Source organism: Adhaeribacter aerolatus (assembly GCF_007991635.1).
GTDB classification, from domain to species: domain Bacteria; phylum Bacteroidota; class Bacteroidia; order Cytophagales; family Hymenobacteraceae; genus Adhaeribacter; species Adhaeribacter aerolatus.
In genome coordinates this window covers 57,672-146,285 of record NZ_BJYS01000018.1, presented here as the reverse complement: position 1 = coordinate 146,285, position 88,614 = coordinate 57,672, and the positions used below count along the sequence as shown (strand labels likewise).

Below are 88,614 nucleotides of genomic sequence, written 5' to 3'. Positions count from 1 at the left end.
ACTAGCCTGAAAAGTAAAACCGTTAACACGCTTCAAAAGTTATGGTTTGTACGGTTATGTAAGCAAAAGAAACCACCTAAATTTTATAGCGCCCGCAGCGCTAATTGAAGCTGTTTTGTTTTACTTTCAAGGGTTTTACAAAGCTAAAACAGCTTCTACAATAATAAAAATTATTTCTACCGGTCACTATAAAGGAGCAACCCTGCTTTCTTTAACTCAAATCAGAAATTAAGTATTTAACTAATATTTTCCGGCCTAAAAATTTGTACACTGCATCTGAAATAAAAAGAGCCGCGGGTTGGCGGCTCTCCCTGTGGTACCTTAAAGATTATCCGAAATCAAAAAAGTCATCTAAGAAGGACTTCTTCTTTTTGTGCGGGTGGTGCGAGGACGAACTATCGTATTGGTCGTAACCATATTTTTTATAATCTTTCTCGTAGTTTTTCTTGCTGGCATAGTGGGTTCCGGAGCGCTCCAGTATTTTTTCCAGTTCACCTCTATCCAGCCAAACACCCCGGCATTTAGGGCAATAATCAATTTCCACGCCTTGTTTATCGGTCATCAGCAAGGTTTCATTACAGACTGGGCATTTCATAGGCAGTAATTATAGTTTTGGTTATTTTTAAATCCAATCCGGAAAAATCGAAAACATACAGTCTCCGGATTTATTAACAAGCGGGTTAATACCCTTCCTTAAGAACTCGCCTAATACTTTTTTATTATGGAACTGCTACTATGACCCAGAAATAAAACCGTAATCTTCCTGGCTGGAATAAACATTATCAGCTACCAAATTGCCTGGTGCACGTATGATAATGCTTAAAATATTGTCCTTTAATGAAAGTTTAAAAAGGTAAGAATAATGAAGAATGCCCTTCGGTACAGAAATTTAGGAAAATCGGATGTAGTTGTGAGTGAGGTAAGTTTTGGGTGCATGTCGTTGGGCGAAGACCAGAAGCAGAACCATTATTTGCTACGGCAGGCCATCGACCAAGGCATTAACTTTTTTGATACCGCCGATTTGTACCAAAAAGGTGAGAATGAGAAATCGGTGGGTAAGGCTTTAAAAGAAATCCGCCAGCAGGTGGTTATCGCCACCAAGGTAGGTAACCAATGGCGGCCCGATGGCAGCGGCTGGGATTGGAACCCCTCCAAAGCCTATATTTTACAAGCGGTAGAAAAAAGCCTGCAAAGACTCCAGACCGATTACCTGGACTTGTACCAATTACACGGGGGCACCCTCGACGACCCCATAGACGAAACCATTGAAGCTTTTGAACTGCTCAAACAACAAGGTAAAATCCGGGCCTACGGTATTTCTTCTATCCGGCCCAACGTAATCCGCGAATATATAAAACGCTCCCACATTCAGAGTGTAATGATGCAATACAGTTTGCTGGATAGACGACCCGAAGAAACTTGCTTAAATTTATTAAAGGAAAACCAAATAAGTGTATTGGCCCGGGGCAGCCTGGCCCAGGGCTTGCTGGCCGGCAAAGCACCTAAAACTTACTTAAACTATAGCCCTGCGGAAGTGGCGCAAGCGGCTGCAGCCGTTAAATCTCTGGCCCCGAAAAATGGCGGCGCAGCGGCCGTAGCCGTAAAATATGTTTTGCAAAATCCGGCCGTTACCGCTGCCGTATTGGGCATCCGCACCGAAGGCCAATTACAGGAAGCCGTCCAAATTTTAAATACGCCCCCTTTACCCAACGAGGAAATATTTACCTTATCGCAGGTACTTCCGCCCAATATTTATGAACAGCACCGGTAAAGTAGCGGAAACCTGCTTCGGCCGGATAAATATTAACTACAAAATCTACTTTCCTCGCTTTTATTCTAATAAAGCTGATTCTGCTTCAAGCTGGTAAGGGTTTATATCTAATGTCGCAAGCGCCTGTTATTGATTATTGAGGCAAATCTCACCGGTTAAAAAGGCCTGTAAGGTGACTTAAACTTGTTTTTTCCTTAGTTCTCCTTTAGTATTTTCTGTATTTGCAGCACAATAGATGCCTGGTTGATTAAATCCATTAAGCCGGCCAATTCTTCCAGGCTAAACGCCAACATAAGGTGATACACCGAAGGTGATAAATATATATTTCTTTCGTTGGTGGGTCGCCCTGCCTCCTTCTCCTGTTCGTACAAAGGCGGGCTGTACCCTTGTAGTACCTCCAGCTCTGTTTCCGATAATCCTAAAACAAAATTGCCAAAGTTAAGCTGAATCCGGGCCGAACAACCACATTGCGAAATTTCCCCGAAATTATTTTGGTATAAGCGTTTCACTTCACACATAATTGTTGCCAATAAATTTAATTACTTGCATTTACTCAGTAACTTTTTAATCAGGATAATCAGGAACCTAAGGCGTTAATGATGGCTAGCAGCCTGCACTTGGTTAAGTTCTTATATATCTACCGTTAAGCCTAGGGTGAAGCTGGTGCCTTTACCTTTAATGTAATACTGGTCGAACATAAGCCATTGGGCCCGGGTAGGAAAATAATCGGCATTCAGCAGGTTTTCTATGCCTACTTTTATAGTAGTAGAAGGCGACATCCGGTATGATGAGGCTAAATTAATGATGCTGTAAGGCGTTACTTTACCTTCGTAAGTTTTATATAAGCCATTCTCCCCTTTCTGGAACCGGTCCCGGGCGCCCGAGCCAATGTAATCGAGCCGGAAGTTTAAATGTTGCAGCGGTGTGTATTTAACGTAGGCGGTATATTTGGGCGGCGAAATGCGCTCTCCACCTAAATAAGTATCTGCGGCATCTTCAAACTTACCGTTATTGTTGCTATCGCGCTTTCCTTCTACGTAGGTATAGGTTGCGCCTACCGTTAAATTATTGGTGGCATAAGCATCGGCGGCCAATTCAAAACCGTGCACTTTTTCCGGAGAACGAACGGTTGTATAAAAGCCATTTATTTCCTGGAAACTGGACCCCAGTTTAGATTTACTCATATATGCTGCCGCCTCGAAGCGGAAAATATTATGCTCACTGGCAAAACCGACTTCATAGTTATTTACAATAACAGCTTCGGTTTGAATGTTGGCAATATCGGTAACCCGGGCGGCCCGCAACACCAAACCTAAATCAGCCACGGAAAATCCTTGTGAGAAATTAACGTAGGGCTTAAATAAATTAAACCGGTTATATTTCAGGCCGCTGTTAAATACCAGGTTATTGTAGCCGATGTTTCCACCTTTCACGTTAATGCTGGTGCCAAACGTTCTGGTTTGGGCATTATAAGGTTTTAAAGTAGTATAATCCGCCACCGCAATATCCATGCTCTCGAACCTTACTCCGCCATTATAAACCAGGTTATTGAACAAAGTAGACTGAACTTGCAAAAAAGGTGCGGTACTGCCTAGGTTCATTTCGGGTACCCAGGTACGGCCGTCCAGCAAGGGCTGAGACGTAGCGTCTTTAAGTAAATCTACTCCGTAAGCCAGGTTGCCGCTGATGCGGTTACCCAGCGCAAACGGCGCACTCAAATCCAGGCGCAGTCCGCGCTTAACCGATTGAATGGTAGATTGTCCGCCGCCTTCGAATTGATTGCTGTAAAAAAAAACAGTGCTAATGTCTTGTAAATAAGCACTTACATTCAGGCTGTGGTTGGCGAACAGGTTATCATGCGAATATTTTAACAAGCCGGTATGGTTCCAGCGGGTACCCGGTGAGGAACCGGTAACGTATCCGGGCACCGAAGTAGTTTTACGTCCTTCCCGGATGCTTCCCAATACTTCCTTTAAATCACCCTGCTCCTGGCTGCCGAAATAGTTATAACTGAATTGCAGCCTTTGCTTATCCGAAAAGTTGTAACCGGCCTTGGCAAAGCCATTGTAGATTTCATTATTGCTTAAACTGTAAATAGGTCCAATAATATCGCCTTGCGCATCTTTCATTTGCCCGGTTTGCTCAAAACTGCCACTTACGGTATAATCGAACTTGCCGGCTCGTCCGTAAAAAGACTGATAGGCCCGGGCTCCCAGGCTACCTTCGGAGTGCACGATAGAACCCGTAGTAGCCAGCTCGGTTTTAGAGGAGAACTTTTTAACACCCGTGTTGGATTTCGTAATGTAGTTGATAATGCCGCCCGCAGCTCCGTTACCATAAATAGACGTAGCGCCTTTAATAACTTCAATCCGCTCAATGGCATAAGGGTCGATTACCCGAATATCCATGGAACCATTGCGCAGCGGCGTTGATTGTGGCACCCCATCTACCAATACCAGTACTTGCCGGCCCCTTAAAGATTGTCCCCAGTTGCTGCTGGTACCGGAAGATACGCCTAGCCCAGGTACTGCTACCGCCAGAATATCGGCGGCGTTATTACTTACAGTTTGCAATTGCTGGATGGTTTGAGGGCTCACCACAGAAATAGAAGAGGTTAAATTTTCTTTACGCTCATCGCGGCGACGGGAGGTTACCACTACTTCGTTTAATAAACGCGGCAGCATTTTTAAAGACACCGATAATTCCTTTATCTCTTTGTCCGCTAATTCTACTACCTGGCTTTGGGTATGATATCCTACCGCCGAAATCAGGACGGTAAAAGAGCCGGCCGGTAAATTAGAAACTGTATAATTCCCTTTACTATCTGTGGTGGTACCTTTATTTGAATTTTTTAAAATAATCGTAGCATAAGTTATTGGAGAACCAACAGAATCAGTTACTGTGCCCACAATTTTTGCAGAGTTGATCTGCGAATAAGTATGCTGCAAGAGAAAAAAAGAGCAGAGAAGCAGTAAAAGTTTTTTCATAATATTATTTGGACTAGTTCTAAATTGCAGCAATGTTAATGCTTGTTTAGAATTATTCCAAATAATAATTTAAATGTATTTGAAGTCTCTTAATTCAAGAGTTAATCATTATAGTAATTTAAATATTATCGATACCTATTATGATAGTAGTAACAATTATTTAACCTAAACCATCCGAATACACCATTTTTGTGCTGTGTAAAACAGATTTAATCCGATCTAAGATTTAACAATCTATATTATTTAAATTTTAACAAAGTTTTCCCATAATATACTTGTGAAAGTTTAATAGTTCGCTTTTTGCTGAACCCGGGTTACAGTTACGAGAAAACTCCCATTGTAGGGTGGCAAGTCCACCTCGACCCTGCCACCAACAAGCAATATGCCCGCGCCGAGAACCTGATAAATTCCCGGAATTATTCGCTTAATTTTTCTGCCCCATTCAATCCTACACCCTGGTGGCAAATACAGAGTAACCTGATGGGCGTTTGAATTAATAATTTGGGCCTCTACAACTAAAAGGAATTTAGTTCAAATGAATAATCGCCTGAATATCTTCCAGGCTTATAGGTTTATGAATATAGCCTTTTACTAACTGATTCCCATATGCTTTGTCAATATCAGATATGTCCAGCGAGGAGGTTAAAATATAGATTAAACATTTTTCCAGTGCCTTTTCCTGGGATAATTGCTTAAAGGACTCCAGAAACTCCCAACCATTTACGTGGGGCATGTTCAGGTCTAAAAAAATAATATCCGGTAAATCTTTCAAATGGGTATTGCGCAGCTTGTTTAATGCCTCTTGGGCCGATAAAAAGGTTTGAATCTGCGCTTCAAACCCACCCATTTGTAAAGATCTTTCGGTAAAAAAAATACTTATTTCATCGTCATCAATAATAAATATCTTCATGAAGGGCGGGTTTAAAAATAAATAGTAAACGTTGTTCCAACATTAAGCTCGCTTTTTACACCAATCTGGCCACCCATGGCTTCAACGTGGGTTTTAACTAAGAATAAACCAATACCCCGCCCTTCTATATTATCGGTATCATGAAAACGTTTGTATAGTTTAAATACTTCGTTTTTATTTTTTTTCAGGTCAAATCCAGAGCCATTATCAGAAAACAAAATTACCTTTTTCTCTGCTGTTTCAACAGAAGCGGTAACAGTTATCTGGAGCAGGCGGTCAGCAAAACGGTACTTGATGGCATTACTAATTAAATTTTGAAAAATGCTGTACCAATAAGCCCGAATGCCTTTTACTGTGAAATCAGGATCAATAGTAATATTCAGGTGGCCGTCACAAGCGGCAAGTGCCGGAGCCAGATCCTGCCCGGCCTGGTGGCACACCTCCGCCAACGCAATTTCTTCCGTGCAACCCAAGTGTTGCCGATCCCGGATAGATAAAATGAGGGTTACATCTTTTAGAATGGTATCCAGCTTTTGAATACTGGTTTTCAGATGCGTAAGGTATTGCTGATAAAGGGCCGTATTGGTATCTATCGCAGGCAAATGTTTAACCAGACCGAGGGCATTGGCTAAAGGTGCGCGCAGGTTATGCGATACAATATAGGTAAACTGCTGTAAGTCACGGTTATGCCGGTACAAATCCTGGGTTAAGCGTTCCTGCTTCATTTCCGCTTCTTTTCGTTCGGTAATGTCGTGTACCATTCCCACTAACCGCAAGCAGTTGCCCTGTGCATCAAAAACCGGTTCTACGAGTACTTCCCCGGTTTTCTGGCCGGCCGGGTAATCCGATACTTCCTGCCAGCTCACCTGCTTCCGCTCCAGAATGGCTTCCCGGTATTTTTCTAACACCAGGCTTAAAGAGGGCTCCGGTATAATTTCCTGAACATAACTGCCAATGACCTTATTTACGGGCAAACCGGTGGTTACCTCGAAAGCCCGGTTCGCAAACGAAAACTTATACAAATCGGGCGCTTCTACCTCCAGCACAAAAATAACATTGGCTAAACTATCAAATATTAGAGGTAATAATTGCTGGGTTCCGGGTGGAGCGATACTGGCACTTTCTGGCTTACCGGCCCACCCCAACAACTTAAGCACCAGGTAAACCACCTGGTTATTCTCTACTATCGGGTATATTTCTAAAAAACAGTTTTCCGGATTGCTGGGCTTGTTATTTTCAGGTAAAAGGGGCGGTTCTGCTTTTAGGACGATTGCCGACTGGGTGCTTATTACCTGGTCAAATAACTGTAATAATTTTGCTTCAGCCAGGCCGGTAAGTTCGGTGATTTTGCAGAAGCCGGCCGATACACTTTGGTGTAATAATTCTTCCGACTTCGCATTACACCAGTTACCAGTCGCCGTATTGGCAGCAATTATTGGGTAAGGGGTACTCGCAGATAAGATTAGATGCGGCGTAGCAGAATGGGCAAAAGCAGCACTAATTACATTTATGCTTAACATTAATCTTCTTTTAAATGCGAACTAAGCTTTTGCTAAATTAAAGATGATAACCTATACCTTAACGCTAGCCGAATTCCGGAATTATAAAAAACAAGCTAAAAAGCCAAAGCAAAACCGGTTTGTTCAGACACCTTTAGGCCTTATGCTTACTTTTTGGCGAACAGAAAATTAGATTATTTGCGCGGTACTAATTCATAGAACCTTAACCCAGAAGAAGCTTATAGCTGTGCCAAACACCTCTTAGGCTAAACTACTGCTTAAACCTAATCTATCTTACAGTGCAAAAAGAACTAATATGCTGACACCGGTTGCTTTTTTTCAGCGGTAAAATTATATGATAATATCCTAAAAATTAGTATATAAAAGAAAACAGCTGCTTTAAGTAGCCGGATAACTTAAAATTAGGACAGGTAGGTGTCGGCTGTTAAGTGTTTAAAACCGGGCACCCCGCTTGCCGGAGACTTTCCAAAGAACCAGCTATATTTTTTTCCAGCATATTGCCGGCAGGTTTCTGGCAAAACGGGCAGGCGTGCAGTTGCCCATCGGTGTCGACGTATACGTGGCGGTCGGCGGCCCCGGCACAACCGGCCCGGCGGCGCTGGTAATCGTAGTAAACCACTAATGGCAAGTGGTGGTAGGCCGGATTATAATTCAGATTGGTATAAAACGCTTCTAACATTTTCCGTTGCGCGGCTGATAAACCTACTGCCTGCCCGGCGTAATGGCCTACTGCTTTGGGTTCGAGTAACTGAATAAATGCGCCGCCCAATCGGGAAACTAAACTGGCGTAGGCTAATAAATTGTCGGTAGTTACAAATTCTTTGGTGGCGCACAACGAAAAACCAACTACCAACCCAGCTTGATTGGCATTGAAGGCTGCTTTTTCTACCCAGTTATAAGCCTCGGCAAAACCCCGGAACTGGTTATGTAAATGAGGTTCTATATGGTCGAGGCTGATGGTTACGCCGGTTAGGCCGGCCTGCTTTAAAGCCTGGGCGGTTTCTAACGTTAGTAAATGGCCGGAAGTTAGTACCCAAAAGTCGGTGCCGGGCTGAGCCGTCTTTAGCAAAGTTAACAGCGCCGGCATCCGGAGCAAAGGTTCGCCGCCGGAAAACTGCAGTTGCCCAACCCCCTGCTCCTGAAACTGCCGCACTATGGTTTGCAGATCGGCCAGAGTTAATTTTTCTTTCTGGTTAAGAACATCCCACTCAAAACAATGCTCGCAGCGTAGCGCACACTTTTTGGTAATAGCCACAATTACGTTTTTAAAAACATAAGGCTTGTGCTGGAACGGCACTATCCGGTTCAGCTCCGCCAGGTGGTAATCGTCGAAAGCTTGGGAGGGCCAGCCGGGCGTATTGTACTCAAAGAAGTACCGGTTATCTACTTTGGCTACTTTTTTAAAAGCAAAATCACCTAAATATTCCCGCCGGATTTGAATTAGCCGGCGCAAAGCCCAAATAGTTTTGAGCGGATTCCGGACTTTGCCCAGAACCAACCGAAATAAATGCCAGCGGATGCGGCGCATAACCCAAAAGCTCTGCCACCTATTTAACATAATAGGTTTAATATTTACTTCTGGTTTAGCAGTTGACCTTGGAGTAGCCGCCACCGAATCTGGTAAAATATTTAGCTCGGGTATTAAGTTGTTAGCGGGCGGAAGCATGGGCGGTGATCAGGTTATAATAATTATTTTCGCGGGCCAGTTGTTCATACCGCTCGCGCGAGAACTGCATAAAGCGGCCTGGCTTTTCGAATTCCCGCAACTTTACCAGGTTAGGCAGTCCTTTATATTCGCGGATATGTTCGTAATAGCCCCGCGTGTGAAAAAATAAAGTTTGCTCCTGTTCCGGTTTTTTATCTGGTAAAAGAAAAGTGAGCGTTATGGCATCTCCTACCCGGAACTGTTCCAGGTATTTTTCGTCGGTGGCGGCAATTAAGTGGCTGCTGTTTAGCCCGGATTTTTCGAAGGCGCTCTGGGCCTTGCTATTCTCTACTTGGACCGGCAAATCCGGAGTAAAATCCAGCCCGGCCCGATCTACTTCCCAGAACATAAAGCCACAGGACAACCGCACATTTACCACTTCGCCTTTTACCTGAGCCAGGTTGAGAGGCACCACCAAATCGCGGGCGGCCAACGGGCCAACGGGAGGTATCCATTCTACCACCTGCCAGCCCCGGGTGGTTTGTATTTCTACCAGTAAGGGAATACCCTGGTCTTGCTGCCACTGATTTAATTCGGCGGCGGGTACCCCTTTCTGGCTTTCGGCCCAGCGGTTATAAATACTGCCAAACTGCTTCGTAAATTCTCCGAACAAATAATCGAGCCATAGCGAATTTTGGGCGTGCAACACCAACTTACCGGTTTGGCTATTAGCGGGCCGGCGGAATTGCAGGTTTACCTGGTTAATATTCTGTTTTGTACTATTAAAAACCCAGGCGCTGCTATCCTGGCTGGCCAAAGATCCGGTATAATCAACCCCATCGGAGGCGATGGCTTTTATGGGCGCGTTTACTTGCTGCAGGGTATGCGGCCGGCCCTGTTGGTCCAGCAGTACCGGCACACCAGCCGGGTGTTGTACAACCTGTAACTCCGCCAGGTTGGTATATTGCCGCTCTTTTAATTCATTTGCCAGTTTTATCTGCACTTTACCCGAGCTGGCCTGCCAATTGCGCAATGGCATATAGTCGTCGCGTTCCAGCGGCGAAAAAATTGCCCCGCCGTAAGCTTCGCCCATAAATTCGTAACTTTTACCGTTGTATACATACACAAACGGGCAGGAACTTTTAAACAGCAAAACAATAATCACCAACAAGGCAAAAGCGGCGCCCAAAATGCCGATACCGGTTAGTACATGGGTGGCCACCGTGGCACCGGTATCTTTCTCGGTTATTTCGAGGCGTTTTATGGCGGTTAGCGGAATAATGGCCCGCTTGTTATTTTCCTGTGCAAATTCATACACGTAGAGGTGCACTATATTCAGCGCGGTTCCTTTTTCTTCTTTTAAATACCGGTGCGGCGATCCTGCCTTATCGTCCACAAAATGCAACAGGTCGGCGGGCACTGCCTGTAAATCCCCGGTCATGTTTTTTTCCCCTAAGGAGATATTTTTAAGTTCCCAGCTATTTTCGCCCTGGTGCAGAATAAAACGTTTGTGGTTGGGCAGTTGCGTCAGTTTATCGTTGCTGTTGGTCTGGTTTTCTTTTAGCCGGTAATAATTACAACCTACCGCCAAAGGCAGAAAAGAAATTAATAATAGAACAGCCAGGTAGCGCTGCAAAAAAATATTCCGGTAAGGCCGCAAACCCAGTAAATATTGGCCGGCTGTTTTTCTCATATACTAAATAATTAAAAACGGAATCCCAGGTGGAAGTTAACGGGAAGAAACATTTGATCCCGGTTTTCCGGGTAATAACCATCGGGCCGCTGCGGCTCCTGAAAAATCCGGTACCCTAAGCCAGCATCGGCCGATAAAATAAAATGCCGGCTTACCTGGTAATAAACTCCGTTCCGGAAAGCCAAAGAATACATTTGGGCTTTCATGGTATGTTCCTGTGGCTGGGGACCGTTAGGGGAATTTATGGATGTATAATAAAGGAGCTGGTAGGTTCGGAAACCCAATGCCGAGCCAAAATAATATTGCAGCCGTCCCTGTCCAAACGGATAATAATTTATTTCCAGGCCAACACCCAACCGGGTATTTCGCCGAAACTCATTAAAATTATTTTGAAATTCCTTACTCAAACCAAAACTTACTGGTACCCGGAAACCCATTTTCCCGGACCTGGCAATCCGCTCGTAAGCCAGGGTGGCATTGGCATAAACTAAATCCAGGGGGTAAAACAACAGCATATTACGCCCCGATTGGGTTTCGTAATTAAAAGGCGTGTTTTTCTTTTCAGATGCGGTGCCCGGCGAATTAAAAGTTCTAACACTTCCATCCGCCATTTTTATGGTTTGCACATCCTGAACACTAATCTGGTAAACCAGGGTATCGGGCACTTGAAATAACTTAAAGCTTACCTGACCGGGTTTTACTTCCAGTTCCTGGGCCTTAATCTCCACGCCATCGGTACGGGTGATAATATCCTGGCCGTAAGTGCCCAGCACCAGCAGCCAAAAACAAATCAGCAGGTATATTTTTTTAACCATTTTGGGCACATCGGTATAAAAGAAGATAGCTATACCAATATACAGTATTTTAATATATCTTATATTTTTTAGGAATATTTTATTTAACCACTAATAAAATTTCCTGCAACCGGCCGGGTTTAGGTGTTATCCGGCTCATTCCGGACAAATAAATAAAAGTTAGTTGCCTTTAAATTTTATGGCAACGCTGCCCTGCGCAGCCCGTAGATAAGCCAACTTGTTTAAACACCTTTTATGACTATATCTTTTTACGGAGCTGCCCAAAGTGTAACGGGCAGCAAGCACCTGGTAACTTTAGAAAATGGCAAACGCATTTTGCTCGACTGCGGCCTGTTGCAAGGCAAAAGCGAGAACAACGAAGACGAAAACCGGGACTTTGATTTTGAACCCGAAAATATTAATTACCTGATTTTATCGCACGCCCACATCGACCACTCCGGACTTATTCCCAGACTGGTAAAGCTGGGTTATACCGGGCCAATATTTTGCACTCCGCCTACCCGGGATTTATGCGAACTGCTTTTGCGCGACAGCGCCCGCATACAGGAAAATAACAATGGCAACAGTACAGCCGATGCACCGCTTTACACCGAAGAAGATGCCGAAGCGGCCCTGCAGCTTTTTAAAAAGGTACCTTACGACCAACCTTACCCGATAGACGAGGACATAGAGCTCTTGTTTACCGATACCGGCCATGTATTGGGCAGCGCCGCCATCAACCTGAAACTCCAGGACAACGGCCAGGAACGTACCCTTTGCTTTAGCGGCGATATCGGCCGCTTTGCGAACCGCATTTTAAAAACACCCCAGCCTTGCCCGGCCGCCGAAATTATTTTATGTGAATCGACGTACGGCGATAAACTGCACAGCAACCTCGAAAATACCGAAGAACGGCTTCAACAAATTGTGCAGGAAGTTTGCGTGGAGCGCGGCGGCAAATTATTAATTCCGGCATTTAGCATTGGCCGCACCCAGGAACTTATTTATTCGCTGAACTACCTTGCCGAAGAAGGCCGTCTGCCCAACATTAAGGTTTTTGTGGATAGCCCTTTATCGGTTTACGCGACCGATATTATGCGGAACAACCCGGAGCATTTTAACGACACCATGCTGGAATATATTAAAACCGACCCCGATCCGTTTGGCTTTCCGCAGCTTACTTATATTACCGAAACCGAGGATTCTAAACAGTTAAATTCCCTGGAAGAACCTTGCGTTATTATTTCTTCGTCGGGGATGATGGAGGCCGGCCGCATCCGCAACCACCTGAAAAACAACTTAGCCGACCCGAACAGCGCCGTGCTGATAACCGGTTATTGCGGACCTTCTACGCTGGGCGGCAAGCTGATGAACGGGGCTGAGAAGGTATATATTTTTGGCGATGAAGTAGAAGTAAAAGCCGAAATTATTCAAATGAAAGAATACAGTGCCCATGGCGATTACAGCGATATTGCTAAGTTTCTGCACTGCCAGGAAAAAGAAAATATAAAGAAAATATTTTTGGTACATGGCGAAAAACGGGTAATGGAAAGGCTGAAAACCGACCTGGAAGAACTAGGTTATAATAATATAGAAATTCCGGAACAGCGGCTTTCGTATGTGGTGTAAAACCTGATTTGCCGTAAGAAATATATCAAAAACCCGGTTTTGGCATCCGGAACCGGTTTTTTGATACCTGAGCATTACTCCGGCTTAATACCTAAATTTCACCTTTAAATCAATAAAGATTACCAGGCAATTTATAGAAACAACAGGTAAAGGACAAGCTGCAACACACCACTTAATTTTTACTAAACAGAACAGAAAAGAAAGCCGTGACTATAAAATAAAGCAGATACGTTCCGATAATAATACCTACTACTTTCAAATATTTAGAAACCGCACTTCCTTCTTGCCTGAATATTCTGAAATTGGTGATTGCGCCTACGGCTCCAATACCTCCTCCAATTGCCCCACCTATAAAAAGCAGTAAGATAGGAATGCCTCCTATTGCGTACTGATACCATTTAAGTTTTTCAACAATTTGGATTTGCTTGCCTTTTATTTCTAAAACCGGAACTAAATCCGGGTAAGAGGACTTCGGAAACGCCCTGATATATTCTCCTTCAGATGTTGGAATTAGAAACGGTTTCCCTTTTTCATTTGCCTGTTCTAACAACACATCGTCCATATACACTTTCGATTTACCCGTCCAAATAGAAGATTCAATCTCGAAATTAGAATCTGGGAAGTCAGGTATCCGGAAATGGTATCGCATAATATTGCTCTGATTTTATATTGTGTTCACATTTAATTTTCTTGACTAACGACCGCGACAAAGCCACGGGTGGGAAACTTAAGGGAATTAAGTTCGAACAGAACAGTCTGAATTTTGCCTGTTCTAACCGACAGATTTGACTTTCCGGAGGCACAACTACCATAAAGGGCTTGTGGTGCATTCGTTTTATATTAAAAGAAACGGTATTGGGAATTTCCGAAATTTATTATTGATACCTGATTGGTAGAAGGTTCATTTTTAGTAAAAATAAAAGTAAAATAACTAAGGCCGTTGCTAAACCGGCTATTAGGTTTATAAATTTTTGTGCCTTAAATCTATCACCAAATATCTTTTCAGTAGCTTTAAATATCATCCATCCAATTATTCCGCCTAAGGTGTTGGTAAATAAATCGGTAATATCAAAGGCACCCACGGCCATAATAAATTGAAGCCCTTCCACTATTAAACTCATCAAGAAAATGAAGAAGAATTTTTTTCCTGAACGCCAACTGCTAAATAAAACGCCCACATACATACCAAGTGGTACAAAAATTACCACATTCATCAGGTTTTCACCGGCATCAATTTTACCGTTCAGGAATAGTTCGCCAAACGGAATTAAGTTTACGTTCCTTTTTTCCATATAAGAAAATTGTACGCCCAACTTAAATAATAAAATCCAGGCTAGTGCTATTATATAAATTATAAATAATACAGTAGTTAACCTGTTTGTTACATTATTAACGTCCGAACTATACCTCCTCTTTTTTTGTAAGTTCATGCCATCGATAATATTATATACATAACTGCGGTTGGTATTTTAAACATTAGCAGGACTTTCGCAAAATTATCCAAAGTCCCCCTTCGGAGGGGGCAAGGGGGAGGATTTACAATGTTAAAAAACCATTTTGCGAAAATCCTGATTAGTTTAAATAATAACACGTTACCGACCTGTTTTCAAGAATTACGCCTTCCGGTTTACAGTTTGGCAAAGGGCAGAATTTTTAGAAGGCCCCTACGAAGAACCCTTGCCGGTTAAGCAAGAGTACTCCTTTGAAGCACAGCAATCCAACTTTTGCCAGGCCGCTGCTAGGCATCCGTTGCTTGCTGTTTATACTTTTCCATTATAATTCGGGTCAAAATCCACCATCCATTCAATACCGAATTTATCTCTAAACATACCAAAATAAGAGCCCCACGGGCTATCGCTAATAGGCACTTCAATATTTCCGCCTGCTGAAAGCCCGCTAAATAACTTGTCGGCTTCTTCACGGCTTTCGGCGCTAACAGATATCTTAGACCTGTTTTCATTTTCATTTACCTGTCCCATACTTTCCGGGATGTCATTGGCCATCAAAACGTTTTTGCCAATTGGCAAAGCAATGTGCATTATCTTATTTGCCTCGTTTTCTGCTATCGGATATTTAGTGCTTGTTATATCTTTGAAGCGTATAATCTTTGCAAACTCTCCGCCAAACACTGATTTGTAAAAATTGAATGCCTCTTCGGCATTTCCGTTGAAGTTAATGTGTGGATTGATAAGGGCCATAATTTATGTTTTTAGTTACTTTTTATTTCCTAATCTGAATATCCGAGTGCAGGGTGTTGCATTACAAAGACGATTAACTTACTGGTATAGCGGATAGCGAAGCTGCCTTATAGGTGTGGTTAGCGTTTAGTATTTCCTATCCTAAACCTATAAATCCTAACAAAATAATGTGGCAAAAAAGCTTTAGGTTTAAATCTAAATGAATCTTTTATTTCTGCTTAGAATTATTTAAAAATGAAGCCAATGAGACTAATGCGCATGGTGAGAAATATTTTTTATTTGAATCAGGGTCCGTTGTCCCATTAGAAACAATTCCTACCACTAATCCCTGGGCATCTACGAGCGGAGCGCCACTTAATCCACCAAATTTTTCCGGAGCAATTACATCTTTTAATAAAATGCGGTTAGCAATCGTTTTGTAGTATTCAAATTCATAAACCCTTTGCGGTCCGTCTTCCATGGTACGGGTCCATCCCACCACGTATAATTTTTCTCCTGGCTGTAAGGCAGATGTCCTAAGTTGGAGCGGTTTAACTTTTGAGTAATTCTTTTTAACGGAGAAAACTAACCAGTCATTTTCGTACGTAGCTTTGCTGTCCAGTAATTCAGCTTTACTTTGGTTAAGCAATTTATCCATTACTACCATCTCCTCTTTTTTATTCAACGGATACATCGACCATTGTTTTACCATTCCTTCAAATAGCAAGGCCTTCATCTCTTGGGGTTTAATGACTTTTAAAAGATGTTTAGCCGTTACAGCAAAAGTATCGTTGTTCGCTTCTAACAGAAACCCGCAACTGAATTTCTGCTGATCATATTTATTGTTATGGAATTGAATATGGTTTACCAAGGTAATTTCGTCAAAATTCTTTGTTGAAACTTTCTCTTGGCCTGAACAACTGGTAAAACTTAAAAGTAAACTGATTACCAGAAAAGTTTTTAGGAGTATATTGTTTCCGGGGGCTATTGCTGTTCCCTGATTCATATAGTCATTTTATTTGTAATGAGCATGTTTTTAATAAATTATCTTGAGATCCCATTCTCCAAGAATCAAGACATAAAAGATTATAAGTTGATTAATTAATTCTGACTAACGCTCCTTAGCTAAAAAGCGATTTATTGGTTTTTAGGTGTGGTTGGCAGATGCTTTTTTTCAAGCTGTATATTGTCTGATTTTAGTATTTCCAGAACTATGGGCATTCTCAATAATTTTGTTAAACATAATATTGTTCTGGAATGCTCTTGTAAATAAATTTATTTCATACTCGTCCATATTTTCATCATGAAAAGTAATCCCGGTCTTTTGAGTTATTTCTAGTAATCTAATTTCTCTGATTATTGAAAGTAAACTTCTTTTTTGTTCCAATTTTGTAATTGTGCTTAGTGGAATTACTCCTACTTGGCCGAATAAATTTTTATAAATTATTTCAGTGGAAGTCAATTTTCCAATAAATCGAGTCAAATAACTTTTTAAGGAAAAAAATAAGAGGATACCACAAAAGATTAATTGTAGAGATGGCTCGTAACTTTTATTTTGAAATGTGCATACAATTAATTCAACTATATTAGGTATAACAAACCATAAATAGTTAAAATACTTGGATGGAATGAATTTTACTTGCACCCAAAATAAAAAAAATATCAATAAACTTATAAGAGCTGACACAAACATTAATTCTTTATCCGGAAAAAAATAGACTTCTCTGCCGATAACTTTATAAATGTAATCTTTAAGAAAATATTCAGTAAGATTATAGGCTGAAATGAATAAAAGAATGCTTGGGAACAGAAAAGCCAATACGCTAGTGATTCTCATAATATTTAAAAATTCTTTTTTGTTGCTATTAAAAGTTCCTGCCAACTAGCAGCTAAACCGAATATTCGGCTTATCTGCACTATACTTTGGTATTTTTATTCTGTTTATCCACCCCAAATCAACGGATAACCGGAACTGGACTAACGAATATACTATATATAAAAATAAGTATAAAGTAAAAGATTAAATATTCCGCTCCCTTACAGATCTGTTTAGGAGTTAATGCATTCCCGGAATTCTCTGCGTTTTTTAAGTAATGGTTGTTACCTTTTCTGCGGCAATACGGCCTGGAAAAAATATCCCAATCCAATCACCAGTAAGCACCCAATTGGGTTGAGCCACAGGAACCCAATCTCGGTAGTAGTATAGGTTAGGATTACCAGCGCCTCGGCCAGCACAGCCGCCCAGAAAACCGCATGGGCTTTAATGGATTTCAGGTAAAAACCTACGACAAATATTCCCAGGATGGTACCGTAAAAGAGCGAGCCCAGAATGTTTACCGCCTGAATCAGGTTATCGAGTTGGGAAGCGAGGGTGGCAAACAAAATAGCAAACATTCCCCAGCCAACGGTAAACAGTTTGGAGGCTTGCAGGTAATGGGCACCGGAAGCCTCCGGCCGAATAGAACGTTTGTACATATCGATAACTGTGGTAGAAGCCAGCGCGTTCAGTTCCGAAGACGTAGACGACATGGAAGCACAGAATATGACGGCCAGCAGCAACCCGATAATACCCGTAGGCATGTACTGCATCACAAAGCTGATAAATACATAATCGGTATCTTTTACTTCGGCCTGGGGGTTGGCTTTCTGTAACAGACCTTTTACTTCGGTCCGGATGGCTTTGCCTTCGGCCTCTATACCGTTCAGCTCGGTGCGGGCGGCAGCAATGGCGGGTTCATCTTCGGCCTGGATGCCGCGCAGCATCTCCCGGACTACCCGCGATTTTTCTTTGAAATTGGCATTATGCTCTGCTTCCAACTGTATCAGGTTGCCGGCGTAAGGCGTTTCGTACAGTTTCTCTTTGGCTACTTTGTTAAAAAATACCGGCGGTTGCACAAACTGGTAAAACACAAAAACCATTACCCCGATAAACAAAATAATAAATTGCATGGGTATTTTCAGCAGCCCGTTAAAGAGCAAACCCAAACGGCTTTCCGTAACCGACTTGCCGGATAAATACCGCGCTACCTGCGACTGGTCGGTGCCGAAGTAAGACATAAATAAAAACAAGCCGCCGCTAACGCCCGACCACACATTGTACCGGTCATTCCAGTCGAAAGAAAAATTAATCAGGTTAAGCTTATCCATTTTACCGGCTACCTGCACGGCATCGTAAAACGAAACTTCCGGCGGCAGCATGTTAATGACAATTAGGCCGGCTACAATCATGCCCCCCATCATCACGGCCATTTGCTGCTTTTGGGTTACGCTTACAGCCCGGGTGCCTCCTGTAACCGTATAAATTATAACCACCAGTCCAATGATGAGGCTAGTGGTATTTACGTTCCAGCCCAGAATAGAAGATAAAATAATAGCCGGGGCATAAATGGTGATGCCGGCAGCCAGGCCCCGTTGCACCAGAAAAAGAAAAGCAGCCAGCGACCGGGTTTTTAAATCGAAGCGGCTTTCTAAAAATTCGTAGGCGGTATATACTTTTAACCGGTAATAAATGGGTATAAACGAAATGGCAATAATGACCATGGCAATAGGCAGCCCAAAGTAAAACTGCAGAAAGCGCATGCCATCTTCGTAAGCTTGCCCGGGGGTTGACAAAAAAGTAATTGCGCTGGCCTGGGTAGCCATAATGGATAAACAGATAGTCCACCATTTTTCGGAATTATTGCCCTTCAGATAGCCTTCAATGTTCTGGCTGCCCCGGGTCTTCCACATGCCGTACACCGCAATAAAGGCCAGCGTACCCACCAATACACCCCAATCGAGATAACTCATTCGAAGTAGCGGGTTATGGCGTAAAACACAATAATCTGTAAAACAAGGGCCCCGATTACTAAGAAATAAAAGGGCCGCCAGGAATTAAAAAAAGGAGGTTTTTGGTTATCTGTTGAACGCTCTTGATCCATGAATTAATTATTTTTTACCAATAGAAATCAGGTTGGTAAACAGGCGGTAAGCACCCGGAACTCCCGAAGGTAACTGCCGGAAGAAAGCGTATCCGGTATAAATATAATAGCCCTTGCCGTGCTTGGCCACGAGCAAACCACCCTCCCGGGCCGGCTCTCCAGGGTCGTTCGACGACAAGATGGCCTCGTATTGGTTATCCCATTTATTTGCAAAATACAGGCCCCGCTCCTGCACCCACCCATTAAAATCGGCGGCGGTTATTTTATTCGGGAAATTTAGTACCGGGTGGTTCGGTTTCAGCAGCCGGACGGGCGCTTCCTCTACCGCTACCCGGTCGCGGGATAATTGCAAAGGATAGGGGCCGAGTTTATCGGTTACCAGGCCCGAACTGACGTTGTACTGCACCACCAGGGTTCCGCCCTGCGCTACGTAATCGAGCAAGTCCGCCTGGGCAAATTTTAAATAATTATTCGTGTTGTAAGCCCGTACACCTACCACTACGGCATCAAAGCGCTTTAATGCGGCAGCGGTTAAATTATGTTCACTTAACAAAGTAACCTGGTAACCAATCTGGTTCAGGCTGGCGGGTACTTCATCGCCGGGCCCCATGAGGTAGCCAATCTGGGAGCCGCTTTTTTTCAGGTCGAGGCGGGTAACTTTGGCGGTTGCTTCCGGAAATAACTGTAGCGCCGGAATATGCCGGTAATCGATGCTGACCAGACTTTGGTTATACGTTTGGCCATTGGCTTGCACCACCGCCCGCAAGGTGCCTTCGCTTTGGGTATTGGTGGGATAAACCTGGAAAACAAAAGCTTTTTCTTCTTCTTTTACCGGCAAGGTAAATTCCGCGGCAGCCGGCTCTACCCGCCAGCCTTGGGGTACCTCCAGCGCAACCCGGCCGCTCATGTTTTCCTTGCCGGCTTTTACGGTTACGCTTAATTGTTTTGGTTTATCATCGGCAAATACCAACACCTTATCGGTCAGGTTTACAAAAACTGGTGGCGTAACGGTAAAAGGCTTGTAAATTTCTCCTTCCACCGGGTCTACGCGCTTATAAACCACCGGCACCGTAAAGGTAAAGGGCACCTGGTTTACCCGCACAGTGTACTCGGCCGTTAGCGCCGGCGGATTTTCGGGTAAGCCTATCAGGTGCTGATCATTTACCGCGAACATGCCCACCGTACCTTCCTGTTTAAGCCAGTATGGCTGCGAAGTGGGTGTTTGCGCCGGCAGATTTACGGTTATTTTAGAAGATACGAAAGCCTGCTGCAGCGATTTATTCTGGTTTATTACCTGGCTGGTTAAAGGAAAGGTAATTTTCTGGAGTTCTACCGGCACCGGCGAACGGCTAACGGCAATGGCCGTAACGTTAACGGGTTCGCCGGGGGTAGCTGAAGTTTGGGCAGCCGTTGCTTCTAAAAACAATCCGAGGCAAGCTTTAATCAGTTCCTGCAAATCAGCTCCCTTCTGGGCTTGGTAAGGGTTATCCGGCATGGTTTCCAGGGCGGCTTTTACCTGCAGCAAAACCGGTACACTGGCTGCCGGATTAGCCGGATTATAGTGCGCAATAGCTTGTTGGAGCAATTTGGCTATTTTTTCGCCGCCTTTCACCCGGTTCCAGGTCAAGTTAATGCCGGCAAACAAGTCGGTTTTGGATTCGTCCCCTTTGGTGTGGACTAAGTATTCGGTTACTTTACCGTAATTGCTGCCACTGCCAAAACCCTGGCTTTTGTGCATACTCCGGCTGGTCGCCGCAATCTCGGGGTAAGATTTTCCCAGAATCGGGTTAAACGTACTAATTTCAATGGCCAGTTTACCGGTTGGGTCGAACTGGTTTTCGCCGCCGTAAAAAAAAGAAGAAGTATTCCATAGTATGCGTTTGGGCTGCCACACCGAAACGTATTTTAATTGTTCGGGGTATCGCTTGGGATCGGCCGCCGCTTCAAAAGCTTCGGAAGCCAGAATAGCCGAGGTGGTATGATGGCCGTGGGTACCGCCGGGTTCCGGGGTAAAGCGGGTAATCATCACATCGGGCTTAAATTTACGGATGGTCCAAACCATATCGGCCAGTACTTTTTCTTTATCCCAGATTTTTAAGGTTTCCTGATAATCTTTCGAAAAACCGAAATCGTTGGCGCGGGTAAAAAACTGCTGACCGCCGTCTACCCGCCGGGCTTGTAGTAATTCGTGGGTCCGGATTAGGCCCAGGCGCTCGCGAATTTCCGATCCAATCAGGTTTTGCCCCCCGTCGCCGCGGGTAAGGGAAAGATACCCGGTCTTTACCATTTTTTCGTTGGCGAGCCAGGCAATTAAAGCGGTATTCTCATCATCGGGGTGTGCGGCCACGTACAGAGCACTGCCCACCACGTTTAGTTTTTTTAACCCGAGTAAAATATCGGCCGCATCTGGCTTAACCGGTGCCTGGGCTTTTAAACCCGGCAAATAGATGAATAATAAAAGAGTGATTAACCCACAAAAGTGAAAAAGCTTACGCATTTGTTAAAATTAAACGACCGTTAATTTGCCCTTAAAACGATTAAAATTACCCGCTGGTATTTTATTTAGCCGGTGACCCTTAAATACTTGATAATGGCCCTAAAATAGGCAAATATTTTTATACCGCCTCTTCCCTCTACCTTATGTCCGTTTACAAACTGCAAAATTTATTACGGTTTAAACTAGCCGGCGCGCAGGTACCAATAGGAATTGGAACCGGTAAGTAAAATTAATGCCATTCCACGTTTTCTTTTAATACCCGGGCCGGTACGCCGGCAGCTAAGCACCGGGCCGGAATATTTTTATTAACTACCGCTCCGGCCGCAATAATAGCCCCATCCCCAATGGTTACACCTTTCAGAATCGTAACATTCATACCTATCCAGACATGATCGCCAATTTTTATAGGCAACGTACCTTTATAACCAGCAGCCTTCATCCCATGATTATCCGAATCCCGAATGGTTACGTTTTCCGAAATTGCTACGTCGCGCCCAATCTCGATGCTTTTAAAGCAATTTAAATTTAGGCCGTGGTTGATGTAGCCACTGCCCAATACCAGCCGCGCATTTTCGTTTACCACCAACCGGGCGCCCGAATAAATAGTAAAGTTGCCGGTTACCTGCATAACGCCCCCGGTGTGCACCCCCAGCATACCCGGAAAAGGATCGGGCTGGTGCCAATATTCGTTAAAATAGAAATACGCCTGGTTTTCGATCAGAAGCACGGCCGCTGGGGCCAACTGCAGCGAAGTATTCCGATTCAGATAAATAAAACCATTTCCCTGGTTTTTAGCTTTTGCTTTAATCGTATTCAGTAAGGCAATCCGATCTAATCTTTTAAATATATTTTTAACATCACTAAATAAATTTCTCCAATTCATATAAACTGATTTAATCAGACTGCATCCGGCCTTGTAGTGATGCCACAGCAAACCTTCAATATAGCCTTAAACGACAAATAAATATCTTAATTATTATATTTATTATTCATTTTACAGATTCAAAAACTTTGTTAAAAACCTGCTTGCTAAACAAACAACTTTTTTCTAATAACTTCTCTTAAAAGAGAGTTTTCAAACCAGTTCAGGTAATCTTAATTTCAGAGAAAATCAGGTCAAGTACCAGTTTGCGTTAAGGTACTTCGTAGACTGCTTCGGTCTGATATTCTTTCGCGCTTTTCTGTTGGGTGGCTTGCGCCGGTGCAGCGCACTTTTCTCCTGGAAGAGTTTTACCCTTCCGCCCTCCGGGCACCTTCCCTAAACCAGGGAAGGAGTTTGGCCGAACCGGAACATTATGGAATAGCTTTATTGGAAGAGGCTTTGTTTAGATTGTAATTGAACTTGGTAAGGCATCAGCTAAGCGCATACTACATCAGTTTGGACAGCTAGGGCTTATTGGAAGATGTTCTTCTGGGTTTCCGGTGCGCAGCATTCCGCCGCAGGAGGAAAGGAAAGTTGAGAGACCGAGTGGCCAAACGGGGGCCGCCAGCTCGGAGGCTTCTTAGACTTTTACTACCAGTTAGTGCATGTGCATTGAAAGATGTAATCTTTCAAAAGAAAAACGCATTTTTGGAATACCACTTAGGAGACTTGGGATAAAGAATTAAATAATTAAAAAGCCCGCCTTTGTACGGGCGGGCTCCTTCGGGAAAGGGTTATTTTAATATTTTTATCTCAGCAACATTTAAAAAATTCAGCTAAACCAAATTTGTTAAATACGCCTGCTTTTATCCTTACTTGCTCTTGCGGATGTAGATGTTACCGTTAAAGTTTTTGAACAATATTTCGGGGCCACCGCCATTTATTTTACCGGTAAGCCACTTATCGAGGTAAATGCGGGTGCCGGGCCGGACATCGCCACCCCGGAAATTATTAGGTGGTACTGCCCCTTCTGCTTTACCTCCTTTATCCATAGCCATATCAAAATCTGTAAATACTTCGCCGTTATCAGATTTTAGCTTGGCATTAAATTTAGCCGAGGGGGGCAGCGTAACATCTATTTTGCCGTTGAGGCTGCTAAAAGCCATGGGCATGTTGGGGGTTACTTTTTTAAAGCTGGCCACTATGTCGCCGTTAAGCGTGGAGGCCGATGCGCTGCCGGCCACGTTACGCAAATTAATATTGCCGTTCAGGTTATCCAGATCCAGCTCGCCGTTTACATCTTCTACCAGCAGCACGCCATCGTTCAAGGTTTTTAATTTTACCGAGAAATCGTAAGGTACCTGTATCTGCAAATCAACAGTACGGTTAAAGGCATCGGTTTTTACGGTTACGGTATTGTTTTCTTCGCGTACTTCCAGGCCGGTAGCCGTGTTTTGTATCCGGCGCAAGCCCTGCGACTCATCTTTATCGCGCGGCCTTTCTTTATTTTTGCCATCACGCGAATTATAGGTAACTACCACATCTTTGCCTTTGTGGCCGGTAACCGTAATAGATCCGTTTAATAAATTGGCCCGCAACGTACCGGGTTTGTTGGGCTGACTTAGGGGTATTTGGATCTTTTCGGAATCGTTGTTCTGCGCTTTTGCGGCCGTAAGCACACTCACCAGGAGGCAAACCACTGCCAGCAAACTTTTTCTGTAAGTTTTCATATAATTAATCGGGTAATACTATTTTCGGATTTTATTTAGTTCAGGATTCTTTTTTCTTCAGGTAAATATTGCCATTCAGGGTTTCGAAGCGTAAGGCCGGACCGCCTTTGCCTACCTGGTAATTTTGCTTTTTATCTATTTTGTATACCGTGCCGGCACCCCGCCCTTCTGTATTTTTCACAACCTGCACCGGCATCATTTCTACATCGGTCAGGTCGGTATAAAACTGGCCATTCAACGATTTAAAAGAAACCGTAGCGTTCAGGTTAGGCGCATAATGCACATTAATATTGCCGTTAACGGTTTTAAATTCCGAATCGGCGGTAGGGTTACCGGCGTAGGCAATATCAATGCGACCGTTTACGGTACTGGCATCGGTTTTACCTGCTACGTTGGCAAGTTTAAGCGGTCCGTTTACGTTGCGGACTTTAATATCGCCGGTAACACCCGAAACCGCTACGTCGCCCTCCGTTACGGTAGACAACGCCAGGTTAATTTTGGCCGGTACCCGCAATGTCATATCTACCTGGTATTTGTATTTAATATCATCCAGGTTAATATTCATGTTCCGGCCCCGGCTTTTTTTCCGGAAGATAAAAGGCGCATCCAGGTACACGTAAATGCTATCCGATGCTTCTATTATTTTAATCTCTACTTCGCGCATACCTTTCTCCACCTCCTGCTGGTCGTTCGCCGATACTTTTTTCTCCGCTACCAGTTCTACCTTATCGCCGTTATATGCCTCCACGTGCACAAAACCATGAATATTTTCGACGGATAATACCCGCGCGCCACCCGGGTTTTTAAAAGCCAGGGATTTCTTGATGGTTTCGGTTTGCGATTGAGCCCAGGTCACAGTGGTCAGACACCACAGAATTATCAGTAATGCATTTTTTTTCATAACTGCTGTTTTTTATCAGATCAAAACCTGGATGCTTTCCTTCACTTTAACTTTAACCGCTTCGTTTAAGTCTTCCTGCTCTAAAAGCTGTTTCAGTTGTTTCACGGCATTTTTATCCTGCATAGCCACCACCACATCGGCCAGGGCCAGTTGCACCAGCGGCGAATCTTGTTTTGTAATGGCACTCACCAGGCCTTCGCGGGCTACCGGATTATCGGCGTGCTGGTAAAGCGCTTCGATGGCGGCCAGCCGCACATTCACGCTGGGGTCGGTGTTTAGGGTTTGCAGCAACGATTTTATTACTTTATCATCGGCCTGTTCCATATCGCTGGTCAGGTTTACCGCTTTTAACCGGTCGGTGGCCGAGGGCTGTTCCAGCAGCGTGAGCATCATCATTTTCTTCATCTGCTGCATTTCGGTGGTTAAAGCCACCAGCTTTTCGTCGTCGGCGCTTTGCTTGCGGCTAAACTGCAGGCCCAGGGTTACGCCCAAGGCAAGTATTAAAAAACTATACGCTAGTTGCCCCAGGGTAAACTCCTGCCGGATGCGGTCAAGGACCTTCGAAAGCCATGGAGGTACTTTTAAGCCAGATTTCTCTTTTCGCTTTTCTTCCGCCAGCATCTGGTAAAAATTGCTCCGCAGGCTTTCGATGGGTTCCGGCAGGGGTACCGCCGCCAACCGGTTGCTAAACTGCGTCAGTTCGTTCACTTTGTCCAGGTCCAGTTCGCCGGCCGAAATAGCTGCTTCCATTTCGGCTTTTTCTGCTTCGGTCTGGTTCTGAGCCAAAAAACCCGCCATTAATTTTTCTAATTTTTCGTCCATTAAGCTATCTCCTGCTTTTCCAGTTTTAAATAAATGGCTTTTAGTTCATCCAGCGCCCGGAAGGCGCGCACCTTAATGGCACCCTCGGTGCAGCCGAACAAATCGGCTATTTCTTTGTATTTTAACCCCTGAAACCGGCTCAGCACCAATACTTCCCTTTTTTCTACCTCCAGCTGGCTTAAAGCCGTTTGCAGCAAATGCATTTCTTCGTTTTGCCGGGTCTGTTCTTCTACCGAAAAATCATCCCGCAGCTTGTTCTCCAGGTTCGTAAAGTCATCGGCAAAGCCCAGTCGCTTGTTTTTCTGGTAATGGTCGGCGTGTACGTTGCGGGCCAGGTGGTACATCCAGGTTTTAAATTCCCCTTCGCCCGTATAGGTGTGCCGGTACTTCAGCATCCGCAGAAAAACATTCTGCACCAAATCTTCGCTCACCTCACTGCTGCTGGTAAGCCGGTAAAAAAAGCTGTACAAGGCCCGGTGATAGCGCTCGAACAACAAACCTAAGCGGTCGGTATCACCGGCTTTTACTTTCAGCATCAGGGCATTATCGGTAACTGCTTCCAAGCGTTCAGGTGGTTAGGATTTCTAAAAGCAAACAGGGAAACCTGGGGTTGGGAGATTAGTTACAGAAATTTAATATTATTTTTTAGAAAATGCATGATGCCGGTTTGCGTGGCGGTAAGCTGCCCCATAAATACTTGTTTTGTAGAAGCTTAATCGGCATTTAAAAGGGAGCGTAACTGAGAAAGGAATATTTATTCCTTTTGTTTATACTTACATTTATATATAGTATATTGGTTAGTCCAGTTCCGGTTATTGGTTGATTGTGGCTGGCTAAACGGAATAAAATACCTAAGTATAGTGCAGATAACCGGAACGAACTCCGTTTAGCCAATAGTTGTACGAAACTTATTATCATCCATTAATATATTAATATGAGAAAATATCTATCCTGCCTCCTATTGGTTCTTGTCTCCTATACAAGCAAGGCCCAACTAGAAAACAAAATCATTCTTGGCAACATCGACAGTATTGACTCCAAAATCTTGCAGGAAAAAAGAAAAATTTGGGTTTATGTTCCAAACTCCGCTTCCGACGGATTGTACGCCCTGGCAAAGTACCCGGTTGTTTACCTCTTGGATGGTAATGCCCATTTTTACTCGGTGGTCGGTATGATCCAGCAACTCAGTTCTGTCAACGGCAACATGATTTGTCCGGAAATGATTGTAGTGGGTATACCAAATACTGATAGAATGAGGGACTTAACACCTTCGCATGTTGACATTGATCCGATGATGAATGACAGCAATGCCGTTAGAACCTCGGGCGGAGGCGAACGGTTCGCTTCTTTCCTAGAAAAGGAATTGATGCCTTATATTGAGAAAACCTACCCAACTTTGCCTTACCGTACGTTGATTGGTCACTCTCTGGGCGGATTGACCGTTACGAACCTATTTTTAAACCACAAAGATCTGTTTAACGCCTACATAGCAATTGACCCCAGCATGTGGTGGGATAACCAGAAACTGCTGTCAAAAGCCGGTGGCTTGCTGGCACAGCAGGACTACAAAGGCAAAAAGTTATTTTTAGGGATTGCCAATACCATGAATCCGGGGATGGACACTGTGAAAGTCAAACGGGATACCTCTCCTCAAACACAGCATATCCGTTCCATTCTAACAATGAATAACCTGCTACAGAAAAATAAAAAAAACGGTTTAGCTTATAATTATAAATACTACAGTAGCGACTCACATGGATCAGTACCTTTGATTGCTACCTATGATGCCTTGCACTTTATTTTCAAGTTTTACGATCTTAGGTTCAAGGATGAAGACTACTCTAAATTCTCCAGGAATACCATTACGAAAGTCGAAAATCATTTTAAAGAGGTATCTAAGCAGTTTGGCTTTAATGTTCCGGTTCCGGAAATGATAGTAAATCAACTGGGTTATCTGGCCATGTCGCAAAAGAAAATGGATGAAGCAGAGTACTTGTTCAAATCAAATGTGAGCAACTTTCCGGTAAGTTTTAATGTCCATGATTCACTCGGAGATTTTTATGCTGCTAAAGGTGAAAAAAAGAGAGCAATTGAAAGTTACCAGAAAGCCTTGACCATCAAAGAATTTCAGGATACCAGAAGTAAATTGGAGGTTCTCTTGAAATAGAAGCTACGCACAACGAAAAACTAATGCACATTAAAACGTGCCAAAGCAGAAACGTTGGCGGTTACACGAAGACCAAGCTTCAACCTTAAAGCTATGTTTATTAAAAAAGCTCACTCTGTTATTAAAAATTTTTAAACTCAAAAATCAATGCAAATGAATCAATTTAAATTGTCATTAGCTGCTCCCTTGTTTATTATGTTGGCAACAACAGTTCTAAGCTGTAATCAAAATGAGAAAACGAAAGGCGATCCGACAGCTACTTCTTCCACCTCACCTATTAATGGTGCATGGGAAACGGTATCGCCAGATGGAAAAATTACAGAATTCAAGATGTACCATGATGGCCATTTTTCTTTTCTCATGCCGGATTCTTCGGGCAAATGGTCTAAGCAGGAGTCGGCAGTTACACTATTGATGGAAACGCCTATAAGGAAACATTCCGTTACAGCAGCGTTCCTGCCTATGTAAGTGCAAGCGACTGGCAAACATTTGAACTCAAAGGTGATACGCTTTATTTCAAAGGCTTTAACAAAGTAGTGTCTGCAGATGGGAAAGACGTAACTAACCTATTTGGCAAATTTCAATCTAAAAGAGTTAGGGCAAAATAAGGAATATTTTGAATCCAAAAACGGATAGCTACTACCGGGGCTATGAACCAATTACTTCCATTTTGGAAGAAGAAAAAAGGCTAATGCCGTAGGATGATGATTTGGCAATTTGGCTGCACTTTACTGGAATGCACGATTAAGGTTTTAATTATTTTTCTAACCGGTTCTTAAGCCTTGAATTTTTAAAATATTCAATCTAAACCGGAAGCCATTGGAATGAATTGTACAAAATAAACATATACAATCTCTAATCCTATTCAAGTTCTAATTCCGGTTGTGCTTCAGGTATAGCCCGTACAAACCGGTAGCGGCTATCGTGCAGGTTGATAAGGTTGAAGCTTTTGCTGTTGCTTTCTTTTTCTGGTCAGGTATCGCCGCACCGGTATATCAAAGAACACCATTGCGAAGTAAGCAAAAACTACCAGCAAAATGATGCCCGGTATAATGATATAGGGCAGTTCACCAAGCGGCGGCTTTTCTTTGGTAAAATAATTCCCAAAGACCCAGATGGCGGCATAATGTGTCATGTAAAGCGGATAGGATATATTGCCGGCAAACCGACAGACCTTTTTCCATTGCGGCGACAGGCTAGAGCCGGCGCCGAGCGAAACCAGCAGCGGAAAATAGAAGAGTACCACCAAAGCCTCCGTCAGCCAGTTCCACTTAGACCCGGGCATGAGAAAGGCTAAAAACAACAAAATGGCTAACACTGTAAACCCAAGCCTGTTTTTAATAATCCAGTTAGAACGGTAAAGCAAGAGGCCCGCTAAAAAGGAGTAAGCCACCCGGGCACCGCCGTCTAAAAAATTATCTTTCGACCATCCGCCCAGCAGGTTTCCGGCCCGGTAACTAACCAGGCAAATGCCTACCGCCGCCAGCAAAGTTAATACAACCAGGGAGCGGCGGCCTACCTTATACAGCACCACCGCATAAAAAATATTGGCCACATATTCCCAAAAAAGTGACCAGGAGGGCGCATTGAGCCCAAAAAGATTAAAAGCCCGGTCTGGCATTACCGGAAAGGGAATGAGAAAAGCGGAGCAAAAGAACAGCAAAAGGAGTTTGCCGGCGTCGTAAGTGCTGGGTGAGGCAAAGGGGTCCAGGAACAATCCCAATAACCCTAATACCGAACCCAAAACCACTAAAGGATGCAGCCGTATCAGCCGCAACTTAAAAAATTCCTTCACGCCCATTTCCCCGATACGGTTATCGTAAGCATATCCTATCACAAATCCGGATAAACAAAAAAAGAAATCTACCGCTAAAAAACCATGGCCAATAAAGTTTTTGTTAATATCAGTGAAAATCCATTCCATGAAGTGGAAAATAACCACAGCCAGGGCGGCAATACCTCTTAATCCATCCAGAACCTCAAAATGCTGTTTCGTATTTAAAATACCTCCGTCCAGATTTTCTTTATTCATCGTGCTTCGTTAGATAGGGTGAAAAATTCCTGCGCCGCTAACCCTGGCTGTAGGCTATAGCGGCAGAAACGCTAAATATACATAACAAATCGTATATTGGGCTTTCGTGCTTAGATGATATGAAGAATTGCCAAAGTCGCCACTGCTAAAAGCCTTTTAACGTCGGCAGTTATTGAAATTAAATTAATATTGGAGGGAAATACATACACCCCTGATTGGGATATATAATTGTACGATTGAAAGTAAGCCAGCCATTGTTGGGCTATACCTGGAATTAAGAAGGTTTGCCCCTTTACAAGATAATAGAATATTTTAGAGATTACCGTGAAGCGGCTGTCCGTTAGAGCGGATGGTTTTCCATACGAGTCAAGTAAGTTGGCAACAATAAAATCACTACCATCAGATTTTAAGCGTACAATAATATGAAAGCCGTTGTATATACAAAATATGGCCCACCTGAAGTTGCCCAATTAATGGAGGTTGAAAAACCTAAACCTGGTGACAACGAGGTTCTATTAAAAGTATATGCATCAACCGTAAACCGGACAGACGCCGGCTTTCGGAGTGCTGAATATTTTATTTCACGGTTTTGGAGTGGCCTTTTAAAACCAAAATACCCAATACTAGGTTGTGAATTTGCCGGCATTATTGAAGAAACCGGCAAAAGTGTAACTACCTTCCAAAAAGGAGATAAAGTTTTTGGTTACAACGATAAAACCTGTGGCGGCCATGGCGAATATTTAACTATTGCCGAAAATGATGCCATTACATTTTTACCCAAAAACTTAACCTTTGAGGAAGCAGCCCCCATTACAGAAGGTGCCCACTACGCATTAAATAATATTAAAGCAGCAAAGGTAACGGGCGGACAAAATGTTTTAGTTTATGGTGCCACCGGCGCTATTGGTTCAGCGGCTGTGCAATTGCTAAAATATTTTGGAGCCATGGTTACGGCTGTTTGTAATACCCAACATGTAAATCTGGTTAAATCATTGGGCGCCGATGTTGTAATTGATTATCAGAACCAGGATTTTACAAAAACAGCTATAAAGTTTGATTTTATATTTGATGCAGTAGGTAAAAGCTCCTTCGGAAAATGTAAACCACTCCTTACCCAAAAGGGGATTTACATTTCCACCGAGTTAGGTAAAAATGCCGAGAACTTATATTATGCCCTTACCACGCCGGTTTTCGGTGGCAAAAAAGTTTTATTCCCAATCCCGACGATTAGTAAAGAAGATGTTATATTCTTGAAAGAACTGGTTGAAAAGGGATTATACAAACCTGTAATCGACAGAAAATATACCTTGGAACAAATAACTGATGCCTACCAATACGTTGAATCCGGCCAGAAAACAGGTAACGTAGTCATAAAAATATCGGAATGATGAATAGAAAGTACATCAGCTATTAATCGAAGTTCTGTTATTACAAAAGAGTAACCTAATGATACTTGACTTAATCAGTTTAGGAATAAACAATTAAGGAAAGTAGGAAAGAATAAAGTGGCTTGGATGAGTAGAAGGATACGAAAACTTTCAAGGAGGTGCTTCGGGTCATAATATGCTCTTTGCTCATACGAACCCCCACCCGCTCCTTTCGGTCCCAGTCGTTAAACAGTTTACTTCTGCCGAACCTGGTACTACCCCCAAAATTAAAGTGTATCAATGCAACTTATAATTGGCCTGGCACGCATAAAGAGTATCATTTTTATGTAGCTTTTTTTATCTGTTATAAATTTTTAATATATTGTGGCTCTTGTATTTAAAAGTATTTAAACACCCAGCAATATGAACAATTCAGAAACGCTTCGACCCGAAGAAATAGCGCCCCTACCCAGCCTGGATGTGTGGGAGGATGATGTACTGGCTCGTTACCCGGAACCCGAGACCAAGGCAAAAGAGGAATACCGGAATTACGACAATCCGGGTCGCGATACCGTACGCGAATTTTACCGCCTAAACCACCAGTACCAAACTTTTGATTTTGTGCAGCAGAAAAAGGCCGAATTTCTGAAATTTGATAAAAAAGAACTGGCCATCTGGGAAATGTTTGATTACCTGAACACCCTCGTAGATGATTCTGACCCGGATATTGAACTGGACCAGTTACAACACTTGCTGCAAACCTCCGAAGCCATTCGGGCCGATGGTCACCCGGACTGGTTTGTGTTAACCGGGTTAATGCACGACGTAGGTAAAGTGCTTTGTTTATTTGGCGAGCCGCAATGGGCCGTGGTGGGCGATACCTTCCCGGTTGGCTGCCAGTTCTCCGACAAAATTGTTTATCCGGAATTCTTTGCATTAAACCCGGATTCCAAAGACGAACGCTACAACACCAAATACGGCGTTTACGAACCAAACTGCGGTTTGCGCAACGTGCACATGTCGTGGGGCCACGACGAATATTTGTACCACCTGCTGAAAGATTATTTGCCTGAGCCCGCGCTGTACATGATTCGGTACCACTCGTTCTACGCCCAGCACCGCGAGAATGCTTACGAGCACTTAATGGATGACCATGACCGCGAAATGTTCGGGTGGGTAAAGAAATTTAACCCGTACGATTTATACTCGAAGAGCCCGAAGCCTCCCGTAGTAGAAGAACTGAAACCTTACTACTCCGAGTTGCTGGCCAAATATTTACCGGCCGTTATCCGGTTATAAAATATTGCCGTTGGTTAAGCTTAACCCAAGCAGTATCAAAAAGGAGGTAGCCGTTAAATATGTAGCTTAACATGATATTATTGCTTAATGTGGGTTTGGGCATACTGTTTATCTGTTTAGGATTTTTAGTTGTAAAAAATCCTGAGCTGATAGCGGGTTATAACACCCTGCCCAAAGATCAAAAGGAAAGGTTTAATATCAGCGGCTACGCGTTGCTGATGAAAAGGTCTTTTATGCTGGTTGGCTTACTAATAATATTTTTAGGCGTTGTTAGTAAAGTTTATTGGCCCGATGCCTTTTTACTTACTTCATTGGTTCCCATTTTAGCTTTGGTTTTGTACCTGAATTTAGTAGCTAACCGGTTTAAATAATTTAGTAGTTGTTGCAGGTGAGCGTTTGAAATCAACCTAGAAAGAATAAAAGCCATACCCTAGCCGGTATGGCTTTTATTCTTTCTAGGCTGATTTCAGTGTAAGTCTTTCCTGATAAGAGGCTACGAATTAGATTCAAAACTATCACTCCGTCCTTCTGTTAAGAATCTTCTGCGTAGAGGCGTAAAACCGCTATTTAACCAAGTCTGGTATTTGCCTGTAACTTATCCTATGCAAAATATTACCTCCGGGAATAAGGAAAAGCTGGGGGATTTTACAGCTGATAAGCAACTTTGTACAGATGTATTAATCGCACCCTTTTAAGAAATATCGCCTTCCAGTGCCAAAGCGCTAACTTGTATATACAATTATTTTTTTGTACCATAACAAAGGCAAAATCCGGCAGTGTCATTCACAGGCCTATTTCCGCTGTTTACCGGAATAGTAAGGTAGATTGCCAAAGGGTGATTGCCGCCGCCATTCGGTTTCAGTACATTTGATTAAATAATTTATTTAAGTAAAGAAATGCAACATACACCATCTCCCCGGCCCAGCTCAGGCAAAGCTATGGCCGGATTTATATTAATTATGGTTGGCGCGGTGCTGCTGCTCCACCGGCTCGATTTTTTCTTTTTCCCCAGATGGCTTTTTAGCTGGCCCATGATTTTAATTATGGTAGGTTTATTTATTGGCGCCAAGCACCAATACCGCAACCCGGCATGGTTTATATTGGTAGCCATCGGTACGATTTTCCTGTTCGACCGCTTTTACCCTTTCATGAATCTCAGTAGGTATATCTGGCCCCTCCTGTTTATACTTTTTGGTTTATACATGATATTTGGGCGCAACCGGCAACACCGCTTTAACAACTGGCCCCGGCTCAATAGCAATAATCCCGGCACCGGACCCGACGGTTTTACCGGTTCTGCGGCTTCACCGGATGCGCCTTTTACTGGCAGCAGCTACGCCTCCGATTATACCGGCCAGGCTTATAACAACACCGACCCTACCGGCAACTATGCCGGTTCGGCTTATTCTAGCGATTTCCTGAGTTCGACCTCGGTTTTTGGCGGGGTAAAAAAGAACATTATTTCTAAAAATTTTCAGGGTGGCGAAATCGTAACCTTCTTGGGCGGCGCCGAAATAAACCTGAGTCAGGCCGATATTCAGGGCCGGGTTATTCTGGATGTAACGCAGGTATTGGGCGGGACCAAAATTATTGTACCGCCGCACTGGGATGTTATTTCGGAAGTAGCTGCAATTTTTGGCGGCGTAGAAGACAAACGCTTTCTGCAATCGGGCACCATAGACCACAACAAAGTGCTCATCATTAGGGGTACTTCGCTGCTGGGCGGCATCGATATCCGCAGTTACTAAATTAAAAAGGACCTAACCAAGCCTGGTTGCTGTTGCGGCGTGTTTTCACCCGCAACTTGCCGGGCAGAAGCGGTGACCAGGTTAACTAGCAAAGCCCTTTGGCTAAGTTCTCATCCCAGCCCCATCCTAAATATATAATTTACTTACCCTAAAAAATAGCTGGCGCAATGGGCCGGCTACTTCTTTAAAGCGGAATAAAATTTTTTAGTCTTGGCTAATTCACCTTTTGCTCTTCTTCGGTTTCGCGTGTACTTTTTAGGGGGCTGGCTCGCCTGGGCGCTGCTGCATTCGGCGGTGCTTTACTGGTTTAATTTATCCTATGAAACGGCAATTCTCGACAGCCTGATGAGCAATGCCTTGCTGGGGGCAGCGTGCTGGTTTATCAGCAGCAACCTGCAATATTACCGGCCCGGCCAGGCCCGTTTGCTTTATTTTGGTATCTGGTGTTTGCTGCTGAGTGGGGTGTGGCTCCTGGTGTTACAATGGCTCCTGCCTTTGGTAATAGAAACTGAGCCTTCGTACGAACAATTCCTGAATAAATCGTTGCCGGTACGTTTTGGGATTGGCTTTTTAACCATTGGCTGGATGGTAATGCTGAGTGTGTTGTGGTATAGCCAGCAAGACCAGAAACAAAGCGAACAACGGCAGGCCGATGCCGAAAAGTTAGCCCGCGAAGCCGAATTATTTAAACTGCATCAGCAATTGCAACCCCACTTTTTGTTTAACAGCCTCAACTCGGTTAATGCTTTAATTGGCAGCCGGCCCCAGGAAGCCCGCCGCATGGTGCTGCAGCTTTCCGACTTTTTGCGGGGCACGCTCAAACGCGAAGAACACCAATGGGTGAGTTTAAACGAAGAATTAGAGCATTTACGGCTTTATTTAGAAATAGAAAAAGTACGTTTCGGGCACCGGCTGAGCACCGAAATTGATGCCGAGCCGGAATGTGGTCCGTTGCGCCTGCCCCCCATGTTGCTGCAGCCGCTCGTTGAAAACGCCATCAAATTTGGTCTGTACGACACTACCGACGGCGTAACCATTCGGATAGAGGCCCGTTGCCGGGCCGAAATGCTGGAAATAAGCGTGCAGAACCCGTACGACCCACAAACCGCTGTACCCCGGCAAGGCACCGGCTTTGGCCTGAGCGGGGTACAGCGGCGCCTGTACCTGCTTTTTGCCCGCACCGATTTATTACAAACCCACGCCGATAATGCCATTTATACAACCCTTGTAAAAATTCCCCAGTTATTATGAAAACAATTTTAATCGATGACGAACCTTTGGCCCGCTCACTGGTGCGGGAATATTTAGAAGCCTTCCCCCATATTCAGATTGTAGAGGAATGCAACGATGGCTTTGAAGGTTTGAAAGCCGTAACCCAGCACCAGCCCGATTTAATATTTCTGGATGTGCAGATGCCCAAAATAAACGGTTTCGAGATGCTGGAATTATTGGATCAGCCCCCGGCCGTTATTTTTACCACTGCCTTCGACGAGTTTGCCATAAAAGCTTTTGAAGCCCACGCCATCGACTATTTACTAAAGCCCTTTAGCCAGGAACGGTTTAACAAAGCCGTCGAGAAATGGCAGCAGCAGAAAGATCAGGCCGAGCTAATCAAAAATACCCAGGCCCTGCTCCAGACCGCTTCCACCGCCCCCGACCGGCAGGATCGCATTGTGGTAAAAATTGGTACTAAAATCCGGATTATACCGGAACCCGATATTTTATTTCTGGAAGCCGACGATGATTACATTAAGGTTTATACCCCGGACGGCGCTTTCCTGAAAAGCAAAACCATGAGTTACTTTGAAAATAGCCTCGACCCGAAAAAATTTATCCGGGTGCACCGGTCCTACATGCTGCAAATCGGCCAGATTACCCGCATCGAACCTTACGAGAAAGACTCGCACGTTGCTATTTTAAAGAATGGCGCCAAGGTGCCGGTAAGCCGGTCGGGTTACGCCAAACTGAAGCAGGTACTCGGTTTATAAAAGGTTTTGTATGGCAGCGTGCTTCCAGCCAGGTTAGGTCATGGCTGCGGAATTTACCTTTGCGTGTAAATAACTATTATTCAGCTTACATCCTTTTCTGAATTATGCGGATGCTTGCCTTTAAATGAAAGAAGTATATTAACTTTGGTCCGGTTTAACGTACCTTCTGATTCTAAATATTCTTTTCTTTATGAAAAAACCAATTTTACTGGCCTCTTTATTTTTTACCTTTTTGCTGGTTGGTTTTTATGCCAAAAATGCCATGCAGTGGCGAATGGTAACCGGCACCAACGAACCCGTACCGCGCCACGAAAATGCTTTTGCCCAGGTAGGCGATAAATTGTTTTTGCTGGGTGGCCGTAATAAATTATTTGTAGAGGCTTACGATCTGAAAAAGCAAAGCTGGGAGAAGATGGCCGAAGCGCCGCTGGAAATGCACCACTTTCAGGCGATTACCTTTAAAAACGAAATTTATGTACTGGGTGCCCTCACCGGCAAATATCCGCACGAAACGCCTATTCCGCGCATTTATATTTTTAACCCGCAGCAAAACAAATGGCGGGCCGGCGCCGAAATTCCGGAAAACAGACGGCGCGGCTCAGCGGGCACTACTGTTTATGGAAATAAAATATACCTGGTGGGGGGCATTACCGATGGACACTGGGATGGCCACGTAACCTGGTTTGATGAATATGACCCGGCTACAGATAAATGGCGGATTTTACCCGAAGCGCCGCGGGCCCGCGATCACGTATCGGTGGCCGTAGCCAACGGGCAAATGGTGGTAGCCGGTGGCCGCCTATCTACCGCTAAAATTGGTAAAGTTTTAGACCTGACGGTTCCGGAAGTAGATATTTATGATTTTAAAAGTAATAAATGGCGCACCTTACCAGCGGCGCAGAATATTCCTACGCAGCGGGCCGGCAACTCGGCGGTAGCTTTAGGTAGCAAAATAATAATTATTGGTGGTGAAAGCCCGCAGAAGCTAGCCCATAATCAAACCGAAGCCTTTGATGTGAAAACCCAAACGTGGAGCACGCTGACGCCTTTGCAAACCGGACGGCACGGAACCGGTGCGGTGGTTTATAAAAACAAAGTTTACACAGCGGCGGGCTCAGCTAACCAGGGTGGTGGCCCCGAACTGAACACCATGGAAGTACTGGAATAATATTTCATTTCTTCCGGGAACAGCTTTGTTTTTTTCTTTTTACGGTACTTCCAAATTTTAAAAAAGCATATAAATTTTAGCGGGCAATCCTTGCGGACTGCCCTTTTTTTTTCGTAATTCCGGAAAATATGCCGCGTTGTTTTTGCCGGCAAAAGCAACCATTACCTAACCCGATTTTCTTAAAAATACATGAAGCTTACCCTTGGCCGGACCTGGCTGTTTAATCCTTATTTACAATTAAGTCTCTTTGCCTTTATCTCTTTAAGTTGTTCAGAAACTGGTCGGCGGGCCGAAAATAGTACGGCTGAGCAGCAAACAGTTCCCATAGCTAAACCGGTTTCAGAGGTTAAACCAGCCAGTGTTGTTATTAAGCCAGAACCGGCTCCTACAAATGTCCCCGAAGCAACCATAGCCAACGCTGCTACTATTTCGGCCCGCAAGCAAGTACCTGTTTTGTGCTATCACCAAATCCGGAACTGGACCAGCCGCGATTCCAAATCGGCTAAAGATTATATTATGCCGGAAGAAACTTTTCGGGCGCAGTTAAAGATGCTCGCCGACAGCGGGTACCAAACTATTTTGCCGGATCAGCTTTACGCTTATTTGGCCACTGGCGCCCCGCTGCCACCCAAGCCCGTTATGCTCACCTTCGATGATACAGCCCTGGACCAATATGCCGTAGCCGCGCCGGAAATGGAGCGATACGGTTTTAAAGGCGTCTTTTTTATTATGACGGTTTCATTAGGGCGGCCCCGTTACATGACCCGCGCCCAGGTAAAAGAGTTAGCCGATGCTGGTCACGTTATTGGTTCGCATACCTGGGATCACCAGAACGTTAAAAAACTAAAAGACCAAGATTGGGTAACGCAAATAGATAAACCTACTAAACAATTGGAAGCCATTACGGGCAAGCCGGTTAAATATTTCGCGTACCCGTTTGGCCTCTGGAATCCTGCCGCTATTCCGGAGCTGAAAAAACGTGGTTTTACCGCGGCTTTTCAATTATCTACCAAACGCGACCCGGAGGAGCCGCTTTTTACCATCCGCCGGACCATTGCCAGCGGTTTCTGGAGCCCGCGTATCTTGCACAACAGCATGGTAGAACGCTTTAAATAAATATTATGCGATGAGTGCCCCAGGCTATAACCGGATATATTATTCTAAAATAAGCTGGGGATTGTTGATTTTTATTTTGGTGGCATTTGCGGCACCTTTAATAATGTTGCTGGTACAAAGGCAGTGGGTTGGTTTGGCCATTGTGTTGCTAACGGGCTTAGTGCCTTTGTCTATTTATCGGAATACCCGCTACGAAATCCGGGATAATCAATTACTAATTACCTGTGGCTTTTTGTACAAGCAAAGAGTTGATCTTAACCGCATCCGTAGTATTCAAAATTCCAGGAATTTAATTTCTTCCCCAGCACTATCTTTCGACCGCCAGAAAATAAAGTATAATACTTACGACGATGTGCTGATTTCTTTAAAAGACGAGGATAAAGAGGAATTTTACGCCACTATAAAACAACTTAACCCCGCGGTGAAAATTCTACAATAGCCGCTAAAAAGGCTGTTATCGTCCTATAATTATACGAAGCCGAATTAAAGAAGCCACCTTACTTGCTGTTGGTTTTAGGCAGTAGATAACATCCGCACAAAGCAATGCATTTAACCTTTACAGTATACGTTTCACCGGATATATTCAAATTTTCCATTACATCGGGCTATCCATATTTAAGCGGTATAGACTTTTTCTCAGCCCAGTCCTTTCAGCCGCACTTCGTGGTAGTAATTACATAATATCTGCAGTGGGCAATCCTCGCATTTTGGTGCTTTCCAGGTGCAGATACGTTGGCCATGCCAATACAGGTGCTTATGGAAATTAAACAAAACCGGGGCTTCCGGTGGCAGCATTTCCAGCAATATCGTATGCGCTTTTTCGGCGGTTACTTTGGCCCCAATCAAGCCTACCCGCTGGCTTACCCGGAAAACATGCGTATCGACGGGCAGCACCGGCTTATGAAAATTAAACAACAACACCAGCGTAGCTGTTTTCAGACCGACACCGGGCAAACTCATCAGCCAGGCCATTGCTTCTTCTACGGGCATTTCTTCTAAAAAAAGAAGCGAAAAATCCGGGCTTTTTTCCTGGATAAGTTTTAAGGCTTTCTGAATATTTACAGCTTTAGGGCCGGGATACTGGGCTGTTTCGAAGGCTTTGGTCAAATCTTCTACGGGAGCAGTTATTACTTCGGGCCAGGTGGGGTACAGTTCGCGCATCCGGTAATACGCCTTTTCTTCGTTTGCGTGGGTGGTCCGGTGCGAAAGCATGGTCGAAATAAGTTCGTGCATCGCGTCGCGCCGGGGTTTGCGCAGATCGAGTTCACCATAAAAGTTATTCAGAATCAGATGCGTTTGCCAGGTCTTTTCCGCCGGGCTAGCGGCCGCTGTTATTTCTGGTGCCATAAAATTTATTTTAACCTAAATAACGAACCAGGCAAACATTGGTTCGTGGGTACATCACCCTAAATCCCTATCCTGAAAAAGGAGAGGGACTTTGATTAATCTTTCAGTTCTTGGAATAATGTTGTTTTATTTCTTAAGGAAGCTTATAAATGAAATGAATAAAGAATTCTGGTACTCAGATGGCAGAAATAAATGTGCAAATTGTTTTAAAGGAATTTACTGCATCGGCTAATTTATTGCAGAGCTCTTATAATACATGACATTACAATATTTCTTCTGCTGTTAAAAGCGTTTGCGTTAAAAGAAGCGTTACCGGAGCTCCCCTTCTCCCAGAGGAGAATGGGTTGGGGGATGAGGTGCCTATCCAGCCTAATTTCAGCAAATAAATGACAAATCAGACCGCCGTATCTTCCGGCAAATATTTACGTTCATCCAGAAAAATCAAACCCATTCAGATGGAAATTAAATTTATTGGTACCGGCGGCGCTTTTGAGCCGCAATATTTTAATTCGGCGGCTATCCTGAATTTTAATAACAAAAACTTTTTAATTGATGCGGGCTTTACCGTTTATCCCCGCTTGCTGGCGCTAAATTTATTATTTAAGATTGACTATATTCTGATCACGCACCTGCACAACGATCACAGCGGCAGTTTGGCTAATATTTTACTGCATAAATATTTTTACCAACATGGCCGGAAATTTACCATCCTGTACCAGTCCGAAAAGTTTAAAAAGCAACTGGAAGAATTTTTGGTTATTCAGTTAAAAGATACAGCCAAATACGTAGATTTTGCACCTTTGGAAGATATTAGCGGTATCTCGGCACTGGATACTTTTGGTTTGCATTCGGAAGGATTTCAAACGTATAGTTTTATCTTTGAAGAAGAAAATGAACGCCTGGTTTATTCCGGGGATTTAGGTCAAACCGATTTTTTGTTTAAGCACCTGCAAACGCTACCCGCCTGCCCTACTACCGTTTTCCACGATATCACGTTTGACTCTCAAAACAAAGGGCACGCCCACTACACCATGCTGCAGCCTTATCAATCACAATTTAAAATATTTGGTTATCACTGCAACCCCACCGAAAATCCGCAGGAGAACACCATTCCGCTAGTGGCCAACCAACCCAATCTTATTTTTCCCGGGTAGCCCGTAAGCGAAGAATGTATCCTCTGTCGAATTACCCCAGCACAGATGCAACAATCTTTAACTAAACAGACAAGGGCCGTTCGACCTATTGTCTATTTTCTCCTTGCAAGTTCACCAATTAACTTTCCGTTGTTTTCAACACACCTCACGCTTACACCTTAACCAGAACTATCATGAATTATCATTCAATTTATTAACGAAAAATATTATCTACCTGTTTTTGTACTTCACGACCCACTTCACGTTTAATAACACCTTCTACGTTAAGCGTATCCAGTGATCCAACCCTGGTTGATACTGAATCAATACCCGTATGACGTTCAAACTCAGTATTGGCAACATCTTTGGCGGCATCAGTAGCAGCCGTTGTAATGGTATCACACGAAGATACCGCGAGAATCAATAGGGCAAAGAATATTGTATATTTCATATTTCTGTAATTTATCAGCTAACATAGCATCCATAAAAATTTTCTTTGCCACAGCATTCTCTCAATAGTAGGATTTAAGGCTCATGCTTTGTCTAAGCAATAAATAAACTTGGTGGTCTTTTCTGAATTCTTCACCAGCATACCTTTCTGATTACCTTTAGAAGAATAGTGCAGTTGGATATTTTAAAGATACTTTGTTAAAGCGGCTTACCTTTTATAAACTCGCTCTATAACCAACGCATCAGAAGGGAATTTAGTATCCTTCTTAGCTTAGAGGGCTAATTATTAAAAATAGCTGAATACTATCGAAGTTACTCCTTATAGGCCTGAAATTGCTATAAGTTAAATAGGTGCCGGGTTTGGGTTAGTTTGCTGCCGGAGCAATGGTTTGCATGAGATGTTGCCCCTTAAAGGTCATTAATCATTTGCACTGGCGCCCCATGTTCAACTATCGAAAACAAAAAATAAACACTATTACTTTTAAACCACTATCTTCAACGGAAAGAATATTTACTAAATGGGTGTCCGAATTTATTAAGTTGTATAATAAAATGGGCAGGATTCTTATATTTAATCGCGCTAACTTTAAATACGAATTGTATGCTTAAAAAGCAAACTGTATCTACCTTATTGGCCATAATCCTGCTTGTAGCTATAAAAGCACTACCATTATCTGCTCAGCAACCGGCCACATCGGTGCAAGCCAATGCCAGGGTAGTAGAAGATGGTGGAACCGGTTCCTATAGTGCCATTATGCTAGCTGAAAGTACATTGCCAACCCATACTGTCTTCCGTCCGAAAGACCTAAGTGCATTTGGAAAAAACAAAAAACTACCAATAATTGTCTGGGGTAACGGGGCTTGTGCCAATTCTCCCTGGGAACATGTTAATTTTTTGTCCGAGGTTTCTTCGCACGGTTTTTTAGTGGTGGCTATCGGTCCAATGCCGCAGGAAGGGGAAAAAGGCGGCGGAAAATCAACCTCTTCGCAGCTTATTGATGCCATTGATTGGGCAATAGCGCAGAATGGAAACAAAAAAAGTCCGTATTACCATAGAATTGATGTGAAGAAGATAGCGGTAAGTGGCATGTCTTGCGGTGGTTTGCAAACCTTAGAAGTGGCTTCGGATCCGCGGGTGAGCACTGTGGTAGTTTGTAATAGTGGCATTTTTAATACGCCCGGTAATGGGAGGAGTGCCATGCCGAACCTGACGAAAGAAAATCTTTCCAAAATACATACACCCACGCTCTATATGCTAGGTGGAGAAAAGGACATTGCTTATAACAACGGCATGGACGATTACAAAAGAATTAATCATGTACCGGTTTTCATGGCTAATATGGATGTGGGACATGGCGGCACTTACAGCCAGCCGCACGGCGGTGAATTTGCCAAGGTGGCCACCGCCTGGTACCAATGGCAACTGAAAGGCGACCGTAAGGCCGGCAAGATGTTCACCGGGGAACCGGCAGGCCTTGCTCAAAACCCAAACTGGCGCATTGAAAAAAAGAACATGCCCTAAAAATAGTAACTTCAACGGATTCATTGCGGGAGGTGAAAAGCAAATGGCTATTTTTAAAGGAATACCTTGGTTTAGCAATAACGCAGAATACCCAATCTTGAACGAGCCTGGTTAAGCTAGGCTTATCAGTTACTAATTGTAAAGTCTGCTATACTCATCTCAGAATTCAATAATTACAGGCTGTTTTTTTGAAATGAATATTTAAGATGGAAGTTCAACAAAAAAGACCTGATGCTGCCAGGTCTTTTTTGCCCTCCTTATTAGCGCTTTTCTAAAATGCTTTGGGCAGTCTATTTTAGGACTACCCAAACCTCAAACAAGACTAACAGTGGAATGAATAAACCAGATCATACCAAAATTAAGCAGCGGGTCAATAGCCCAGGCTTTCTTACTTTTCATATGACTGAAGTACGGAATCGCCGATTGAAGCAGTAGCAACGGCAGGCATTGTAACTTCTTTAGAATAGGAAAAATATTTTTTAAGTTTCAGAAACTGTTTTTCGAATAAGTTATAACTTAAATAACTAACCCCAATTGCTAAAAGAGTACAGGTTAAGGCAGCCAGAATTTGAGGGTCTATGAATGGAATCTTTAATTTACTATAAAAGTTTAGAAGCCGTGGATTAAGAAAGCAGAATAATATCCAGTGATAAACGTAAATTCCGTAAGAATACTTCCCGAAAAATAATAAAAACTTACGTTCCAGATTATGCCTTAAACTAGTGCCAAATTTACCAGTACTAAAGAGAATAATTATAATTGAGCCAAAGAATACATCAAATAGCGTATAGCCTATTTTAATAAATAAGGGGTTATTATCGGCAAAGCTATGCGTAAACAAATAAATAGACAGAATAGCCAGAAAGGAAATTGCCAATAAGGCTGGTATTATTCTCTCCAACAGCCTGACATTTTCTCTGATTAAAATAGCCAGAATTCCTCCCGCTAGTAGGCCATCCATTCGGGTTAAAGTAAATACATACGAAAAGGGATAAAGCGGTATCAGGTTACGTAAAACAATACAGATTAGAATTAAAAAGAAGGAAACCCGCAGCACATTTTTTTGATTAACCGTTAGAATTAAGGCCGGCCAGAATAAATAAAATTGTTCTTCAATGGCCAAGGACCAGAAGTGGTTTAAATGTTCGCTGCCTTTGGGCCAGCCTTCTATGGCGAAGAACAGATTTTGCGTATAGGTCCAGAAATAAATCTGATTATCCATTAATAATTCGAAATGGGGAATAGAGGTAAGCCTGGTAAATAGAAAAAAAAGAAAAATGATAAAATAATATAAGGGAAATATGCGTAAGGTCCGCCGGCCAATAAAATTCCGGAAAGAGTTTTCCTCATGCTTTGTATCGAGCAAAATACCGGTTATTAAGAAACCAGATAACACAAAAAATAAATCTACCCCTATCCAACCTATTTTTGTAATTATATGAAGGCTATTGAAATTAAAGCAGTGGTACAGTACCACTAATATTACAGCAATACCACGTAGGCCATCTAAAGCTTTTACATGATTTCTGGTATAAATAATATTCATTAAACTGCTGGTAAATAATAAAAATACGGATTTAAGTTATTAAAAATAAATTCAGGCCAATTAAAATCATCCTGGAAAAATTTTATTTTATCTAACAATCCGTAAGAAGTTAAACTTGTACATGATACAAATTAATTAAATATATTATATATATTATGTATATACCAAAGATTTAACGATTAAAATTTTAAAAGGTTGAAATATTTTCCTGATTCAGCATACTTTTATAACAGCTATACCACGCATACATCCTAATAAACAGGGTTTTGCTTTAAGAGGACCTTTTATAAATAAAGTTATCCTGCATAATAAGCTGCCGATTAATAATTTCCTCTTTTGCTGCAAAACGGCCTTCTTAATAATTGTTTCTTAGGCTTATAAGCGTACTGCGGCGGGAATAAGGATTCAGAAGATTAGCTTTTTGGCAGGAAGCCCAATAGCAACCACCTGGAAGGCCTTACTGGCAAGTATAGGTACAAGAATAAAAAAGCGCCCCAGAAATAATCTTAGGGCGCTTTTTTGTGGTTTCTTCCCAGTACTTAATTCGGGATATCTCGCGTTTAAGCTACATCGTTAACAAAATATTTCCTAAACCTAGCGCTCAATTAGCACTCTGCTGGAAGATACCCCTATGTCGGTTGTTAATTTAAAGAAATAAACACCTGTGGTATATCCAGACAAATCTACCTCTAAGGATTTACTACCAGAGGATTGTCCGGAGGAGATTGTTTTCACTTTCATTCCCCGTACATCATACAACTCCAGGCTATAAGTACCAGCCGCTTTCAAGCTAAAGGTAGCCGTTACCTTGCCTTTGGCAGGATTTGGATAAACCGTTAAACCAGTATCTTTTATTACTTGCTCTTCTAATTGAACCGGCTTTTTAGTTGTAGCCAGCGCTATACCTGGTGCTAGAATATTAACTGCCATACTAGCTTTCTGGCCAAAAGCATCGGTAACAGTTATTGTGTACTGACCGGCGGCTATACCGGTTAAGTCTTCCGTAGTAGCGCCATTATTCCAGCGGTAGTTATAGGGCCCTATTCCTCCAAGTACACTTATATTTATTGAAGCATCCCGGCTGGAGGTAGAGGAAGCATTAAGGTGGGAAGCTGATAAACGCAGTGGGTCATTTTTGCGGCCTACGTATACCGTAGTTTTTGCGGTGCAGCCCTTCGCATCGGTAACGGTTACGGCAAACTGACCTGGTGCTACTGCAACTAAATCCTGGGAAGTAGAGCCGTTACTCCATTTATAGGTAAATGGGGCTGTACCGTGGGTAACAGATAAATCGATAGCTCCCGCTCCCGTAGCTGCTCCCCACATACCGTACCACGATTCCGCCTGGGTAACGCTACTGGTAAGGGCTAAACTGCAACCGGAATAGGTGGTCCCGGCACTTTGAACATTAAAACTACTTTGGGCTGACGCCGAATTGAAGTAGTTATTTCCTGCCTGGAAGGCCTTTACGGTTACTACTCCCACACCGGTTAAAGTTATGGTGTTACCATATACAGTAGCCGGGCCGGATAAAATACTAAAACTTACCGGCAGACCAGAGGTAGTAGTGGCGCTAATGGTAAAGGGGGCCTCCCCGTAAGTTTTGGAATGAATTGGGGCAAAGGTGATAGTCTGGTTGTGCTTAGCAGAAGTTGTTATACTAAAACTTTGTACGACCGGAGTAGCCGCTGAATACTGGTCATTCCCCGGATGATAAGCACGAACCGAAACTGTTCCAGGGCCGGTTATAGTTAAGGTTTTGCCGGAAACAGTAGCCGGCCCAGATACAATATTATAGGATACATGTAAACCTGAACTGGAAGTAGCATTTAAGTTAAAAGGGGCATCGCCGTAAATCTTATTCTGAATAGACGGAAAGGTGATGGTTTGGCTTTGCAAACCGGTATTATTTACCGTAATAGTAATTGTAGCAATACTGGTACAACCATTGGCACCTGCCCCGGTAACCGTATAAGTAGTAGTGCTGCTTGGTTTGGCAGTAACAGAAGTTCCGTTTACACTACTTAAACCCGTAGCCGGCGACCAGGAGTAAGTGTTCGCGCCGGAAGCCGTTAAAGTGGTAGAACCACCCGCCGTAATGGTTTGAGCACTGGCCGTAACCACAACAGCCGGTTTAGGATGGATAGTAGCTACTACCGGCACCCGGGGACTCTCACAACCATTATTAACCACCGATACATAATAGGTGGTGGTAGCCGTAAGCACGGGGGTGGTATAGGTAGCTGAAGTTAAATTGGAGATAGGTGTTCCCCCCGAACTGCTCGTATACCACCGGTAAGAGCCAGTTGAAGATGCACCGGAAGCCGAAAGCGTAACACTTCCAGGTCCGCAATGGGATTTAGAAGTAACCAGAGGCGCCTGCGGACAGGAGGAGGAATTAAAAAAAGGCTGTAAGGCCTGAAACCATTTGGTTGCCATTTTTTCTTCTCCGTGGGCGTTGGGGTGCATTCCATCGTAGTTATCCAGGCTTGCATTGTAGCCGCTGAATTGATCCACCAGAATAACCGGTGACTCTAACCGGTGCAATTCCTGGGCCAGCCCCGGCACCTGGAGGTTATAAGCCTCTATGGCTGCTTTCCCCTGGTGAAGCGAAGCGACTGGAATTAGTTTGGCCAGCAGCACCACTACTTTGGGGTTCTTTGCCCGAATAATTCCAACCACCTGGCGGATGTCCGCCAATGTAGAAGAAACGCCTTGTCCTTGGTATAAATCATTGGTTCCCAAATGCAACAGTACAATATCTGGCGTATAACCTTGTAACCAGTCTGAAAGCTTGCCTAAACCGCTCCTGCCATTAACAATTTCATCTGCCCGCCAACCCCAGTGTCCCTCGTGGTCCTGGTCGAAGGACAAGCCGTTATGGGTTGGCCAGGCAGGGTTGCCCAAGTGATGGCCACGCATGGATCCCACCAAATCAAAACTCATCCTGGCATCAACCAGCTTTTTCCAGAGAGGATAACGATAGCTTTTGTAACTGCTGTTAGATTGGGTAATGGAGTTGCCCAAGGTCATGATACGTTTTTGAGCTTGTGCTTGAAGTCCTAAGATTATCTGTAAAAGAATAATGATAAGGCATGCTTTTAATCTCATAAGTATAATTTTTCAAATATATTGGTATAATGCATTCTATAATTATCTATTAGCTTAGACAATTAAAATAAGAATTTCTCTTAAAGATAGGATAGATTTTTCTAAAAGATGAACCTATTTTAATATTCAGGTTCTATTTTACAAAATAAGCCAAGCAAAAAACTTAATAAGGCATTTGCATTATTCTTGCTTTACACACAACAATTAGCCTTCTTCTATACTCCTATATACTTGTTAAATTAATATTATTATCTATTAAAATACAAGATTAACTTTAGAGTAAAAATTATTATTGCACCCTATTTCTATTATTAGGAAGGATTACTTTGTCATAAAACAGGTTAGCCGTAATACCAACCCCTATTTCGTTGCAGTAATAATCAATTTAGGATATAAAGAGGTTTTTTAGTTGTAAACAGCATTTAGTAAAAGTTGCAGTCATTAACTACCGCTACCCGTTAACCATCTTATTCTTATAAAAGCCAAGGCAAGAAATTGGTTTTCTTTTGAGACAGGAGTAATTGCTGACAATAAAGAAGGAAAATTGAACAAACTTAATAATTGAAGTAAAATATTAAACCCGAAGCCGCTACATAACTATAAGTGTTATGTTTAGCCTATCTTATTATAAAACAAAACCTTGCATTACATAATCTGGTTTAATAAGCTGCTAGTTTCAAACCTATAAGCGCTGTCCGGTTAAGCGAAAATTACGGTGGGCTTAGGGCTAACTTTCGGGAAGGAACAATAGAGAGGTATACCTTCCTCTTTCATTTTTGGTAATCATTTCCTTTTTATACAAGCGTATCTTGGGAAGGAATGCCGTTGGCCAGCTTAAGCCCCAACTCATTTCGAAGAAAATCTTCTTTGTCTTTCCCTTAATCCACTATCTCTTCCTAGTCCGAACAATCTGCCAGCACACCACACAATATTAAAATTAGAACATAATTTAGCAGGTGTCAGCAACGCCCGGGTACCCTACAATCCTCAACTGCTGCAAAATGCCGCTGCAAATTCATCAACCCTCCTTTTTTCAAAGAAGAACCAAACCTTTTCTTTTTAGGTGCAGTTTTGGAGCGGTGGCCCTTTTAATAAAATAGTTAATATAAATATTGAATTTATTATGTAGATTTCAGAATAACAGTACTAATATGAAACAGCTCTCCCTAATGCTCCTGGTTCTATATCTTTTCGGTTGCCCTGCTATACGGGCGCAAACAACCGAAAAAGTAAATAATAAAGAACTGGATAAATTATTTGACTCTTATTATGAAGAAGAATTAAAGCTCTTTCCTATCCTGGCCACCTTCCGGGGCGACAACCGCTATAATGATTTATTAACCGCCGAATTCACCGATAGTTATCGGATTAAACTTAAAGCCTTTAATACTCATTATCTAACCGCGTTGTCCAAATTCAAAAGAGCGGACCTGAGTGAAAGTGATCGGCTTAGCTATGATATCTTTAAATGGAGCCTTAACATGAATGCAGAAGGGTTGATGCAAAAGGATAACCGCATGCCCTTTAACCAATTTATCTGGAGCGTTCCCTTAAACTTTGCTCAATTGGGTAGTGGGACATCAATTCAACCTTTTAGAAGCATAAAGGATTATCATAACTGGATTAGCCGGGCTACCGCTTTTTCTGCCTGGGCCGACAGTGCCATTGTATATTTTAGAAAAGGGATGGCCGAAGGCATCGTGCTACCAAAAACAGTGGTGACCAAGATGATTCCGCAGATGGAGAGTTTTGTCGCGGCTGATGCGGCTAAAAGTATATTTTATAGCCCTATTACTAATTTACCTCAAGATTTCAGTGCTGCCGAAAAGCAGCAACTCACGACGGCTTATGTAAAGCTAATTAACGAGCAGCTCGTGCCGGCTTATAAAAAGCTCCATGCTTTTTTACAAACCGAATATCTGCCCAAAGCCAGAACCACCAGTGGTTTAAGCGATTTACCCGGTGGCGCGGCCTGGTACAATTACCAAATACGGGTAATGACCACTACGAATAAAACGGCAGATGAAGTGTATAACACCGGTCTGGCGGAAGTGAAAAGGATCCGAGCCGAGATGGAGAAAGTAAAAAACTCCGTGGGCTTTAAAGGTGATTTAAAAGCCTTTTTTGAACACCTGCGCACCGACCCAAAATTCTTCCCCTATAAAACCCCGGAAGAAGTATTAACGGCTTACCGGGCTATCCAGCAAAAGATTGACCCTAATCTGTCCAAAATGTTTCGGCAAACGCCCAAAACTCCTTTTGAAATACGGCAAACCGAGGCCTTCCGGGCTGCCTCCGCTGCGGCGCAATATAATCCTGGTTTAGCTGATGGGAGCCGCCCCGGTATTTTTTACGTTCCGATTGTAGATGCTACGAAAGAAAGTTATGCCCGGGAAAGCCTTTTTATTCATGAAGCCATTCCGGGTCATCATTACCAGGTAATGTTGCAGCGGGAAAATAAAAGCTTACCAGATTTTAGACGCTTTAGCAGTTTTGTTGCTTATGGCGAAGGCTGGGGATTGTATAGTGAAAGTTTAGGGAAAGAATTAGGATTGTATACGGACCCTTATCAGCAGATAGCCGCTCTGGGAGATGAAATCCACCGGGCCATCCGGCTGGTAGTGGACCCGGGTCTGCATACCAAGGGCTGGACCAGAGAAAAGGCGATTACCTATATGCTGGAAAATGGACCCATTTCGGAGCAATTCGCTACGTCGGAAATTGAACGATACATGGCTGTGCCGGGCCAGGCCCTGGCTTACAAGATAGGGGAACTGAAACTGCAGGAACTAAGAAAGAAATATACAAAGCAATTAGGGCAGGCTTTTACGCTGGCCGCCTTTCATGACGAAGTGTTAAAAGATGGCAGAATGCCCCTGGACATACTGGAACAAAAAATGGATGAGTGGGCGAAGCGGCAAAAGAAATAAATTTTAGTTGTTTGTTTCTTTACAACCATGCCCTTTTTGATAATACGAACTTTTATATGCTATCATACAAGTTAACACCAAAATTTTTAGAGCAATCCGTTACAGCTTGCAAACAGCTTAAGGTGGAAAGGCCCTTTTAAAACAGCATATATTATCATCAGATAATAAGTGACATAAAGAAGAGCAGCAAGTAACCTGGAATTTGCAAAGAAGCGGCTAAATATCTGCTTTATTCCTATAAACAAATAATGTACAACAGAATAAGTAGAATATAAATAATGCAGCAATCCATTAAACTTTGCTTCTTCGCATATACATCCAACTATACGTCACATAAGTGCTGTTATTTTAAGCAAATGCCCCATTTGGGCTTAGTGCTTTTCTTGAGACGACATATTTATATATAGAGAGATGAATATTCTCCCCTTATGCTCATTTTTGGTACTTATTTGCTTTAATATTAAATTTCGCCCGATTGTTACCTGTCACATCCCAGAATTAGTCACCTTTTTAGATCGTTCAGGTTCCGGATGGTGGGTATCTCTCTAATTCTTGCCATCCACACCACAAGCTTTAATACCTGTTAGATTGGAGCTTTTAGGCTTCCAATCGGGTAGCAAAGTATTTTACTTCCTTTTCAGGTCGCCGTTTTTAACCTGGTTAATAAATTTAAACCAGGAAAGTGGGTTTAGCAGCGGGTTATTGGTATAGGGGTTGGGGGCAATTCCCCGGTTACGGTCGTACTGCAATTGCTGCATATCCATGGTATTCCGGAAATTGGCGGAAGCACTCACCGGGGTATTGTTAAAGATTTCGGCCATTAATTTTTCGTTCAGGCTGCGCTCCGGACCAGTTAAATCCTTCGTAGGCAATTTCAAGTTCATAAAGGCCTGCTTAAAATCTTTCTCGGTCGGGTAAGGCCATACCCGCACTTCGGGCAGCACATTCACATCTTCTTTCAGTTCCAGCACTACCGAGTAACTTTGTTTATCGTAGTTACGAGGTATTTTTACGGTTAAGTGGCGGTAACCAACGGCCCGCACCACAATACTGTCGCCGGCCAGCACCGCCAGCGAAAAATAGCCATAATCGTTGGTAACCGTACCGCGGCCCGCTTTGGGCACATAAACTGTTACGCCCGGCACCCCGTAGAGGCTGTCGCCGGTGGCCACAATACCCGAAAATTGCACTACTTTAGGTTTGCCCTGGGCCTTTACTTCGGTTGTAGCCAGAAAGCCAAATAAAACTAAAAGCAGGCAAGCAAGTACTTTTACATAACCGTTTGCGCTCGGGGAAAGAATATTTATAAAATTAAACATATTATCGCTGACAAATACAATGATACTCTTTTTTTAGCTTGGTAGCTACTAAACCCCTAAATTTGTTACCAGTATCTACCTACCTTATGCGGCTCAAACATTTTAACGTAAGTTTTGGCGAACAAGTATTCAAAGCCCTCGGCGACGAATCCCGTATCCGCATCCTGAACCTGCTCCAAAAGAACAAAGAAATGTGCATTTCGGATATAGAACAGGTATTGGATTTTACGCAAACTAAGACGTCAAGGCACTTAATTTATTTAAAAAATTCGGGTTTGGTTAGTTTCCGGCGGGTAGATAACTGGGTTTACTACTTTTTGCGCGATGAAACCGCCGATTTGCTCAACCAGGTTTTTAATTACCTGGAAAAAGATGATGTTTTAATAAAAGACCAGAACACTTACTTAGTTTTATACTCGAACCGGGAACTTGCCGTAAACAAGCTGCACAACCGCAAATGGGTAGCCGCCCCCTGAACTTCTTAACAACTGCCGGGTGTTAAGCTTAAAACATTTGCTACGTTAATCTGTTTACTTCTGCAAAATCTGTCTTATAATGCCACGTTATACCCCCGTAAAAAATTACCAGCACCTTTTTTTCGATTTAGACCACACTTTATGGGATTTCGAGAAAAATGCCGCTGAAACGATTTACACGTTATATGATACGTTTCAACTGCACCAGTTTGGTAAGTTTACTTCTACCGATTTTTATAAAAAATACAGCTACATTAACCACCGCATGTGGCGCCTTTTTCACGAAGGTAAAATTACGCAGCAGGAATTACGGGTAGGCCGCTTTGAAATTACCTTAACCAAATTGGGTTTAACGCCGGAGCAGGTACCCGCCGGCCTCCACGAAGCTTTTACCACTATTTGCCCGACCAAAACCGCCGTTTTCCCCTACACCCACGAAACCCTTAGCTATTTAAAAAGCAAGTACGTGCTGCACATTATTACCAACGGTTTTAAAGATGTCCAGGCCATTAAGATGAACGCTTCTAACTTGGGGCAATATTTTGCAGAAGTAATTACCTCCGAATGTGCCAACTGCACCAAACCCGATAAAAAAATATTTCAGCATGCACTGGAACGGGCGGGTGTAAAATCCGAAGCTTGTCTGATGATTGGCGACAGCCTGGAAGCCGATATTCTGGGAGCCAAAAACGCGGGCATCGACCAGGTATTTTTCAACCCCGAAAAGAAACGGCACACCCAGCGCGTTACTTACGAAATCAGTTGCCTGAGCCAGCTCATGACTATTCTGTAAGCCAGCTTTAAAACCCACGCTCTGGTTTAAAGTAAATATACCATACTTTTGCACCCGATTAGCCATAATACCGTTATGCTAATCAGGTAATGTTCATTTTATTACGAAACTGGTTCGGCCGCGCTGCACACCTACTGTAACAGTGGTCGTTAACCGCTATATCTAACATCCATATATTAATTATGTCCGGATTTTTTAAAGTACCCACACCCGTTAACGAACCGGTAAAAACGTATGTACCTGGTTCGCCGGAAAGAATAGAATTGCAAAATACCCTGCGGGCTTTCAAGAGTCAGCAGGCCGATATACCCATGTACATTGGCGACCAGGAGGTTCGCACCGAAAACAAAAAACCGCTATCGCCGCCGCACGAGCACCGGCACGTATTGGGGTATTTTCACGAAGGCGATGCCGGCCACGTGCGCCAGGCCATTGCTGCGGCGCTGGCGGCCCGCCAACGCTGGGCCAGCATGCCCTGGCAAAGCCGCGCCGCTATTTTCCTGAAAGCCGCCGATTTACTGGCTGGTCCTTACCGGGCGCGCCTGAATGCTGCTACCATGCTGGGCCAGTCAAAAAATGTGTACCAGGCCGAAATTGATTCGGCTTGTGAGCTGATTGACTTTTTGCGGTTTAATGCCGCCTTCATGACCGAGATATACGCCCAGCAACCCAAATCATCGCCGGGCGTTTGGAACCGTTTAGAGCACCGGCCCCTGGAAGGTTTTATATTTGCGTTAACACCCTTTAACTTTACGGCCATTGCGGGCAACTTACCGGCAGCACCCGCCCTGATGGGCAATGTGGTGGTCTGGAAACCGGCTTACACCCAGATTTATTCGGCGCAACTAATTATGCAATTATTTAAAGAAGCTGGTTTGCCCGACGGGGTTATTAATTTAATTTACGTTGATGGTCCGGTTGCCGGCGATGTTATCTTTAAACACCCGGATTTTGCGGGCATTCACTTCACGGGCAGCACGGCGGTATTTCAACAAATCTGGAAAACCATCGGCGAAAATATTCAGACTTACAAAGGTTATCCGCGCATTGTCGGCGAAACCGGTGGCAAAGACTTTATCGTGGCGCATCCGTCGGCTAATGCCAAAGCTTTAGCGGTTGCCATCTCGCGGGGTGCTTTTGAATACCAGGGTCAGAAATGTTCGGCCGCTTCGCGCGCCTATATTCCGGCCAACCTCTGGGATGATGTAAAACAATTTATTACCGAAGATCTGCAATCCTTTAAAATGGGTTCTACCGAAGATTTCGGCAATTTTATTAACGCTGTTATCGACGAGAAATCTTTCGATAAACTAGCCAAATACATTGATGCCGCTAAAAACGACCCGGACGTAGAAATAATTGCGGGCGGCACCTACGACAAATCGGAAGGGTATTTTATTCAGCCAACTGTTTTAAAAGTAAAAGACCCGCGCTACGTAACCATGTGCGAAGAGCTTTTCGGCCCGGTATTTACTGTTTATGTTTACCAACCAAATCAGTTCGAAGAAATTTTGGAAATAGTAGACACCACTTCACCGTACGGTCTTACCGGTTCCATATTTTCGCAGGACCGCTATGCCATTGATTTAGCTACCCAAAAATTATTGCACGCAGCGGGTAATTTCTACATCAACGATAAGCCTACCGGGGCGGTAGTGGGGCAACAACCGTTTGGCGGCTCCCGCGCTTCCGGCACCAACGACAAAGCCGGTTCGGTTTTTAACCTTATTCGCTGGACCTCTACCCGTACCATTAAAGAAACCTTTGTACCACCGGTAGATTACCGTTACCCGTTTTTGCAGCAGGATTAATTAGATTATTTGCATATTTATAATAGAAGAAGCCACTGCAAAATAGTGGCTTCTTCAATTTATTTCGGAAGTATTTTTTTAATCTGCAATTAGGCCTGAGCGTTAGGAATAGCCTGAAATATTCCGTTTTTAGCAGCATATTTTTTGGGGTCTATAGACTCTGCAAGGCAATGCTTTAATAAATAAGTTCCCGGTTCAAATTCACCATTAGCCTCCACCAACGCTTCTTCGTAGGAAGTATAAATTCCGGCCAACATCTCTTCCCAAATAAGCAAATATTTACCTTGGTACTGCTGCTCAAACCAGGCCAGATTATCGCGGTAAAACCGTAAATTCCTGATTAGCTTTTGGTATTTCTCCTTCATCTTTATTCCCCCTTAACCTTGAAATCTATTTACCAAATCGTTTATACTAGCTGCTTTGGAAATCCCTTAAACATTATATTATAAAGTGGCCTGGAATTGATCTGGCATATTATTTTTGCAGTACCAGACTTTTAATGCGGCACTCCAGCTGATAGCTAAATTTTTTAAATTCTTCTGTTTTTAATTCTGCCTTGTCGAAAGTCTGAAGATACCTTAGAATATCCAGGCATTCGGTAATGTCATACTTACTTAAATCGGACCGGCTAAAAAGCCACTTCATTTTGGCACTTGTTTCCTGAGATTCCACGCTTATTGGTAAAAATGTTTTATATTAATTTAACTTAAAATGCCCGGAAATGATGCGTCTGGAAGCCCGATTTACGTGTTTAATAGGCAATTTCAGTATTATCCTAAAGCCAGCTAAGTATAAAAAACTATTAATAATTATCGCCCAGCATTTACTTCGGGATAAATACAAATGCAGTTTGAATAATTTAGCGGTTACGGTTTAAACAACGATGCATTAGGAAAAAGCTTAACCAAATTACTGCCGAAACGCTGTGTCACTACCTGCTACCTTGCCCACCTTCGTAAAGAGGTGCTTAAATCATATTTTCAGAATAAAGATATAAGGGCTAATTTTGCCCCAAATAAACTTCTGTTACGAAGCGTTTGTTCTATCTCCAACGCAAATCCATTCTTTTGAAAAAACCGGCTATCCTGCTTATTACCCCGCCGCTGACGCAGCTAAATACACCTTATCCGGCTACGGCTTATCTCACAGGTTTTCTGGGCAAGCAAGGGTATATCGTACACCAGGCTGATTTTGGGATTGAACTGGTTTTAAAGATGTTTTGCCGCTCCGGCCTTACCCGGATTTTTGACGAAGCTGCTACGGCTAACGGTAAAATATCCGCTAACAACAAACGCATCCTGCGACTGCGGCCTTATTATTTAGAGACCATCGAACCCGTAATCCGGTTTCTGCAAAACAAAGACACTACGCTGGCGCAGCAAATTTGCTACAACGGTTTTCTGCCCGAAGGTTCACGTTTCGATCAGCTTGCCGATCTGGAATACGCCTTTGGCAACATGGGTATCACGGACCGCGCCCGGCACTTAGCTACTTTGTATTTAGAAGACTTAGCCGATTTAATTAAAGAAACCGTTTGCCCATATTTCGGTTTCAGCCGCTACGCTGAAAAATTAGCTTTATCAGCCACTTCTTTCGACCCGTTAGAAAATGCGCTACAGGAAACGCCTAACCTGGTAGACCAAATGTTGCTGGAATTATTGGCCAAAAAGCTTACTGAAGTAAAACCGGATTTAATTGGTTTTTCGGTACCTTTTCCGGGTAATTTGTACGGAGCTTTGCGACTGGCCCAATTTGCCAAAGCTCATAATCCCGAGATAAAAACCCTGATGGGCGGTGGCTATCCCAATACTGAACTGCGCAGCTTAAATGAGCCACGGCTATTTAATTATATCGATTTTGTTACACTCGACGATGGCGAAGGCCCGTGGCTGAAAATATTAGAATATTGGCAAAATCTGTGTGCAGCCGAACAATTGCAGCGCACCTTTATGCGCCAAAACGGTGAGGTAGTTTACCAGAACGGCTGCACCGATGCCAATATTCTGCATACCGAAGTAGGTACGCCTGATTACAGCGATTTGCCTTTAACCGAATATTTATCGGTAATAGAAGTGACTAATCCCATGCACCGGCTCTGGAGCGACGGCCGCTGGAACAAATTAACCGTAGCCCACGGCTGCTACTGGAAACGCTGCTCTTTCTGCGACATTACCCTCGATTATATCTCCCGCTACGAAACCGCGCCGGCTACTTTATTGGTGGACCGCATCCAGGCAATTGTGGCCCAAACTGGTCAGACAGGCTTTCATTTTGTAGATGAGGCCGCTCCCCCACTCGCGCTCCGCGATTTAGCCATTGAATTGCTGCGCCGCAACGTAAAAATAACCTGGTGGGGCAATATTCGGTTCGAGAAAACTTTTACGCCCGATATCTGCCGCTTACTGGCGGCGTCGGGTTGTATTGCGGTGTCGGGTGGCTTGGAAGTAGCTTCGGATAGGTTGCTGGCCAAAATGGAGAAAGGCGTTACCATTGCCCAAGTAGCCCGCGTAACCGAAGGTTTTACCAATGCCGGCATTATGGTGCACGCGTACCTCATGTACGGTTTCCCCACCCAAACCGTCCAGGAAACCATCGATTCGCTGGAAGTAGTACGGCAATTATTCGAAAGCAACGTTATTCAGTCGGGTTTCTGGCACCGCTTTTCAATGACGGCGCATAGCCCCGTAGGCAAAAATCCGGAGAAATACGGCGTGGTAAAAGTTGGACCGCCCGCCGGTAATTTTGCTGATAATGACTTGTGGCACGATGATCCGCAGGGCGCCGATCACGAATTATTTGCCCAGGGCTTATCTAAATCTATTTATAATTACATGCACGGCATCGGACTGGAAGAACCGCTGCAATTCTGGTTCGATACGAAAGTGCCCCGGCCCTCGCTCCCACGCCACCTGATTGCGCAAGCCATTAATGCCCCTGCCAAGCCCGACAACGAAAAACGTAACCTACGGGTGTTCTGGCTGGGTAATGCCCCCGATTTAGAAGAAATTACAGTAACGAAGAAAGGCAAAAATATTTCCCGCGCGGTACTTACGTTTTACGAGAAATCCGAGGATTTTCAAATTAAAACCAACCCCGCCATAGGTAATTGGTTGCAGCAAACGCTTACCCAACTGCACCACGATTACGAAACCAAACTGCTGTTGAAAGATTTGGAAGCTAGTTTTCCAGCGGAAGCGGGAATGCCGTTTTCGCAATTCCTGATTTCTCCGGAATGGCTGTTGCTGCGCGAGAAAGGTTTGCTGCTTTTTTAAGTAAAAGGATTAGATATTATTATGTTTTGCCTTTTGGCCTTTCCGGAGGATGAGGTATAAAAGCGGGCCGGCAAATGGCACAAAAATTACCACAATCACCCAAATCAGCTTGGTAACGCTATCCTTAAACTCACTCCGGATAATATCAACCAAGGCCCAGATTAACAGGAATAACGGGAATATGGTAAACAATAAAATAATTAGTACTTCAACTAAGCCAAGACCACCTATAAATAAAAGCATAAAACACATTTAAAGTTTTAACAATTAAGTTGGTACAGATGTCTCTTTCCAAAAGCCACGAGAATAAATGCATCCCCCAATTTAGCCGCGCCAGGTAATTATTTAGAAATCTTTTTCCGAAGCTTTTAATTTCTGGTTTGGGCCGATTAAAGGATTTAGAATGAGAGTAACGACCTATAACCAGGCAATTTTATTCGTATTGCCTTTAAAATTGCTTCGCACAGTATAAAAAGTATTAAGATAATTACCTATTCAAAACTTTGTAAACTGTTTAGGAACAGCATTATGTCTTCTTCATTTAATACGATCATTATTGATTAAATATAGAATTAATGTTAGACAATTATTCTACTTTAAATTAATTTTTTATCCATAACAAAATCGTGCTGCACATCCTGACCCAGCACGAAATCTTCGTCGCCTACCATTTTGAAACCGAGCTTCTGGTAAAGCGCCAATGCGGCAGGATTATGTTCCCAAACGGTTAACCAAACGGAAGCGAAGCCATTTTTCCGGGCATAATGCTGAACCTGGCGGAGCACAGCAGACCCGATTCCCTGACTGCAGCAGACTTGTAATAAATAAAACCGGGCTATTTTAAGGGCTTTTACTTGTGTCAGGCAAGCTGCAGCCGCGCCGGTGGATATTTTTACATAACCCACCGGTACTTCAGTGGTATAAATCAGCCAGAACAAGTTATGCGGGTCGGCTAGCTCAGCGGCTTGCAGTTCCGGGCTAAAAGTACCCGCCAGGTAGGCCGCCATATCTTCTGGCGTATTCTGCGCCGCAAAGGCCTGTTCAAAAGTTTCCAAACCCTGCCGGGCCAATAAAATATTATCCTGGCTAGTAGCCGTCCGGACCGGTATATTTGGCTTCACAGAAAGTAATTGATGTACGTTCGTCAAGGTAAATAAATATTAATCTATTGGGGTTTTGGCAGCGATTCTCTTTTAGGATTGAGGAACCAATAATAAATAAAGCCCCCTGTCACATACGCCAAGATATCCCAATAATCGCGGGTATATCGCTTCGAAAAAGTGGGTAATATTCCTTCAAAAAAAACGGAGAAATAAATAACTGTAAAAACAACCTGCACCCCATTCAGGCGGGAGCGGGCGGTACGCGGAAAAAGCTTTTGCTGCAGCCATAAGGCTAAGGTTAAAACCACCGGCAGGCAAAGCACATCGTTCAGGTAAGGAACTTTGTAAGATGTTAAGTCCAGGTGCGCCAGCAGGTACCGGTTTACCAGATACAGGCCGGCTGCCACCAGAAAAAAAGGCCTGCGAAGCAGTTTCATTAGCCGGCAAGCATGGTCAGAAACCAGATAATAAAAGAAACAATGCCTATAAATGAAATCTGAACGGCCTGAATAAGCCGTTTGCCAATTTTGACGGGCAGGGAATCCGTGGGATAAATCTCAATGATATCAATTTCTATTCGATTCTTTTTTTTCCGCTCCAATTCCCGCGCCGCTTCTCTGAGCAACGTTCTGTCATCCAGCAAAGCGCCGCAAAACTGGCAAGTATCGGTGGGTTGCTGGTTCCACTCCGACCACTCGCCACAATGCGGACATTTCTTAGATGATTTAAAGGTTGAGGCCATAACCTGGAATTTAACCAAATTTGCAAGCAAAACAGGAGTAAAGCAAGTTTTAACCGCGCATTTTATGCATATACCAAATTCTGTAAATAGTTGGGCTGATGAACCGGGAAAACGGATTACATCCAATTTTCTGTTGTCTATAGTTATCAACCTACATGGTAGCGCCGGTGCTGATGAACTCTATAACTTAAAGAAAAAAGCTACGAGTTAAACAGGCATCCTTATCTAATTATCTGAACTTATAAACTTATATATTTTCGCCGGCATTAATTCGCCAGCATTGCGGCATATGGGTAAAGCCAATGTGCGGATAATATTCCTGGGCAGCCGGAGCAGCCAGCAAAGTTAAGCTGGCCCGCGGATCGGTGGCCGCTTTGGTACGCCGGATGAGTTCTTTGCCGATTCCCTGTTTTTGGTAAGCCTGGTGCACGGCCAAGTCCGACAGATACGTAGTATACACAAAATCGGTTAATGCCCTGGCAATACCAACCAGTTTTTCGCCGTCCCAAGCTGTTATTACCAGATTCGCATGTTGCAGCATGGCCGCCATGCGCTCCCGGTCCTCAACGGGCCGGCGTTCGCCTAAAGTAGATGCCCGGTAAAGCTCAATTATAGCATCCAGGTTCAAATTATTGCCTTGTTGGTAGCGGATCATTATTTCTGCGATTTGATTCGGAATAAAGTAGGCAATAATATTAAAATTTCGTTACTTAAATTTACTAGTCCGCTCACGCTATTAGCGTCAGACTAATATTTTCCGAATTAATATTTTTATGGCAAGAAATAAAAAAACCGATGGGGTGGATGAATCAACAGAACCGGGCAGTTTCGCTCCTAACAAAGCAAGGCGCACTTTTCTGAAAAAATCCTCGGCCCTGGTGGCCTTGGCGCTTACACCTCCTCCGGTACTTAAAGCCGCTGAAATGGAAGACCAAGTGACTGCAGCTTTTGAGAAAGTAAAAATTACCCTTCACGTAAACGGCACCCGGCACAAGCTGGCCGTAGAGCCGCGGGTTACGCTGCTGGATTTATTGCGCGAAGATTTAAAATTAACCGGCACCAAAAAAGGCTGCGACTACGGCCAATGCGGCGCCTGCACAGTACACGTAGATGGGAAGCGGGTACTTTCCTGCTTGTCGTTGGCCGTTATGCAGAATGGACGCAAAATAACCACCATCGAAGGATTAGCCGATGGCGAGAAACTGCACCCGTTACAGGAAGCCTTTATTAAACACGATGGCCTGCAATGCGGTTATTGCACCCCCGGTCAGATAATGTCGGCAGTCGCTTGCATTCGGGAGGGCCAGGCTGGTTCGGAGCCAGAAATCAGGGAATATATGAGTGGTAATATTTGCCGGTGCGGTGCTTACCCCAATATTGTAAATGCCATTATGGAAGTTAACCAAAGCGGGCAAAAGGTATGAACCAGTTCCAGTACATACAACCCGCGAAACAAAAGGCTGCCATTGATGCCCTGACCAAAGACGCCAAAGCGATGTTTATTGCAGGCGGCACCAACTTACTTGATTTAATGAAACGCGGCCTGGCAGCGCCGGAAAAACTGGTAGATATTAATAAGCTGCCCCTGAAAAAAATTGAGTTTAACAACAATGGCCTGCGGATTGGCGCTTTAGCCCTGAACAGCGAAGTAGCCCAGGATAAACTTGTACGGGAAAAACAACCTTTGCTGGTCCAGGCCTTGGAAGCGGGCGCTTCGGGGCAGTTACGGAATATGGCTACCATGGGCGGCAATATTTTGCAACGCACCCGCTGTCCTTATTTTTACGATATTGCCCTGCCCTGCAACAAACGCGAACCAGGTTCGGGCTGCGGTGCCCTGGCAGGATTTAACCGGATGCACGCTATTTTTGGGTTCAGCGATAAATGCATAGCCGTACACCCCAGCGACATGAGTGTGGCCTTAGCGGCCCTGGATGCAACGGTAGTAGTGGCCGGCCCCCAAGGCGAGCGCCAAATATTATTCACCGACCTGCACCGCCTGCCCGGTGACCAACCCGAAAAAGATACCATCCTGGAAAGAAACGAACTGATTCTGGCTATTGATATTCCTGATAAGCCTTTTGCCCAAAAAGTGCATTATTTAAAAGCTCGCGACCGGGCCTCCTACGCTTTTGCCCTGGTATCTGTAGCGGCGGCATTGGCTACAGATAAAAATATAATTACGGCTGCCAGAATAGCGATGGGCGGTGTAGCACATAAACCCTGGCGTTTATTTGAAGCTGAAAAGTTTTTAGAAGGAAAGCCGGTTTCGGAAGCTAATTTCCGGAGTGCGGCGGAGCTAGCCATGCAGGGCGCCAAGGCGTTTAACCACAATGCTTATAAATTAAAATTAGCGCCTAATAGCATAGCAGCGGCTTTAAAAGCCGCCGCAGGTATCGCATAAACAATCGTCTATGGAAAAAGCATTTTTCGACCAGGATAATAACGATAATTCCTTAGACCGGGTAGACGGACGTTTGAAAGTAACCGGAGCCGCTACTTATGCGGCCGAATACCAGTTACCGAATGTAACCCACGCCGTCTTGGTTACCAGCACCATTGCCAAAGGCCGTATTACTTCTCTGGACAGCAAACTGGCCGAACAGGCACCGGGCGTACTGGCGGTAATCAGTCATGTAAATTCGCCGGGGGTACCGGCTTATGGTTCTTCGCCAGCCATGCCGCAACGCGCTACTTTGGGCACTCCGTTGCGGGTATTCCACGATAATTTAATTTATTTCAGCGGGCAACCGGTAGCTGTGATAGTAGCTGATACCTGGCAGCGGGCAGAATTTGCGGCCTCACTGGTTAAAGTGCAGTACGAAAAAGAACCACACCAGACCAATTTAGAAGCCAACTTGTCCCGGGCGGCTTTACCCGCCAATGTGCAACGCGATAAAAATTCCAGGTACCACGATTACGACCGGGGCAACCCCGAAGAATTAAATACCGCCGCCGTAAAAATTGAAGCTACTTACAAAATTCCTACCGAACACCACAACCCGTTGGAGCCGCACGCTATTATTGCCCATTGGGAGGCCCCGGATAAATTAACCCTGTACGATAAAACCCAGGTAATAAAAGGCACCCAAGGCAATTTAGCCCGGGCTTTTAAGTTGCCTTTGGAAAATGTAAAAGTGCAGGCGAAATTTATTGGCGGTGCCTTTGGTTCGGGCATTCGGGTGTGGCCGCACGTAATGGCTGCTACCCTGGCGGCCAAAAAAGTGCAACGTCCGGTAAAGCTGGTGCTGCCGCGCGAATTAATGTTTACCTCCGTAGGTTCCCGGCCCGAAACCATTCAGCATATAACCATGGGCGCTACGAAAGACGGGAAGCTAACGACCATTACCCACGAAGCGGTTGCCCACACTTCGACTTACGAAGAACATACCGAAAGAACCATTCTGGCTACCCGGATGCTTTACGACTGTCCCCACGTAAGTACCCGCTACCGGTTGGTTAACCTGGATGTAAATACGCCCACCTGGATGCGCGGCCCCGGCGAAGTAACCGGTGTTTATGCTTTGGAATCGGCGATGGACGAACTGGCTTACGCCTTACAGATGGACCCGCTGGAACTGCGGCGACGCAACCACGCTGATTCTGACCCGGAGAAAAATTTGCCTTGGTCGAGTAAATCGTTAAAAGAATGCTACGCCAAGGGCGCAGCGCATTTCGGCTGGCACAAGCGTAACCCGGAACCCCGCTCCATGCGCCAGGGCCAGATGTTGGTTGGTTACGGCATGGCTTCGAGTACTTTTGGCGTACACCGAAATTATGCCAAATCCCGGGCCGTTTTCCAGGCCGATGGTAAAGTTATCGTGCAAAGCGCTACCAGTGATATAGGCCCCGGCACCGGCACGGCCATGACCCGGATTGCCGCTGATACGTTAAGCCTTTCGCCTGCCTTTATCCGCTTCGATTTAGGCGAATCTACGTTACCCGATGCACCCGGCCAAACCGGTTCTACTACGGTTTCGAGTGTGGGCTCGGCAGTTAAAGTAGCCTGCGAGGCCTTAAAACAAAAGCTACTGCAATTGGCTGTAAACACGCCTAATTCAACTTTATACAATACTAACCCCGCAGATTTATCGGTTGAGCAAGGACGAATATTTAAAACCGGAAATCCAGCAACTGGTGTTACTTATACCGAAATATTAAAGCAAAACAACCTTCCCCAATTGGAAGTAACCGAAGAATCGAAGCCCGGTGCTGAATGGCAGAAATATTCTATGTCAGCGTTTGGGGCGCATTTCGTGGAAGTACACGTAAACCCAACTACCGGCGAAGTACGGGTTAAGCGGGTGGTAACGTGTGCCGGCGTAGGTAAAGTAATTAATCATAAAACGGCCCGCAGCCAATCTATTGGCGGCGTAGTGGGCGGGATTGGTATGGCTTTAACCGAAGAATCGGTAATGGACCACCGCTTTGGCCGCTACGTAACCGGTGATTTTGCCAATTACCACGTACCCGTCCACGTCGATATTCCGCCGATCGATGTTTTTTTTATTGATGAGCACGACCCGCACGTGAATCCGGTGGGTGCGAAAGGCCTCGGCGAAATAGCCATTGTGGGCGTAGCTGCAGCGGTGGCCAATGCGGTGTTTCAGGCTACCGGCAAGCGCATACGCGACCTACCCATAACGCCGGATAAATTAATTTGAGTTAAAAAAGTAGCAAGTATGGGTGGCAAAAATCAGGTATCGTTAATGCTCTGCTATTCGTTTAAATATGTGTAAATTTGACAAAATTTTTGTTCGAAATAAATTTAAAAAGATTAATTAAAGCATTGCTTTGCAGTTGGTTACCTGACCTGATACTAAATTCATGAAAGAAATACAGGAAATTGTAAAAGCTTACGACGAAGCCCAGTTGGCCGGCAAGCAGACAGCCCTTGCCACGGTGGTACACGTAGCCGGCTCATCGTACCGGCGGCCCGGGGCCCGCATGTTGGTTACCGAAGACGGTCAGCTGACCGGCGCCATTAGTGGCGGCTGCCTCGAAGGCGATGCCCTACGTAAAGCCCGGCTGGTGATGGTGCAGCAAAAAGCGATGCTGGTAACCTACGACACCACCGACGAAGACGATGCCAAATTGGGCGTGGGCTTGGGTTGCAACGGCATTATTCAAATATTAATTGAGCCTATTCAACAAGCTAACCCGGTTAATCCCATTGCTTTGCTTAAAGCTGTATTGGCCAGACGACAACAAGCCGTGCTGGTTACTTTATTTAACTTGCAAAACCGGCAGGCACCCCAACCCGGCACTTGTTTGCTGCAACTCGCTAACGGTCAACTTTCCGGCTCTGTATCGGACACTCGCCTGCAAACCCAGTTAACCGCCGATGCTGCCGAAGTTTTTGCCACCCAAACATCGGCTATAAAAACATATGTTACCGGCCCGCATAACCTTACCGCCTTTGTAGAATTATTGAAACCACCGATAGCTTTGGTCATCATCGGGGCTGGCAATGATATTAGGCCGCTGGTGGAAATTGCCAAAGTTTTAGGCTGGAAAACAACGATAGTAGATGGCCGCGCCAATTACGCCACGCCCGAGCGTTTTCCGTTAGCCGACCAGGTAATAATTGCCAAACCCGAAAAAGTATTGGAGCAGTTAGCCGTAGATGCCCAAACCGTTTTTGTATTAATGACCCACAACTACAATTACGACCTGGCCATGCTCCGGCAACTAATTGGGTTAAATATTTCTTACATTGGTGCTTTAGGTCCAAAAAAGAAACTGGACCGGATGCTGACCGAACTACAGGACGAAGGCATTAACCCCAGCGAGGCGCAGCGCCAGAAACTATATGGCCCAACCGGTTTAGAACTAGGTGCAGAAAACCCGGAAGAAATTGCTTTATCTATTATCTCGGAAATAAAAGCTGTATTGGCTGGTAAAACCGGTGGCCTGCTCCGCGACAAACCGGATGTTATTCATGCCCGCCAGGACGAAGCCATTACCCAGGTTACACTTTTGCCGTAATAGGTAATATCCGGAAAAAATATTTAAAATTCTTGTACAATGGCTTCAGTTGGACTTATTTTATTGGCAGCCGGTTCTTCTAGCCGCCTCGGCGAACCCAAACAAAATTTATTATACGAAGGCCAGCCTTTGTTGCAACGCGCTATCCAAACTGCCCTGGCCTCATCATGCGAGCAGGTTTTGGTACTATTAGGTTCCAACGCCGAAGCTTTCCAGGCCAGCCTGAACGATTTACCAGTGCAAACCATTTTTAACCCCGATTGGCAAGAAGGCATGGCCTCTTCCATTCGGCAAGGAATATTGGCTTTAAACGATTTGGCCCCGGATATAGACGGTGCCATTATTATGGTTTGCGATCAGCCGTTTGTTACTACCGCTTTATTAAATGACATGGTAGAACAAAAAAGATTGCACGGCCACGGCATTATTGCTTGCTCGTACCAAGATACTTTGGGCACTCCCGCCTTATTCGACAAACAATTCTTCCCGGAATTATTAGCCTTACAGATCCAGGAAGGCGCTAAAAAATTATTGTTCCGGCACGCCGAAGTAGTTACCCCCATCGACTTCCCGCTCGGCACTTTTGATATCGATACGCCCCAGGATTACGAAGCCCTCCAGCAGCATCGTTTTGGAGAGTAATTAATAATCCACATCCGTAAATATATTACCGCCACCTACCAGTTGTTTACGAAAGGAAAAATAGTAAACAACCGGCAAAGACTACATTACATGAACTATCAACCAAAATCTATTCGCACATTTATTGGCGCTAAAAATCATGAAGAATCAAGATCGTTTTACCGGGCACTTGATTTTGAGGAAATTATAATTGACCAAAAGATGTGTTTGTTTAAGGTAAATGAAAATTTAAGTTTTTATTTGCAGGACTACTATGTAGAAGATTGGATAAATAATTCGATGATATTTTTAGAAGTAGACAACCTTGAAAAATGCGCCGAGGATTTACGCCGTAAAGAATTAACGGCTAAATTTAAAAACGTAAAAATTACAGAAATTAAGCAATTTGATTGGGGAAGAGAATTATTTATGCATGACCCCTCAGGTGTATTGTGGCACTTTGGTGAATTTGCTAAATAAAGCATTTAAGCCCGAAATAATCTTAACTAAAATATACCGCTGAGATACGGCACAAAAAAGAAAACAGTTGATATTATACCAGTTAGTAAGAAGGACCTTCCATAGCTGAAAGTGTGAATCATTTCCTCCACACCCGTCATTCCGGAGGAATCTTCTGTATAGAAGGCGTCACAGGTAAATTCCAGACTAGGTTTATTACCTGTTTATCCAACTTATGCAGAAGATTCTTAACAGAATGACAAGTAGGGAATGCGGTTTGTTATGCTGCTATGGAATCTGGAATTTACTATTTGATATTATTTGAAAGACTTAGTAACAAAAAAGAGCCTTGCGGCTCTTTTTTGTACATTGTTACTCTCGTTTGCTTTTCAATAACTTTCGTAATTCGGCCAACTCGTCGCGGAACTTAGCAGCTTGTAAAAAGTCCAAATCTTTGGCGGCGGCTTCCATCTGCTTTTCGGTTTTCTTAATCAGCTTTTCGAGTTCGTCGCGCTTCATATATTGAATTACCGGTTCCGCCGCTAAAGACATTTCCGCGTCGTCCGGACCAGCATAAATCTTCACTTCTTTCCGGGCATCGGCTACCGAAGTCTGTACCATAATCTCTTCTTTCGATTTGAAAACGGTAGTTGGGGTAATGCCGTGTACTTCGTTGTAAGCCATCTGTACAGCCCGGCGGCGGTTGGTTTCGTCTATCGTGCGTTGCATCGAACCCGTCATGCGGTCGGCGTACATAATTACTTTTCCCTGGCTGTTCCGGGCCGCCCGGCCGGTAGTCTGGATAAGCGAACGCTGGTCGCGCAGGAAACCTTCTTTATCAGCATCCAGAATAGCTACCAACGATACTTCGGGTAAATCCAGCCCTTCGCGCAAGAGGTTAACGCCAATCAGCACATCAATGTGGCCCAGGCGCAACTCCCGCAATATTTCCACCCGGTCTAAAGATTTAATCTCCGAGTGAATATATTTCACCTTGATATTCAGCCGGTCCATGTATTTAGATAATTCTTCGGCCATGCGCTTGGTAAGTGTGGTTACCAGTACCCGGTCACCCATTTTAATGCGGTTATCAATTTCGTCGAGCAAATCATCTACCTGATTAATGCTCGGGCGAACCTCAATTTCAGGGTCTAACAAGCCGGTTGGCCTAATAATTTGCTCCACTACTACCCCGCCGGCTTTCTGCAACTCGTAATCGCCGGGCGTAGCGCTCACAAAAATGGTCTGCTGCATCATCGACTCAAACTCGTTAAAAGTAAGCGGACGGTTATCCATGGCCGAAGGCAACCTAAAGCCGTATTCTACCAATTGGGTTTTGCGCGACCGGTCGCCGCCCCACATAGCCCGCACCTGGGGCGTGGTAACGTGACTCTCGTCTATCACCATCAGAAAATCGTTGGGGAAATAATCGAGCAAACAGAACGGCCGCGCGCCGGGCTGCCGCCGGTCGAAATAGCGGGAATAGTTCTCGATGCCGGAGCAATAGCCTAATTCCCGTATCATTTCTAAGTCGAACTCTGTCCGTTCTTTAATGCGTTTGGCTTCTTCTTCGCGAAACTCTTTCAGGAAATAATTGTGCTGGGCCATTAAATCGAACTGAATCTCTTGAATGGCTTGTTGCATGACGTCCTGACCGGTGACGAAAAGGTTGGCCGGGTACAAAGCTACCTGGTCTTCATCGCCAATTTTTTTTCCGGTGCCGGGATCTATTCGCTGAATAGCTTCAATTTCGTCGCCGAAGAAATAAATGCGATACGCGTAATCGGCGTAAGCCGGAAAAATATCGACGGTATCGCCCTTTACCCGGAAAGATCCGCGCGTAAATTCAGCTTCGGTGCGGCTGTATAATATTTGCACAAACTGGTACAGCAAATGGTTGCGGCTAACCCGCTGGCCCGGCCGAATATAAATTACATTTTTACCAAATTCTTCGGGGTTACCAATACCGTAAATACACGAAACGGAAGCCACCACAATAACATCGCGCCGGCCCGATAATAAAGCCGAAGTACAGTGCAGCCGCAGCTTTTCGATTTCCTCGTTAATGGCCAGGTCCTTTTCGATAAAGGTATTCGTAGAAGCGATATAGGCTTCGGGCTGGTAATAATCGTAGTACGATATAAAATATTCGACAGAGTTATTCGGGAAGAAGCTCTTGAACTCCCCGTACAACTGGGCGGCCAGGGTTTTGTTATGGCAAAGTACCAGGGTTGGCTTTTTAACCTCCTGAATAACATTAGCCACTGTAAACGTTTTACCCGTACCCGTAGCCCCCAGCAAAACCTGAGCCGGTTCGCCATTTCTGACGCCTTCTACTAATTGGGCAATAGCTTTGGGTTGGTCGCCGGTTGGTTTAAACTCCGATGTTAGCTTAAAATCCATGGAATAAAGTTAGAAATAATCAGATCAATTTGTAACAAAAATTGCACCCGGCTAGTTGCCTCTGCTCTAATTAATTTAGCTTAATTGCTAAATTTTTGGTGTTATTTACTAATAACTACTTGCTTTAGGATTGCTGTTCAGATAATTAGAATAAATCATAATCCTAATCTCTGTAACCGAACTATTTATATTTAATAGTCTTGATTCCCGCATAATAAATCACCTAGTTTTCGGCATGAACAAATAGAAGGATTCCAGCCGGTTCTGTTAATCAGAAAATGATAGGAGCAATATTGGTATTATTTATTTTGCCCCTAAGTTTTGTTGAGCAATAGATTATTTCAAAATGACCGAACAATATCGAGCTATTTGGTGAGTGGTTTGAACGTTTGGGGATGATAGCTAATAACTAATCTCTAATAGCAAATCACTAAAAACTGATTACTAAAAAAACCTGCTCAAATATTAAGCAGGTATAGTATGCTAAATGAGTACAGTATGGTAAGAGGTAAAATCCTCGCTGAATCTATTTAGGTTGGGACCGAATAATAATTAAAAATCTGGCAATTAGGATTCGACTTGTTCCTTTACCGGCCCAACGTATAACTGGAGCTGAAAGCAACACCAATCGAGTATGGTTTTCGTTGTTTACTATGTAAATTTTCGGGATGCGCGGCCAGGCTGGTCAGGTACTGGGTACCTTCCAGACCCGCTCTTAAACTAATTGCCTTAGAAACCCGGAACCCTTTACCGGCCGATAATACCGTGGCAAACTGCCAGGGCCGGAAGGGCGAATCCGCATTGTTTCCAAATTTCATATCGGGCACCCGGCTCGATTCCGAAATAATATTGGCTTGTACGAGTAAGTTGGTCAGCAAGCCCACGGAAGCAAAGTAAAACGATTTACGGCTTTTGGTTTGGTAATTCAGTTTAAGAGGAACGCCCAACGACCGGTAGCGGTATTCGGTTTCGAAGGAAGGCGTCTGAATTACAGCGGCATTACCCAGGTGTTGCTGCCCCGCTAAAGAAGCTACCAAAGCCGTAGTAGGTAAAGCAGCCGCCTGCGCCATATTTTTAGTGTCATTGAAATTGGCTCCCGGATCGGCATTGCTATAGCGGGCCGCCAGGTAAGAATTACTAAACACGTACGACGACTTACTGGAAGCCACATTTTGGGTAAACAGCAGGCCGGTTTCTAAAGACCAATGTTCGTTTAGGGCATAACCAACCGCCGCCGCTGTGTTGTAAGAAAAACCCGATGAGGTATTTTGGTCATATTCATTCAGGGCAGCGGTATAACCAGTAGCATTTACAGTGGCGGCCGGCGCTCCGTTAAAGTTACTCAGGTTAGGCGCCATTAAGTATTGCGGAGAGGCCGCCGAAGCCAGTTCTATATTCTGATTAAAATACTGTGGTGCGTACCTGGCGCTAAAACTCCACCGCGCCATTTTAGGTTTTTCCGGTTCCGGCGCAATGGTTGGTTCCCAAGCCAGAGCGGGCGGGGTCGCCTCAATGGCCTTTGGTTTCCACAACGAATCTGCCATGGGTGCTTTACGCAAGCCGGCCCAGGCGCTTACCGGCACCAATGGCTCCAGGTCTTCTGTTGCGGTTTTATCGCCGGCTAATATTCGCGTTTTTGCCTCATTAGTCAGTGCTACTAGGCCGGCATCCGTCAGCCCAATATTTACGCCGGCCATATTATTAATGCCATTACTCACAGCCACCAGGTTATTCTGGTTTAATTTGCCAGAACTGGTTGGGGTAGCGGCATAGGTTTGGTCTGCTTTAACTTTTCTATTATCCCGATTATCCGGTACGTCAGCGGCATTATGAGTCTTTGCCGGGTTTTTAGATGCTGGTTCAACGGCGGCTAATCCGGCCCGGGCCGGTAAATCAGTTTCCGAACGCGCGGCTTTATCTTCGGCCGGCTGCCGGCTGTTATTATTTAAACGGTTGGTTTCTGCGGTGGTGGGATTTGCTTTGTTTTCGGCAATGGTGGGGTTACTTTGGTTCGTCGGTAAGTTCGCCATGCCCTGATTGGCAGGTTGCCGTGAGTTTACATCGTAATACAGATACATGGCCGCACACATTACCAAAACAATACAAGCTGCTGCCAACGACCGGTACCAGTTTACCCGCTCTTTGTAATAGCCGGCTTCTTTCAGGTCCAGCCCTTGTTCAATCCGTTCCCACACCCGCTCCGACGGTTCTGCTTCCGCCGTTTCCAGGCGGGTCCGGAATAATTCTTCCAGGCGCTGAGGTTTGCTTTTATCTGATAATTCTTTCATTGTATTTTTCTTCGTGACGTTCCAACATGTTTTTCAAGATTGCACGCGCACGTGAATATTGCGATTTAGAGGTTCCCTCAGAAATCTCCAGCATGGTGGCAATCTCTTTGTGGGAATAACCTTCTATGGCATATAAATTAAATATAAGCTGGTAGCGAGGGGCTAAACTTTGGACCATGCCCAACAAGTCTTCGTAAGCATAGTTCGATAAGACAAATTCTTCTTCGGGTATATTTTCGATTTTATCGCTTTCGGCTACGGAGCTCACATACATTTTTTTGCGATGGTGCTTCAGGGCCGTGTTTACCATAATCCGTCTGATCCAGAACTCCAACGGGCACTCACCTTTAAACGTACCGATGTGTTCAAAAACTTTTACGAACGCTTCCTGCATAATATCTTCCGCCTCAAAACTGGTTTTGGCGTAACGCAGGCACACCGCCATCATTTTTTTGGCATAGAGGTCGTAGAGCGCTTTTTGCGTAGCTCTTTTACCTGCTATGCAACCTTGCACCAGTTCCTGTTCAACGGTAAGATTTTTCCGAAAAAGCTTCAAGTAGACCTACGAATATCCTTAGTTTTAAAACCCTCGCCATCATGACCCACCTGTAGCCGGATTGGTTGCAAGGAAGAAAATTATTTTAAAAATAATTTCAAATATACTATATAAGGAAGCACCTAAAAAAGTACTGTTGCCAATATTTTTAGCGTTAAACAGCGTTGAAAATGAGCTATTTATAAGAGTAGCCGGAGCAGCAATATTTATTTTAGCTGTTCCAGATTACCCAGGCTACTTCGGCCTGACGCACCAGCATTTCGTGGCCGTTCTTAATTTTAGCGCCGGCTGCGCGGCCTTTTTGCAGAAATAAGGTCTCGGCCGGGTTGTAAACCAGGTCGTATAAATAATGGTTCTCCGAAAGGGCTTCGTAGGGAATGGGCGGGCAGGTATCTACTTTGGGATAAGTGCCTAATGGGGTAGTATTTATCAATAATGAATATTCCGCCATCAAATCCGGGTGCAGCTCGTTGTAATGGAGCTGGCTGGGTTGCGGCTGGCGCGAAACTATTTTGTAAGAGATACCCAGCGAATCGAGAGCTGCTAAAACTGCCTTAGCCGCCCCGCCGGTACCAAAAATCAGAGCCTTGGAATTGGCCTTAACAGAATAAAAATTCTCTAACGATTGCATAAAGCCCTGGTAATCGGAATTGTAACCGGTGGTTTTGCCGTTCTGAAATTTTATTACGTTTACGGCGCCAATCTTTTTTGCCTGGGTTTCTACTGCATCCAGGTAAGGAATTACTTTTTCTTTGTGGGGCACCGTTACGTTCAGGCCGTGCAGGTTGGGGATGGATTTTATCAGCGCCGGAAAGGCCTGGATATCCGGTAGTTCATACAGCTTGTAAACACAATCGGTAATATTTTCGGCCTTAAACTTTTCGGCGAAATATTTCTCCGAGAACGAATGCGTTAAAGGATAACCAATCAGGCCGTATGCTTTCATGCTGGTGGTGCGGATTTGTCTACTCTTGAATATTATATATTGGGTTAAATTTATCAGGCGCGGCTTTTGGCAGATAACTTGTGCTTGGCAAATTCGTACAGCGGCGGCAGAATAGAAATAAAAATAATGGCAAAAATAGCCAGGGTAAAATTCTCTTTAACCGCCGGAATATTACCAAAGAAATAACCGGCTCCGATAAACAAAGCCACCCAAATAAAGCCCCCAATAATATTATAAGCAATAAACTTACTGTACTTCATGGTGCCTACGCCTGCTATAAAGGGTGCAAACGTACGAATGATGGGTATAAAGCGGGCAAAAATAATAGTTTTGGCTCCATGTTTTTCATAAAAATGCTGCGTTTTGAGCAGGTGTTCTTTCTTCAGAAAACGGTAGTTGCGCCGGAACACTTTAGGACCAATGTAATCGCCAATGTAATAATTAAGCGTATCGCCCAGAAAAGCTGCTACAAATAATAACCCAATCAGGTAAAAAACATTAAAAGGCCCAGGCACCAGTTCGCCGGTTTGGGTTAGTTGCGGCGCCGCAAAAGCCCCGGCCGCAAACAACAGCGAGTCGCCGGGCAGGAAAGGCATAATTACCAGGCCGGTTTCCACGAAAATGATCAGGAATAATATTAAGTAAGCCCAAATACCATAATCGTGAATAATTTGGGAAAGATGCACATCCAGGTGCAGGAAAAAATCAATAAAATTATGCAGCAGGTCCATGTAGGCCGGTTAATGATAAACTAATAAAAATAAGTGGCCGGAGCAGGTATTTGCCATTGTAACCCTTCCGGCCTTAAATTATTGCACCTCGTTGAGGTTTATAAAATGTAAAAAAGTATCGCCGCGTAAGCCCAGCCGGATGGTTTCCAGCGGCACCACTTCTTTCGGCGAAATATTACCCAGGTTTACGTTAGCTCCGAGTAATTTTACAAACCAAACCTGTTGTTCTTTTTGCGGCGCCTCCCAAATAATTTTTTCGAAAGGAATCTTTGTTAATATTTCTTCTACCAAACCACTTCTTACTTCGCCGGTAGAGCGGAACAAACCCACGTTGCCTCCTTCCCGGGCCTCGCCAATCACTTTCCAGGCGCCGGCATCCAGTTCGGCCTGCATCAGGCTAATCCATTTATAAGGCGGAATTATTTTCTGGTCGTCTTTCGATCCAACTTCCGACAAAACCGTTACCTGCTCGGCCAAAGTCCTGATGTAGTTGCATTTATCTTCGTGTGGCAACTCAATAGAGCCATCTGATACCTCCGCGTATTGCAGTTCGTATTTATCCAGAATCCGGCGGTACTCATCAAATTTATTCCGGATAATAAAGGCTTCGAACAAGGTGCCGCCAAAATAAACCGGAATGCCGGCCGCTTTGTAAACATCTAACTTGCCCTGTAAATTAGGCACTACGTAAGAGGTAGACCAGCCCAGTTTTACAATATCTACGTACTCGCCGGCTACTTCTATAAAATCTTCTACCTCCCGGATGCTCAGGCCTTTGTCCATGGCCATGGTGTATCCTTTTTCCCGCGGTTTGGCATCCCGCTCAGGCAAATGGTTAAGGGTATAATTCATTAAGGTGTGTTGTTATATTAAACTACTATCAAATGGTTGAAGCCCAGATGTTTTCTTAATAAAGGAGCCTTAATGGTTATTTAAAAATCATGTAAAACACCGGCTATTATTTAAATTAAATTTATAAAACTCCAGAATTCATCTGCTTGCTGTTTATTTCCGGTATTGGTCTATCAGGCGCGCCAGCGCTTTCTGCGATTCCAGTTCGGGAAAATACTCAAACAGCAGGTAGTGCTTATCGAAGTCCAAAATTAATGCATTTTCGAGATAATTATAGGCTTCCTTGTAATTTCCTGCCGAGAGCAAATAAGCGCACATGCGGTAATGCAGTTCTGCTTCCTCCGGCTGAATCTCAATGGCATTCTCCATCAGCTCGATAGCGCCTTCGTAATTACCTTGTTCGTAAAGCAAAATAGACCAGTTCAGCCAGATATCTTTATTAGCCGGAGCCAGTTCGCTAGCCTTTTCGTAAGCCTCAATGCTCGATACAATGTGCCCCACGTTATACTCGGCTGCGGCCAAAGCCAGCCAGTAATCCGAACTATCGGGGTAAATGGTAGTAGCTTTCCGGAAAAAATGTACCGCTTCGAACCACTTGGCTTGCGCATTCAGAATTACGCCAATGCCAAACCAGGCCTCGTCCATGTTCGGATCCAGGTCAATAGATTTCTGGTAATATTTCCGGGCTTGGTCCCACTGCCGCAGCTTTTCGTAACACTCGCCAATATTGCAGTAGATATCTGCCGAGGGTGCATCGTGCTCGGTAAACTGGTTAAAGTGGTCGATGGCTTTGGCAAATTCGCCGAGGTGCACATAGGTATTGGCCAATTGTAAATAGCCGTTGGCAAAATCGGCTTTAATAATGGTGCTGTACTCAAAAGAGCTTAAGGCTTTTTCGAACAACTCCAGCCGGAACTGCACCAAACCCAGGTTATACCAAGCCGTGTGGGAATAAGGGTCGGCATCGATAAACTCCTGGAAGAAAGGCAGGCTGTTTTCCAGGTTCCCGCTTATATCCAGGCAATACAGCAGTTCCTGCATACCTAACTCATTTTCGGGGTTTATCTGCAGGCACTGCTTGTAATATTTTACCGCCGATTTAAACTTACCCCAACTCTGGTACGTGAGCCCGATGTTAAAATAAATATCGTCGCGGTCGGTGGTTACGGCGGCAGCCTTTTTAAAAAACTCAATGGCGGTGTTGTATTCGCCCTTTTGGGTATAAATAACCCCGCGGGTTACCGAAATATCGGCGTTATCCGGGTCTACCAGTGCTACTTCTTCAATCAGTTGTAAGGCTTCTTCAAAATTGCCGGCCATGGCCAGCAATTGCGATTTATCAATCTGTAGTTCCGTTGAAAAAGGATATTGAGCCAAAGCGGCGTTACAGGCCGCTAATGCCTGGGTATAATTTAAATTACTGGTATAATGATCAATGATTAATTCGAATTCCGATAAATCAAAAAATACAGTATCGTTTTCTTTTACCATATTTTCGAATTTATTTATTAACTCCAACTCCTCATTTCTATCTTCGGCCTGTTCATCCATTAATCGGGTTCTCCTTTCCGCTGCAAAAATACAGCTCCTTTTTACTAACAACAACAATATCTTTAAACCGCCGCCGGCTGCGACCGGTGCGTTTGGTTTAGTTCCTGGCAGCACCAAAGAATGGTCTTTTCTAGCGGAATAAACTTAAACTGAAGTTTGGTTTTAATTTTCTCGTTGCTGTACAAATGATTTTTTTTGGCAATGCGTGCCGTTTCTTTGGTTATTAAAGGTCTTTTACGGGTAAAAAAAGATCGCATGGCCTCGGCCCGCCAAATTATTTCGGTTAATAATCCGGGCACTTTTACCGAGGGAGCTTTTTTTTGCAGGCCACGGGCCACTTGCATAAAAAAAGCTTCGTACGATAACAAGCCGGCATTTAAGATAAACCGTTCACCGGTAATATCCGCCTGCATCAAAGCGGTCATTGCCATTATAACATCCCTTACATCTACAAAATTCGCGCCGCCGCGCGTATAAAATTTATGTTCTTCAAAAACGTATTTAAATAATTGGGTACTGCTCCGGCTCCAGTCAGCGGCCGGCCCCAGAATTACGGAAGGATTCACAATCACAGCCGGCAATCCTTCGGCGATTCCCCGCCACACTTCCAGTTCGCCGAAATATTTTGAATTGGCGTAAGCTGAGTGTGATGCATTTAAATCCCACTTGGTAGCTTCGGTTAAAACCTGTTGGCCTTTCACGTGTCCGATGGCCGCTACTGAGCTAACGTGGCATAACTTAACGCCCGGATTTTCGAGACAGACATTTACGATATTGGCGGTACCGGTTACGTTTATCTCTTTTAACAAGGCGGCATCCTGGGGCGCGTACGACACCAAACCGGCACAATGGTACACCTGGGTAATGCCCGGCATGAGATCGCGCAACAAAGCCGTATCTAAAATATCGCCTTTAATCCATTCTATATTGCTTTTCTGCTCAAATTCGGAGGGGATGTGCTGCCGGTATAAAACTTTGAGGGCGGCGCCTTCGGCCAGCAAATTCCGGATTAGAAAGCTGCCAATCAGGCCCGTACCCCCGGTTATAAAAATCATCGGCAGGAATATTATAGATTAAAGTTGGGGATTGCGCAGTGGCAGGGCCAAAGCTTTTTTAAAATAAGGGTTGGCGGCGGCTTTCGGCAATATTTCCAGGTGCCGCAGCGCGTGTGCATCGGTACCAACAAAATGCACTTGCTTTAATTCTACCAGCTTTTCGGCTACTTTCCGGGCGGCCGGCGAGTAATACCCAGAGAATGAATTTAAGTTTACCTGAAACAAGACGCCTAAATCATGTATTTCCTGCAGGGCATCCAGCCGGTTGTACAAATAAGTATACCGCTCCGGGTGCGCCAACACCGGCGTATATCCCGCTGCTTTTAGTGAAAAAATAATTTCTTTAAAATTGAAAGGCTCATTTATATAAGAGGTCTCGATTAAAACATAATTATCGCCGAAGCTCAGCAAAGGCTCATCGGCTTTTACCTTAGCTAAAAACCATTCATCCAGATAATATTCGGCGGCACAAGCCAGTTCCATTTCCCAACCTTTATCTTTTACCGCCGCACTCACCAGGTTCAGCTTTTCGCGGATGCCTACTGGTGTGTTGCGGTAAAAATCGCCCATAATATGCGGGGTTAAAATTAATTTCCGGTAACCTAAGTCGCCCAGAGCAGCAATCATTTCCAGCGATTTCTCTAAGGTACCGGCGCCGTCGTCTAAACCGGGTAAAAGATGCGAATGCATATCTACCGCTATTCCGGCAAAAGGTCTAGCGGTATTATCTTTCCGAAAAAATTTTTTAAAAGCCTTTATCATTCAGAACCTTACATAAATGTTCTTCTGAATCGCTTCCAGGGGCTCTCCCGGACTTCATCGTCGTAGTAAGCATTACCATAGCCGTAGCCATAGCCGTAACCGTAGCCATAACCATACCCAGCCGCCATCCCTTTTGCGTCGTTCAGGATTACGGTAAGCCGGGTAAAGTTATTTGTTTTCATTATTTTGTTAATATTCTTCAGGAACGACTTCTTCGAATAATCGGCCCGCACAATATAGATTGGCACATCGGCTTTGCGCATTACCAAAATACCATCGGTTACCAAACCTACCGGCGGCGTATCTACAATTACCACATCGTAAAGCTGGTGCAGTTCCTCCAGCATTTCATTAAACCGGTTATTCAATATCAGTTCCGAGGGATTGGGTGGCGTAGGTCCGGCTGTAATAAAATGCAGGTTAGGGATAGTGGATTGTTGTATACATTCCTGAATCGAGTGCTTGCCAATCAGAATGGTGCTGATGCCGATAACATTCTCGACTTCGAAGGCCAGGTTTACTTTGGGTTTGCGTAAATCTAAATCCAGGATAATTACTTTCTGGTCGGATAAAGCAATAATACCGCCCAGGTTTACCGCCACAAAAGTTTTACCTTCACCACTTACCGTAGACGTAACCGAAATAAGCCGTCTCTTTTTAGAAGAAGCATTGATAAACTCCAGGTTAGTCCGGATAGAGCGAATAGATTCGCTAATGGCCGACTTGGGATTTTTATCAACAATAAGTTTAGAAACGGGTAATTTTTCGCGGGTGTAATGGGGCACTACTCCCAATACCGACGCTCTGGTATTACGCTCAATTTCACCCACACTGGTTACCGTATTATGCATAAAATATCGGCCGGCAATTAAACCTATCCCCAACATTAAACCACTGGCCAAACCAATGGCGTAAACAATCATGCGGTCCGGCGAAATGGGCTCCGAGGGCAGCGAAGCGGGCGATAAAATCTGAAAGTCAGCTACGGTACCCGCCTGCTCTATACCCATTTCAATTTTTTTATCGAGTAGGGTTAAGTAAGTACCCTCGTATAAGCTAAAAGGCCGCGCCAGACGCACCCGTTCGGTTTCCTTTTGCGGCATTGTTTGTAATTTGCTTTCGATAACGGCGATACTGGTGTTAATGGTAGCCGCCTCTTTTTCAAGGAGCTGAATATTTTGTTCCAGCAGTTTATTTACCGCATCTTTGGTAAAAGCCATTTCTTTCTGGTACCGCCTTACTGCCTCGGTAGAATCCTTGTAAGAACGCTTCAGTAACTTATAGTACAATTGCAAATTACTCAACTCCGAAATGCGGCTGCTTAATTCCTGGTCTTCAACCGCTTTTAAAGATGGAATTACTTGTTCCAGATCACTTTCCTGTTCATCCTGACCGGCTTGACTGACCAGGCGGGCGACATCTTTTAATAAACCAATCTGAATATCTAATTCCCGCCGCTCGTTATTTAGGGTTTCCAGTTTGGCCAGTTGGGTACCTACTTCCGCTTTGATATCGTACGTCCGGTTTTGGCGCACAAAACTTTCCATGTTTTCTTCGGAGTTCTGCAGATTCGTTTCGGTTTCTTTCAGCAGTTGGTCCAGGAATTTTTGTCTTTGGCTGCTGGCCAGGTTTTTCTGGTGGATTTTTTGTTCGAGGTAAGCCGTATCTATTTCGGTTACAATATCCCGGGCTTTGGCCGGGTTAAAATCGGTAAAAAATATACCTATGGTATGGGCATCCGGATTTACAATTTCAACCGAAAGATTCTGATTAAAATAGCTATTGAGCGCCCCGTCACTATTAATAACAAAAAAATACTTCCGGCCCTGCGCATCTTCGTTGAAATTATTATTGGGGTAGAGCGTTAAGCTGATTTCTTTTTTATCTATTTTTTCACCAAACCGGTATTCCCCCGAAATTTCTTCTTCGCCTACCTGATAAGATAAAGTAAACCGGTTTTCATCCAGAAAGTTTACATCAAAATTCTTATTGTAAAAACCATCGTCTTTAATCTCGTAAATAACTTTAAAAGGCGAGTTTTTGTAAAGTTCTTCGCTTAAAACATTACCCAAAGCATAATAGCTTACGTTCAGGTTCAGGCGCCGCTTCAGGTTTTCGTAGATCAAGTCCGATTTAATTAGCTCTACTTCCCCCGAAAGAGAGGCCATGGACTGCTGGCTGCTGGCGGCATCGCCCATCGGGCCGCCCAATCCTAAAGCACCGGCCTGCGATTGCTCGTCTATTTTAATAATAGATGATGATTTATAAACCGGTTTGGTGTATCGCAGAAATAAATAAGAAGCGGCAAGCCCCAGCATAATGAGCAGAACTACCCATATTAAGCTTTTGCGCGCTACTGCTAAAAGAATTACAAAATCTACGTCACTGCCGCCTTCTTCTTCCGACTCCGTATCTGCCACCCGGCTGTTGAGTTCATCGATATCAGCGAATTTTTCTAATGCCATTAATTAGCTTGAAGTAAAATATTAAATAAATTTAATATAATTTCGGCGAATTATTTTAAATTATTTATTAACAAAACAGTAGTAATAATGGCACTGGTGGTGCCTAAAATGGTACTTACTATCGGGGCTATATCCCTAAACACTTCGAAAAACAAGCGCTGATTAGGTTCTATATAAATTACATCATTCGGCTCAATATGTAAGCTGGCTTGTTTAAGACCTTCAATAGTGGTTAAATCTACCACCTGCACAATCGGGTCATGATCCATATAATCCCGGATAATCTTTATCTTATTTGCTCTTCCATATTGGGTCTGCCCGCTTCCCCCGCCTACGCCGCCGGCCAGTGCAATCACCTCCAGCAGGTTCATGTTGTCATTCGTCATCTGGATAACCTGGCCGCCCGGTGAACCCAGTACAAATACCCGGTTGTTTACTACCTGCGTGGTTACAAAAGGATCAACGTAATAGGTGGCATAAAGCGTCTGCAATAGACTATCTGCCTGCAGCAACGTCAGACCGGTTACTTTCACGTAATCAACCATCGGCAACTTTACCTGTCCGTCATACTGCACCAGAAATTGGGTATTCCCATATTGGTTATTTTGTCCGCCAGTATTGCGGTTTCCACCTCGCTGACCAACCCCAGTACTCCGATTTACGCCTCCTACACCGCCCCCTGGCGCCCCAAAAGGCAGCTCACCATTCGGGTCAAAAATCCGTTCACCTTTATTCGTATATACCCGTACATCCAGGTAATCGTTCGGCTGGATAATATAATTTCGCTCTACGTTAGCCAGAGATTGTTTTAGTTTATCCAGGTTAATACTGCCTTCGCCCCGGAACATAATATTCTGGTTATAGCTCCGGCAGGAGTAGAAAGAAAGGGCAAAAAAGAGTATAAAAAGACGAAGTAAACGGGTCCTGAGAACTACTTGCATTTAATACAAGAAAAAAGAGTTAGTTAAAAACCGGGTTCTGCTAAATTATTTTTTGACAAAACGCCTGCAAAGTAAAACAAAATCAGGTGGGTATCAAAAGATAATATTGTGTATAGCGTATAATGTTTAGACAGGTCCTGGCTTTAAACAACCTTTATATTCATTCCCGTAGAATTTGGGCACCAAACTTGTTTTAACCTTTTTATAAAAAACCATCTAAAAAAACATCTATTTCCTTATCTTGTTTTAATACTTGACAGCAATAACCACCTAACACCACATGAATTTAATTAAAACGGAAAATCAGGAAATAATTGCCCAAATGGTACGGGAATTTAGCGCCCGAAATATCCGCCCTTACCTGATGGATTGGGATGAAAGCCAGGAATTTCCGGTGGAAGTTTTTAAAAAGTTAGGAGAATTGGGCCTGATGGGCGTGCTGGTTCCGGAACAATATGGTGGCGCTGGTTTTGGATACCCGGAATATGTAACAGCAATAGCCGAAATCGCCAAAGTTGATGGTTCGATTGGTTTATCGGTAGCTGCCCATAACTCTTTATGTACCGGTCATATTTTGCAATTTGGCAATGAAGAGCAGAAACAGCGCTGGCTACCCAAGCTGGCTACCGCCGAATGGATTGGGGCCTGGGGCTTAACCGAACCCAACACCGGATCAGACGCCGGTAATATGCGTACGGTGGCCGTACCCGATGGGGATTATTATATCTTAAATGGCGCTAAAAACTTTATTACCCACGGCAAATCGGGTAATATAGCGGTGGTAATAGCCCGGACCGGTGAGGTAGGTGATTCGCACGGCATGACAGCTTTTGTGATAGAAAAGCCCCACGAGGGTTTTAGCCACGGCCGCAAAGAAAATAAACTGGGCATGCGGGCTTCCGAAACCACCGAATTGATTATGCAGGATTGCCGGGTACACAAAGACAATATTCTGGGCCAGGTGGGCGATGGCTTTATTCAATCGATGAAAGTGCTGGATGGCGGACGGATTTCAATTGCGGCTCTGAGCCTGGGAATTGCCCAGGGTGCTTACGAAGCAGCGCTGGCCTATGCGCAGCAACGCCGGCAGTTTAACCAGCCGATCGCCAATTTTCAGGGCATTGGTTTTAAACTTGCTGATATTGCCACCGAGATAGAAGCGGCAGCCCTGCTGACCTACCGGGCTGCCGACGTGAAAAACCGGGGCTTGAATGCTACCAAAGAATCGGCCATGGCTAAATATTATGCTTCGGAAGTGGCCGTAAAGGCAGCCACCGAGGGCGTACAAATATTTGGCGGTTACGGCTACACCAAAGATTATCCGGCCGAAAAATATTACCGCGATGCCAAGCTTTGTACCATTGGCGAAGGCACCTCCGAGATTCAGAAACTGGTAATTGCCCGCGAAATATTGCGATAAAAATTGTGTTAGAACCAGGTAAGCTCAGGTGTTACTTTTAAATATATAAAATTTAAACCTTTTTCTTGATTTTCAGTAATATTTGCTTACATTTGCAATCCTGTAAGAAAAATACAAAAATTTAAACATGATAATTGTTAACGTAAAAGATAACGAGTCAGTAGACAGAGCTCTTAAAAGATTTAAGAAGAAATTTGAAAGAACCGGCGTTCTAAAAGAATTGCGTGCCCGCACGTATTTCGAAAAACCATCTGTGTCGAAGAAAAGACAAAGAGAGAGAGCTGTTTACAAGCAACAACTTTTCGCTACCGAAAATTACTAGTACCTCGCTACTAGCTTTAATAGGTTAATTCCATAAATTAGTGGCCGTGTAGCATAAGTATACAGCCACTTGTTTATGGAATTATTTTTTAAATACCTGCGGTATGAGAAACGCTACAGCCCCCACACGCTGCTCTCGTACCAGACCGATCTGGGTCAATTCTCAGCTTACCTAGCCGCAACATACAACATAACTGATCCAGCCGAAGCCGATCATGCCATTATCCGCTCCTGGATTGTAACCCTGGTGCAAAAAGACCTCGACGCGCGCACCGTTAACCGTAAAATTGCCTGTTTACGTTCGTACTACAAATTTCTGCTGCGCCAGAACCAGATTACTAAAAACCCAACCTTACGCCTGAAACCACCAAAAGCTTCTAAAAAGCTGCCGGCCTTTGTGGCGGAAGAAGCTTTTAATAATTATTTAGATGCTTTTGCCTTTGAAGACAACTTTGAAGGGCAACGCGATAAACTTATTCTGGAGTTTTTGTATGGCACCGGCATCCGGCTGGCCGAGCTGATTGGCATAGCCGAGGCAGATATAAATTTTACCGGAAAAACCGTGCGCGTTACCGGCAAGGGCGATAAAGAAAGAGTGGTACCCATCAACGATACCCTCTTTAATAGTATTGAAAAGTACCTGGAAATGAAAAAAAGCGAATTTCCGGATAACTTAACCACAAAACTGCTCGTTACTAATAAAGGGCTTCCGCTTTATCCGAAGCTTGTTTATAGAATCGTGAAAAAACACCTGCGTTTGATAACTACTTCCGAACATGCCAGTCCGCACGTATTGCGCCATTCGTTTGCAACCCATTTGCTAAACAAAGGCGCCGACCTGAATGCCATTAAAGATTTACTGGGGCATACCAGTCTGGCGGCAACCCAGGTCTACACCCACAATTCTATCGAGAAGCTTAAATCAATTTTCGATAAAGCGCATCCGAAAGCATAAGTTCAACCTAAAATTAATAAACTATGAAGCTACAGATGTATTCCATCCACTTCGATGCCGACCAATCTTTGTTAGATTTTATTCAGACTAAACTTAATAAGCTGGATACTTTCTTTGACCGAATAACAGATGGGGAGGTTTATTTAAGACTTGATAATAACAATCCTGTAAATAATAAAATTGTGGAAGTAAAGCTATTTGTGCCGGGGCAAACACTTTTCACCAAAACAGAAGGCGCTTCTTTCGAAAATGCGACCGACGAAGCTCTCGATATTTTATCGCGACAGGTTAAAAAGTATAAAGAAAAACTTGCGACCCATTAAAAACCGGATTTTACAATAAATAAAAAAGAGCGGCCTGACTTCATGAAGTCAGGCCGCTCTTTTTTAGAGATAATCGGCAGGCTTATAAATTAAAAGCTGCTTTTACCTGGTCTACAAAGTCCAGCTTCTCCCAGGTAAACAATTCTACTTCAACCTGGCGGCTATCGCCATTGTTACCCGAGAAAGTTTTGGTTACCGTTTCATTTTTCCGGCCCATGTGCCCGTAAGCAGCTGTTTCGGCATAAATTGGGTTACGCAATTTTAAACGGGTTTCGATGCCGTAAGGCGTCATATCAAATATCTCGGCTACTTTCTGGGCTATCTCTCCGTCGGTTAAACCAACTTTAGCGGTACCGTAAGTATTTACATAAATACCCATGGGGTCTTTAACGCCAATGGCATAAGAAACCTGCACCAATATTTCGTCGGCTACGCCGGCAGCCACCATGTTTTTGGCAATATGGCGCGTGGCATAAGCCGCCGAACGGTCTACTTTAGAAGGATCTTTACCCGAGAAAGCGCCACCACCGTGCGCCCCTTTGCCGCCATACGTATCCACAATAATTTTACGGCCGGTTAAACCGGTATCGCCGTGCGGCCCGCCAATTACAAACTTGCCGGTTGGGTTAATATGGTATTTGATTTCGTCGGTAAACAGCGCCTGCAGTTCGGGTTTTAACTGGCTCTTTACGCGCGGAATTAATACTTTTATAATGTCCTCCCGAATTCTTTGCTGCATGGCCTCTTCCGTGTCAAAATCATCGTGCTGGGTAGAAACTACAATTGCATCGATGCGGATCGGACGGTGATCATCGCTGTATTCAATAGTTACCTGCGATTTGGCATCCGGGCGCAAATAATCAATTTCCCCGTTCTCGCGGCGGATGGCGGCCAGTTCGATTAATATTTTGTGCGCCAGGTCTAAAGCCAGCGGCATGTAATTATCGGTTTCGTTGGTGGCATAGCCAAACATCATACCCTGGTCGCCGGCACCTTGCTCTTGCCGGTTAACGCGGTCTACGCCCTGGTTAATATCGGCCGATTGCTCGTGAATAGCGGAAAGTACGCCGCAGGAATTGGCCTCAAACATATATTCAGACTTGGTATAGCCAATTTTCTGAATAACCTCGCGGGCAATTTTCTGCACATCTAAATAGGTTTGGGATTTTACCTCCCCGGCTAAAAATACTTGCCCGGTCGTAACCAGAGTTTCGCAAGCCACTTTGGAATCAGCATCCCAGGCTAAGAAATTATCAATCAGGGCATCTGAAATCTGGTCGGCAACTTTATCTGGGTGCCCTTCAGAAACTGATTCAGAAGTAAATAAATATGGCATTGTTTATATCTAAATTATATACTTGATTATCTATGTTCGCGCAAAGCTAAAATAAATCCCGCAGAGTTAAAACTTTATTTACCACTTAAAACGCTGCAACGGAGGTAATTTACCCAAATAGAGTTAGTAGCTTTAAATTATTCTTTAAAAGGCTTTACTGTAATCGTATGTACCGCAACTAACGCAAAATTACGCATCCGATATCTGCTGGAAGCGCCGGGATATTGTTAATAGAAATAAGGTCGTGCACCTGATATTTAATAACAGGCGCACACCCTGTTTTCTTCAATTTATGGGTCTGGTATCTTAATCTGAAGAAGGATTCTAATCTGGACCGGAAATATTTAAATATTAAAACTTTCCCCGAATTACCTTAATTTAGTAACCTGATTGATAAAAGCAACTCCGAGGACCGGTTCCATTTTATTTATTACATGTTACGCTGCCTGCTTCTTTTTACCTGCTGTATTTTTTTTAACCTGCCCGCCCAAGCCCAGAAAATACGGGTAGCGGTAGCCGCCAATGCGCAGTTTGTGGCCCAGGTACTAAAAGAAGCTTACGAAAAAGAAACCGGCACTACCGTAGATTTAGTTATTGGCTCATCCGGCAAACTGGCTACACAAATAGAACAGGGAGCGCCTTTCGATGTTTTTTTATCGGCCGATACCTTTTACCCGAATGCCTTACATCGGAAAGGCTTAACGATGGGAAAGCCCCAAGTTTACGCTTACGGTACGCTGGTGCTCTGGACCACCCGTAACCTGGATTTGAAGAAAGGGTTGGCGCTGATAAAGGATACCGGCGTAAAAAAAATTGCAATTGCTAATCCGCAGTTAGCTCCGTATGGCGCGGCGGCCCGCAAAGCCTTGCAGCACTACGGATTAGAGGCAATAGCCCAGCCCAAATTAATATTTGCCGAAAGCATTGCCCAGGTAAACCAATACGTGTTATCGGGCGTGGTAGACTTAGGTTTTACCGCCCAATCGGTGGTGCGGGAACCCGCTAACGTGGGCAAAGGCAAATATAGGCCGGTAGATCCAACCGTTTACCCGCCTATTGCCCAGAGCACGGTTGTGTTAAAATCGGCCGGTCGACGCAATCTGGCTCAGGCCCAACAGTTTTATAAATTTATATTCAGCCCACGCGCCAAACTGATTTTTAAAAAATACGGCTATTATTACAAATGAACAGGTTAAAAGGAACCATTCAGGCTGTTGTTACCGATAAGGATATTTCGCTGGTGACCATTTTGGCAGCTGGCGAAATATTTTCGGCCTTGGTAATTGACACGCCCCAAACGGCCGGTTACTTAATGCCTAACCAGGAAATAGATATGGTGTTTAAAGAAACCGAAATGTCGATTGGCAAAAATTTAACCGGAAGTTTAAGCTTGCGCAACCGCTTTGCGGCTACGATTAAAGAAATCAGCGCCGGCAAAATTCTTTCGCGTATAGACCTCGATTTTAAAGGCCATCCGCTTTGCGCTATTATAACTTCTCAGTCAGTGGTCGCGCTTAACCTTACGGTGGGCGATAACGTAGTGGGCCTGGTAAAAACCAACGAGGTTTCTTTGATGGAGGCTACGATTTAACATGAACTTAGATTGGCAGCCGCTCTGGCTTACGTTTAAACTAGCCGGTATCACCACCTTCTTGCTGCTATTGCTCGGGTTGCCCCTGGCCTGGTGGCTGGCCCATACCCGGTCGCGGGTAAAACCCATAGTCGAGGCCATTATCAGCTTACCTATTGTGCTGCCACCTTCCGTCATGGGCTTTTACTTATTACTGGCCTTCAGCCCTACCGGGTTTCCGGGGTCGTTTTTTTCCGATGTTTTAAACGTGCCGCTGGTATTTTCTTTTACCGGCTTGGTGGTAGGTTCGGTTATTTATAGCTTGCCATTTATGGTACAGCCCCTGCAAGCTGGTTTAGAAAGTTTACCCAACTCATTAACCGAAGCTTCTTACACTTTGGGCCGCTCCAAAACCGAAACTTTATTCCGGGTACTGCTGCCTAATATCCGGCCCGCTTTGCTCACCGGCACGGTATTATCCTTTGCCCATACCATCGGCGAATTTGGCTTGGTGCTCATGATTGGTGGTAATATTCCCGGCGAAACCCGGGTAGTTTCGATTGCCATTTACCACGAAGTAGAAAGTTTAAACTATGGTTCGGCACACGTTTATTCGCTGGTATTATTGGTGCTGTCTTTTTTGATATTACTGACTGTTTATCTGGTTAATAAACGCCTGGTTAAAACGCTCTGACTTTCTTCCGTTTTCCTGATTTTAAAAGGTCCGCGTTTAACTTATGCCCTTCTAACTATTATTATTTTATATGATTCAG

Annotated in this window: 80 protein-coding genes (1 of these 80 cut by a window edge); 35 read left to right on the top strand and 45 right to left on the bottom strand. The window is 44.1% G+C overall.

The window, feature by feature from the left end:
• Positions 1–328: 328 nt before the first annotated feature.
• Positions 329–595 (bottom strand): TFIIB-type zinc ribbon-containing protein, encoded by a 267-nt coding sequence (locus tag AAE02nite_RS13155; RefSeq protein WP_146898204.1) that lies wholly within the window; start codon positions 593–595, stop codon positions 329–331.
• A gap of 267 nt (positions 596–862) precedes the next feature.
• On the opposite strand from AAE02nite_RS13155, the gene AAE02nite_RS13150 reads away from it, so the two are divergent.
• The gene (locus AAE02nite_RS13150) at positions 863–1,771 is read left to right on the top strand and encodes an aldo/keto reductase (protein ID WP_146898203.1); all 909 of its coding nucleotides are present in this window, start codon (positions 863–865) and stop codon (positions 1,769–1,771) included.
• Between the two features lie 194 nt (positions 1,772–1,965).
• Here the strand turns inward: AAE02nite_RS13150 and AAE02nite_RS13145 are convergent, their stop codons facing one another.
• A complete protein-coding gene (locus AAE02nite_RS13145) occupies positions 1,966–2,289 on the bottom strand; it encodes a DUF6686 family protein (RefSeq protein ID WP_146898202.1) in 324 nt (107 codons plus the stop codon).
• A 111-nt stretch (positions 2,290–2,400) separates the two neighbouring features.
• Positions 2,401–4,758 (bottom strand): TonB-dependent receptor, encoded by a 2,358-nt coding sequence (locus tag AAE02nite_RS26845; protein ID WP_146898201.1) that lies wholly within the window; start codon positions 4,756–4,758, stop codon positions 2,401–2,403.
• A 300-nt stretch (positions 4,759–5,058) separates the two neighbouring features.
• Between AAE02nite_RS26845 and AAE02nite_RS13135 the strand changes: the two genes are divergently transcribed.
• Positions 5,059–5,250, top strand: a complete 192-nt coding sequence (locus tag AAE02nite_RS13135) for an outer membrane beta-barrel protein (RefSeq protein ID WP_170252598.1) — start codon at positions 5,059–5,061, stop codon at positions 5,248–5,250.
• Between the two features lie 34 nt (positions 5,251–5,284).
• Here AAE02nite_RS13135 and AAE02nite_RS13130 read toward each other — a convergent pair whose 3' ends face one another.
• The 5 genes from AAE02nite_RS13130 to AAE02nite_RS13110 all read right to left on the bottom strand — a co-directional run bounded on the left by AAE02nite_RS13130 (position 5,285) and on the right by AAE02nite_RS13110 (position 11,341).
• Positions 5,285–5,668 (bottom strand): response regulator, encoded by a 384-nt coding sequence (locus tag AAE02nite_RS13130; protein WP_146898199.1) that lies wholly within the window; start codon positions 5,666–5,668, stop codon positions 5,285–5,287.
• Between the two features lie 11 nt (positions 5,669–5,679).
• On the bottom strand, positions 5,680–7,188 hold the full coding sequence (locus AAE02nite_RS13125) for a PAS domain-containing sensor histidine kinase (RefSeq protein WP_146898198.1): 1,509 nt from the start codon (positions 7,186–7,188) through the stop codon (positions 5,680–5,682).
• A 424-nt stretch (positions 7,189–7,612) separates the two neighbouring features.
• A complete protein-coding gene (locus AAE02nite_RS13120) occupies positions 7,613–8,854 on the bottom strand; it encodes a radical SAM protein (RefSeq protein ID WP_146898197.1) in 1,242 nt (413 codons plus the stop codon).
• The gene (locus AAE02nite_RS13115) at positions 8,838–10,526 is read right to left on the bottom strand and encodes a hypothetical protein (protein WP_146898196.1); all 1,689 of its coding nucleotides are present in this window, start codon (positions 10,524–10,526) and stop codon (positions 8,838–8,840) included. Before AAE02nite_RS13115 ends, AAE02nite_RS13120 begins: the two co-directional genes overlap by 17 nt.
• A gap of 11 nt (positions 10,527–10,537) precedes the next feature.
• Complete coding sequence (locus AAE02nite_RS13110; RefSeq protein ID WP_146898195.1) at positions 10,538–11,341, bottom strand: hypothetical protein; 804 nt, start codon at positions 11,339–11,341, stop codon at positions 10,538–10,540.
• 234 nt (positions 11,342–11,575) lie between these two features.
• On the opposite strand from AAE02nite_RS13110, the gene AAE02nite_RS13105 reads away from it, so the two are divergent.
• Positions 11,576–12,949 carry an MBL fold metallo-hydrolase RNA specificity domain-containing protein gene (locus tag AAE02nite_RS13105; RefSeq protein WP_146898194.1) on the top strand — a complete coding sequence of 458 codons (1,374 nt, stop codon included), beginning with the start codon at positions 11,576–11,578 and terminating at the stop codon, positions 12,947–12,949.
• 172 nt (positions 12,950–13,121) lie between these two features.
• Here AAE02nite_RS13105 and AAE02nite_RS13100 read toward each other — a convergent pair whose 3' ends face one another.
• From AAE02nite_RS13100 to AAE02nite_RS13045, 12 genes are all read right to left on the bottom strand, one after another.
• Positions 13,122–13,511 carry a hypothetical protein gene (locus AAE02nite_RS13100; RefSeq protein ID WP_146898193.1) on the bottom strand — a complete coding sequence of 130 codons (390 nt, stop codon included), beginning with the start codon at positions 13,509–13,511 and terminating at the stop codon, positions 13,122–13,124.
• A gap of 313 nt (positions 13,512–13,824) precedes the next feature.
• Positions 13,825–14,379 (bottom strand): VanZ family protein, encoded by a 555-nt coding sequence (locus AAE02nite_RS13095; protein WP_146898192.1) that lies wholly within the window; start codon positions 14,377–14,379, stop codon positions 13,825–13,827.
• A gap of 330 nt (positions 14,380–14,709) precedes the next feature.
• A complete protein-coding gene (locus AAE02nite_RS13090; protein ID WP_146898191.1) occupies positions 14,710–15,147 on the bottom strand; it encodes a VOC family protein in 438 nt (145 codons plus the stop codon).
• A 208-nt stretch (positions 15,148–15,355) separates the two neighbouring features.
• Positions 15,356–16,132, bottom strand: a complete 777-nt coding sequence (locus tag AAE02nite_RS13085; protein ID WP_146898190.1) for a trypsin-like serine protease — start codon at positions 16,130–16,132, stop codon at positions 15,356–15,358.
• Positions 16,133–16,300: 168 nt separating this feature from the next.
• Positions 16,301–17,008 carry a hypothetical protein gene (locus AAE02nite_RS13080; protein ID WP_146898189.1) on the bottom strand — a complete coding sequence of 236 codons (708 nt, stop codon included), beginning with the start codon at positions 17,006–17,008 and terminating at the stop codon, positions 16,301–16,303.
• Positions 17,009–17,226: 218 nt separating this feature from the next.
• Positions 17,227–18,915: a sodium:solute symporter family protein gene (locus tag AAE02nite_RS13075; RefSeq protein ID WP_146898188.1), complete on the bottom strand. Its 1,689-nt coding sequence runs from the start codon at positions 18,913–18,915 to the stop codon at positions 17,227–17,229.
• Positions 18,916–19,053: 138 nt separating this feature from the next.
• Entirely contained in the window at positions 19,054–21,543 is a 2,490-nt protein-coding gene (locus tag AAE02nite_RS13070; protein WP_146898187.1) for a PIG-L family deacetylase, read from the bottom strand.
• A 229-nt stretch (positions 21,544–21,772) separates the two neighbouring features.
• A complete protein-coding gene (locus AAE02nite_RS13065) occupies positions 21,773–22,426 on the bottom strand; it encodes an acyltransferase (RefSeq protein WP_170252597.1) in 654 nt (217 codons plus the stop codon).
• Positions 22,427–23,277: 851 nt separating this feature from the next.
• Positions 23,278–24,135: a DUF4097 family beta strand repeat-containing protein gene (locus AAE02nite_RS13060; protein ID WP_146898186.1), complete on the bottom strand. Its 858-nt coding sequence runs from the start codon at positions 24,133–24,135 to the stop codon at positions 23,278–23,280.
• A gap of 40 nt (positions 24,136–24,175) precedes the next feature.
• Positions 24,176–25,036 (bottom strand): DUF4097 family beta strand repeat-containing protein, encoded by an 861-nt coding sequence (locus tag AAE02nite_RS13055; RefSeq protein ID WP_146898185.1) that lies wholly within the window; start codon positions 25,034–25,036, stop codon positions 24,176–24,178.
• Positions 25,037–25,051: 15 nt separating this feature from the next.
• Positions 25,052–25,858: a HEAT repeat domain-containing protein gene (locus AAE02nite_RS13050; protein WP_146898184.1), complete on the bottom strand. Its 807-nt coding sequence runs from the start codon at positions 25,856–25,858 to the stop codon at positions 25,052–25,054.
• Entirely contained in the window at positions 25,858–26,421 is a 564-nt protein-coding gene (locus AAE02nite_RS13045) for an RNA polymerase sigma factor (protein WP_246151018.1), read from the bottom strand. Before AAE02nite_RS13045 ends, AAE02nite_RS13050 begins: the two co-directional genes overlap by 1 nt.
• A gap of 371 nt (positions 26,422–26,792) precedes the next feature.
• On the opposite strand from AAE02nite_RS13045, the gene AAE02nite_RS13040 reads away from it, so the two are divergent.
• Together AAE02nite_RS13040 and AAE02nite_RS13035 are read left to right on the top strand one after the other, a co-directional pair.
• Entirely contained in the window at positions 26,793–28,025 is a 1,233-nt protein-coding gene (locus AAE02nite_RS13040; protein WP_146898183.1) for an alpha/beta hydrolase-fold protein, read from the top strand.
• Positions 28,026–28,178: 153 nt separating this feature from the next.
• The gene (locus tag AAE02nite_RS13035) at positions 28,179–28,493 is read left to right on the top strand and encodes a hypothetical protein (RefSeq protein WP_146898182.1); all 315 of its coding nucleotides are present in this window, start codon (positions 28,179–28,181) and stop codon (positions 28,491–28,493) included.
• A gap of 451 nt (positions 28,494–28,944) precedes the next feature.
• Here the strand turns inward: AAE02nite_RS13035 and AAE02nite_RS13030 are convergent, their stop codons facing one another.
• Complete coding sequence (locus AAE02nite_RS13030; protein ID WP_146898181.1) at positions 28,945–30,057, bottom strand: acyltransferase family protein; 1,113 nt, start codon at positions 30,055–30,057, stop codon at positions 28,945–28,947.
• Between the two features lie 422 nt (positions 30,058–30,479).
• Here AAE02nite_RS13030 and AAE02nite_RS13025 point away from each other — a divergent pair, with 422 nt between their 5' ends.
• The 9 genes from AAE02nite_RS13025 (at position 30,480) to AAE02nite_RS12985 (ending at position 39,182) form a co-directional block, all read left to right on the top strand.
• Positions 30,480–31,445 (top strand): NAD(P)-dependent alcohol dehydrogenase, encoded by a 966-nt coding sequence (locus AAE02nite_RS13025; protein WP_146898180.1) that lies wholly within the window; start codon positions 30,480–30,482, stop codon positions 31,443–31,445.
• 402 nt (positions 31,446–31,847) lie between these two features.
• Positions 31,848–32,723 (top strand): inositol oxygenase family protein, encoded by an 876-nt coding sequence (locus tag AAE02nite_RS13020; protein WP_146898179.1) that lies wholly within the window; start codon positions 31,848–31,850, stop codon positions 32,721–32,723.
• Positions 32,724–32,794: 71 nt separating this feature from the next.
• Positions 32,795–33,094, top strand: a complete 300-nt coding sequence (locus AAE02nite_RS13015) for a DUF3784 domain-containing protein (RefSeq protein WP_146898178.1) — start codon at positions 32,795–32,797, stop codon at positions 33,092–33,094.
• 525 nt (positions 33,095–33,619) lie between these two features.
• Complete coding sequence (locus tag AAE02nite_RS13010; protein WP_146898177.1) at positions 33,620–34,471, top strand: LiaF transmembrane domain-containing protein; 852 nt, start codon at positions 33,620–33,622, stop codon at positions 34,469–34,471.
• Positions 34,472–34,681: 210 nt separating this feature from the next.
• On the top strand, positions 34,682–35,722 hold the full coding sequence (locus AAE02nite_RS13005; protein ID WP_218033494.1) for a sensor histidine kinase: 1,041 nt from the start codon (positions 34,682–34,684) through the stop codon (positions 35,720–35,722).
• Positions 35,716–36,459: a LytR/AlgR family response regulator transcription factor gene (locus AAE02nite_RS13000; RefSeq protein ID WP_146898176.1), complete on the top strand. Its 744-nt coding sequence runs from the start codon at positions 35,716–35,718 to the stop codon at positions 36,457–36,459. Before AAE02nite_RS13005 ends, AAE02nite_RS13000 begins: the two co-directional genes overlap by 7 nt.
• A gap of 190 nt (positions 36,460–36,649) precedes the next feature.
• The gene (locus AAE02nite_RS12995; protein ID WP_146898175.1) at positions 36,650–37,627 is read left to right on the top strand and encodes a Kelch repeat-containing protein; all 978 of its coding nucleotides are present in this window, start codon (positions 36,650–36,652) and stop codon (positions 37,625–37,627) included.
• Positions 37,628–37,816: 189 nt separating this feature from the next.
• Positions 37,817–38,743, top strand: a complete 927-nt coding sequence (locus AAE02nite_RS12990; RefSeq protein WP_146898174.1) for a polysaccharide deacetylase family protein — start codon at positions 37,817–37,819, stop codon at positions 38,741–38,743.
• A 10-nt stretch (positions 38,744–38,753) separates the two neighbouring features.
• Positions 38,754–39,182, top strand: coding sequence for a PH domain-containing protein (locus tag AAE02nite_RS12985; protein WP_146898173.1), 429 nt, complete (start codon positions 38,754–38,756; stop codon positions 39,180–39,182).
• 197 nt (positions 39,183–39,379) lie between these two features.
• Here the strand turns inward: AAE02nite_RS12985 and AAE02nite_RS12980 are convergent, their stop codons facing one another.
• The gene (locus tag AAE02nite_RS12980) at positions 39,380–40,090 is read right to left on the bottom strand and encodes an endonuclease III domain-containing protein (RefSeq protein WP_146898172.1); all 711 of its coding nucleotides are present in this window, start codon (positions 40,088–40,090) and stop codon (positions 39,380–39,382) included.
• Between the two features lie 386 nt (positions 40,091–40,476).
• On the opposite strand from AAE02nite_RS12980, the gene AAE02nite_RS12975 reads away from it, so the two are divergent.
• Complete coding sequence (locus AAE02nite_RS12975) at positions 40,477–41,244, top strand: MBL fold metallo-hydrolase (RefSeq protein ID WP_246151016.1); 768 nt, start codon at positions 40,477–40,479, stop codon at positions 41,242–41,244.
• A 193-nt stretch (positions 41,245–41,437) separates the two neighbouring features.
• Here AAE02nite_RS12975 and AAE02nite_RS12970 read toward each other — a convergent pair whose 3' ends face one another.
• Positions 41,438–41,674, bottom strand: a complete 237-nt coding sequence (locus AAE02nite_RS12970; RefSeq protein WP_146898171.1) for a hypothetical protein — start codon at positions 41,672–41,674, stop codon at positions 41,438–41,440.
• 600 nt (positions 41,675–42,274) lie between these two features.
• Here AAE02nite_RS12970 and AAE02nite_RS12965 point away from each other — a divergent pair.
• A complete protein-coding gene (locus AAE02nite_RS12965) occupies positions 42,275–43,195 on the top strand; it encodes an alpha/beta hydrolase family protein (RefSeq protein WP_218033493.1) in 921 nt (306 codons plus the stop codon).
• A gap of 388 nt (positions 43,196–43,583) precedes the next feature.
• Here the strand turns inward: AAE02nite_RS12965 and AAE02nite_RS12960 are convergent, their stop codons facing one another.
• Complete coding sequence (locus AAE02nite_RS12960; RefSeq protein ID WP_146898170.1) at positions 43,584–44,741, bottom strand: acyltransferase family protein; 1,158 nt, start codon at positions 44,739–44,741, stop codon at positions 43,584–43,586.
• Positions 44,742–45,335: 594 nt separating this feature from the next.
• Positions 45,336–47,852 (bottom strand): Ig-like domain-containing protein, encoded by a 2,517-nt coding sequence (locus AAE02nite_RS12955; RefSeq protein ID WP_146898169.1) that lies wholly within the window; start codon positions 47,850–47,852, stop codon positions 45,336–45,338.
• A 1,151-nt stretch (positions 47,853–49,003) separates the two neighbouring features.
• Between AAE02nite_RS12955 and AAE02nite_RS12950 the strand changes: the two genes are divergently transcribed.
• Positions 49,004–50,782, top strand: a complete 1,779-nt coding sequence (locus tag AAE02nite_RS12950; protein ID WP_146898168.1) for a DUF885 domain-containing protein — start codon at positions 49,004–49,006, stop codon at positions 50,780–50,782.
• Positions 50,783–51,408: 626 nt separating this feature from the next.
• Here AAE02nite_RS12950 and AAE02nite_RS12945 read toward each other — a convergent pair.
• Positions 51,409–52,101, bottom strand: coding sequence for a carboxypeptidase-like regulatory domain-containing protein (locus tag AAE02nite_RS12945; RefSeq protein ID WP_146898167.1), 693 nt, complete (start codon positions 52,099–52,101; stop codon positions 51,409–51,411).
• Between the two features lie 86 nt (positions 52,102–52,187).
• Between AAE02nite_RS12945 and AAE02nite_RS12940 the strand changes: the two genes are divergently transcribed.
• From AAE02nite_RS12940 to pruA, 3 genes are all read left to right on the top strand, one after another.
• Entirely contained in the window at positions 52,188–52,577 is a 390-nt protein-coding gene (locus AAE02nite_RS12940) for an ArsR/SmtB family transcription factor (RefSeq protein WP_146898166.1), read from the top strand.
• Positions 52,578–52,656: 79 nt separating this feature from the next.
• The gene (locus tag AAE02nite_RS12935; protein ID WP_146898165.1) at positions 52,657–53,370 is read left to right on the top strand and encodes a YjjG family noncanonical pyrimidine nucleotidase; all 714 of its coding nucleotides are present in this window, start codon (positions 52,657–52,659) and stop codon (positions 53,368–53,370) included.
• 179 nt (positions 53,371–53,549) lie between these two features.
• Complete coding sequence (pruA, locus tag AAE02nite_RS12930) at positions 53,550–55,181, top strand: L-glutamate gamma-semialdehyde dehydrogenase (RefSeq protein ID WP_146898164.1); 1,632 nt, start codon at positions 53,550–53,552, stop codon at positions 55,179–55,181.
• Positions 55,182–55,270: 89 nt separating this feature from the next.
• Here pruA and AAE02nite_RS12925 read toward each other — a convergent pair whose 3' ends face one another.
• Entirely contained in the window at positions 55,271–55,546 is a 276-nt protein-coding gene (locus AAE02nite_RS12925; RefSeq protein ID WP_146898163.1) for a hypothetical protein, read from the bottom strand.
• A gap of 109 nt (positions 55,547–55,655) precedes the next feature.
• Positions 55,656–55,826, bottom strand: coding sequence for a hypothetical protein (locus AAE02nite_RS26300; protein WP_170252596.1), 171 nt, complete (start codon positions 55,824–55,826; stop codon positions 55,656–55,658).
• Between the two features lie 422 nt (positions 55,827–56,248).
• Between AAE02nite_RS26300 and AAE02nite_RS12920 the strand changes: the two genes are divergently transcribed.
• Positions 56,249–58,453, top strand: a complete 2,205-nt coding sequence (locus AAE02nite_RS12920; RefSeq protein ID WP_146898162.1) for a B12-binding domain-containing radical SAM protein — start codon at positions 56,249–56,251, stop codon at positions 58,451–58,453.
• A gap of 9 nt (positions 58,454–58,462) precedes the next feature.
• On the opposite strand, the gene AAE02nite_RS12915 is transcribed toward AAE02nite_RS12920, so the two are convergent.
• The 5 genes from AAE02nite_RS12915 to AAE02nite_RS12895 form a co-directional block, all read right to left on the bottom strand.
• A complete protein-coding gene (locus tag AAE02nite_RS12915; protein WP_170252595.1) occupies positions 58,463–58,696 on the bottom strand; it encodes a PLDc N-terminal domain-containing protein in 234 nt (77 codons plus the stop codon).
• A 353-nt stretch (positions 58,697–59,049) separates the two neighbouring features.
• The gene (locus AAE02nite_RS12910; RefSeq protein WP_146898160.1) at positions 59,050–59,574 is read right to left on the bottom strand and encodes a GNAT family N-acetyltransferase; all 525 of its coding nucleotides are present in this window, start codon (positions 59,572–59,574) and stop codon (positions 59,050–59,052) included.
• Between the two features lie 44 nt (positions 59,575–59,618).
• Positions 59,619–59,993: a hypothetical protein gene (locus AAE02nite_RS12905; RefSeq protein ID WP_146898159.1), complete on the bottom strand. Its 375-nt coding sequence runs from the start codon at positions 59,991–59,993 to the stop codon at positions 59,619–59,621.
• The gene (locus tag AAE02nite_RS12900; RefSeq protein ID WP_146898158.1) at positions 59,993–60,298 is read right to left on the bottom strand and encodes a hypothetical protein; all 306 of its coding nucleotides are present in this window, start codon (positions 60,296–60,298) and stop codon (positions 59,993–59,995) included. The genes AAE02nite_RS12905 and AAE02nite_RS12900 overlap by 1 nt, the downstream gene beginning before the upstream one ends.
• A 247-nt stretch (positions 60,299–60,545) precedes the next feature.
• The gene (locus AAE02nite_RS12895) at positions 60,546–60,953 is read right to left on the bottom strand and encodes a GNAT family N-acetyltransferase (RefSeq protein ID WP_146898157.1); all 408 of its coding nucleotides are present in this window, start codon (positions 60,951–60,953) and stop codon (positions 60,546–60,548) included.
• 118 nt (positions 60,954–61,071) lie between these two features.
• On the opposite strand from AAE02nite_RS12895, the gene AAE02nite_RS12890 reads away from it, so the two are divergent.
• The 6 genes from AAE02nite_RS12890 (at position 61,072) to AAE02nite_RS12865 (ending at position 67,387) form a co-directional block, all read left to right on the top strand.
• Positions 61,072–61,722, top strand: coding sequence for a (2Fe-2S)-binding protein (locus tag AAE02nite_RS12890; RefSeq protein WP_146898156.1), 651 nt, complete (start codon positions 61,072–61,074; stop codon positions 61,720–61,722).
• Entirely contained in the window at positions 61,719–62,702 is a 984-nt protein-coding gene (locus tag AAE02nite_RS12885; protein ID WP_146898155.1) for an FAD binding domain-containing protein, read from the top strand. Before AAE02nite_RS12890 ends, AAE02nite_RS12885 begins: the two co-directional genes overlap by 4 nt.
• Before the next feature lie 10 nt (positions 62,703–62,712).
• Complete coding sequence (locus AAE02nite_RS12880) at positions 62,713–64,962, top strand: xanthine dehydrogenase family protein molybdopterin-binding subunit (RefSeq protein WP_146898154.1); 2,250 nt, start codon at positions 62,713–62,715, stop codon at positions 64,960–64,962.
• A gap of 163 nt (positions 64,963–65,125) precedes the next feature.
• The gene (locus tag AAE02nite_RS12875) at positions 65,126–66,286 is read left to right on the top strand and encodes an XdhC family protein (RefSeq protein WP_146898153.1); all 1,161 of its coding nucleotides are present in this window, start codon (positions 65,126–65,128) and stop codon (positions 66,284–66,286) included.
• Between the two features lie 39 nt (positions 66,287–66,325).
• Positions 66,326–66,928, top strand: a complete 603-nt coding sequence (locus AAE02nite_RS12870; RefSeq protein WP_146898152.1) for a nucleotidyltransferase family protein — start codon at positions 66,326–66,328, stop codon at positions 66,926–66,928.
• 90 nt (positions 66,929–67,018) lie between these two features.
• A complete protein-coding gene (locus AAE02nite_RS12865) occupies positions 67,019–67,387 on the top strand; it encodes a VOC family protein (protein WP_146898151.1) in 369 nt (122 codons plus the stop codon).
• A gap of 351 nt (positions 67,388–67,738) precedes the next feature.
• Here the strand turns inward: AAE02nite_RS12865 and uvrB are convergent, their stop codons facing one another.
• From uvrB to AAE02nite_RS12810, 11 genes are all read right to left on the bottom strand, one after another.
• The gene (gene uvrB, locus AAE02nite_RS12860; protein WP_146898150.1) at positions 67,739–69,769 is read right to left on the bottom strand and encodes an excinuclease ABC subunit UvrB; all 2,031 of its coding nucleotides are present in this window, start codon (positions 69,767–69,769) and stop codon (positions 67,739–67,741) included.
• A 587-nt stretch (positions 69,770–70,356) separates the two neighbouring features.
• Positions 70,357–72,057 carry an outer membrane beta-barrel protein gene (locus AAE02nite_RS12855; RefSeq protein ID WP_146898149.1) on the bottom strand — a complete coding sequence of 567 codons (1,701 nt, stop codon included), beginning with the start codon at positions 72,055–72,057 and terminating at the stop codon, positions 70,357–70,359.
• Positions 72,038–72,613: an RNA polymerase sigma factor gene (locus tag AAE02nite_RS12850; RefSeq protein WP_146898148.1), complete on the bottom strand. Its 576-nt coding sequence runs from the start codon at positions 72,611–72,613 to the stop codon at positions 72,038–72,040. The genes AAE02nite_RS12855 and AAE02nite_RS12850 overlap by 20 nt, the downstream gene beginning before the upstream one ends.
• Positions 72,614–72,824: 211 nt before the next feature.
• On the bottom strand, positions 72,825–73,559 hold the full coding sequence (locus tag AAE02nite_RS12845) for a shikimate dehydrogenase family protein (RefSeq protein ID WP_146898147.1): 735 nt from the start codon (positions 73,557–73,559) through the stop codon (positions 72,825–72,827).
• 53 nt (positions 73,560–73,612) lie between these two features.
• Complete coding sequence (locus AAE02nite_RS12840; RefSeq protein WP_146898146.1) at positions 73,613–74,290, bottom strand: DedA family protein; 678 nt, start codon at positions 74,288–74,290, stop codon at positions 73,613–73,615.
• 78 nt (positions 74,291–74,368) lie between these two features.
• A complete protein-coding gene (locus tag AAE02nite_RS12835; protein WP_146898145.1) occupies positions 74,369–75,142 on the bottom strand; it encodes a phosphosulfolactate synthase in 774 nt (257 codons plus the stop codon).
• A gap of 153 nt (positions 75,143–75,295) precedes the next feature.
• On the bottom strand, positions 75,296–76,693 hold the full coding sequence (locus tag AAE02nite_RS12830) for a tetratricopeptide repeat protein (protein WP_146898144.1): 1,398 nt from the start codon (positions 76,691–76,693) through the stop codon (positions 75,296–75,298).
• A gap of 62 nt (positions 76,694–76,755) precedes the next feature.
• Positions 76,756–77,748, bottom strand: a complete 993-nt coding sequence (locus tag AAE02nite_RS12825; protein ID WP_146898143.1) for an NAD-dependent epimerase/dehydratase family protein — start codon at positions 77,746–77,748, stop codon at positions 76,756–76,758.
• Between the two features lie 18 nt (positions 77,749–77,766).
• Positions 77,767–78,510, bottom strand: a complete 744-nt coding sequence (locus tag AAE02nite_RS12820) for a tyrosine-protein phosphatase (RefSeq protein ID WP_146898142.1) — start codon at positions 78,508–78,510, stop codon at positions 77,767–77,769.
• Between the two features lie 8 nt (positions 78,511–78,518).
• Complete coding sequence (locus tag AAE02nite_RS12815; RefSeq protein WP_146898141.1) at positions 78,519–80,975, bottom strand: GumC family protein; 2,457 nt, start codon at positions 80,973–80,975, stop codon at positions 78,519–78,521.
• A 50-nt stretch (positions 80,976–81,025) separates the two neighbouring features.
• Positions 81,026–81,916 carry a polysaccharide biosynthesis/export family protein gene (locus AAE02nite_RS12810; RefSeq protein ID WP_146898140.1) on the bottom strand — a complete coding sequence of 297 codons (891 nt, stop codon included), beginning with the start codon at positions 81,914–81,916 and terminating at the stop codon, positions 81,026–81,028.
• A gap of 280 nt (positions 81,917–82,196) precedes the next feature.
• On the opposite strand from AAE02nite_RS12810, the gene AAE02nite_RS12805 reads away from it, so the two are divergent.
• From AAE02nite_RS12805 to hpf, 4 genes are all read left to right on the top strand, one after another.
• A complete protein-coding gene (locus AAE02nite_RS12805) occupies positions 82,197–83,336 on the top strand; it encodes an acyl-CoA dehydrogenase family protein (RefSeq protein WP_146898139.1) in 1,140 nt (379 codons plus the stop codon).
• Between the two features lie 127 nt (positions 83,337–83,463).
• Positions 83,464–83,658 carry a 30S ribosomal protein S21 gene (gene rpsU, locus AAE02nite_RS12800; protein WP_146898138.1) on the top strand — a complete coding sequence of 65 codons (195 nt, stop codon included), beginning with the start codon at positions 83,464–83,466 and terminating at the stop codon, positions 83,656–83,658.
• 75 nt (positions 83,659–83,733) lie between these two features.
• Positions 83,734–84,612, top strand: coding sequence for a tyrosine-type recombinase/integrase (locus AAE02nite_RS12795; protein WP_146898137.1), 879 nt, complete (start codon positions 83,734–83,736; stop codon positions 84,610–84,612).
• 23 nt (positions 84,613–84,635) lie between these two features.
• Positions 84,636–84,935, top strand: coding sequence for a ribosome hibernation-promoting factor, HPF/YfiA family (gene hpf, locus AAE02nite_RS12790; protein ID WP_146898136.1), 300 nt, complete (start codon positions 84,636–84,638; stop codon positions 84,933–84,935).
• 82 nt (positions 84,936–85,017) lie between these two features.
• On the opposite strand, the gene metK is transcribed toward hpf, so the two are convergent.
• Positions 85,018–86,271 carry a methionine adenosyltransferase gene (gene metK / locus AAE02nite_RS12785; protein WP_146898135.1) on the bottom strand — a complete coding sequence of 418 codons (1,254 nt, stop codon included), beginning with the start codon at positions 86,269–86,271 and terminating at the stop codon, positions 85,018–85,020.
• A 434-nt stretch (positions 86,272–86,705) separates the two neighbouring features.
• Here metK and modA point away from each other — a divergent pair, with 434 nt between their 5' ends.
• The 4 genes from modA to AAE02nite_RS12765 all read left to right on the top strand — a co-directional run.
• The gene (gene modA / locus AAE02nite_RS12780) at positions 86,706–87,458 is read left to right on the top strand and encodes a molybdate ABC transporter substrate-binding protein (RefSeq protein ID WP_146898134.1); all 753 of its coding nucleotides are present in this window, start codon (positions 86,706–86,708) and stop codon (positions 87,456–87,458) included.
• Positions 87,455–87,862, top strand: coding sequence for a TOBE domain-containing protein (locus tag AAE02nite_RS12775; protein ID WP_146898133.1), 408 nt, complete (start codon positions 87,455–87,457; stop codon positions 87,860–87,862). Before modA ends, AAE02nite_RS12775 begins: the two co-directional genes overlap by 4 nt.
• 1 nt (position 87,863) lies before the next feature.
• A complete protein-coding gene (gene modB, locus AAE02nite_RS12770; protein ID WP_146898132.1) occupies positions 87,864–88,535 on the top strand; it encodes a molybdate ABC transporter permease subunit in 672 nt (223 codons plus the stop codon).
• 70 nt (positions 88,536–88,605) lie between these two features.
• Positions 88,606–88,614 carry the start of an ABC transporter ATP-binding protein gene (locus AAE02nite_RS12765; RefSeq protein ID WP_146898131.1) on the top strand. The gene runs 864 nt beyond the window's last position, so the window shows 9 of its 873 coding nt (coding positions 1–9); its start codon is at positions 88,606–88,608; its stop codon lies off the right edge, out of view.

Coding starts and splice junctions, on each gene's coding strand:
- AAE02nite_RS13155 (WP_146898204.1), bottom strand. CDS start 595: ATGAAATGCCCAGTCTGTAATGAAACCTTGCTGATGACCGATAAACAA.
- AAE02nite_RS13150 (WP_146898203.1), top strand. CDS start 863: ATGAAGAATGCCCTTCGGTACAGAAATTTAGGAAAATCGGATGTAGTT.
- AAE02nite_RS13145 (WP_146898202.1), bottom strand. CDS start 2,289: ATGTGTGAAGTGAAACGCTTATACCAAAATAATTTCGGGGAAATTTCG.
- AAE02nite_RS26845 (WP_146898201.1), bottom strand. CDS start 4,758: ATGAAAAAACTTTTACTGCTTCTCTGCTCTTTTTTTCTCTTGCAGCAT.
- AAE02nite_RS13130 (WP_146898199.1), bottom strand. CDS start 5,668: ATGAAGATATTTATTATTGATGACGATGAAATAAGTATTTTTTTTACC.
- AAE02nite_RS13125 (WP_146898198.1), bottom strand. CDS start 7,188: ATGTTAAGCATAAATGTAATTAGTGCTGCTTTTGCCCATTCTGCTACG.
- AAE02nite_RS13120 (WP_146898197.1), bottom strand. CDS start 8,854: ATGCTTCCGCCCGCTAACAACTTAATACCCGAGCTAAATATTTTACCA.
- AAE02nite_RS13115 (WP_146898196.1), bottom strand. CDS start 10,526: ATGAGAAAAACAGCCGGCCAATATTTACTGGGTTTGCGGCCTTACCGG.
- AAE02nite_RS13110 (WP_146898195.1), bottom strand. CDS start 11,341: ATGGTTAAAAAAATATACCTGCTGATTTGTTTTTGGCTGCTGGTGCTG.
- AAE02nite_RS13105 (WP_146898194.1), top strand. CDS start 11,576: ATGACTATATCTTTTTACGGAGCTGCCCAAAGTGTAACGGGCAGCAAG.
- AAE02nite_RS13100 (WP_146898193.1), bottom strand. CDS start 13,511: ATGGACGATGTGTTGTTAGAACAGGCAAATGAAAAAGGGAAACCGTTT.
- AAE02nite_RS13095 (WP_146898192.1), bottom strand. CDS start 14,379: ATGAACTTACAAAAAAAGAGGAGGTATAGTTCGGACGTTAATAATGTA.
- AAE02nite_RS13090 (WP_146898191.1), bottom strand. CDS start 15,147: ATGGCCCTTATCAATCCACACATTAACTTCAACGGAAATGCCGAAGAG.
- AAE02nite_RS13085 (WP_146898190.1), bottom strand. CDS start 16,132: ATGAATCAGGGAACAGCAATAGCCCCCGGAAACAATATACTCCTAAAA.
- AAE02nite_RS13075 (WP_146898188.1), bottom strand. CDS start 18,915: ATGAGTTATCTCGATTGGGGTGTATTGGTGGGTACGCTGGCCTTTATT.
- AAE02nite_RS13070 (WP_146898187.1), bottom strand. CDS start 21,543: ATGCGTAAGCTTTTTCACTTTTGTGGGTTAATCACTCTTTTATTATTC.
- AAE02nite_RS13065 (WP_170252597.1), bottom strand. CDS start 22,426: ATGAATTGGAGAAATTTATTTAGTGATGTTAAAAATATATTTAAAAGA.
- AAE02nite_RS13060 (WP_146898186.1), bottom strand. CDS start 24,135: ATGAAAACTTACAGAAAAAGTTTGCTGGCAGTGGTTTGCCTCCTGGTG.
- AAE02nite_RS13055 (WP_146898185.1), bottom strand. CDS start 25,036: ATGAAAAAAAATGCATTACTGATAATTCTGTGGTGTCTGACCACTGTG.
- AAE02nite_RS13050 (WP_146898184.1), bottom strand. CDS start 25,858: ATGGACGAAAAATTAGAAAAATTAATGGCGGGTTTTTTGGCTCAGAAC.
- AAE02nite_RS13040 (WP_146898183.1), top strand. CDS start 26,793: ATGAGAAAATATCTATCCTGCCTCCTATTGGTTCTTGTCTCCTATACA.
- AAE02nite_RS13035 (WP_146898182.1), top strand. CDS start 28,179: ATGAATCAATTTAAATTGTCATTAGCTGCTCCCTTGTTTATTATGTTG.
- AAE02nite_RS13030 (WP_146898181.1), bottom strand. CDS start 30,057: ATGAATAAAGAAAATCTGGACGGAGGTATTTTAAATACGAAACAGCAT.
- AAE02nite_RS13025 (WP_146898180.1), top strand. CDS start 30,480: ATGAAAGCCGTTGTATATACAAAATATGGCCCACCTGAAGTTGCCCAA.
- AAE02nite_RS13020 (WP_146898179.1), top strand. CDS start 31,848: ATGAACAATTCAGAAACGCTTCGACCCGAAGAAATAGCGCCCCTACCC.
- AAE02nite_RS13015 (WP_146898178.1), top strand. CDS start 32,795: ATGATATTATTGCTTAATGTGGGTTTGGGCATACTGTTTATCTGTTTA.
- AAE02nite_RS13010 (WP_146898177.1), top strand. CDS start 33,620: ATGCAACATACACCATCTCCCCGGCCCAGCTCAGGCAAAGCTATGGCC.
- AAE02nite_RS12995 (WP_146898175.1), top strand. CDS start 36,650: ATGAAAAAACCAATTTTACTGGCCTCTTTATTTTTTACCTTTTTGCTG.
- AAE02nite_RS12990 (WP_146898174.1), top strand. CDS start 37,817: ATGAAGCTTACCCTTGGCCGGACCTGGCTGTTTAATCCTTATTTACAA.
- AAE02nite_RS12985 (WP_146898173.1), top strand. CDS start 38,754: ATGAGTGCCCCAGGCTATAACCGGATATATTATTCTAAAATAAGCTGG.
- AAE02nite_RS12980 (WP_146898172.1), bottom strand. CDS start 40,090: ATGGCACCAGAAATAACAGCGGCCGCTAGCCCGGCGGAAAAGACCTGG.
- AAE02nite_RS12975 (WP_246151016.1), top strand. CDS start 40,477: ATGACAAATCAGACCGCCGTATCTTCCGGCAAATATTTACGTTCATCC.
- AAE02nite_RS12970 (WP_146898171.1), bottom strand. CDS start 41,674: ATGAAATATACAATATTCTTTGCCCTATTGATTCTCGCGGTATCTTCG.
- AAE02nite_RS12965 (WP_218033493.1), top strand. CDS start 42,275: ATGCTTAAAAAGCAAACTGTATCTACCTTATTGGCCATAATCCTGCTT.
- AAE02nite_RS12960 (WP_146898170.1), bottom strand. CDS start 44,741: ATGAATATTATTTATACCAGAAATCATGTAAAAGCTTTAGATGGCCTA.
- AAE02nite_RS12955 (WP_146898169.1), bottom strand. CDS start 47,852: ATGAGATTAAAAGCATGCCTTATCATTATTCTTTTACAGATAATCTTA.
- AAE02nite_RS12950 (WP_146898168.1), top strand. CDS start 49,004: ATGAAACAGCTCTCCCTAATGCTCCTGGTTCTATATCTTTTCGGTTGC.
- AAE02nite_RS12945 (WP_146898167.1), bottom strand. CDS start 52,101: ATGTTTAATTTTATAAATATTCTTTCCCCGAGCGCAAACGGTTATGTA.
- AAE02nite_RS12940 (WP_146898166.1), top strand. CDS start 52,188: ATGCGGCTCAAACATTTTAACGTAAGTTTTGGCGAACAAGTATTCAAA.
- AAE02nite_RS12935 (WP_146898165.1), top strand. CDS start 52,657: ATGCCACGTTATACCCCCGTAAAAAATTACCAGCACCTTTTTTTCGAT.
- AAE02nite_RS12925 (WP_146898163.1), bottom strand. CDS start 55,546: ATGAAGGAGAAATACCAAAAGCTAATCAGGAATTTACGGTTTTACCGC.
- AAE02nite_RS26300 (WP_170252596.1), bottom strand. CDS start 55,826: ATGAAGTGGCTTTTTAGCCGGTCCGATTTAAGTAAGTATGACATTACC.
- AAE02nite_RS12915 (WP_170252595.1), bottom strand. CDS start 58,696: ATGCTTTTATTTATAGGTGGTCTTGGCTTAGTTGAAGTACTAATTATT.
- AAE02nite_RS12905 (WP_146898159.1), bottom strand. CDS start 59,993: ATGAAACTGCTTCGCAGGCCTTTTTTTCTGGTGGCAGCCGGCCTGTAT.
- AAE02nite_RS12900 (WP_146898158.1), bottom strand. CDS start 60,298: ATGGCCTCAACCTTTAAATCATCTAAGAAATGTCCGCATTGTGGCGAG.
- AAE02nite_RS12895 (WP_146898157.1), bottom strand. CDS start 60,953: ATGATCCGCTACCAACAAGGCAATAATTTGAACCTGGATGCTATAATT.
- AAE02nite_RS12890 (WP_146898156.1), top strand. CDS start 61,072: ATGGCAAGAAATAAAAAAACCGATGGGGTGGATGAATCAACAGAACCG.
- AAE02nite_RS12885 (WP_146898155.1), top strand. CDS start 61,719: ATGAACCAGTTCCAGTACATACAACCCGCGAAACAAAAGGCTGCCATT.
- AAE02nite_RS12880 (WP_146898154.1), top strand. CDS start 62,713: ATGGAAAAAGCATTTTTCGACCAGGATAATAACGATAATTCCTTAGAC.
- AAE02nite_RS12875 (WP_146898153.1), top strand. CDS start 65,126: ATGAAAGAAATACAGGAAATTGTAAAAGCTTACGACGAAGCCCAGTTG.
- AAE02nite_RS12870 (WP_146898152.1), top strand. CDS start 66,326: ATGGCTTCAGTTGGACTTATTTTATTGGCAGCCGGTTCTTCTAGCCGC.
- AAE02nite_RS12865 (WP_146898151.1), top strand. CDS start 67,019: ATGAACTATCAACCAAAATCTATTCGCACATTTATTGGCGCTAAAAAT.
- uvrB (WP_146898150.1), bottom strand. CDS start 69,769: ATGGATTTTAAGCTAACATCGGAGTTTAAACCAACCGGCGACCAACCC.
- AAE02nite_RS12855 (WP_146898149.1), bottom strand. CDS start 72,057: ATGAAAGAATTATCAGATAAAAGCAAACCTCAGCGCCTGGAAGAATTA.
- AAE02nite_RS12845 (WP_146898147.1), bottom strand. CDS start 73,559: ATGAAAGCATACGGCCTGATTGGTTATCCTTTAACGCATTCGTTCTCG.
- AAE02nite_RS12840 (WP_146898146.1), bottom strand. CDS start 74,290: ATGGACCTGCTGCATAATTTTATTGATTTTTTCCTGCACCTGGATGTG.
- AAE02nite_RS12835 (WP_146898145.1), bottom strand. CDS start 75,142: ATGAATTATACCCTTAACCATTTGCCTGAGCGGGATGCCAAACCGCGG.
- AAE02nite_RS12830 (WP_146898144.1), bottom strand. CDS start 76,693: ATGGATGAACAGGCCGAAGATAGAAATGAGGAGTTGGAGTTAATAAAT.
- AAE02nite_RS12825 (WP_146898143.1), bottom strand. CDS start 77,748: ATGATTTTTATAACCGGGGGTACGGGCCTGATTGGCAGCTTTCTAATC.
- AAE02nite_RS12820 (WP_146898142.1), bottom strand. CDS start 78,510: ATGATAAAGGCTTTTAAAAAATTTTTTCGGAAAGATAATACCGCTAGA.
- AAE02nite_RS12815 (WP_146898141.1), bottom strand. CDS start 80,975: ATGGCATTAGAAAAATTCGCTGATATCGATGAACTCAACAGCCGGGTG.
- AAE02nite_RS12810 (WP_146898140.1), bottom strand. CDS start 81,916: ATGCAAGTAGTTCTCAGGACCCGTTTACTTCGTCTTTTTATACTCTTT.
- AAE02nite_RS12805 (WP_146898139.1), top strand. CDS start 82,197: ATGAATTTAATTAAAACGGAAAATCAGGAAATAATTGCCCAAATGGTA.
- rpsU (WP_146898138.1), top strand. CDS start 83,464: ATGATAATTGTTAACGTAAAAGATAACGAGTCAGTAGACAGAGCTCTT.
- AAE02nite_RS12795 (WP_146898137.1), top strand. CDS start 83,734: ATGGAATTATTTTTTAAATACCTGCGGTATGAGAAACGCTACAGCCCC.
- hpf (WP_146898136.1), top strand. CDS start 84,636: ATGAAGCTACAGATGTATTCCATCCACTTCGATGCCGACCAATCTTTG.
- metK (WP_146898135.1), bottom strand. CDS start 86,271: ATGCCATATTTATTTACTTCTGAATCAGTTTCTGAAGGGCACCCAGAT.
- modA (WP_146898134.1), top strand. CDS start 86,706: ATGTTACGCTGCCTGCTTCTTTTTACCTGCTGTATTTTTTTTAACCTG.
- AAE02nite_RS12775 (WP_146898133.1), top strand. CDS start 87,455: ATGAACAGGTTAAAAGGAACCATTCAGGCTGTTGTTACCGATAAGGAT.
- modB (WP_146898132.1), top strand. CDS start 87,864: ATGAACTTAGATTGGCAGCCGCTCTGGCTTACGTTTAAACTAGCCGGT.